The organism is Paucibacter hankyongi, from assembly GCF_037482915.1.
Lineage (GTDB): Bacteria > Pseudomonadota > Gammaproteobacteria > Burkholderiales > Burkholderiaceae_C > Paucibacter_A > Paucibacter_A hankyongi.
Window position 1 is genome coordinate 1 of record NZ_JBBHJX010000004.1, and the last position, 115,343, is coordinate 115,343.

Sequence of the window (115,343 nt, forward strand, 5' to 3'; positions counted from 1 at the left end):
ATCAAGCCTTAGCTCAACTTGCAGCTACTGACTTGGCGCCAACAGCACAGAAGCGAGATTATGACCGATTTTCTTCAATCTCGTCAAGTATTTTGAAATTTCTTTCAAACCCCGACTTCTCTCACTTCCTTCGCTTTCAAGAACTTCTCATCAGCGAAGCCCTCTACTGTAGCACTGTTTTTCGGTGAGCTGCAAGCGCTCACCCGTGATTTTTGAAAAGCCTGCCACTGACTAGGTTTGCCGTCGATCCAGGAACATTCCCCAATGAGGATTGGACATATGAAGACAGGTGGAGCGAGAACAAGCGGAAGGAGCACCGCCCCTCCGTGACTGCGCAAGAGACGTCACCTAGGCGATGGCATAAATGCGGAAACGGACACACAAAAGAAAACCGGGCCTTGATGGGCCGGTTGCGCAAGGGACTTCGCCCGAACTTACTCTTCTTGGAACGCTTCCTCACGCTTGCTCTTGATCGAAGGCAGCATCACCACCACAACCATCAAGAACGCAGCAATCAGCAAACCGGCAGACAAAGGACGACTCATAAAAGTACCCCAGTCGCCACGCGAGAGCAACAAGGCCCGACGCAGGTTCTCTTCCATCATGGGCCCGAGAATGAATCCCAACAAAAGCGGCGCTGGCTCACAACTGAGCTTGTAAAACACATAGCCAATCAATGCGAACGCGGCCGTCATGAACACATCGAAGTTGTTGTTACTCAGCGTGTAGGTGCCGATGCAGCAAAAGGTCACGATGGCAGGGAACAGAAAACGGTAGGGCACCGTCAACAACTTGATCCAAACGCCGATCAAAGGCAGGTTCAACACCACCAGCATCAGATTACCCACCCACATCGATGCAATCAGCCCCCAGAACAGTTCCGGATTGCTGGTCATCACTTGCGGGCCGGGCTGAATGCCCTTGATAGTCATCGCCCCCACCATCAGCGCCATCACGGCATTGGGCGGGATGCCCAAGGTCAGCATCGGGATGAAACTGGTCTGGGCTCCAGCGTTATTGGCTGATTCCGGTCCGGCTACACCTTGGATGGCACCCTTGCCGAAAGGAACGCGTGGATTTTTGACAATCTTTTTCTCTAAGGTGTAGGAAGCGAAAGACGCCAACAAAGCACCGCCACCCGGCAAGACGCCCAAGATCGAACCCAAGGTCGTGCCGCGGATCACCGAAGGCCAAGCCTCTTTGAAATCTTGCTTGGTCGGCCACAAGCCTTTCACATCCTTGGTGAAAACCTCTCGGTGCTCGGCAGGCTGGCCCAGATTGGCAATGATTTCGCCGAAACCAAAAATGCCCATGGCGATGACGACGAAGCCGATGCCATCGGTCAATTCAGGAATGTCGAACGAAAAGCGCGGCGTACCGGAGATCACATCGGTGTTGATCTGTCCCAGCAGCAGGCCCAGAAGGATCATCGAGATCGCCTTGACCAAGGAGCCGGAGGCCAAGACCACAGCCCCAACCAGACCCAAGACCATCAAAGAGAAATACTCAGCAGGGCCGAACTTGAAGGCCAATTCGGTCAAAGGCGGCGCAAAGGCGGCGATGATGACGGTGCCTACGCAACCGGCGAAAAAGGAACCCAAGCCCGCAGCGGCCAAGGCTGCACCGGCTCGACCTTGTCGCGCCATTTGATAGCCATCGATGGCCGTCACCACCGAACTCGACTCACCCGGCACATTGATCAAGATAGCGGTTGTGGAGCCGCCGTACTGCGCGCCGTAATAGATGCCGGCCAACATGATCAAGGCCGGCGTCGCATCCAGGGCGTAAATGGACGGCAGCAGCATCGCAATGGTTGCTACCGGGCCCAAGCCAGGCAGAACACCGATCAGGGTCCCCAACACCGCTCCGCCGAAAGCATAGAGCAAGTTTTGCCAGGTCATGGCGACGTGAAAGCCAAGGGCTAGGTTATTCAAGAGTTCCATGCGTCAGCCCTCAAGCGCCAAAGATCGTGGGCCAAACCGGAATCACCAATTTCAGCCCCCAGACAAAGATCACCCAGCTACCGGCTGTCAGAATGACGCTGTTGAGCAAAGCGTCCTTCCAGTGGAACTCGTCACTGGCCATCGCAGATACCGTGATCAAGACCGGCAAAGTGATGACCAAGCCAAAGCGCGGCAACATCAAACCAAACACGACGATCGCCGCCACGATGACCAGCAAGGGCCGCCAAGCGATCGCACCAATTGGATCCCCCCCTGCAGACTCGATGGTCAGTGCTTTGAAGAGCACCATGCCACCCAGGACGGCCAGCAACACACCCAAGCCGAAGGGGAAATAGGCGGGCCCAGGTCGGGCGGAGGAGCCAAAGTTGTATTCGCTCGAGGCCACCGCAAAGGCAAGCCCCACCACCACGAACATCAACCCTGACCAGAAGTCTCTTTGACTTTTGATCTTCATTGCAAACCCTCTTGAGCTTTCTATTGACGAAGCATTCTAGGCAGGGCCCACGCCTGAGTGAGTGTGGGTTACACGTAAGGGCTGAACGCAGCCCTGGCAAACCACCAGAGCCCTGCCTCACCGAGGGCAAACCCTCAGCTTTGCCACTGCGGTGTGCTGCGCAAGATCTCTTCCAAGGTGGTGACCCCTTCGGCCACCTTCATGGCACCGGCCAAACGCAAGGGGCGCAAGCCCTCTTGCATCGCCTGCCGTCTCAGTGCCGAGATATCTGGCGTGGGGTGCAGATGCGTCTTGATCGACTCGCCCACGGTCAACAACTCATACAAACCGGCACGGCCGCGGTAGCCGGTATGGCGGCACTCCAGGCAACCTACAGGCTTGTAGGGCTTGACGCCACCATTCATGCGCCAGTGCTTGAGCATGTCGTTCAAGGTGTCTCGCGTCACCGTCGGATCCGGCTCCTTGCAATGAGGGCACAAGGTCCGCACCAAGCGCTGCGCCAGTACGCCAATCACGGTGGCGCTGATCAAGTAAGAAGGCACGCCCAGATCGGTCAAGCGCGTGATGGCGGATGCCGCATCATTGGTGTGCAAGGTGCTGAAGACCAAGTGTCCGGTCAGCGAGGCCTGGATCGCCATTTCAGCGGTGGCCAGATCGCGGATCTCGCCCACCATGATGATGTCGGGGTCCTGCCGCATCAGGGCGCGCAAGCCTTCTGCAAATCCAAAGTCCAGCGCCGCCTGCACCTGCGTCTGATTGAAGGCCGGCTCGATCATCTCGATCGGGTCTTCAATCGTGCAGACATTGACCTCGTCGGTCGCCAGACGCTTGAGCGTCGAATACAGCGTGGTGGTCTTGCCGCTGCCCGTCGGCCCGGTCACCAAGATGATGCCGTGCGGCTGAGTCACCAGCTTTTCCCAGCGCTCGGTGTCGTGACTCGAAAAACCCAACATGGCCAGGTCCTTGACCGCTGTGTCGGGGTCAAAGATCCGCATCACCATCTTTTCGCCAAAGGCAGTCGGCAGCGTGGAGAGTCGCATTTCGACCTCGTCACCCGCCGGGTTACGCGTCTTGATGCGGCCATCCAGCGGCCGGCGGCGTTCCACCACATCCATGCGGCCCAAGAGCTTGATGCGCGAGATCATCGCGCTCATCACGGTCGGCGGCAGTTGATAGACGGTGTGCAAGACCCCGTCGATGCGGAAGCGGATCACGCCCATCTCGCGGCGAGGCTCCAAGTGGATGTCACTGGCACGCTGGTCAAAGGCGTACTGCCATAACCAATCCACCACCTGCACCACGCCTTGGTCATTGGCATCGAGTTGCTTGTTGCTGCGGCCCAGTTCCACCAACTGCTCGAAGCTGGCCACCTGGGTCGACTCACCCGTTTTAGCGGCTGCGCGCACCGAACGCGCCAAGGTGAAGAACTCGGTGGTGTAGCGCGAGATCTCCAGCGGATTAGCCACCACCAGCTTGATGGGCTTGCGGGTGTGCGACTCGATCTGCACCACCCAACTGGTGTCAAAAGGCTCCGAAGTGGCAATCGTCACCTCGTTCAGTCCCACCAGCACCGGCAAGCATCGCTTGGCCTCGGCATAGCCGACCGACATCACATCCGACACCCGCCCCACATCCACCTTGAGCGGATCGATGCGAAGGTAAGGCAGCTTGGCGCGCTGCGCCAGCCACTCGGTCAAGGCGTCCAAATCCAACGACTTGCCGCTGCTGCCCACGCGGCTCAAACCCGCATGGGCCAAGCGCACCAAGGGATGCAAGGAGCTATCGCCCGCCGCAAAACGCTGCTGGGTGCGCGCCACCTGCTCCTGGTCGATCACGCCATCTTCCAGCAACCAGTTCAGCAAGGCCCGCCACTCCAGGCGCCCTTCTGACTTGGCAGTCACGGCAGCCGAGGTCTCGGTTTTTGGCTTGGCATTCATGTCTGCGGCTCGGATCTCAGCTGATTGATGATGCTCAAGGGCAGCGGGCGCACCAGGCGCAACCATTTGCGCGCCGGCAATTCAAACTCCGCCTCGATGGTAGCCGCTCTGCGCTCCAACTCCTCGCGCTCCGGGACTTGCACCCCACGCGCTGCCACCACAATCGTGTTGCCTTCCTTGGTTGGCGCCAGGCTCCAGACCTGATCGCTGCCAAAGACCGACGCAATACGCCCCGCACTGCGCGCAAAGCTGGCATCGCGACCAAACAGATTCACCGTCATCAAGCCACCATCGGCCAAGATGCGATGGCAGTTGGCGTAGAAGGCTTCGTCGTCCAAGACCGGGGACGCAGCGTCATGGTCGTAGAGATCCACATTCAAGACATCGACCGTCTGCGCCCGCTCCGGCTCGGCCACCCAGCGCGCCGCGTCGGCGTTGAAAACCGTCAGACGTTTATCGTCCTCGGGCAGATGAAACCAAACCCGGCAGGCATTGATCACCGTTGGGTTGAGCTCCACTGCGCTGGTCTGCATGCGCAAGACTTTATGGCAATACCGGGTCAGCGCCGCAGCGCCCAGGCCCAGCTGCACAGCATGGCCCTCGCGGACCTGGTTGGACTCGCGCCACAGCATCCACACCATCATGCGCTGGATGTACTCCAGCTCCAGTTGCTGGGGTTTGCGTATCCGCATCGCGCCCTGCACCCAGATGGAGTCCAAATGCAAAAAGCGCACGCCGTCGTACTCGGATAGCGTGGCCGGGGCCCAAGCCATTTTTTTGATTTTTTTGTTGTTCATTGATTCGATGCGCTGAAAAAGTCGGGCGCCATCTGCTGCCAAGCCGCCAGTTTGCCTGCATAGGCCAAGGTGTAGGCCGGGCTGCTGGAGGGCAACTGAAATATTTTGTAGCGCTGGGCCGCCTCGCCCAACTGAATCAGGCCCAAACGCGCCGCCGTGCCCCCATTGAAAGCGATCATGCGCAAGGCCGGCATGCCGGCCAAGAGAGCATGCAGATCACTGGCGCGCGGCTCGCGAATCTGGCTGTCCAGGCTGCCTTGGCGCTGCGTCTCCGTGATCACATCCCAGAGGCCAATGCGGTGCTGCCGCAAAAGTTGCAGTCGAGTGGCGTAATCGGCGCCGACCAGCGGCAGACCAAACACCTCCGACAACAAGCGCCAGAGTTGATTGCGGGGATGGCCGTAGTACTGCTGCGCCTTCAAGGACGCCACGCCGGGAAAGCTACCCAAGACCAGCAGATGCGTATCCGGCGCCACATGCGGCGCGAGACCTTGCAGGCGCGGCAAGCTGGAGCAAGCCTCAGCCATGGGCATCCAACAAGGCTTGAAGCTTGGGCAAGGCCGCGCCCACATTGGCCGAGGTGATGCGAGCGGTTTGCGCAAGCGTCCAACCGCGCAAATCCGCCAGGCTCTGCGCGATGCGAGGCAACTCGGCCGGCTCATTGCGGCCCGAAGCAGCGCCCGCCGCACGCTGCTCGGCGGTTTTGTAGAGCCAATGCGGCGGGATGTCCGGCGCATCGGTTTCCAGCACCAAGGCCGTCTCCGGCAGACCGGCCGCCAGACGGCGAATTTGCGCCGAACGCTCATAGGTCAAGGTGCCGCCAAAACCGAGCTTGAATCCACGTTCGACAAAACGCTGCGCCTGCTGATCGCTGCCGTTGAAAGCGTGGGCGATGCCGCCGCGCACCTCAATTCTCGAAAGCCCCGCCAACAACTGATCCGCGCTGCGCAGCACATGCAACAAGACCGGCAGATCAAATCGGCGCGCCAATTTCAGCTGCTCGCGATAGAAAAATTGCTGGCGCTCGGCACTCAGGCCGGGCACAAAGAAGTCCAGGCCAATCTCCCCCACCGCCACCAAGCGAGGGTCTGTCGCATAACGCGACAGCAACTCGGCCAACAGGGTCAGGTCTTGCTCCTTCGCCTGCATCACATAAAGCGGATGGATGCCCAAGGCATAGGCAAAACCGTGGCGATGCGCAAACTCGCGGGCCGCTTCGAAGTCAAAAGCGCCCACGGCTGGAATCACCAGCATCTGGACGCCTGCATCGCGGGCGCGCTGGACCACCGCCTCGCGGTCGAGATCGAACTCGGGCGCGTCCAGATGGCAGTGGCTGTCGATCCACATGGGGCTCAGCCCTGAATGCAGAGCCGGGCTCAACTCAACGGAACACCACCGTGCGACGGCCGTTCATCAAAACGCGGTGCTCGGCATGCCACTGGATTGCGCGTGCCAAGGTCACGCACTCGACATCGCGGCCGATGGCGACCAGATGCTCGGGCGTCAGGCCATGGTCAATGCGCGCCACTTCCTGCTCGATGATGGGGCCTTCGTCCAGGTCGGAGGTGACGTAGTGCGCCGTCGCACCGATCAGTTTGACACCACGCTCATGCGCCTGGTGATAGGGCTTGGCGCCCTTGAAGCTAGGCAAGAAGCTGTGATGGATATTGATGGACCGGCCCGACAAATCCCGGCACAACTCAGGCGACAGGATTTGCATATAGCGAGCCAGCACCACCAGATCGATTTGGTTGTCGGCAATCACCTCACGGATCTTGCGTTCCTGCGCCTGCTTTTGCTCCTCAGTCGAATTCAAAAGCGGGAAGTGATGGAAAGGAATGTTGTGCGACGCGGCCAACTGATAGAAGTCGCGGTGGTTGGAGACGATGGCAGGAATCTCGATCGGCAAATGCCCGGTCTGCACCCGGAACAGCAGGTCGTTCAGGCAATGGCCAAGCTTGGACACCATCAACAAGACGCGGGTCTTGGCTTGGCTGGACACCAAGGTCCAGTCCATTTGCAGCCGGGTTGCCAATGGCTCGAAAGCTGCACGCAAGGCCTCCACGGAGGCAGCGGCTCCGCACTCAAACTCAATGCGCATGAAAAAGCGCTGATGGTCGGCATCCCCATGCTGGGCCGAGGTCAGGATATTGCCGCCCTGCTCCAGCAACAAGCCGGTGACCGCATGAACGATGCCGGCTTGATCGGGACAGCTGAGCTTGAGGATGAATCGTGAGGAGGTCATGGTCCGAAGGTCTTTGAATAAGGGTCAATCGTGAGGCCAGGGCTGCGAAGCAAGTTCAAGCAGGAACGCCCAGCTGGGCCGCCTGCATGGTGCCGCCCAGCAGATGCAGCTGAGCCTGGCATTGCTGGGCCAGACCTTGGTCATGGGTGACCATGACGAAGGCGGTGCCGATGTCCTTCGCGGTGGTCAGCATCAACTCGAACACGGCCTGCGCCGTGTTGCGATCGAGATTGCCGGTGGGCTCGTCGGCCAAGACGCAAGCGGGCTGGGTGACGAGCGCGCGAGCAATCGCCACCCGCTGGCGCTCACCGCCCGACAACTCGGCCGGCCGGTGCTGCACGCGAGCGCCCAAGCCCACCCGGGCCAACATGGCCGCGGCCACCTCACGCGCCTGCGCTTGCGGCATGCGGCGGATGCGCAGCGGCATGGCCACATTGTCCAAAGCGCTGAACTCGGGCAGCAGGTGGTGGAACTGATAGACAAAGCCCAGATGCAGATTGCGCCAACGCCCCAGTTCCGGCTCGGCCATATCGGCCAGATTGCGCCCCATCAAGCTGACATGGCCGGTGCTGGGTTTGTCCAGCCCACCGAGCAAATGCAGCAGCGTCGACTTGCCCGAACCCGAGGCGCCGACGATGGCCAGGGTCTGGCCGCGCCGTACCGTCAGGTCCACCCCGCTCAGCACTTGCACATCCAGATCGCCCTCGGAGAAACGGCGTCCAAGGCCCAAGCCTTGCAGGACCACATCACGACCCACCTCATTCATAACGCAAAGCCTCGGCAGGCTGAACGCGGCTTGCGCGCCAGCTCGGATACAGGGTGGCCAGGAAGGCCAGCGCCAGCGAGATCAACACCAGCGGCGCAATATCGTTCATGCGCGGATCGCTGGGCATATGGCTGATCAGATACATGCTGGCCGGCAGGAACTGGGTGTTCAAAGCCCACTCAATGGTCGGCACAATCACATCCAGATTGAAGGCCACCAAGAGGCCCAAAGCTACGCCCGACAAAGTGCCGAGCACCCCGGCCAAAGCGCCTTGCACCATGAAGATGGCCATGATGGAACGCGGGCTGGCGCCCAGGGTGCGCAGAATCGCGATATCGGCCTGCTTGTCGGTCACCGTCATCACCAGGGTCGAGACCAAGTTGAAAGCGGCCACGGCCACAATCAAGGTCAGGATGATGCTCATCATGCGTTTTTCCACCTGCACCGCGTCATACCAATTGGCATTGGTGCGGGTCCAGTCGCGCACGCGGATCTCGCCGCCCAGGCTCAAGGCCAGTTGATCACCGACCTGGCGGGCCTGGTGCACATCGTTCAAGCGCAGTTGCACGCCGGTGGGGCCATCGACACGGAAAAAGCGCGCCGCGTCCTCCACGTGAATCAAGGCCAGGCCACTGTCGTATTCGTAATGGCCGGCATTGAAGATGCCGACCAAGGTGAACTGCTTGTAGCGCGGGATCACACCGGCCGGCGTGACCTGGCCGCTGGGCGCCACCAGGGTCAGCTTGTCGCCCTCGCGCACGCCCAGCGTGCGTGCCAACTCGGCGCCAATGATGATGCCCCACTCACCGGGGCGCAGCCGGGTCAGCGGGCCGTCTTTGTTCAACTTGGCGGCCAGCGGCGTCAGTTCGGCCTCCAAGGCGGGCTCGATGCCGCGCACGATGGCGCCGCGCATGTCCTCGCCGCGAGCGATCAAAACCTGCGAGGCCACAAAGGGCGCGGCCGCTGCCACGGCCGGGTTCTGCTTGGCCTTGGCCGCCGTGGCTTGCCAGTCTGGCAGCGCTTGGCCCTGCGACTCCAACAACTCCACATGGGCAATCACCGAGAGCATGCGGTCTCGCACCTCTTTCTGAAAGCCATTCATCACCGACAAGACGATGATCAGCGCCGCCACGCCCAGGGCAATGCCCAGCACCGACACGCCGGAAATGAAGGAGATGAAGCGATTGCGCCGCCCGCCCCGCCCGGCGCGGGTGTAGCGCCAGCCAATTTGCAACTCATAAGGCCAATTCATGGGCGGGGATGCTAACCGACGCGGGCGCGGCACCCGCAAAGTCAGGGGGAGTCATCCCGGGCTCCATAAAGCCGAGCCGCAGGAAATCGAATAAGCAAATGCAAAAACAGTTGTTTTCAGAATAAGCAAAGCTTGGCAAGCTAGCGGCCTTCGCTGAACCAGCGTCCAACATTGATTCGGAGCCGCCATGAAAAAGATCACCGCGCTGTCTACCCCCGTTCGCCGCCGCCAGTTGATGCTGGCCACGGCCCTCGCCGGCCTGACGAGCCTGCCAATGGCGGCCCATGCGCAAGCGCCGGCGGACACGCTGCTGAACGTCTCCTATGACGTCAGCCGCGAGCTCTACAAGGAAATCAACCCTGCCTTCATCGCCCAGTACAAGGCCAAGACCGGCAAGGCCTTGACCATCAACCAATCGCATGGCGGATCCAGCAAGCAAATCGGCTCGGTCATTGGCGGGCTGGAAGCCGATGTAGTGACCATGAACCAGGCCACGGACGTAGACACCTTGGCCGAGAAAGGCCTGACCCTGGCCGAATGGCGCAGCCGCTTCCCGAATAACGCGGCGCCCTACAGCTCAACCATCCTGTTCCTGGTGCGCAAGGGCAACCCCAAGGCCATCAAGGATTGGGCCGATCTGACCCGCGCCGGCGTGCAAGTCATCATCCCCAACCCCAAGGTCACCGGCAACGGCCGCTACAGCTATCTTGCTGCCTGGGGCGCGGTGATCGCCAAGGGCGGCACAGAGGCGCAAGCGCGCGAACAAGTCGCCAAGATCTTTGCCAATGTGCCGGTGCTGGACGGCGGCGGCCGCGGCGCCACCACCACCTTCACCCAGCGCGGCATCGGTGATGTGCTGCTGACTTTTGAATCCGAAGCCGAAATGATCGAGAACGAATTCGGCAAGGGCCAGTTTGAGGTCGTCAACCCGACGGTGTCGATCGAAGCCGAGGCGCCGGTCGCCATCGTCGACAAGGTTGCCGCCAAGAAGGGCACGACCGCAGTGGCCAAGGCCTATCTGGACTATCTCTACACACCAGAAGCACAAGCCATCATCGCCAAGCACAACTTCCGCCCGCGTGACGCGGCCGTGTTCAAGCGCGAAGAAAAGCGCTTTGCCCCGATCAAGCTGTTCAGCGTTGACCAGTTGCTGGGCGGTTGGTCCAAGGTCAGCAAGACGCATTTCGCAGACGGCGGCACCTACGACCAAATCGTGGCCGGCATCAAGCGCTAAATCGACCTTTCAGCGCATTCTTTCTTCGACATGAGCTCTGCCGTTTCCGCTGCTGCACGACCAGCACCCGATGAATTGCCCAAACGCGCCAAGCGCCGGGTCTTGCCTGGTTTTGGCCCGACCATGGGCTTCACCTTGTTTTATCTGTCGCTGATCGTGCTGATCCCGCTCTCGGCGGTGTTCATCAAGTCAGCCGGGCACGGCTTTGACGCCTTTTGGGCAGCGGCCAGCGCGCCGCGCGTGGTGGCCTCTTACAAGCTGAGCTTTGGCTTATCGCTGCTGGCGGCCGCCATCAATCTGGTGTTTGGTCTGATCCTGGCTTGGAGCCTGGTGCGCTACGAGTTCTTTGGCAAAAAGGTCGTTGACGCCTTGATCGACCTGCCCTTCGCCCTGCCCACCGCCGTGGCCGGCATTGCGCTGACCGCGCTGTACGCCCCGAATGGCTGGCTGGGCCAACTGCTCGAGCCATGGGGCATCAAGGTGGCCTTCACGCCACTGGGCATCTTGGTCGCGCTGGTCTTCATCGGCCTGCCCTTCATCGTCCGCACCGTGCAGCCGGTGCTGGAAGACATGGAAACCGAGTTGGAAGAAGCCGCCGCCAGCTTGGGCGCGCATCGCTGGCAGACCTTCCGCCTGGTGGTCTTACCCACCCTGATGCCGGCACTGCTGACCGGCTTTGCCTTGGCCTTCGCCCGCGCCGTCGGCGAGTACGGCTCGGTCATCTTCATCGCCGGCAATCTGCCCATGGTGAGTGAGATCACGCCGCTGATGATCATCTCCAAGCTGGAGCAATACGACTATGTGGGCGCCACCGCCATCGCTGCGGTGATGCTGATTTTCTCCTTCACCCTGCTGCTGCTGATCAATGGCTTGCAGGCCTGGAGCTCACGCCGTAACGGCCAAGAAGGACGCAAATAATGGCCGGCATTGTTTCAAGCCTTGGCGTGCCGCAAAAGAGCGGCGGCCGCTATCAAAGCAACCCCGCCACGCGCGAAGCCCCCTGGGTGCGCTACACCCTGCTGACCCTGGGCCTGAGCTTCTTTGCGCTGTTCTTGGTGATGCCCTTGGTGGCGGTCTTCAGCGAGGCGCTGCGCAAAGGCTGGGAGGTCTACCTCGCCGCCTTGGTCGAGGCCGACGCCGTTTCGGCCATCAAGCTGACCTTGATCGCGGCCATCATCTCGGTGCCGCTGAACTTGGTGTTTGGCGTCAGCGCCGCCTGGGCCGTGGCCAAACATGACTTCCGCGGCAAGCAGTTGTTGATCACCTTCATCGACCTGCCCTTCTCGGTGTCTCCCGTCGTGGCGGGCCTGGTCTATGTGCTGCTGTTTGGCGCGCAGGGTTGGTTTGGCACTTGGCTGCAGGCCAATGATGTGAAGATCATCTTCGCGGTGCCCGGCATCGTGCTGGCCACCATCTTCGTGACCTTCCCCTTTGTGGCGCGTGAGTTGATCCCGCTGATGCAGGCGCAGGGCCGCGACGAAGAAGAAGCCGCCACTGTGCTGGGCGCGACCGGCTGGCAAACCTTTTGGCGCGTGACCTTGCCGAATGTGAAGTGGGGCCTGCTCTACGGCGTGATCCTGTGCAATGCGCGCGCCATGGGTGAGTTCGGCGCGGTGTCGGTGGTGTCGGGCCATATCCGTGGCCAGACCAACACCTTGCCCCTGCATGTCGAGATTCTCTACAACGAGTACCAGTTCGCCGCCGCCTTCGCCGTGGCCTCGATCCTGGCCCTGCTGGCCCTGGTCACGCTGATCCTCAAACAATTCGTCGAGTGGAATGCCCACCGCGCTCTGAAGGAAGCCCCATGAGCATCCAAGTCAAAAACATCCACAAGTCCTTTGGCGCCTTCACCGCCCTGGGCGACGTCAGCCTGGACTTCCCCACCGGCGAGCTGGTGGCCCTCTTGGGCCCCTCTGGCTGCGGCAAGACCACGCTTTTGCGCATCATCGCTGGCTTGGAAACGGCCGACCGGGGTCAGGTCTTGCTGGACGGCGAAGATGCCTCCGACACCCATGTGCGCGAGCGCCAGGTGGGCTTTGTGTTCCAGCATTACGCGCTGTTCCGTCACATGACGGTGTTCGAAAACGTGGCCTTCGGCCTGCGCGTCAAGCCGCGCAAGGAGCGACCCAGCGAATCCGAAATCAAGCGCAAGGTGCATGAGTTGCTAAACCTGGTGCAGCTCGATTGGCTGGCCGACCGCTTCCCGCCGCAACTCTCCGGCGGCCAGCGCCAGCGCATCGCCCTGGCGCGAGCCCTGGCGGTGGAGCCCCGCGTGCTGCTGCTGGATGAGCCTTTCGGCGCGCTCGATGCCAAGGTGCGCAAAGAGCTGCGTCGCTGGTTGCGCCGCCTGCATGACGAACTCCATATCACCAGCGTCTTCGTCACCCATGACCAAGAGGAAGCGCTGGAAGTGGCCGACCGCGTGGTGCTGATGGACCATGGCAAGGTCGAGCAGATTGGCACGCCGCAAGAGGTTTACGAGCACCCGGCCACGCCTTTTGTTTACGGCTTCCTGGGCGCGGTGAACCGCTTCGAAGGACGCGCCGAGGGCGGTGTGATTCATTTGGGCGATCAGCACCTGAGCTTTGGCAAGTCCTTGACGGACAAGGTCGGCCAGGTCCAGGCCTATGCGCGCCCGCACGAGTTGCAAATCCTGACCGCAGCCGATGCGCGCGGCCTGCCCGCCACCGTCGAGCGAGTGCTGAGTTTCGGCGCCGCCGCTCGGGTCGAGTTGACTGGGGTGGATGGCCAACACCTGGAGGCCGAGCTGACCCGCGAGCAAGCCAGCGCGCTGAATCTGCAAAACGGTCAGCGGGTGCACCTGAGCGCCTCGCGCCTGAGCCTGTTCGAAGCGGGCGCCGGCATCTGATGCGCGCATGAACTTCCAGCAACTGCGCATCATCCGCGAGGCCGAAGTCCAGAACTTCAATCTGACCGAGGTCGCCAATGCCTTGTTCACCTCGCAGTCTGGGGTCAGCAAACACATCAAAGACTTGGAAGACGAGTTGGGCGTCGAGATCTTCGTTCGCCATGGCAAGCGCTTGCTGGGGCTGACCGAACCCGGCAAGGAGTTGACGGTGATCGCCCGGCGCATGCTGCAAGACGCCGGCAATATCAAACGACTGGCCGACCAATTCGCCGATGCCGAGCAGGGCCAACTGACCATCGCCACCACCCACACGCAAGCACGCTACGCCTTGCCCCAAGTGGTGGCACGCTTCAAGGCGGCCTACCCACGCGTGCATCTGGTGCTGCTGCAAGCGAACCCGACCGAAATTGCCGCCCTGTTGCAAGCCGGCGACGCCGACATTGGCATCGCCACTGAAGCCTTGGATGGGCAAGACGGCCTGGTCACCTTCCCCTTCTACGAATGGCACCATGCGGTGGTCGTCCCTGCCGGCCATGCCCTGTTGCAGACACTCCAGCTGAGCCTGGCCACACTGGCCGAGCACCCCTTGATCACCTACCACGAGGGCTACACCGGCCGCGCCCGCATCGACGCCGGCTTTGCCCAGGCCGGCCTGGTGCCCGATATCGTGATGTCGGCGCTGGACGCCGATGTGATCAAGACCTACGTCGGCGTGGGCCTGGGCGTCGGCATTGTGGCCAGCATGGCCTTCGACCCGCAGCGCGACCAGGGCCTGGTTCGCCTCGACGCCCAGCAACTCTTCCCCGCCAACACCACCCGCATCGCCCTCCAACGCGGCCAATACCTGCGCGGCTTCACCTACCGCTTCCTGCAGGAATGCTCAGCCGACCTAAGCGAAGCCCGCGTGCGCGAGGCGCTGGCCTGAATTGAGCCGCCGCCCAGTGCGGCGATCCCCAGGACGATCCCTGGGGCACGGTCCGGAGCAGGGCCCGGGGCGACAGGCTCAACACCCCCTCCCTTGAATGGCCAGCCGCCGAGCCGTCGTGCGCCATCCGTCCTCCGCGCTTCGACGCTCCGGGCGGATTCGACACAAATAGATACCACTTAAATACCAATTAAACACACCCAACTCCGCGCGCAAGCAGCTTGGTCGCGAGCCTGTTTTTCATAGGAAATCCCCCTAAAGAGGGATCACCCCGCATCCGAGTGGCCCCTTAAATCGGGTGTGTAAAAACACACAAATCAGCCACCCTCCCCCGCGGGCACGGGGTTTGGTATTCAAGTGGTCACTTCTAAACTGGCTTCAGCAGTCCAAAGCCCCGATCAAGGGGAGAGTCAAGCCCTACATCAAGGAACGGATCACATGACATCAGCCAAATTTCTGAAGAGTGGCCTCGCAGCAGCGATGGTCTTGTTTGCGGCGAGCAGCTTTGCGGGCGTCAAGCCGATCGATCCGTTTTATGGCATCAAGAACGGCAATCTTGAAGCTCGGATGGACCTTGGTAAAGGCTCTAACCCCTTGTTCCAAGTTGGCGATGACTTCAATAGTTCCTCACAGCGCGCTGCAGGATCCCCTAACTTCAACTGGACACCTGATCAGGCCTACAAGTTTTTCGTCAGCTACTCTGCTGACACTGCCACCATCAGCTTCGATGTGAAACTGGGTACGAAGTCTACCGACGGCTCTATCTTTAAGAACCTAAGCCACACCGAAACCTTGGCTAAAGGAAAGAACTTGGGGTTCGGCCAAGTCAGCCTGGAGCTTGGCGATGTAAGCGGCATCAGCATTGACGTCAAGAACCTGACCTTCAACAACGTCCAAGTTGGCGATGGGACATGGGGCGCTGGCAGCAAGACCATCTATCAGGGCAGCGCCTTGAAGTCCTACATCTTGACTGGCGACTTCACCATCAAGAGCGAAGTTAAGAAGAAAGCTGACGGCTCAACCGACTGGGCGATTCCTGTCTACAAGAAGAATGCTCAAGGCCAGGACATTCGAGTGGATGGCAAGCGAGTCATCGACGAAGCAAAGTCGACCCCACACTACTTGGTAAACGCCAATAATGCTGCCTTCCTCGATGTGAAGTTTGACAAGGCATCCGTGGTTCCAGAACCCACCACCCTGGCCCTGTTGCCCCTGGCTCTCGGCGGCGCCTTCTTGGCCAGCCGTCGTCGCAAGGCTGCTGCCAAGTAAATTGCGCTGAGCCCCATGCGCTGTGCTGACGCCCAAAGGCGCCCGCCAGCAGCAAAAAGCCCGTTCAGCTCACCGCCTGAACGGGCTTTTTTGTCTATCGCGCCGTGAAGAAACTCAGTGCGCCTGATCCCAGTTGGCGCCGACGCCCACCTCGGCCAACAGCGGCACCTTCAACTGCGCGACGCCAGCCATCAAGCGCGGCACCTCGGTCTTGACCCAATCGAGCTCAGCCTCGGGCACCTCAAAGACCAATTCATCGTGCACTTGCATGACGATGCGGGTCGCCTTGCCTTCGGCATCCAGCGCGGCCTGCACCGCAATCATGGCCAGCTTGATCAAGTCGGCCGCCGTGCCCTGCATCGGCGCATTGATGGCTTGGCGCTCGGCGCCGGTGCGGCGCGGGCCGTTGCCGGAGTTGATCTCGGGCAGCCAGAGGCGCCGGCCAAACACCGTCTCGACATAACCCTTGGCCTTGGCTGACTACCCGGTGCTGTCGACATATTGCTTGACGCTGGCAAAGCACTGCACAGGTCCAGCATCACTCAGAGAATTTGTCGCCGTACCCCCCAAAAAAAGAGACCCCCCATTCAAGTGTGTCAAATGCGCAAACCTAGCTCGCCCCCCCCTTGATCCGGGGATTTGGTACCCGGGTGGGTTCTCCTAAAGTCGGATCAACACAAGTGCCGGCAGACAAACGACAGAGTCAACCCCTAGTTCAAGGAATGAATCCCATGACCCAAGCCAATTTTCTGAAGTCCGGCATCGCCGCCCTGAGCATCTCCACGCTTGCCTTGGCCGCCGGCCTGTTCTCCAGCCAAGCCGCTGTGGCTTCACCGACATACCTGCCGACAGGCGCACAGGCCAACGTCGCCTTGTCCACTATCACCGGCGGAGGTTGGACCCAGTGCTACGCGGCAACAATGGCCGTCAGCATCGGCAACGCCGCAGAAAACGTGCTCACTTCGTGCAGCGGTGATTACCTGATGATGGCCGGCCGCGCCACCGGCTCTGACACCTTCTTGGCCCTGGCCGCTGCCCTGCGCGCCGACACCATCGTGGACACCGGCCAAACCAGCGTGACCCACAGCGCCAACGGCGCCGAGTGGTATTACTCGCCGAACTGGTCATGGGGCTTCACCGCCGCTGGCGACAGGGTACAAAATAACCAGTGCGACGTCAGTGCCAGCAGTCCGCTGAGCATGTGCCTGCACACCCTGTCCGGCGTCGGCGGCTTTCGGATCAATGACAACATGTGGCTGAACGGGTCGACCAACTACGAAAAGGTTTTCTTCCAAGCCAATGGCAAGGAAAACTACGTCCCTGAGCCAAGCACTCTGGCCTTGTTACCGCTGGTCCTGGGCGGCGCCTTCTTGGCCAGCCGTCGTCGCAAGGCTGCTGCCAAGTAAGCAAACGTCAAACTCGCCACGCTGACGCCTCAAGGCGTCGGCCAGCGCCAAAAAGCCCGTTCAAGCCATTGGCCTGAACGGGCTTTTCCATTGCTACGGATCAGGAACTCAGTGCGCCTGATCCCAGTTGGCCCCCACGCCCACTTCGGCCAAGAGTGGCACCTTCAGCTGCGCCACGCCGGCCATCAAGCGCGGCACTTCCGCTTTGACCCAGTCGAGTTCAGCCTCAGGCACCTCGAAGACCAATTCATCGTGCACCTGCATGACGATGCGGGTCGCCTTGCCTTCGGCATCCAGCGCCGCCTGCACTGCGATCATGGCCAGCTTGATCAAGTCGGCCGCCGTGCCCTGCATCGGCGCATTGATGGCCTGACGCTCGGCGCCGGTGCGGCGCGGGCCATTGCCTGAGTTGATCTCGGGCAGCCAGAGGCGTCGGCCAAACACCGTCTCCACATAACCCTTGGCCTTGGCTGACTCACGGGTGGCGTCCATATAGTGCTTCACACCGGCAAAGCGGTTGAAGTAGAGGTCGATATAGTCGCGCGCGGCCTTGGGATCGATGCCCAGCGACTGCGCCAGACCAAACGCACCCATGCCGTAGATCAGACCGAAATTGATGGTCTTGGCATAGCGGCGCTGCTCGGAGGTCACCTCATTCAGCGGCGTGCGGAACACCTCAGCCGCAGTAGCGCGGTGCACATCCTCGCCCTGACCGAAGGCGCGCAAGAGTCCTGGGTCTTCGCTGATATGGGCCATGATGCGCAGTTCGATCTGCGAATAGTCGGCGCTGACGATCAGATGCCCCGGCGGCGCGATAAAGGCCTCGCGCACGCGCCGGCCCTCGGCGGTGCGGATGGGGATGTTCTGCAGATTCGGGTCGTTGCTGGACAGGCGCCCGGTCACCGCCACCGCCTGCGCATAGTTGGTGTGTACCCGGCCGGTGGCGGGGTTGATCATCAAGGGCAGCTTGTCGGTGTAGGTGCTCTTGAGCTTGGCCAGGCCTCGGAACTCCAAGATCTTGGCAGGCAGTGGATAGTCGGCCGAGAGCTTTTCCAGCACCTCTTCATCGGTGCTTGGGGCGCCGGTGGCGGTTTTCTTCACGACCGGCAGGCCCAGCTTGGTGAACAAGATCTCGCCAATCTGTTTGGGGCTGCCCAGATTGAAGGGCTGACCGGCAATGTCATAAGCCTCTTGCTCCAGCGCCAGCAGGCGCTGACCCAGCTCATGGCTTTGCGCCTGCAGCACGGCGGCATCGATCAAGACGCCGGTGCTTTCAATGCGCGCCAGCAAAGCACTCGTCGGCAACTCGATTTTTTCGTAGACAAAGCGCAGGCCGGACTCATCCTCCAGCTGCGGCCACAGGCGCTGATGGACTTGCAAGCACATGTCCGAGTCTTCGCTGGAATACTCGGCCGCACGCGCCACATCCACCTGCGCAAAGGGAATCTGATTCACGCCCTTGCCGCACAGGTCTTCATAGCTCAGGCCGCTGCGGCCGAGGAAGCGCTCACCCAGCGCGCCGAGGCCATGGCTCTTGTGCGCTTCCAGCACATAACTCTGCAACATGGTGTCATGCAGGATGCCGCGCAGGGCGATGCCGTGGTTGGCGAACACATGGGTGTCGTACTTCAGGTTCTGGCCGAGCTTGGGCGCACCGGCATCTTCCAGCCAGGGCTTGAGCTTGGCCAAAACCTCGTCCAACGGCAGCTGCTGAGGCGCGTCGGGGCCATCGTGACGCAAAGGGATGTAGGCCGCTTCGCCTGCCTGCACACTGAAGGAGATGCCAACGATGCGGGCCTTCATAGGCTCCAGCGAATCGGTCTCGGTATCGAGCGAGGCCAGTGGCGCCGCTTGCAAACGAGCGAGCCAAGCATCGAAACGAGCCCAATCCAGAATGGTCTCGTAGTCGCGCGACACAGGCGCGATCGGCGCAATGCCGGGCTCTGCGCTTGGCGCGTCGGCAAACAAATCACCACTCTCACCCAAGGCTGGGGCAACAACGGCCGGCGCACCGCCGAGCTCTTTCAGCCAAGTCTTGAAACCATTGCGAGCATAGAAGTCGCGCAAACCTTCCTCGTCCACCGGCCTCAAAGCCAAGGCGTCCAGCGACGGCCACTGCGGCACATGGCCGTTCAGATCACAGTCACACACCACGGTCACCAGCTTGCGGCCCATGGGCAGCCAGTCCAGCGCCTTGCGCAGGTTTTCACCGGCAACGCCTTTGATCTTGTCGGCATGAGCAATCACGCCGTCCAGCGAGCCGTACTCGGCAATCCACTTGGCGGCGGTCTTGGGGCCGACCTTCTCGACGCCAGGCACGTTGTCCACCGTGTCGCCCATCAGGGTCAGGTAGTCAATGATGCGATCGGGCGGCACGCCGAACTTGGCGACGACGCCGGCCACGTCCAGGGTCTCATTGCTCATGGTGTTGATGAGCGTGACCTCATGCGTGACCAATTGCGCCAAGTCTTTGTCGCCGGTGGACACCACCACCGCATGGCCGGCATTGGCCGCCACCCGGGCCAAGGTGCCAATGGCGTCGTCCGCCTCGATGCCGGGCACCTCCAGAATCGGCCAGCCCAGCAAGGCGACCACCTCGTGAATCGGCGCGATTTGCTCACGCAAGGCGTCAGGCATGGGCGCACGCTGCGCCTTGTATTCGGGATACCAATCGTCGCGAAAGGTCTTGCCCTTGGCGTCGAAGACGCAGACCGCATGCTCGGCGCCGATTTGATCGCGTAAGCGCTTCATCATCGCCACCATGCCGTGCACCGCCCCGGTCGGCACACCGCCGGGGCCGCGCAAGTCGGGCATCGCATGATAGGCACGGTAAAGATAGCTGGAACCGTCGACCAGCAACATGATGGGTTTGCTCATGGCGCGCATTGTCGTGCAGGCCGCCAGGGCCAAGGACCGAAGCCGCAGTCGGCCCGCCGACTTTTCGGGCGGCGACATAGAATGGCCCCATGTCACGACCCCTCCTTCACACACCGCTCTGCCGCTTCTCCACGCTATTGCTGACCCTGCTGGCCAGTGCCGCCGTGCAAGCCGCCGACAGCGCAGCAGAGACCAGCGCCGAGAAGACCGCCAAGACCGAGCTGGTTGCCGCAGGCGTGCCGGATGCGCAGGTGAAAGAAAGCGTGATCGAGGATGACAGCACCCGCATCGAAGAGTTGCGTGTGCGTGGCCATACCCAAAAGGTGACGGTCCAGCCCAAGAACAGCAAATTACCCAGCTACGAGATCATCATGGGCGACGGCAGTCGCGACCTCTCGCCCGGCGCTGGCACCACCCGAGGCGCCGCTGGCCGGCGCGTATGGAGCGTGCTGAATTTCTGATGGCCGGGCAGGCAGGCATGCCCTGAGCGGCAGCACCTCACTGACCCCGGCCCGAACCCTCTCTAGCTGTAGCCATGGCCGTATTCACCGAAGTTTCCCTCAGCGAAGCGCAAGCGCTCGCCTCCCGCTTGAAGCTGGGCCCCGTGCAGACGCTGCGCGGCATCAGTGCCGGCATTGAAAACACCAATTACTTCCTCACCACCGAGTCGGGCGAGTATGTGTTGACGGTGTTTGAACGCCTGAGCTTCGAGCAGCTGCCCTTTTACCTGCAGCTGATGAAACACTTGGCGGGCCGCGGCTTGGCTGTGCCGGACCCGCAGGCCGACGTCGACGGGCAGATCTTGTTTGAGCTGCAAGGCAAGCCGGCCGCCGTGGTCAACAAGCTGCGTGGCGGCCATCAACTGGCGCCCGATCTATTCCATTGCGAGCAGGTGGGCGCCGAGTTGGCGCGCATGCATCTGGCGGCGCAGGACTTTCCGCTCCACCAGGGCAATCTGCGTGGACTGGCTTGGTGGAGCGAGACGGTGCCAGTGGTGCTGCCTTTTCTGACGCCGGAGCAAGCGGAGTTGATCAGCAGCGAGCTGAGCTTTCAACAGCAGCTCGGCGCATCCGCCACCTATGCCGAACTGCCGCGCGGGCCTATCCACGCCGACCTGTTCCGCGACAACGTGATGTTTGAAGGGCTGCCCGGGCGCGAACGCTTGAGCGGCTGCTTTGACTTCTATTTCGCCGGCGTCGACGCCTGGTTGTTTGACCTGGCGGTGTGCCTGAACGACTGGTGCATCGACCATGCCAGCGGCAGGCTCGACGAGCAGCGTGCGGCCGCCTTTGTGGGCGCCTACGAGAGCGTGCGCCCGCTGAGCGGCGCAGAACACCGCCTGCTGCCGGCGATGCTGCGCGCGGCCGCCCTGCGTTTTTGGATTTCGCGGCTGTGGGATGTGTACCTGCCGCGCGAGGCCAGCATGCTCAAGCCGCACGACCCCAGCCATTTCGAGCGCGTGCTGCGCGAGCGCATTGCACGCCCCTGGCATGCCATGCCTGAATAATTAACAAGAGTTCCCGTTTGAAACCCGTCACCACAGACTCGCCTCCAACCATGATGCTTCACCTGCAAACCGTGCCCGCCCGCAACGGCCTGCTCTGGATCCGCCATGGCTTGAAGGTCTTTCAGCGCAAACCGATGGTGCTGTCGGGCCTGTTTTCGGTGTTCTTGTTTGTCGCCTTCGCCACCCTGCTCCTGCCGGGTGTGGGATTCATGCTGGTGCTGATGGCCATGCCCTTGCTGTCCCTGGGCTTCATGCTGGCGACGCATCTGGTGCTGCAAGGCCAAACCCCTACGGCCGGCGTCTTCATCGCACCGCTGAAATTGACGCCGCAGCGGCGCAACAGCCAGTTGCTGCTGGGCGCGTGCTACGCCTTGGCCACGATCGGCATTGGTCTGCTGTCGGAAGCGATTGACGGAGGCAGCTTTGAAGCGCTGCAGCAATTGATGGTGGACAACGCGCCGGCCGACAAAATTGCCGAGGCCACCGCGGACCCGCGCCTGTTCTGGGGTGCGGTCAGCCGGCTGGGTTTGGCGGCACTGCTGTCGGTGCCCTTCTGGCACGCGCCGGCCTTGGTGCATTGGGGCGGACAGGGCGTCATGCAAGCGCTGTTCTCCAGCACGCTGGGGCTGTGGCGTAACCGCGCCGCCTATGCCTATAACGCGCTGCTGTGGTTCGCCCTGGTGATGGGCCTGGGCATGGGGCTGAGCCTGCTGATGATGGCGCTGGGCCTGGGCCAAAAACTGGCCCTGGTGGTGATGCCGCTGGGCCTCTTGATGACCACCGTGTTCTACGCCTCGCTGTACTTCACCTTCATCGACTGCTTTATGTTTGGCGCACCCAAAGAGTTGCCCGCAGAACCGGCCGTCAAGACGCCGGACAACAAGGACTGATCAGGCGAGGCGATCAAGCCGCAGCGGGCGGCTGCGCCGTCATTTGCGCCAATGCGCTCAGCCCGACCGGCGCTTGCGTCAGCCAGGGCACGATGAAGCGCCGCTGAGCCAGCCCCGCGTCGATACGCGCCATCTGCCGACGCTCTCCATTCAGGCGGGCCATCAGCAAAGGGTCTTGCGTGCCCGCGGCCAACACGCTTTTGTTGAGCACCCAGGCATAGGGCTCGATCTGGGCTCGCCGCAAATCCTCCTGCAGCGCCTCGGCCTGCGACACCGGCGTCACCTCGGGCAAGGTCACCAGGATGATCTTGGTGTAGCGGCCATCTTGCAAACGCATCAAGGGTGTGGACATGCGCGGAGCAGCGTTCGCGGCGTCACCGTTCATCTGAGCGCCGAACTCGCGCATCATTTGGCGGTGATAGGCGCCGGTGGTGTCCATCAACAGCAAGGAATGCCCGGTCGGCGCGGTATCCAGCACCACAAAGGCACTGCGGGCCTCGCTGACGATGCGCGCAAACGCGTGGAACACCGCCACCTCCTCGGTGCACGGGGAGCGCAGGTCCTCCAGCAACAAGGCCTGCTCCTCGGCATTCAATTTTGGCGCCTTGGCGGCCATGATTTTGTCCACATAGCGCTTGGTCTCTTGCTTCGGGTCGATGCGATCGACGCGCAAGCCGGGCACCGCGTCCGTGGCGTCGACCCCTAAGGTGCCGACTAGATGCGCGGCCGGGTCGGTGGTGCTCAAGTGCACGCTCTTGCCGCGCTGCACCAGGGCCAGGGCCAAGGCAGCCGCAATCGTCGTCTTGCCGACACCGCCCTTGCCCATCACCATGATCAAGCCATGACCGGCCTGGGCCAATTCATCGGCCAGACTGCCTAGCGTGCCGAAAGAGGCCAGTTCTGTTGGCGCGAGGCTGACTGCGTTTGAATCAAGGCTTGCGGGCGGACTGTCAGGTCCTGGCCGCAGCAAGGCACGCAGCGCCGCCAAACCAACGGTGTCAAAGGCCTGCAAGGGTACCTGCTGTTGCGGCAAGGCCCGCAATGCCGGCGGCATGTCGATCAACGCTTGTTGGCCCAGGGCTTCGATGGCGTGGGCCACCGTATCGCCGGGCAAGCTGGCGTGGAACACACCGTTGATGAGCAAGCGCTGCTGGTGCAGGCCGAGTTCATGCAACTCCAGCGAGGTGCGCGCCGCCTCCTGTATTGCGCCCTTGTCGGCTCGAGTGACCAGCGCCACGGTGGTCAGCGCCGGGTCGCTGAGCGCCGCCAAGGCGGCCTTGAAGCGCGCCTCCTGCATCTTCAAACCCGAATGAGGCCCGAGGCAAGACGCACCACGGTCGTTGCCCGCCAAGAAGCCGCTCCAGGCCTTGGGCAAGCTCAACAAGCGCAGCGTATGCCCGGTGGGCGCGGTATCAAACACGATGTGATCAAAAGGCGGCGGCGTGCCGCTTTGGTCGCCCGCCAGCAACTCGGCGAACTCATCGAAGGATGCAATCTCGGTCGTGCAAGAACCGGACAACTGCTCGCGCACGGTCGCCAACTCGGAGGCACTCGCCCAGGCACCCATCTGCACCAAGACGCGCTGGCGATAGGACTCGGCCGCCTTGTCCGGGTCAATATTCAGCACCTGCAAGCCCGGCGCACCCGGCACCGGCGTCGGGCTGTTGCGCAACTCAATGCCCAGCATTTCATCCAGATTGGAGGCCGCATCGGTGCTGACCAGCAAGACCCGCCGGCCGGCATCGGCCAGGCTCAAGGCAAGGGCCGTGGACAAAGAGGTTTTGCCCACCCCACCCTTGCCGGTAAAAAAAATAAAACGCGTCGCTTGCTGCCAATCGCCCAAGCCCTGTCCCTGATCAGGCGCCCGCTCTGCGCCCTCTTGCGTCGCTGTCATCGCTCCCTCGATTCGAATCGAAACCACATCTGTTCACCATACGCCCGCCGATGCGCCTCGCCTAGGCCCGCACCGCAAGAGCCTCAGCCTTTCGGCCCGCAAAACCAACACAAAACCAAGCCCCTCCACAAATACGGTCATCGAGATGACATATGCGCTCTCTACATTGCGGGCTTCGTAGAACTCAGGCGCGCAAGACCCTGCCGACCTGTCGTTCGATTCAGCCATGCCATCCGGCGTCACTCCCGCAGTATTGAGACCGCAGCATTTATGTCGACTCCTTCCCAGCCCTCCCGCCGCCAAGCCCTGAAGTTCTTGGGCACACCGTTTTTGCTCCCGATCGGTGGTGTCGGTGCAAGCTTCAGCCTGAGCGCCTGTGGCGGTAGCGATGACCCAGCCCCCAGTTTCGTGTCGGCCGCTTTCAGCGCCATGGCGGCTCCCACGCTGAGCACACCCGATGCCATGGCCCGCGTTGAAGTCGGCTCCAGCCTGCAAGTGCTGCTGAACGACCAAAGCAAGCAGACCTTCAAGCTCAAGTACGAGCCCTTCTTCATGACCGGCAGCAATGTGCCTGACGGCAAGGGCGGCACCGTCTTGGCAGGCGCTTACTACGACATCAACAACAAGCCCATCTTCGACAACACCGTGGCCGGCAAATCGCGCCACTTCTTCTCCGACTCGCCGGACGGCACGTCATTGCTGAGCCTGGAAAAGCCCGAAGTGGCGGGCATCAAGGGCAAGGCTGTGTTTGCTGTGGTGCAGTTCGAATACACCACCCGCGCGCAAGACGAAAAGACCGATATGTACGGCAAGCTGCCGTCGCCGATCGCCGTCTTGACCCTGGATCAAGACCAGAGCACCGGCAAGCTGAGCCTGGTCAAGTACCACAATGTGGACACCTCCTCGGCCCATGGCCTGTGGATCACTTGTGGCTCCAGCCTCTCGCCTTGGGGCACGCACCTGTCCAGCGAAGAGTACGAACCCGATGCCTTCGCTCTGCTGGTCAAGACCCCGAGCAAGAACCAAGCCGATGCCCAAGCCCAATTCAAGGCTTACAGCAAAAATCTGTTCGGCGACGAGACCAAAGCCAACCCCTACCACTACGGCCATCTGCCCGAAGTGACGGTCAATCCCGACGGCACTGGCAGCATCAAGAAGCACTACTGCCTGGGCCGCTTGTCGCACGAGCTGATCCAGGTCATGCCCGACAACCGCACCGCCTTGATGGGCGATGACGCCACCAACAGCGGCTTGTTCGTCTTCGTGGCCGACAAGGAAAAAGACCTGTCCTCCGGCAGCCTGTATGTGGCCAAGATTGGCGCGGGCTTCTCGCTGGACCCGGCCGCTGCCGGCGCAGCGCTGAGCTGGATCAAGCTCGGCTCCGCCACCAGCGCCGAGATCGAAAAGCTGGCCGACACCCTGAAGCCCACCGACATCATGGACGTGGCCTTCAGCGACCCCAAGGACGCCAGCTTCACCAAGATCTGGATCGACGGCGGCAACCAGTGGATCAAGATCAAGGCGGGCATGGAAAAGGCCGCCGCCTTCCTGGAAACCCACCGCTACGCCAGCTATGTCGGCGCCAGCATGGCCTTCACCAAGATGGAAGGCACCACCGTCAACGCCAAGGACAAGATCGCTTACTCGGCCCTGCAGAACATGCAGAAGTCCATGGTGCGCAATGGTGCAGGTTGGAACGAAGCCCATGGCGTGACGCTGGAAAAGGCTGTCAATGCCGGCGCCGTCTTGGCGCACACCTTGGCCGGTGGTCAGAAGGACACGGCTGGCGGCGCCATCAACAGCGAATGGATGCCCACCGTCACCAAGGCCTTGCTGGTGGGTGAGGACATCGCCGCCGACGCTCTGGGCAATTTGGCCAACCCCGACAAGATCGGCGCGCCGGACAACCTGAAGTTCTCGGAGAAGCTGCGCACCCTCTTCATCGGCGAAGACAGTGCGTATCACGTCAACAACTTCATCTGGGCCTATAACGTCGACACCAAGCAGCTGTCGCGTCTGGTCTCGATGCCTGCGGGCGCCGAAGCCACCGGCCTGGGTGTGGTCGATGACCTGAATGGCTGGACCTACATCACCAGCAACTTCCAGCATCCCGGCGACTGGGTTGCCAGCTTGCACGGCAAGGTGCAAGCCCAGCTGGATCCGCTGGTGCGCAGCAACTACAAAGATCGCTTTGCTGCCGCTGTCGGTTACCTGACGGCTGAAACCACCAGCGTCAAACTGAGCCAGATTTGAGCCCGGTCTGACCCCCTCTGGGCGCCTGCTCACCCGCAGGCCTCAGAGCGGCTGAATGAAAAGAGCCCGCATGACGCGGGCTCTTTGCTTTGCGCGCGGCAGCCACATGCGGGGCTGGCGCACAGGACGATCTCAATCGATCGGCGTCAGCTTGGCCACGCTCAGCGCCAACCACTTCATACCGTGGCGCCCAAAGTTGACCTGAGCCCGTGCATCGGCACCGCTGCCCTCCAGCGTTAGCAAGACCCCTTCACCAAACTTGGTATGGAAGACGCCCTTGCCGACCTTGAGTCCGCCGTGCTCATCGGCCACTTTTTGTGCGGCCGCCTGCTTCATGCTCTTGGGCACCGGGGTGGTGTCATAAGCAGGCTTCTCAACCCGGCCGGCGCCGACCATGGACTTCAGGCCCGAGCCTCGCTCCCAAGCGCTTTGATATTCCTTGGCGAAACCGGAGCCAAAGCCCTGATTGCGCGGCGTCAGCCATTTCAGCGCAGCTTCCGGTAGCTCATCAAAAAAGCGGCTCTTGACGTTGTAACGGGTCTGGCCGTGCAGCATGCGGGTTTGGCTAAAGGCCAGGTACAGGCGCTGGCGCGCCCGCGTGATGGCCACATACATCAGGCGCCGCTCTTCCTCCAGGCCGTCGCTGTCCGACATCGAGTTCTCATGCGGGAACAGGCCTTCTTCCAGCCCTGTGATGAAGACCGCGTCGAACTCCAGGCCCTTGCTGGAATGCACCGTCATCAACTGCACCGCATCTTGACCGGCCTGCGCCTGGTTGTCGCCCGCCTCCAGCGAGGCATGCGTCAAGAAGGCCGCCAGCGGTGACATGATCTCGCCGGTTTCGGCATCGGGCGTGAAGTTGGCCGGCGCAACCGCCGCCGGGAAGCCTTCCGAAATCGCACCCGGCGACAACTCATCCACCGGCAGCGCGACCGCGTCCTTGCCAAAGCCCTCTTGGGTCACAAAGGCTTCGGCGGCGTTGATCAGTTCGCCCAAGTTTTCCAGCCGCTCGGCGCCGTCTTTGTCGTTGCGGTAATGCTCATTCAGGCCGGAGACTTCCAGGATCTGCTCGATGATCTCGCGCAGCGTCAGTCCGGTTGTGAGGTTACGGGTGGAGTCGATCAGGTTGGTAAAGCCCTGCAAATTGCTGCCCGCCTTGCCGGCCACCGCGCCAACGCTTTGGTACAGACTGCGACCGGACATGCGGGCCGCGTCCTGCAGCAACTCAATGGCGCGCGCGCCAATGCCGCGGGTCGGGAAGTTCACCACCCGCAAGAAGCTGGTGTCGTCGTTGGGATTCTCCAGCAAGCGCAGATACGAGAGCGCATGCTTCACTTCGGCGCGCTCGAAGAAGCGCAGACCGCCGTACACCCGGTACGGAATGCCCGCATTGAAAAGCGCCGACTCGATCACCCGCGACTGGGCATTGCTGCGGTAGAGCACCGCAATTTCCTTGCGGTCCATGCCTTGGCGATGCAGGGCTTGCGCCTCCTCAATCAGCCACTGAGCTTCGGCGAAGTCGCTGGCCGCCTCATACACCCGCACCGGCTCGCCGGGGCCGGCCTCGGTACGCAAGGTCTTGCCCAGGCGCCGGCTGTTGCGGCTGATCAGCTCATTGGCGGAGTCGAGGATGTTGCCGAAGCTGCGGTAGTTCTGCTCCAGCTTGATGACCTTTTTGACGCGGTACTCACGCTCGAAGTCGGCCATATTGCCGACACGCGCGCCACGGAAGGCGTAGATGCTCTGGTCATCATCGCCCACCGCCACCACGCCTTGGCCCTTCCCTGGGGGCGCGAACATCTTCAACCAAGCGTATTGCAGCTTGTTGGTGTCTTGGAACTCATCGACCAGCAGATGCTGGAAGCGACGCTGGTAATGATCGCGCACCGCCGGGTTGTCGCGCAGCAACTCGTAGGAGCGCAACATCAATTCAGCAAAGTCGACCACGCCCTCGCGCTGGCATTGGTCTTCGTAGTTTTTGTAGATCTCGATCAGCGTCTTGGTCTGCTCGTCACGCGGCTCGATATCGCCGGGGCGCTGCGCCTCTTCCTTGGCGCCGGCAATGAACCAGCCCACCTGCTTGGGCACGAAGCGCTCTTCGTCCAGCTTCATCGCCTTGATGACTCGCTTGATGGCCGAGACCGAATCAGAAGAGTCCAGAATCTGAAAGCCCTGCGGCAGGCCCGCCAGCTTCCAATGTGCGCGCAAGAAGCGATTGCACAGGCCGTGGAAGGTGCCGATCCACATGCCGCGCACATTCACCGGCAGCATGGCCGAAAGCCGCGTCACCATCTCTTTGGCGGCCTTGTTGGTGAAGGTCACCGCCATCACACCGCCGGGTGTGACCTGGCCGGTTTGCATCAGCCAGGCGATGCGGGTGGTCAGCACCCGCGTCTTGCCCGAGCCGGCGCCGGCCAATATCAGGCAAGGCTCGGCGGGCGCGGTGACGGCCGCATACTGCTCGGGGTTGAGGTTCTTCAGAAGGCCTGTGCCTTCAACAGCCACGGGAGGGGCGGCGAACAAATCGTCTTGCGGGGGCAGGTTCATCGCCGCATTTTAGAGAGGCTCGGGCCTTGCTTCGGTTCAGGCATGATGCGCGGCACGATGATGGACCTCAATTCCCCCTGCCCCTGCGGTCAAAAGCAGAGCTACGGCTCATGCTGCGGCGTTTATCACCAGCACTTTGCCGCCGCCAATACTTTGAGCGCGCCGACGGCCGAAGCGCTGATGCGCTCGCGTTACAGCGCCTATGTTTTGAACCTGCTGGACTATCTGCTGGCCAGCTGGCACCCCAGCACCCGGCCGGTCTCTCTTGAGCCCAACGAGGCCGGGCTCAAATGGCTGGGCCTGGAAGTAAAAAAGCATGTGCAGCAGGATGCTGAACATGCTTTGGTGGAGTTCGTCGCTCGCAGCAAGCTCGGCGGCCGGGCTTACCGGATGAAGGAACTGAGCCGCTTTGAGCGGGTCAACGGTGCCTGGTTTTATCTGGACGGTGACACGGACTGAAAGGTTGCGACCGAAGCGATCAGGCAAATTCCTGGCGAATCAGCATTGAGTTCAAGGCGCGCAAGATCCACAACAGCGCGGCGCTCAAGGCCAAGCAAGTGAGGCCCAGCAAGACCGGCGATCCTGCCAGCCAGGGCAGCGCGGGCAAAGACAGCACCATCAAGGCCAGCAAGCCCAATGACAGGCGACGCGCCCATTCCAAACGACGCAGCAGACCTTGGCCCGCAGTCAGCGTGGCGCCGGACACGGCCAGCAAAGCCGCCAGGCCCACCAGACTCCAACGCAGATGTCCGGCTGCAGAGAACTCATTCAGATGCCCGATCAAATAGCCCAACTGGCACAGCCCGAAAAGGCCAACAGCCATCAGCAGCCAGGCAACGGCGCTGACCAAGGGCGATCGATATCCAACGCGAAAGGTAATGGGCATGGCAGGCTCCTGGCGGCTTGGGGCGGGGTCTGTTGTCGTGGTGTTGAGTGGGCCCTGTGCATGATGCGCGGGCTGTATGACAGCATTCTTTCGACCACGCCGATGCGGCGCTATCCCCCCTGATTGGGGTTATCCGCAACAACATGGTCTTAGTGTGTGTTTGTGCTCGACCACACGGCCCCGCGGCGAGCAGTCGGTAAGATCTCACAAAGCCTTATGTTGCAAATCATCTACATCGACGAGCACCTCGTCGCCATCAACAAGCCGGCCGGTTTGCTGGTGCATCGGAGCACCATCGCCGCGCAAGAGACGGTGTTCGCCCTGCAGTTGCTGCGCGATCAACTGGGGCGGCATGTCTGGCCAGTGCACCGCCTGGACCGCGGCACCTCGGGGCTGTTGCTATTTGCGTTGAATGCCGACATCGCGTCCGGACTGAGCCAGGCCTTTGAGCAAGGTCTGGCGCGCAAGCGCTACATCGCCTTGGTGCGAGGCTGGCCGGAGTCGGGCGGCATGATCGACCACCCGCTGGCGCGTGACCCGGAACTGCCCTCGACCGGCCAAACGCTGCTGGCCTCGCGCACCGATTGGCAACGCCTCGCGCGGGTCGAATGGCCCTTCAGCGTCGACGCGAAATTCCCAAGCAGTCGCTACGCCTTGGTCGAGGCGCGGCCGCTGAGCGGGCGCCGTCATCAAATTCGCCGCCATCTGCGCCACATCGCTCACCCCATCATTGGCGATGCCACCCATGGCAAGGGCGCGCACAACCGCGCCGTGGCGGCACATCTGGGCCTGCACCGCATGTGGCTGCACGGCTTGGAATTGAAGATCGAGCACCCGGCCACCCAGCAGTTGCTGACATTGCAGGCGCCGCTCGGCGCCGAGTGGGCCGAACTGCAGAGCCGGGGCGATTGGCAACATGACGCGGAAGGGCCTTGCGCATGAGCCGCCCGCCTTACCCAGCCGGGCGTGCACAATCGCAGTCACACGCCAAGCCTCCCCTCCTGATTCGCGCCATGCCCTCGAAGGATCGCCGTTGAACATCAACCCCGGCATTGCTTACGCCGCCTTGGGCTATTTCGTCTGGGGTTTGTTTCCGATCTACTTCAAGCTGCTGGCAAACGTGCCCTCGCTGGAGGTGGTAGCGCACCGCACTTTGTGGTGCATGGTCTTCATGCTGGGCTTGCTAACACTGCTGCGGCGCTGGGCTTGGCTAGGCCCAGTGCTGCGCAGCCCCAAGGTCTTGGGCGCATTTGCGGCCTCGGCCTTGCTGCTTTCGGTCAACTGGCTGACCTATGTGTGGGCGGTTCAGAACGACCATGTGCTGGATGCCAGCCTCGGCTATTTCATCAACCCCTTGGTCAATGTGGCTCTGGGTTATCTGGTCTTGCATGAGCGGCCACGCTTTTGGCAATGGGTGGCCGTTGCCATGGCCGCCGCCGGGGTGTTGTGGTTGACGGTATTGACCGGCCGCCTGCCCTGGGTGGCCCTGCTGCTGGCCGGCAGCTTTGGCATCTATGGCCTGCTGCGCAAGCTGGCCAGCCTGGGGGCACTGGAAGGCCTGGCCTTGGAAACCATGCTGCTGACGCCCATGGCGGCCATCGCCATGATCTGGTGGACCAGCCAGGGCCAGAGTGCTTTTGTGCAGGGCGAAAGCAGCACGCTGGTCTGGCTCTTGTTGGCAGGGCCGCTGACGGCCTTGCCGCTGCTCTTGTTCGCCGCCGGCGCGCGTCGAATTCCGATGACCACGCTGGGCCTCTTGCAATACATCTCCCCCAGCATCCAGTTCATGCTGGGTGTGTGGCTGTACCACGAGGCCTTGCAACCGGCTCGACTGATTGGCTTCGCCCTGATCTGGACCGCGCTGCTGGTCTACAGCATTGAGAGTTGGATGCGCGCGCGCAAACTCGGCTGACCGGCGACATACCGGCGCAGCCGATCCCGCCAGCCCAGCCAATCAAACCGCCGGCTGGCGCATCATGTAGTCAAACGCACCCAGGGCGGCCTTGGCGCCATCGCCGGTGGCGATGATGATCTGCTTGAAGGGCACGGTGGTGGCGTCGCCCGCTGCGAACACGCCGGGCAAGGAAGTCTGGCCCTTGGCATCGACGACGATTTCGCCGTGCTTGCTCAGTTCGACCACGCCCTTCAGCCACTCGGTATTGGGCACCAAGCCGATCTGCACGAACACGCCTTCCAACTCGATGCGCTTGGCTTCGCCATTGCTGCGATCGGTGTAGTTCAGGCCATTGAGCTTGCCGCCCTCGCCGGTGAACTCGGTGGTTTGCGCCGAGGTGTGGATGCTGACATTGGGCAGGCTTTTGAGCTTGTTGACCAACACCGCATCGGCACGCAGGGCTTCACCGAACTCGATCAAGGACACATGGGCCACGATGCCGGCCAGATCGATGGCCGCCTCGACGCCGGAATTGCCGCCGCCAATCACCGCCACACGCTTGCCCTTGAACAGCGGGCCATCGCAATGCGGGCAATAGGCCACGCCCTTGTTCTTGTACTCCTGCTCGCCGGGCACATTGACCTGCCTCCAGCGCGCGCCGGTGGACAGAATCACCGAACGAGCCTTCAGTGAGCCGCCATTGGCCAGCTTCACTTCGACCAAGCCGCCCGGCTCGGCCGCCGGAATCAGCTGTTCAGCGCGCTGCAAGTTCATGATCTCAACGTCGTATTCCTTGACGTGCGCTTCCAGGGCCGCCGCGAACTTCGGTCCATCGGTCTCCAGCACCGACACATAGTTTTCGATCGACATGGTGTCATTGACCTGACCGCCAAAGCGCTCGGCGGCAATGCCGGTGCGAATGCCTTTGCGCGCGGCGTACACGGCCGCTGCGGCACCGGCGGGGCCACCGCCGACGATCAACATGTCGAACGGCGCCTTCTCGCTCAGCTTGGCGGCTTCACGCGCTGCCGCGCCGGTGTCGAGCTTGGCGACGATTTCTTCCACGCTCATCTTGCCGGCGCCAAAGACCTGGCCGTTCAGATAGATGCTGGGCACGGCCATGATCTCGCGGGCATTGACCTCGTCCTGGAACAGGCCGCCGTCCACCACCACGGTCTTGACCTTGGGGTTGAGCACGGCCATCAGGCTGAGCGCTTGCACCACGTCTGGGCAGTTGTGGCAGGTCAGGGACATATAGACCTCGAAGCTGAACTCGCCGTCCAGGCTCTTGATCTGCTCAATCGTTTCGTCCGACACCTTGGGCGGATGACCACCCACCCACAGCAGGGCCAGCACCAGCGAGGTGAATTCATGGCCCAAGGGAATGGCGGCAAAGCGCAGCTTCATGTCCGAGCCGATACGGTTCAGGCTGAAGGATGGGCGGCGCTCGTCTTGGCCATCGGACTTCAAGGTGATCTTGTCAGACATCGCGCTGATGTCTTGCAGCAGGCTCAGCAACTCGGCCGATTCGGGCCGGTCATCCAAGCTGGCGATGATCTCGAAGGGCTGCGTGACGCGCTCTAGGTAAGCGTGCAGCTGTGACTTCAGATGACTGTCCAACATGGCGGATCCTTTCGTGGGTTTGTTCAGGCGTGGCGCTTCAAGCCACTCTGAAACTGCCCGAGAAGGTCCGGACAGTTTCAGCGTGGCTCGGAGGAGTTTTCCGAGCGGAGCCCGTGGCACCGGCTTTGCCGGTCCAGCGGGCTCGTCCCTAGGCGGGGAGGAGCGCCACAGGCGCTCCGGGGGGCGATCATTAGATCTTGCCGACCAGGTCCAGCGAAGGCGTCAGCGTCTTGGCGCCGTCGTTCCACTTGGCAGGGCACACTTGGCCGGGGTTGGCTGCGGTGTAGCGAGCGGCCTTCAGCTTGCGCAGGGTTTCCTTGACGTCGCGAGCGATTTCGTTGGAATGCACTTCAGCGGTCTTGATCACGCCGTCTGGGTTGATCACGAAGGTGCCGCGCAGGGCCAAGCCTTCTTCTTCGATGTGCACGCCGAAAGCGCGTGTCAGGGCGTGAGTTGGGTCACCCACCAGCGGGAACTTGGCCTTGCCCACGGCAGGCGAAGTCTCGTGCCACACCTTGTGCGAGAAATGTGTGTCGGTGGTGACGATGTAGACCTCGGCGTCGGCCTTTTGGAACTCGGCGTAATGCTCAGCAGCGTCTTCCACTTCGGTCGGGCAGTTGAAGGTGAAAGCAGCTGGCATGAAGATCAGCACGGACCACTTGCCCTTCAGGCTGGCGTCGGAGACTTCAATGAACTTGCCGTTGTGAAAGGCTTGGGTCTTGAAAGGCTGGACTTGGGTATTGATCAGCGACATGGCTATCCCTTTGCGTTGGTGGTGAAAAGAAAAACAATCAAAACTTGCTATGGGTGAATCATATGAGCAAGAAGAAGCTCTTAGTTTTGATTAATCAAATCACCCTCATTGCCTGAGCCTATGAGCGTTCAATTTTTGACCCCAAAGTGAGGCCGCTTGACCCATGAATGCCAGTCCAGCGGCCACGCAAATGTCACACGGACTCCAGCGCCAACAGTTCTTCCACCGTTTGACGACGGCGAATCAATCGCTCGCTCGCGCCATCCACCAAGACCTCGGCGATCAAGGGCCGGCTGTTGTAGTTGCTGGACATGGACGCGCCATAAGCGCCGGTGTCATGGATCAAGAGCAGATCACCCACCTGCGCTTCAGGCAGTTCACGCGGCAGCACCACACCGCCATCGCCTTGGGTGAACACATCGCCCGATTCGCACAAGGGGCCCGCCACCACGCTGGCGCGCTGGGACCGGCCTCCTCCGTCGGCAGCAATAACGCTCATCTCGTGGTGACTGCCGTACATGGCGGGCCGCATCAGCTCGCTGAAACCGGCATCGACCATGACGAAATGATTGTTCCCCGCGTCCTTGGTCGCGCGCACTTCCGTGATCAGCACACCGGACTCGGCCACCAGATAGCGGCCCGGCTCGATCTCCAGGACCAAGGGATGGCCGAGCAAGGCTTCCGCCTGCTTGCGAGCGGCATCCCAGAGGCCGAAGTAATGTGCAGTGTCAATCAAGGGCTCGCCGGCACGGTAAGGAATAGACAAACCGCCGCCCGCCGAGATTGCCAGCAGGTCATGGCCCGCTGCCTGGGTCTGACGCACCAAGCCCACCATGGCCCCGCAGACCTCGGACAAATGCGCGTAATCAACGCCCGAGCCAATATGCATATGCAGACCGATCAACTTCAAGCCATGCTGGCGAACCGCTTGCAGCGCCGCCAACAAATCGCTGTGCCAGATGCCATGCTTGCTGTGCTCGCCGCCGGTATTGGTCTTGTTGCTATGGCCATGGCCAAAGCCTGGATTGATGCGCAACCAAACCGCATGGCCGGGCGAGCGTTCGCCCAGCTGATGCAGCATGTCGATGGAGCCGGCGTTCACCGGGATGTGATGCTCGACCACGGTGTCCAGCGTGGCGTGATCAAACAAGTCAGCGGTGAAGACGATGTCGCTGTGCACAGCATCTTGCGACGCACCAGCGCTAAAGCCGGCAGCAAGCGCGCGCAGCACTTCGCCGCGTGAGACCGAGTCCACTTTGACGCCCTGCTCTCGCATCAGGCGCAGCAAATGGGTGTTGGAACAGGCCTTTTGCGCGAAGCGGATGGTGTCAAACGCCCGCAAGGCGGCGATGCGCTCACGAATGGTGCCCGCGTCATAGACCCACAAAGGGGTTCCGAACTGAGTGGCGAGCGATTGAATGCGACTGGGCGTCAAGGTGGCTGCGGGCATGGGAGTTCTTTTCTCGAAGTCGACGGGCTGCAAGGGCGCGAGTTTTCGCACCGGCCTGGTCAGGATGCCAGTCGAAAGCCATTCATTCAAATATTCATTTATTCAAGATCCATTCAATTTCGATATGCTTCACGCATGAGCCCAGATATCAGCCTGCGTCATATCGAAGTCTTCCGAGCCGTCATGACCGCCGGCAGCGTCACCGAAGCCGCGCTCTTGCTGCGCAGTTCACAGCCGACGCTGAGCCGTGAATTGGCGCGGCTGGAGCAGTTGCTGGGCTACGCCTTGTTCGAGCGCCAGCGGGGCCGTCTGCGTGCCACGGCGCGGGGCTTGGCTTTGTTCGAGGAAGTGCAGCGCAGCTACCAGGGCCTGGACCGCATCCGCAGCCGCGCCGCGCAGCTGGGGCGGGACGAGCAGGTGCAGCTAGCCGTGCTCTGCCTGCCGGCGCTCAGTCACGCCTTGCTGCCGCCAGCCTGCGCGGACTTTTTGGCCGCCCACCCGGCAGCGCAACTGTCGATCACACCCCAAGAGTCCCCGCTGCTGGAGGAGTGGATGGCGGCGCAGCGCTTCGATCTGGGCCTGAGCGAACAACAAACGCAGATCGCCGAAGGCACGCAGCGCGTGCCGGTGTTGACGCTGGATGAGGTGTGTGTGCTGCCGGTGGGCCACCGTTTACTGGAGCGCCGGGTCTTAACACCCGAAGACTTTCAGGACGAGGACTTCATCAGCCTCTCCCCCGAAGACCCTTATCGACTGCAACTGGATGCTTTGTTCGCCGAAACCGGCGTGCAGCGCCGCCTGCGTGTAGAAACCCACAGCGCCGTGGCCGTCTGCGCGCTGGTGCAGCAAGGCCTCGGGCTGGCCATCGTCAATCCCTTGACGGCGCTGGCCTTGGCCGGCCCGGAGTTGCAACTGCGGCGCTTCAGCGTGTCTGTGCCCTTCCAGGTCTCGGCTCTGCTGCCGCTGTACCGGCCGGCACAGCCGCTGGCGCAGAGCTTTCTACAGGCACTGCGAGCTCAGGCGGAGCGCATGAGCCGGACCTTGGAGGAAGCGCTCCGCTGAATCAATCAGAGCCGCTCGATGCGCGCGTAGGCCGAATGGTTGTGGATGGACTCGAAGTTCTCGACATCAACGGTGTAGCGGCCGATGCGAGCATCGGCATTCAAGCGAAGCGCGACATCCCGAACCAAGTCCTCGACAAACTTGGGGTTCTCGTAGGCATGCTCGGTGATCCACTTCTCGTCGCTGCGCTTCAGCAAAGGCCAGATTTCGCTGGAGGCGCTTTCTTCGGCGAAACGCACCAACTCCAACCAGCTGACCGCCTGTGCGCCGATCTCCGCACGCACCGTCACCAAAGAGCGCTGGTTATGCGCGCCGTAGTCAGAGATTTCCTTGGAGCAGGGGCAAAGGCTCTTGACCGGCACCGCCACCTCGGCCCAAACCGTCGTCTGCCCAGCGCGGGTTTCCGAGATCAAGCGACCCTGATAGTCCAGCAGGCTTTCAATGCCCGAAACCGGTGCACGTTTGCGAATGAAGAAGCTGAAAGCCACCTCGATGCGGCCCTCGACCGCCTCTAACTTGGTCAGCATCTGACCATGAAGTTCCCGCAGCGAAGCCGCGTCCAGCGGAGCCTGCAAGGCATCCAGCCAAGCGACGAATCGGGACATATGCGTGCCCTTCTTCTCGGCGGGCAGGCTCACATCCAGGGTCCAGGTGCCAACGGTCGGCTGGGCCTGCGTGCCGATCAGGATCTGCAGCGGGTAGCGCACATCCTTGACGCCGACGCGCTGGATGACGAGGTGGCGCTCATCGCGCTCGCTCTGGGTGTCGGGAATATGGAGAGCGCTGGTGACTTGGTTCATGCAATCGGGTGCGCGGCTCGCTGGAGCGAGCCGCTGAAATTACGGGATAACCCTGGACCCACAGCTTGCCAGCAAGCCGCCAACCTTGCTAGAGCAAGGTCTTGGCTTTTCGGCATCACTGATTGGCGGCTTGTCGCAGCAGACTGGGTCGGGCGCCGAAGCGCTTGAGGATGGCTTGTTCGATGCCGCTGGCGTCCAGGCCGCAAGCAGCCATCAGCTTGGGCACCTCGCCGTGCTCGACGAATTCGTCAGGCAGGCCCAGCACCAAGATTGGCGGATTGAGACCGGCTGCCTGCAAGGCTTCCATCACGGCCGAACCGGCGCCGCCCATGACGCAGCCGTCTTCCACGGTGACGATGGCATCGTGGCTGCGCGCCAACTCGGTGACCAACTCGACATCGAGCGGCTTCACAAAACGCATATTGGCCACGGTCGCATCGAGCTGCTCTGCAGCCGTCAAAGCCGGATAGAGCAAGGTGCCGAAGGCGAGGATGGCGATGCGAGGAGCGCCGGCAGCACCGGAGAGCTGTGGCTTGCTCGATTCACGACGCAGCTCACCCTTACCCCAGGGCAAGAGACTCATGGTTTTTTGAACTTCGGTGCCCACGCCCGCGCCACGCGGGTAGCGCACCGTCACCGGACCTTGGTGTTGGAAGCCGGTGTAGAGCGCTTGACGGCATTCGTTCTCATCCGCCGGCGTCAGCACCGCCATATTCGGGATGCAGCGGGTGAAGGCGATGTCGTAGTTGCCAGCGTGTGTGGCGCCATCGGCACCCACCAGACCGGCGCGGTCCAAGGCGAACAGCACCGGCAGGTTCTGCAAGGCCACATCGTGGATCAATTGATCGTAGGCACGTTGCAAGAAGGTGGAGTAAATCGCCACCACCGGCTTCATGCCTTCGCAGGCCATGCCGCCGGCCACCGTCACCGCATGCTGCTCGGCGATGCCGACATCGTGATAGCGGGTCGGGAAGCGCTTGTGAAACTCCACCATGCCCGAGCCTTCGCGCATGGCCGGCGTGATGCCGATCAGGCGGCTGTCGGCCTCTGCCATATCGCAAAGCCAATCACCAAAGACCTGGGTGAAGCTGGTCTTGGCTGGCGTTGCCGATTTAACAAAGCCAACGGATGGATCAAAGATGCCGGGTGCGGCATGGTACTTGACCGGGTCCGCCTCGGCCAGCTTGTAGCCTTGGCCTTTTTTGGTCACCACATGGAGGAACTGCGGGCCTTTTTTGCTGCGCAGGTTCTCCAGGGTCGGGATCAAGGCGTCGAGGTCGTGGCCATCGATGGGGCCGACGTAGTTGAAGCCGAACTCTTCGAAGATGGTGCCGGGCACGACCATGCCCTTGGTGTGCTCTTCAAAGCGCTTGGCGAACTCGTACAGCGGTGTGTTCTTCAGCACCGACTTGGCGCCCTCGCGCGCCGAGGCGTAAAAGCTGCCGCTCATCAGGCGGGCCAGGTATTTGTTCAGCGCGCCGACCGGGGGGCTGATCGACATGTCGTTGTCGTTCAGGATCACCAGCACATCGCCCATCACGCCGCCATGGGCGACGCCGGCATTGTTCAGGGCCTCGAAGGCCATGCCGGCCGTCATCGCCCCGTCGCCGATGATGGCCACGGCCTTGCGATCCTCGCCCTTGAGCTTGGCGGCCATGGCCATGCCGTGGGCGGCCGAGATGGAGGTGCTGGAATGACCGGTACCGAAGGTGTCGTATTCACTCTCGTCGCGGCGCGGAAAACCGCTGATGCCGCCGGCGTGCCGAATCGTCTTCAAAGCCTCACGGCGACCAGTCAGCACCTTGTGCGGATAGGTTTGATGACCCACGTCCCAGACCAAACGGTCATGCGGCGTGTTGAACACATAGTGCAGAGCCACGGTCAACTCGACGGTGCCGAGGTTGGAGCCCAGATGGCCGCCGATGCGCGAGTTGGACAAAGCGTCCAGCACATAGGCACGCAGCTCACCGGCCAGCTTAGGCAACTCGCTGCGCGAAAGGCGTCGCAGATCGGCCGGGCTGTCAATGGTTTGCAGCAAGGGATAGCTCATGGGAATCTGCCTCTCAGCTGTCACGCTCGACGACCATATCGGCCAACAGGCTCAACCAGGCCGTGCCGTTCAAACCACTGTTGGCCAAGGCCTGTTGCGCTTGCGCGCGCAATTGCTGCGCCAAATCCCGGGCCGGCTGCAGGCCCAGAATGCTGACGTAGGTCGGCTTATTGGCGTCCTGATCCTTGCCGGCGGTCTTGCCCAGCACGCTGGAGTCCTGCGTGACGTCCAAAATGTCGTCCACCACCTGGAAAGCCAATCCCAGCGCAGCGCCATATTCGGACAGCGCCGCCGTTGCGCGATCACTGCAGGGGCCACACGCGGCCCCCATCATCACACTGGCCTGCAAAAGCACACCCGTCTTGCGGCGATGCATATCGCGCAAGGTGCATTCGTCCAACTGCTTGCCCACACTGGCCAAGTCGATGGCCTGCCCCCCGGCCATGCCGGCATGGCCGGCAGAGCGAGCCAGCAGCGCACACAAGCGCGCCTGCAAGGCCGGCGCCACACCACTGTCGGGCGTCAAGACATCAAAGGCCAAGGCCTGCATGGCATCACCGGCCAACATGGCCTGCGCTTCACCATACTTGACATGCACGGTCGGCTTGCCGCGGCGCAAAACGTCGTCATCCATGCAGGGCATATCGTCATGCACCAGCGAATAGGCATGGATCAACTCGACCGCGCAGGCGGCACGCATGGCCGCCTCGGTATCGCCCGCGACGGCTTCGCAAGTAGCCAGCACCAGCAAAGGGCGCAAGCGTTTGCCACCATCCAGGACCGCATAGCGCATCGCCTCGCCGAGGCCCGCAGGCGCATCAGCAGGCACAAAGCCATCGAGCGCCTTTTCGCATGCAGCGAGTGAGCGCTGCATCCATTGTTCAAACACACCAGCATCCACGCTCAGGACTCTCCCCATTGTTTCAATCCCTCGCCCTCCAGCACCTTGACTTGTTGTTCTACGGCCTGAAGGCGCGAGCGGCAGAATCCCAGCAGTTCTGCCCCACGTCGGTAACTCTCTAGCAACTGATCCAGCGGCAATTGTCCGGCCTCCATATCGGCCACCAGCCGTTCCAGCTCGGCAAGTGCATGCTCATAGCTGGCGGCGACAACGTCTTTTGACGCGGTTTTGGTGGTGCTGCTGGATCGGGTCATTTCGATAGGCGAAAACTGCGATTGTAGTCAGAGGCCCTATGACATATGTCATCAAGCCGCCACGCCCATTAGAAGGATGTTGCGCAGAATCGAGCCAAGCCGGCTCCAATGGGTACAATCCCGCCCTTTCTGCGTCTGCTCGTAGTTCGGCACGCAGCTCCTTAGTACGCGACCCCGGCATCTGATTTCATCGCGCCGGCACTTGAATCCCCCCGGGCTCGCATCCGGGCTCGCAATAAGCGCGCTTCAAAGCACGCCAGCAAGCGCGTCAGGCGAGGATTCTCGGAGACCCAATTGGATCATGTCCGACCAGAGTATTTCCCTCTCAGCGATTGAACGCAGCACCCCGACTAGCAAGCCCTCGCAGCTACCCGTCACGTCTTATTTCGACGAAGACCTGTTCCGTAGGGAACAAGAACTAATTTTTCAGCATGGCCCGCGCTATTTGGGCCACGCCTTGGCCGTCCCAGAAGTGGGCGACTATTACGCGCTGCCGCAAGAGGGCGAAGGTCGTGCGTTGGTTCGCACGCCGCAAGGCCTGGAATTGATTTCGAATGTGTGCCGCCATCGCCAGGCCGTGATGTTGCGAGGCCGCGGCAATACACGCAGCAATATCGTCTGCCCCTTGCACCGCTGGACCTATGACCTGAAGGGCGAATTGATCGGGGCGCCGCATTTCGACCATGACCCCTGCCTGAACCTGAATCGCTACAAACTGCGCGAGTGGAACGGCCTGCTGTTCGAGGACAACGGACACGATGTGGCGGCCGAGTTGAAAAACCTCAGCGTCGCCAAGGACTTGGACTTCTCCGGCTATGTGCTGGACAAGGTGCATGTGCACCAGTGCGACTACAACTGGAAGACCTTCATTGAGGTCTATCTGGAGGACTACCACGTTGGTCCCTTCCACCCCGGTCTGGGCCAGTTTGTCACCTGCGATGACCTCAGCTGGGAAATGGGCCGCCATCACTCGGTGCAAAAAGTCGGCATCCACAAAGATCTGGCCAAACCGGGCTCGGCTGTCTACCAGCGCTGGCACGATCAATTGCTGAAGTTCCGTGGCGGCGCCACACCGGAAGCCGGTGCCATCTGGTTGACCTATTACCCGCACATCATGGTGGAGTGGTACCCACATGTGCTGGTGGTATCGACCATGTTCCCGAAGGGGCCGCAGCAAACCGCCAACATCGTCGAGTTCTACTACCCGGAAGAAATCGCCGCCTTCGAGCGCGAATTTGTCGAGGCACATCAGGCCGCCTATATGGAGACCTGTGTTGAAGACGACGAAATCGCCTTGCGCATGGATGCCGGTCGGCGCGCGCTGATGGAGCGCGGCGACAACGAGGTCGGCCCCTACCAAAGCCCGATGGAAGACGGCATGGAGCACTTCCACCAGTGGTATCGACGCGAAATGAAGATGCCGGCCTGACCACGCCGCCCCGATAGTCAGGGTCGCACCGAACAACGCCCCGCGCAGCCCGCTGCCGGGGCGTTTTGCTTTTTCCGGCCGCTTGATCGCGGCTGGCCATAATGACGCCATGTCCGCCCCCTTGATGATGATTTGCGCCAGCTTTTTGTTTGCCAGCATGGGGGTATGCGTCAAGCTGGCCTCGGCGTTCTACCCGGCGGGCGAGATCGTCATGTACCGCGGCGCCATTGGTGCAGTGCTCTTAGGGGCACTCACCCTCGTCCGAGGCCAAAGCCTACGTACCAGCGTGCCGGCCATGCACTTCTGGCGCAGCCTGTCCGGCGTCATCGCCCTGTCGCTGTGGTTCTACGCCATAGGCAAACTGCCTTTGGCCACCGCCATGACGCTGAACTACATGTCATCGGTCTGGATGGCCCTGTTTTTGATTGGCGGCGCCGTCATGCTGGGCAGCGCCCGCGTCGATGGGCGCCTGGTGGCGGCCGTCTTGGCGGGCTTTGTCGGCGTTGCCCTGGTGCTGCGCCCGACGCTGGATCAACAACAGCTGTGGCACGGGTTGGCTGGCCTACTCTCCGGCATGTTGGCCGCGATGGCCTATCTGCAAGTGACCGCCTTGGGCCGGGCCGGCGAGCCGGAATACCGCATCGTGTTCTATTTTTCGCTCGGCGGCGCCTTGGCGGGAGCGATCAGCACCCTGGCACTCAATTGGAGTGAGCAAACCCGTCCGCACGGGCATAGCCTGAAGGGCGCCGCCCTGCTCTTGGCGGTCGGCTTGTTGGCCACCGCGGCCCAGATGCTGATGACGCGCGCCTATGCCGAAGGCAAGACCCTCGCCATCGCCTGTCTGCAGTACCTGGGCATCGTGTTCGCCTTCCTCTACGGCGCCTTGCTGTTCCAAGACCCGCTGACGCCCTGGGCCTTGGCCGGCATGCTTTTGATCATCATCGCCGGCGTAGCCGCCACCTTGCTTCGCGCCCACAGCACCCCACCCGACAGCCAACATACCGTCAACGAATCATGAGCCAAGCCATGCCCTTTCAAACCCTGATTTCTAGCGCCGAGTTGCACGCCCTGGGCGCGGCGCCGCTGTTGATCGACGTCAGCTTCGACCTAAGCAATACCGAGGCCGGCGAGACCGCCTACCAGCAGTCGCACCTGCCAGGAGCCCACTATCTGCACCTGGATCGCGATCTCAGCAGCAAAAAAATTGATGATGAAGGCCGCTTCAAAGGTCGCCACCCGCTGCCGCAGCGCGAGCAATTTGCCCTGCGCATGCAGCAACTCGGTCTGAACAAGGGCCAGCAAGTGGTGGCCTATGACGGACAAGGCGGCATGTACGCCGCCCGGCTGTGGTGGATGCTGCGCTGGCTGGGCCATGCCCCGGTGGCGGTATTGGATGGAGGCCTGCAGGTCTGGCAGGCGTCTGGCGGGGCGATGAATAGCGAAACTCCCCCAAGCCGCGTCGGGGATTTTCAAGCGGCAGCCAGCTTGGTCGAGCACGTGTCGGCCGATCAACTACAAGCGCAGCTAGGCCAAGTCCGCCTGATCGACGCTCGTGCCCCCGAGCGCTTCCGTGGCGAGGTCGAGCCGCTGGACAACAAGGCCGGCCACATTCCCGGCGCCAGCAATCGGCTGTTCAAGAACAATTTGCAGGCCGATGGTCGTTTCAAGCCGGCCGAGGTTCTACGCGCCGAATGGGAGGCGCTGCTGGCCCCGTTCAATTCGGCCCAGGTCGTGCACCAATGTGGCTCCGGCGTCACCGCCTGCCACAACCTGCTGGCCATGCAATATGCCGGTCTTGTCGGCTCGCAGCTCTACCCGGGTTCCTGGAGCGAATGGTCATCCGACCCGACCCGACCGGTCGCCATCGGATAAGCCCGCTGGCCTTTGAACTTGACATAGCGCAAGATTGCAATCGCCGACCGACGCGACACTGATCTTGCTCGTTAGGGTTGCGTCAACCCTGAAACCCATTCCAACAGGAGGTTTGTCATGTTCAAGCGAATTCTGGTCCCTACCGACGGTTCCGAGATCAGCACCAAGGCCCTGGAAACCGCCATCGGTATGGCACGCATCCACGGTGCCACCCTGTACTCGCTCAGCGTCAAGGAACCCTTCCCCTACAGCGCCGTGTCGGAAATGCAACCGACACCGCCGCAGGAGTTCTTCGACGCGCAGGAGCGCATTGCTTCGGCCCGCATCAAGGCGGTGCTGAATGCTGCCGAGGCCGCCGGCGTGCCCTGCGAGGGCCACACCATCGAAGCGCTGCATGCCTGGGAAGCCATCATCGAACATGCCGGCACCAAGCAATGCGACCTGGTCGTGATGGCCTCACATGGTCGCCGTGGCGTGCAAGCCTTGCTGCTGGGCAGCGAAACCCAGAAAGTACTGACGCATTGCACGATTCCCGTGCTGGTGGTTCGTTGAACCCAGACTCCGCCAGGGCGGAGTCTTCAGTCAGTAGCAGATCAGTGTTGGTGGCTCGAAACAGCCACCACCATCACCACCAAGCCCAGGCCTGCGCCCAACCAGGCCAGTTGCAAGGCGGTCTCGCGCCAAGGCAGGCGGCGTTGCAATTGCGGAATCAAGTCGGCCACAGCCACATAGATGAAGCTGCTGCTGGCCGCCACCAACAGGTATGGGAACAAGCTTTCCCAAGGGCCGACCACAAAGTAGCCCAGCACACCGCCGGCCACCGCCGCCAGGCCCGAGATGGCGTTGAACAGCAGCGCCTTGCCGCGCGAGAAGCCGGCATTCAAGAGCACGATGTAATCCCCCACCTCCTGCGGAATCTCGTGGGCGACGATCGCCAGCGAGGTCACCAAGCCCAGGTGCGGATCGGCCAAAAACGCCGCGGCAATGATGATGCCGTCGCAGAAATTGTGGATGCTGTCGCCCACCAAGACACTCATGCCGCCGCGCCCGGCTTGCTCGGCATCGAAGTGATGATGGTGATGGTGGCCATCGCCCTCATGGTGGTGGTTGTGACGGTACAACTCGGCCTTTTCCAGCAAGAAAAAGAACATCAAGCCGCCCAGCAGCACCATGAACAGCGAATGCGGGCTGGCCTTGCTCTCGAAGGCTTCGGGCAAGACATGCAGCAGCGCCGTTCCTAACAAGACGCCGGTCGACAAGCCGACCAGATGCTTAACCACCCGTCCCAAGAGACTGACCGTCAGGCTGGCCGAGATCAACACCGACAACAAGCCGCCCGCCAAAGTGGCCAGCACGATATAAAAAAGAGTCATGTTTTTCCAGTGAACCCTGCGCCCAAACACGAACCGCGCTCAAGCGGCGCGGTTGTATCGGCTTCAGCCCCCGGCATGCAGGGGTTTGGCGCAGCTTGCATCTTATCAATCGTGTCAAGCGCCCTCGAACTGGCCGCTGACGCAGCAGCCCCAGCGAAAGCTTGGCTCTGACCCAAAATTGACGTCTTTTGCAACGACAATCGCGCGCATGAATTTGCCTGCTGCATCCAAGAATCTCGAAACCGCTGCCCCACTGACTCAGACGCCGGCTGCCCCGCTCGCCTCCATCGACATGGGCTCCAACAGTTTCCGCTTGGAAATCGCGCACATGCCGCGCGGCCAGTACAAGCGCCTGGAATATTTGAAAGAAACGGTTCGCTTGGGCGCCGGCCTCGACAGCGAAGGCATGCTGACCGAAGCCGCCATGCAGCGGGGGCTCGAATGCCTGCGCCGCTTCGCGCAGCGCCTGGTCGGCTTCCCCGCCACACGCGTGCGCGCCGTCGCCACCCAGACCTTGCGCGAAGCGAAAAACCGCAACGCCTTTTTAGAGCGAGCAAAGGACGCATTGGGCTTCCCCATCGAAGTCATTTCGGGCCGCGAAGAAGCACGCCTGATCTTCGCCGGCGTGGCCCGCCTGCAGCCCTCCAATCAGCCCCGACTGGTGATCGACATCGGCGGCCGCTCTACCGAGATGATTCTGGGCAAGGGCCGCAAGCCGCTGACCGCCGAGTCCTTCCAGGTCGGCAGCGTCAGTCTCTCGCTGCGATTCTTCCCCGACGGCAAATTCACGGCCGACGCCTTCAGAGCCGCACAAGTTGCGGCCGGCGCCGAATTGGAAGAAGCGCTGACCCTGTTCAAGCCCTCGATGTGGGTCGAAGCACTGGGTTCCTCCGGCACGGTCGGTGCGGTGGCACAGATTCTCGCAGCCAGCGGTGTGACCGATGGCCGCATCACGCCCGACGCGCTGCGCTGGTGCATCGAACAAGCGCTGGCCGCAGGCAGCATGGACAAGCTCAAGCTGCCCGGCCTGAAGGAAGACCGCCGCGCGGTGGTGGGCGGCGGCCTGTGCATCCTCTACACCTTGTTGACCCAGTTCGGCATCGAGGAGTTGCTGCCGGCCAAGGGTGCGCTGCGACAAGGCGTTATCTTTGACCTGGTCGAGCGCCTCGAAGCCGAAAGCGCGGCCGCGCTGGGTCTTGCCGCTGCCGATATGCGGGATGCTTCGGTGCTGGCCTTGCAACGCCGCTTCTCGGTCGACCAGGCGCAAGCGCAGCGGGTCGGCGAGGTGGCCAAGAAACTCTACGGCCAGTTGCAGCCGCGCGCCACCCGCGAGCGCCAGCGCGAACTTGCCTGGGCCGCTGCCCTGCATGAAATCGGCATGATGGTGTCGCACCACGATCACCACCGTCACAGCGCCTATCTGCTCGCCCATGTGGATGCGGCCGGCTTCTCGCAAGACCAACTCAAGCGTCTGGGCAATTTGGCCCTGGGGCAGCGCGGGGGCTTGCGCAAGCTCGACGGCTTGCTCAGCGACGAAAGCCTGCTGTGGCAATTGCTCAGCCTGCGTCTGGCCTTGATCAAATGCCATGGCCGCGACAGCGTCGATGCCAATGCCTTGCGCCTGACCCGCCAGGGCCATCGCGTGCGCGTGAACCTGCCGAAGAACTGGACTGAGCTACGTCCACGCACTTACTTCCTGCTGCAAGAAGAGGCGGAAGCTTGGGCACGCAGCGGTGTGCTGGAACTGACCCTGGTTTGAGCTGATAAGCCGAAGGCCCGGAGTCCTTGCATCGCTTGGCGCTTAGGCCGGGCCTATAAAAAGTCGGCCGACTGCACCGCCTGCAAGACGACTTCCGACTGGCCCTCGCGCACCCGCGAGCGCAGCCACCAGACCGCGCCCTTTTTGACCGACCAAGGCAAGTCTTGCCCGGTCAGCAAACGCGCCGCCAACTGACCCAGCGTCGGCTGATGGCCGATCAAGAGCACCGGCTCCGCGGCCAATGGCCAGCGTGCCGCGGCCAGCAAGTCATCCACGCTGGCGTCGGGCGCAATCGAAGGCACGACGCGCACCTCGCGCCCCAAGGCCTCGGCCGTGGCGCGGGTGCGTACCGCCGGGCTGACCAAGACGCGCGTGCTCGCCGCCAAGCGGTGGTTCAACCAATGCGCCATCCGCTGCGCCTGCCGCTCACCCTTGGAGGTCAGGCAGCGCTGCAGATCGGTGGAACCCTCGCGCAAGAGTTCGGCTTCCGCATGGCGCCACAAGATCAGATCCATCGCCGCTCCTGCCGCGCTTACTCGGACGAATAGCGCCGCATCAGCGCCTGCTGAGCGCTGACGCCTTTGTCCGACACGCGCACCGAGTGCCCATCCGGGCCCAGCTGCCAGGCGTCCAGGCTGTCATACAGATAGGGCTGCAAGCCCTCATCGATGACGCGCTGGCGCAGCTTCTGGTCGCGCACCGGCCATGCCACCTCGATGCGGCGGAACATATTGCGACTCATCCAGTCGGCACTGGACAAATACAAGGCCTCGTCCTCTTCGCCGGGACCCCAACGGAAATAGCAAATGCGCGTGTGCTCCAGGAAGCGCCCCACCACCGAGCGCACCAGAATGTTCTCGCTGATGCCCGGCAAGCCCGGCGGCAGCATGCACGCACCACGCACGATCAAATCGATCTTGACGCCGGCCTGCCCGGCTTTCAGCAGCCCGTCGATCAATTCGGCGTCGGTCAAGGCATTGATCTTGATCACCACGCGTGCGGTGCCGCCGGCCCGCGCCGCCTCGGCCACCTGGGCCAGGTGTTCCATCATGCGGCTGTGCAAATTGAAAGGCGCCAACAGCAATTGGCGCGGCATCTTGATCTTGCCCAGCGAGGCCAGTTGGCGGAACACCGAGTCGGCGTCCGAGGTCAGCTCTGGGTCGGCGGTCAGGTAGCCCAGATCGGTGTAGAAACGCGCCGTCCGCGGGTTGTAGTTCCCAGTGGACAAATGGGCATAACGCTTGAAACGATTGCCCTCGCGGCGCGTCACCAGCAAGAGCTTGGCGTGGGTCTTGAAACCGACGATGCCATACACCACCTGCGCGCCCACTGCTTCCAGCCGCTCGGCCCAATTGATATTGGCCTCTTCGTCAAAGCGAGCCTTCAACTCAACGACGGCCATCACCTCTTTGCCGCGCCGCGCCGCTTCGATCAAGAGATCCATCAGTACCGACTTGCTGCCGGTGCGGTAGATGGTTTGCTTGATCGCCATCACATCAGGGTCTTCCACCGCTTCGCGCAGAAACTGCACCACCGGATCGAAGCTCTCGAAGGGATGGTGCAAAAGCACATCACCCTTGCGCAGCCGATCAAAGATCGACTTCTGGCGCGGCAGCTGGCCCTGCGGCCAGACCGGCTCATGGGGCTCAAAGCGCAGTGCGGGCGCATCGGTCTGGTCGATCAGCTCGTTCAGTCGCACCAAATTAACCGGTCCATTGACCCGGTACAGCGCCGCCGCCGGCAGGCCGAATTGCTCCAACAAGAATTGCGCCAATTCGGTCGGGCAGCTGTTGACCACCTCCAAGCGCACAGCCACACCAAAATGGCGCGTTGTCAGGCCGGAACGCAGGGCATGGCGCAGATTGGCGATCTCTTCCTCGTCGACCTCCAGATCGGAGTCGCGGGTGACGCGGAACTGCGAAAAAGCCTCGACCTTGCGGCCCGAGAACATGTCTTCCAGATGCGCCCGAACCACGCTGGTCAGCAGCACAAAGGCCTGCTGCCCCTCGCTGATCGCCGCCGGCAGCTTGATGACCCGCGGCAACACCCGCGGCACCTTGACGATGGCAATGCGGTTGTCGCGCCCAAAAGCGTCCTTGCCCGACAGCCGGGCAATGAAGTGCAGCGACTTGTTGGCCACCTGCGGAAAGGGGTGCGCCGGGTCCAGCCCCACCGGCACCAGCAAGGGTCGCACCTCACGCTCGAAGAACTTGGCCACCCAGGCACGCTGCGCCTCATTGCGGTCCGCGTGGTTGAGGATGACGATGCGCTCATCGCGCATTTTTGGCGCCAACTGCTCGTTGAAGATCGCGTATTGCTCGTCGATCAAAGCGTGCGCCAAGCGCCCCACGCGCTCCACATCACGGCTGCTCACCAGGCTGTTCGGGTCGCGCGCCGCGTCCAACATATCGGCAAAACGCACCTCGAAAAACTCGTCCAGATTGGAGGAGACGATGCAGATATAGCGCAGCCTCTCCAGCAGCGGCACATCAAGTCGCTGCGCCTGCGCCAGCACACGCCGATTGAATTCAAGAATGGCCTGCTCGCGATTGAGCAGGGCGACGGGAGTGCTTTCTAGGGTCATCACCTTATTTTAAGGCAGGGGCGTGCACGCTAACGGAGGCCTCCCGCAGACCCTGCGCGGCGGCCGGCGCGGCCACACGCCGGTCCAGGGCGCTCCAGTCCAAAATTTCCAAACGGCCATCGGCATGCTCAACCAAGGCGGTCAGGCTCTCGACCCAGTCACCATCATTGGCATAGAGGATGCCGTCGATATCGCGCAACTCGGCATGGTGGATATGGCCACAGACGACGCCGTGCACGCCGCGCTTGCGCGCCTCCTTGGCCACGGCCACTTCAAAGTCCGAGATAAAGCTGACGGCCCGCTTGACCTTCAGCTTCAGATATTTGGACAGGCTCCAATACGGCAGCCCCATGCGGGCCCGCAAACGGTTCAGGTAGCTATTGAGCTTGAGCGTGAACTCATAGGCGGTGTCGCCCACATGGGCCAACCACTTGGCGCACTGGATGACGCCGTCAAACAAATCACCATGGGTCACCCACAGCTTGCGACCATCGGCCGTCTCGTGAATCCACTCGTGCGCGACCTCGATGCCGCCAAAGCTGTGGTGCAGATATTTGCGCGCAAACTCATCATGGTTGCCGGGAATGAAGATCACCCGGCAGCCCTTGCGCGCCTTGCGGAGCAGCTTTTGCACCACATCGTTGTGCGCCTGCGGCCAGTACCAGTTGCGCCGCAGCTGCCAGCCATCAATGATGTCGCCGACCAAAAACAGCTGCTCGCACTCCACATCGCGCAAGAACTCCAGCAAGGCCTCCGCCTGGCAGCCGGGCGTGCCCAGATGGAGGTCAGAGATCCAGACCGTGCGAAAGCGCTGACTCCCCACCTCGGCAGGCTCGGCAGCCGGCCTTTCGGGCGAATCGAGTGAATCGGTTTCAACGGCGAGGGCGGCGGCGGCTCGCGCCAGGGCGTGGTCGTGCTGCATGGCGCTGACTGTGATGCCCGGCCATGTCGGCGGCGTGGCAGCTTTGTGAAGCTTGCGTGACACCCACCCCGGCAGCGCGCCCTCGCCTCGATAATCCCTCCATGCATCTGATGATTCCCTACGCCAGCGCCACCGGCGACGCCGCCGCCCACACCCTGGCCGAGTTACCGCTCCCGCATCTGTCCGAATTGCTCGCCCTGTTGCGGGCCGATGGCTCAGCACTGGGCAGCGATGAATTCAGCTTCAATACCCCGTATGAATTGGCCCTGGCCGATTTGCGCGCCTGCCGGGCCGAGGCCGGGTGCCTGCCCACCGCGGCCTGGGCTTCGACGGCCCCAGAAGGGCCTGGCGACCGGGCCTGGGCGCGGCTGACGCCGATTCACCTGGCAGTGGGCAGCGACCAGATCACCGCCCTGCCGCCGGAAAGCCTGTCCCTCAGCGAAGCCGAATCGCAGCAATTCTTTGACAGCTTGGCCGAGCTGTGGCCCGCTGACGAAGGCTGGCAGGCGCGTTGGCAAGGCAGCAATTGCTGGCTGATCGCACACCCCAGCCTCGCCGGTTTGGCCAGCGCCAGCCTGGACCGGGTCTTGCATCGCCATGTAGACAGCTGGATGCCCAGCGCCCGGCGGCTACGCACACTGCAAAACGAAATCCAGATGCTGCTTCATGGCCTGCCCTTGAATCACGAACGCGAGTCGCGCGGCGCCCTGCCCCTGAACTCGGTCTGGATCAGCGGATGCGGCGTCGACTCCGGCAGTAAACCGCTCCCCAAGGATCTGCACATCGACGAGTGCTTGCGCGAGCCGCTGCTGGCGGGCGACTGGCAGTCCTGGAGTCGCGCCTGGGTGCAATTGGACGCAGGCCCGGTCGCGCAGCTGCTGGCGCAGGTGCAAGCCGGCGGTCAAGAGCCGCTGACGCTGACTTTGTGCGGCGAGCGCTTGTCGCAGACCTGGCGCAGCCAGCCCAGGCCGCGCCTGCAAGCCCTCTGGCAGCGCTGGCTGCCGCCGCGCGCCAACACCGCCACCTTGCTGGGGGCGCTATGAACACACCGCAATTGCTGACCCGCGAGGTGCCACCGCGGGCCGCATGGGCGCTGGAGCAGGCCGGCATCTCGCCCTTGTTGGCCCAGCTGTTCGCGGCCCGCGGTGTGCGTAGTGCCGACGAGTTAGACGAGGGCCTGGCCCGGCTGCTGCCACCCGAGGGTCTGAAAGGCATAGACGCGGCCGCAGCGCTGCTGGCCGACAGCCTGGACCAGGGCGCACGCATCTGCATCGTCGCCGACTACGACTGCGACGGCGCCACCGCCTGCTGCGTGGCGCTGCGCGGTTTGGCTCTGCTGGGCTTTCAGCCGCAGCAGCTTTGCTATGTGGTGCCGGACCGCGCCATCCACGGCTATGGCCTAACCCCGGCGATTGTGGAACTGGCCCTGCCGCTGCGGCCGCAACTGTTGATGACGGTGGACAACGGCATCGCCAGCTTGGCGGGCGTTGCCCATGCCCAGGCGATGGGCTTGCAGGTGCTGGTCACCGACCACCATCTACCGGCGCTGGTGAATGAGGTGATCGAGTTGCCCGCGGCCGATGCCTTGGTCAACCCCAGCCAGCCCGGCTGCGGTTTCGAGAGCAAAAACCTGGCCGGCGTGGGCGTGGCTTTTTATGTGCTGCTGGCGCTGCGCAGCGAGTTGCGCAAGCGCGGGCGCTATGACGCTGCCCAGCAACCCAAGCTGGACGGTCTGCTCGACCTGGTGGCGCTGGGCACGGTGGCCGATGTGGTCAAGCTCGATGCCAACAACCGCCGCCTGGTCGCGCAAGGGCTCAAGCGCATGCGCGCCGGGCGGGCGCAGCCCGGCATTGCCGCCTTGTTCACGGCGGCCGGCCGCGATATGGCCCGTGCCAATGCCATGGACCTGGGCTTCGCGCTCGGGCCGCGCATCAACGCGGCGGGGCGCCTGTCGGACATGACGCTGGGCATTGAATGCCTGCTCTGCGACGAACCGACCCGCGCGCTAGAACTGGCGCGCCAGCTCGATGCAATCAACCGAGAGCGGCGCGACATCGAGGCCGATATGCGCGAGCAGGCCGAGCAAAAGCTCGAACGCCTGATGCAAGACCCGCGCCTGCAAGGCGAGCCGCCACCGGCGCTGGCCTTGTTCGAGGCCGAGTTTCACGAAGGCGTGGTCGGCATCATCGCCTCGCGCTTGAAGGACCGGGTGCACCGCCCCAGCTTTGTATTCGCACGCGGCGCCGACGGGCAGCTGAAGGGTTCGGGGCGATCGATCCCGGGCTTCCACTTGCGTGACGCGCTCGACCTGATCAGCAAGCGCCACCCCCAGGTGCTGAAGAAATTTGGCGGCCACGCGATGGCCGCCGGCTGCACCTTGGCCGATGACGGCTTCGAACTGTTTGCCACCGCCCTGCAGCAAGTCGCCCGCGAATGGCTGGACGCCGCCGCGCTGACCCGCACGCTGCGCACCGACGGGCCGCTGCCGCCCGAAATGTTCAGCCCCGCCGCCGTGCGCGAGCTGGATGCACAGGTCTGGGGCCAGGCCTTTGAGGCGCCGCTGTTTTGTGACCCGGTGGAGGTCGTGTCGCAGCGCATCGTCGGCGAGCGGCATCTGAAGCTGCGCGTCCGCCAGGCCGGCGTGCTGCGCGACGCCATCTGGTTCGGTCACATTGACCCGGTGCCCACTTCGGGCCACCTGGCCTACCGCCTCAGCCTGGACGAATACCAGGGGCAACAACGGGTGCAGATGGTGGTTGAAGCGATGGTCTGAGGGTGGGCAAGGTGCAGCATTGCCGCTGCGCCCTCGCCTACCGCCAAGCCCAAGGCGTGAATTGTTCTCAATCGGCACAATTCACTGGGAGCGTACGAGGCTGCGCTCGACTCGCGTCATCTTTCTGTCACAGCGGGGGACTCCAATCGGACTGTATCGTTTTGAATCACTTCACGTGACCCCAAGCCGCGTCCGACGGCAGCACCTATTCCCCCCGCATGAATATTTTCAAATTTTCCGCGCCCCTGAGCCTGCGCGGCCGCCTAGGGCTGATCGGCCTGATCGCCATGTTGCTGGCCCTGTTGCCCAGTGGCCTGCTGATTCGCAGTTATGCCCAAGAGCTGAGCCTGGTGGCTCGCGAAGCGCAAGGACTGCCGGTCAATGAGGCCTGGCACCATGTGCTGAGCAGCCTGCAAGCGCATCGGCAACTGGCCGCCGAGGGCCTGTCCACCCGCCCGGAAGCCCGCCAACAATGGCCAGTCGCCCGCCAAGCCCTCAAGGCCGCATTGACCAGCCTTGAGCAGGCATGGGCGACCCTGCCTACATCCTCTGCCACGCCCGCTGACGTCAGCCAATCTTTGGCGCAGGAGTTGGAGCGCCTCTACGCCGACCTCGACGCCGGCAAGCTTGACGTGGCCAAACTGCTGGCCCGTCAACAAGCCATCAGTGCGCAGGTCTTCCGCGCCATCGCCGATTTCAATGGCGACGCCGGCCTGCTGCTCGACACCGACGCCGCCAACCACGCCGCCATCGTCGCCGGCCTGCAGGCCGCGCCGCAGGTCGAAGACGCGCTGTCGGAGTTGGGCAGCATCGCGCGCGCCGCCGCAGTGGACGATGTGGCGGGCGTCACCGCGGCCCTGACCCGCTACCGGGAACACAGCGACCTGATGCTGCAACAGATGCAGGCGGCCGAACGCGCCGGCGGAGCGCTGGGCCAAACCTTGGCGCCGCTGGTGCAGCAAGCACGGGCACAGCGCAAGCTGGTCGATGACACCATGCAGGCGGCCGCCCAAGACGTGAACTACCCCCTCGAACAATTGGCCGCCGGCTTTGGTGGCGCTGCCAAGCTGCAAGCGGAACTCTCTAGCCAGGTTCTGGCCGGCCTGAAGACGGCGCTGAATGAGCGCAGCGAGCAGGCCGAGTTCCGGCGCAATCTTTTGCTCGTTTTGATGCCCTTGATGCTGGCCATGCTGGGCCTGATGCTGCTGCGCGCGATCCGTCAGTTGCTGGAGCCGGTGGCGCAGATGGTGGAGATCACCGAGCGCATTGCGGTCGGCGACTTAAGCCAGCCCATCCCGCAAGGTCGCCAGGACGAACTGGGCCGGGTACTGCAGGCCATGGACCATATGCAGCAGCGCCTGCGCCGCTTGGTCGAACAAATCCACAGCGGCGCCGGACACATCCGCCAGGCCGCGCAAGAAATTGCCGACGGCAACCAGGACCTGAGCCAGCGGACCGAGACCGCCGCCGCCCATCTGCAGCAAACCTCCTCCAGCGTTGACCTGCTGGACCAGGCCGTGCAGCACAGCAGCCGTGCCGCCGCCGAAGCCACGGCCTTGGCCCGCAGCGCCAGCGGCATGGCCAGCAATGGTGGCGAGGTGGTCGAGCAAGTGGTCAACACCATGGCGGCGATCCACGAATCGAGCCAGCGCATCGCCGACATTACCGGCGTCATCGACGGCATCGCTTTCCAAACCAATATCCTGGCGCTGAACGCCGCCGTCGAAGCGGCGCGCGCCGGCGAGCAGGGGCGCGGCTTTGCGGTCGTGGCCAGCGAAGTGCGGGCACTGGCTGGCCGCAGCGCCGAGGCGGCCAAGGAGATCAAACAGCTGATCCAACGATCGGTGGAACGGGTCGAAAGCGGCAGCGAGTTGGCCACAAACGCCGGCTCGGCCATGCGGCAAATCGTCGGCCAGGTGCAGCAAGTCACCGAGGTCATGCTGGGCATGGACGGACAGGCCCGCGCCCAAGCCGGCCAGACCCGCGAACTGGGCCGCGCGGTGCGTTCCATCGACAATATGACGCAGCAAAACGCGGCCCTGGTTGAGCAGTCGGCCACGGCCGCCAAGCTGCTGCGTAGCCAGGCCGAATCGATGGACTTGTCGGCTCAGGCCTTCAAGCTCTGAGCCCTAAGCGCAGAGCAACACCGGTCGTTTGGCACGGCTTCAGAGGCAGGCGCCGCCAGCAGGCGGTGCAGGCTTCTAGAATCAGCCTGTGAATACATCTGCCCAAAGCACCACGGTGCTGACCAATGCCGACCTGCACTGCCATTCGAAGGTTTCCGATGGCACGCTGGAACCCGAGGCCTTGGCCGCACGCGCCAAGGCCAACGGCGTGGAGTTATGGTCGCTGACCGACCATGACGAGGTGGGTGGACAACAGCGCGCCCTGGAGGCTGCTTTGGCGCTGGGCCTGCCTTACTTGACCGGGGTGGAAGTGTCGGTCAGCTTTGCCGGCCGTGTGGTCCACATCGTCGGCCTGGGTTTTGACCACCGCAATGAGGCCCTGGTGGCCGGCCTGCGCGCCACCCGCGGCGGACGCGAACAGCGCGCCCGCGAAATGGCCGCCGGGCTGGGCCAGGTCGGCATCAAGAACGCCTATGAGGGGGCGCTGAAGTACGTGGGCAACCCAGAGTTGATCTCCCGCACCCACTTCGCCCGTTTTTTGGTCGAAGCCGGTCATTGCCATGATGTGCCCGAGGTGTTCCGGCGCTACCTGACCGAAGGCAAGCCGGGCTATGTCGAACACCGCTGGGCCCGCCTCGGCGACGCCCTGCGTTGGATTCAAGACGCCGGCGGTGTGGCCGTGATCGCTCACCCGGCCCGCTATGGTTTCACGCCGACCGAGGAATATGCACTGATCACCGAATTCATGGGGCACGGCGGACGCGGCATCGAGGTCGTAACGGGCAGCCACAGTGACGCCGAGGCGGCCAAATATGCCGAGACCGCGCTCGAATTCGATTTGCTGGCCTCCCGCGGCTCGGATTTCCATTCTCCCGAGGAAAGCCGCATCGATCTGGGCCGACTGGCCGATTTACCGGGTCGGCTACGGCCGGTCTGGCAGGCTCTGGAAGCACGCATTCACTGGCCATTTTCAACGCAACAAAATGGTCTGATGGGTACACAATGAGCCCATGGCTCAATATTTCGAAGTCCACCCCGAGAACCCCCAGCAGCGCTTTCTGAAGCAGGCTGCCCAGATCATTCACGGCGGCGGCATTGCCGCCATTCCGACCGACTCCAGCTATGCGCTGGTCTGCCACTTGGATGACAAACCGGCGGCCGAAGCACTGCGGCGCATCCGCGGCGTGGATGACAAGCACCACCTGACCCTTCTGTGCCGCGACCTCAGCGAGTTGGCCAGTTACGCCCGCGTTGACAATCGCCAATACCGCCTGCTCAAGCTGGCAACACCTGGCCCCTTCACCTTCATCCTGGAGGCGACCAAGGAAGTGCCACGGCGACTGTCGCACCCCTCGCGCCGCACCATCGGTTTGCGCGTGCCCGAGCACCGGGTCACGCAAGACCTGCTGGAACTGCTGGGGCAACCGCTGCTGGCCACCACCTTGATTCCGCCGGGTGAAGACGAACCCTTGAACGACGCACGCGAAATCGCCGACCGCTATGACCGCCAATTGCAGGTCATCGTGGACGCGGGCGCCTGCAGTCGCGAGCCCACCACCGTGATTGACTTGAGTAGCGACGAAGCTCAGTTGGTGCGCCTTGGCCGTGGCGATCCACGCGCTTTGGGCATTGAGACGGCGTGAAAGGGAAAACTTCTCAAGTTGTCTTTTGAGTTGCCGAAACAGTTGAAGGCGGTTGTTTCCACGCAGGGTGGAGGCAACCCAGGTCCCAGGTCCGAAGTCGCAGGTCTAAAAAAGGCAAGTGGCAGGACTTTTCTTTGATGGAAGCGCCTCTATGAATTTCCTCAGCAAGTTGCGTATCAGTCAGCGCCTCGCCTTGAGCTACGGACTGTTGATCATCCTGCTCACCATCATTGGCAGCTACGGCGCCTACAGCGCCAACCGCTTGGCCAAAGACCTTGACTTGACGGCCAACCAGAGCCTGGTCAAGATCGCCGCGGCCAACTCGCTGGAAGGTCAGGTCAATGTGGTCGCTCGCGCCTCCCGCGACTTGCTGCTGCTGGACACCGCAGGTTCGATCAAGAAGCAAAAAGCGGCCCTGGACGGCGCCTTGCAGGAAAGTGAAAAGCAGCTCTCCGCGCTGCTGGACAAAAAGCCGGCCGCCGGGCGTGAGGCCGATCTGCTGAACCAGTTGAAGGACTCGCAGAGCAAATTCTTCGCCTCGGTTGCCAAGTTCCGCAAGATTCAGATCGACGGCAGCCCGGACGAAGCGCGCGAAAGCCTGATCACCGACGTGCGCCCGGCCCAGCAGGCTTACCAAGATGGCCTCAAGGGCTTGGTCGACCTGCAGTTCGAAAGCGCCCATGATTTGGCCGTCTCCGGCGGCGAATTGGCGCGCAGCTCGGTGCTGGTCACCGTGGTGCTGGTGATCGCGGCAGTGCTGATGGGCAGCTTTGGTGGGCTGGCCATTGTTCGTTCCATCATCAACCCGGTCAAACAAGCGCAAACCGCGGCCGAAGCCATTCGCAATGGCGACCTGACCCACGACATCCCCCGCGCGGGCAGCGATGAACTGGGCCAGATGCTGGAAACCATGCAGGCGATGCAAGAGGCCTTGTCCGGTGTGGTCAGCAGCGTCGGCGCCGCCGCCAATGATGTGGCCGAAAGCACCAACCAAATCGTCGGAGGCAATGTCGATCTGTCCGATCGCACCGCGCGCTCGGCCTCCAGCCTGCAAACCACGGCCGCCTCGGTGGAAGAGATTGCCGCCAACCTCAGCGGCGCCAGCGAGTTGACCCGCAAGGCCGCGGGCATCGCCAGCAAGGCCCGCAACTCAGCCTCGGCCGGCGGCAAGGTGGTCTCGCAGGTGGTTGCCACCATGCAGGAAATCAGCGCCAGCTCGCGCAAGATTGGCGACATCATCGGCGTGATCGATGGCATCGCCTTCCAAACCAATATCCTGGCCTTGAATGCGGCCGTTGAAGCGGCTCGCGCCGGTGAACATGGCCGCGGCTTCGCGGTGGTGGCCTCCGAAGTGCGCGCGCTGGCTTCGCGCGCGGCCTCTGCTGCCAAGGAGATCAAGGTGCTGATTCAGGAATCCACCGTCAAGGTGGAGACCGGCACCGACTTGGTCAACAATGCCGGCGTCACCATCAGCAGCGTGGTCAACGAGGTCAATGACATGGGGCAGTTGATCGAGGAGATTTCCCATTCGGCCCAAGAACAGGCGGCCGGCGTGGGCGTGGTCAACCATTCGATGAATGAGTTGGACCGCAGCACCCAACAAAACGCCAGCTTGGTCAACGCCCTGTCCAAATCGACCGAAGCCTTGACCGGCAGCTCCTCACGCCTGCTGGAAGCCGTCGGCTTCTTCCGCACACGTTGAGCGTCACGGCAGCGTTCTCGACACGTCTTATTTCTCAGCAAGGAAAACAATGAGCAAAACGACTCCTACCCTGTCTCGCTGGACACGCATGGGCCTTGGCCTGCTGGGCGCATTGCTGATTGCCAGCAGCGCCATCGCTGCCCCCAAGGTCTTGAAGAAGGTGCCGCCGGAATTCCCCGCCGCTGCGGTGAAGAAGGGCGTCAAGACCGGTTCAGTCAAGGCACAGATCAGTATTGCGCCGGACGGCAAGGTGACCGAAGTGACCATCCTCGAGTCGACACCGCCCAAGGTCTTTGACAAGGCCGTGATCGAAGCCCTGATGGAATGGCGCTTTGAAGGCAACGGCGAAAAGCAGAGCCACGAGTTGAAGCTGGTCTTCAACAGCGAAGACTAAAGCGCGGGCTGCTGCCCGCCCTTAGGGCCGGGCCAGCAGTTCGCTGATGCGCTCTTTGTCAAACCCGACCACGCGGTGCTGCCCACGCAGCACAAAGGTCGGGGTACCGGGCGCCAGTTGAGCGCGGTACATCGCGGCGCAGTCGGCGTCGCTCTCGATGAAGCACTCTCGATAGGGAATGCGCTGTTCATCGAGCCAAGATCGCGCCCGGGCGCAAAACACGCAGCTGCGGTTGGACAGCATCACGATGTCACCGGGCCGCGCCAAACCGCGCAAGACCTGCCCCTGCTGCTCGCCCCGCCAATACTGAGCGCCCTGCGTGAGCAGACTCAGCAGTAGCACGATCAAGAGTAAGGGCCAGAATTTCGACAGCGCCGATGGCGCTGCGGACTTGGCACCATCGGCCAGCGGACCTGTGCTCATAGGGGAACCAGGGGCCGCAGGCTAGCTTGGCAAACGGTAAAGCTCAGACCGCCGCGGTGACGACGATCTCGACCTTCCACTCCGGCCGCGCCAATTTGGCTTCAACGGTGGCGCGTGGCGGTGTGTGGCCAGGCACCACCCAAGCGTCCCAGGCCGCATTCATGCCGGGGAAATCAGCCAGGTCGGCGATAAAGATCTGGGCGCGCAAGATCTTGGTCTTGTCGCTGCCGGCGCGAGCCAACAAAGCGTCGATGGCGGCGAGCACCTGGGCCGTCTGGCCGGTGATGTCCTGGCTGGCATCTTCCGGCACCTGGCCGGCCAGATAAACCACGCCATTGCAGACGGCCATTTCGGACATGCGGGCGCCGACATCAAAACGTTCGATATTCATGAATTCACTTGCCTTTTTGCTTGGAATTTGTCTTCGGATGCTTATGCGAATGGCCATGCGGATGAGGGCCCACACCATGCGGATGCTTTTTGCTGCTGTCCGATGGAGGCACCGCGCCGGCGGCTTTTTGACCCAGCCGGCTCTCGGTGCCATTGAGTAGTTTCTTGATATTGGCACTGTGTCGCCAGACCAGCAGCAAGCCCATCAGCACCAGCACACCGGCCGTCGGACCTGCGCCCCAGCCCAGCATCTGGTAGATCGGCGCCAAGCCGGCCGCCATCAGCGCCGCCAGCGAGGAGTAACGCGTGATGTAGGCGATCAACAGCCAGGTGGCCAAGGTGGCGGCTCCGAGCATGGGGTTCAAGGCCAGAATCACGCCGGCCGCGGTCGCTACGCCCTTGCCGCCCTCAAAGCGGAAGAACACCGGCCACAGATGGCCCAAAAAGGCGCCCAGGCCCACCAATGCAGCCGTGCCTTCTTCAAAGCCAAAGCGCGCGCCCAGCAGCGTCACCAGCAGCACCGGCAGATAGCCTTTCAGCGCGTCAAACAGCAGCGTCAGGATTGCGGCGGCCTTGTTGCCCGAGCGCAAGACATTGGTGGCGCCGGGGTTGCCGGAACCATAGCTGCGCGGATCGGACAGGCCCATCACGCGGCTGATGATGACGGCAAAGGACAGTGAGCCGATCAAGTAGCCGACTAGGCCGGCCAACAGGGGGAAGAGGTTGTTTTGAAGGATTGCTTGCATGGGCGCTATTCTGCACCGGCGCAATGGACCGCCCGCGCCGCCAGCAAATCGGGCAGAACCCGCGGGTCAATGCCGACCAGAAAACCACGCCGACCGCCATTGATACAAATGCGCGGCAAGGCCAGGATACTGGCCTCAACAAACACCGGCATCGACTTGCGCGTGCCAAAGGGCGAGGTACCGCCAACCATATAGCCGCTGTGCCGCTGCGCTACCTCTGGCTTGCAGGGCTCGACCTTTTTGCAGGGGATCTGCCGTGCCAACTCCTTCAAGCTGACCTGGCGGTCACCATGCATCAGCACGATCAACGGTTGCGCCTTCTCGTCTTGCATCACCAAGGTTTTCACCACCTCGTGTTCAGGTACCCCCAATTGCCGCGAGGACTCCGCCGTGCCGCCATGCTCCACATAATCGTAAACATGCTCGGTGAACGGGATCTTGTGCCCACGCAGGAATTGAGTGGCCAGCGTCTCGCTGACATGGGTGGATTTCTTCGCCATGGGCTGATTTTCCCTCATGCGAACAGCGCTCAAAGCCGGCGAGCCGGGCACAATGGGCCGCTGAGGTGTTCTGTACCGAATCAGCAGAGGCTTTCACGATGCTCTTGCCGTTTTTCCAAACGAAAGCAGTTCCCAAAGCCTGGATGGCCGCGCTTGCCTCCGCCTTGGTTTTTGCGCTGCTGCCACCCACGGCGACTGCGGCCGATGTCGTGATGGCTTTCGGCGAAAAGATTCCGCCTTTTTGCATTCCCGAGACCAACTCGGGCATCGAACTCGAGGTCATCGGCGAGGCCTTGGCCCACAAGGGGCACAAGCTCAAGCCGGTTTATGTGCCCTTTGCGCGCATCCCGCTGGCCTTCAAGGACAAATCGGTGGACGCAGCCATGACCGATCTGGGCGAGGATATGCGCCCCTTCGGCGGCCATTACGGCGACCCGGCCGTGTTTTACGACAATGTGTTCATCAGCTTGCAGGCACGCAATCTGCGCATTGAAAAACCCGCTGATCTGCAGGGTTTGACCCTGGTGTCTTTTCGCGGCGCGGCGAATCGATATCCAGAATGGCTCCAGGGCTTGAAGCAAGCCGGCGGCTACACGGAGCTGAACGACCAGGCCGCCCAGGTCAAGACGCTGATGCGCCGACGCTATGACGTGGTCCTCAGCGACCGCAACATCTTCAAATACTTCAGCCTGCAACTGAAACGCAGCGGATTTCCCATGGAACCGGTGCAGGAGCACCGCTTTACCGAGGTCAAGCCGCAGGACTACCGCCCGATCTTCCGCGACCCGCAGGTGCGCGATGATTTCAATCTGGGTCTGAAGCAATTGAAGGCCAGCGGTCGCTTCCAAGCCATCTACGACAAATACCTGCGCGAATGAGCGCCTGGCCCGGCGGGTGATTTCAGAGTCCGGCTTGGCCGCAGCGCGGGCAGGCCTCAGAATCTGGCCCGCAGCGCTAAGCGCAAGCCTGGACGGCCGAAAGCTCACCGCCCTCGCGCCGCCTGCCCCCTTTTTCGCAGCAACAGCCCAAACCTCTGCAGCCCAACACGACACGCCTCATGACGCCCCCGCCCGACGCCAAGCCCGAGTTGACCCGCAACCTGCTCGCCATCCTCAGCATTGCCCTGCTGCTCTTCACCTCGCTGTGGGTGCTGCGCCCCTTCATTGGCGCCCTGATTTGGGCCACGATGGTGGTGGTGGCCACTTGGCCGCTGATGCGAAGCCTGCAGCAGCGCCTGTGGGGCCGCCGCAATCTGGCGGTGGCGGTGATGGTGACTGCCTTGCTGCTGGTGCTGTTCGTTCCCCTGTCGATTGCGCTGACCACCATGGTGGCGAATGCCGACCGAGTCGTTGAGCTGGTCACCGCCCTGCCCGACACCCATTTGCCCGAGCCGCCCAGCTGGCTGGCCGACTTGCCATTGCTGGGCGAAACCCTTGCCAGCAACTGGCACCGCATTGCCACGCAAGGGCTGACCCCCTTGCTGGCGATGGTGAAACCCTATTTGGGCGAGGCGCTGAAATGGACCGCTTCGCAGGCCGGTAGCCTGGGCCTGGTTGGGCTGCAGTTCATGCTGACGGTGGCCTTGTCGGCCGTTTTGTACAGCAGCGGCGAAGCCGCTGCCCGCATAGTGCGGGGCTTCAGCCGACGCCTGGCGGGCGAGCAAGGTGATCAGGTCATTACCCTGGCCGGACAAGCCATTCGTGGCGTGGCCCTGGGCATTGTGGTGACGGCGCTGGTGCAGTCGGTTCTGGGCGGGCTGGGGCTGTGGATCAGCGGCATCCCCTTCGCCGGCTTGCTGACGGCCGTCATGCTGATGCTTTGCCTGGCGCAGATCGGCGCCCTGCCGGTGCTGGTGCCGGCGGTGGGCTGGCTGTACTGGAGTGGCGAACACAGCTGGGGCACGGTGCTCTTGTTGTGGACCCTGGTGGTCGGCACGATGGATAACTTCTTGCGCCCCTGGTTGATCAAGAAAGGCGCCGACCTGCCGCTGCTGCTGATCTTTGCCGGCGTGATCGGGGGCTTGCTGGCCTTTGGTTTGGTCGGGCTCTTCATTGGCCCGGTGATTCTGGCCGTGACTTACACCTTGTTGATGGCCTGGATCGGCGACGCCGTCTCTCCCTTGCCCGCCGAAGCCGCAAGCACCGAATCAAAGCGCCGGCGTACGCGCTGAGGCGGCTTTGGCCGCAGTGCTCTGTTTCAGACTGGCGCCGCGCACCTCGAAGCTGACCGCCTGGCGCAACCGACCCCGTTCGTCCATCAGTTGCAGCTGATGCTGGCCCGGCCAGGGCGCCCAACTGAGCCGTTTTCCGCGCCCGAGGGGCTTGCCATCCAGCACCCACAGCCCACCTTCGCCCTCAAAGCGAATCCGCTGCGCCTGCGGAGGGATGTCCGGGTCGAGCGCAAAGATGCTGCCGTCGCGCGGGTTGGCGATGCCCTGCTGTGCGTTCTCGCGCATTTGCGCAGTGGCCAGCAAGCGGCTCTGTGCCGTGCCCGGCATGAACCACTCCATGCGCGCCGGTTCGCGTTGCTCGGCAAACTCAAGCTGCTGATGCAGCAGCCCGGCCGGGGGCGACGGCGCCACCGAGGGCCGATCCTTGTGCAGATAGCGCATCAAGCCAGCCCAGATCGGGGCGGCACCACTGACGCCACTGACGCCGTGCATGGACTCGCCGCTGGCATTGCCCACCCACACCCCGACCGTGTAGCGCTGGCTATAGCCAAGACACCAGTTGTCGCGCATATCCTTGCTGGTGCCGGTCTTGACGGCCGCAAAGCCGCGTGTGGCCAAGACGCTGTCGAGCCCGAAGCTGCGCGCGCGCGCATTGTTGTCGGCCAACATATCGCCAACGATAAAGGCCGCGCCCTCCGCCACCACACGGCGCCCCGCCGAGCTTTTCACAGGTGCAGCGCTGGGCGCAGCAAGCTTCACCGGCACCGGGCTGAATACACCGCCATTGGCCAGCGAGCGGTAGGCGTTGCTGAGCGCCAGCAGGCTGACATCGGAGCTGCCCAGCGCCAGCGACAGGCCGTAGAAGCCGCTGGTCTCGGGCAAGGCCAGGCCAAGCGCATTGAGACGTTCGAACACCTGATCCACCCCCAACATGGCGGTCAAGCGCACCGCAGGCACATTCAGGCTATTGCCGAGCGCGCTGCGAGCCGACACATAACCCTTAAATTCCTTGTCATAGTTTTGCGGCAGATACAGGCCGGCCGGCGTGTTGATCTGGGTCGGCGAATCGTCCAAAAGGCTGCCGGCCGTGATCAGCCGCTTCTCGATCGCCTGCGCATAGATAAATGGCTTCAGCGTCGAGCCCGGTTGGCGGCGCGCCAGCACGCCGTCGACCTCGGCCGCGGCCGACAGCGCACCGCTGGAGCCAACCCAGGCCAGCACCGCGCCACTGGCATTGTCCAGCACCAGCACCGCGCCGTCTTCCACATTGCGGCCCGACAGCTCGGCCAACTGCGTCCGTAACAATCCCACCGCATAACGCTGCAAGCCAGCGTCCAAGCTGCTGCGCTGGCGCGGCGGCCCGTCGGCGCGCAAGACCTGGCGCGCGTAATGCGGCGCCCAACTCTCGCCCAGCGCGCGCCCCGGGCGTTGCGCCAACAAGGCCTGGGCCTGGCCGATCAAGGCGTCACAGCGCGGCTGTGCGTCCTTGGCGGTCTGCTGGCCTGCCTGAATTTGCTGTAACAGGCCACAGGCACGTTGCCCGAGTTGCGCGGCCGGCGCATTGGGCGCCCGCACCATGGCGGCAACCAAGACGGACTCTTCCGCGCTCAAGCCGTCAGGATGCTTGCCCAACAAGGTCTGCGACAAGGCGTTCAGCCCGACCAACTCGCCGCGCAGCGGCACCAAATTCAGGTAAGCCTCAAGAATCTGCGCCTTGCTCCAGCTGCGCTCCAGCCGCAGGGCCAGGGCAGCCTGCCCCAGCTTCTGCCCCACGCTACGGCCACCCGCAGGCCTCAGCAGGTCGGCGTCCATCAGCCCCGCCAGTTGCATGGTGATGGTGGAGGCGCCACGGGTGCGTTGATTCCAAAGATTAGCCCAGGCACTGCCGGCTGCGGCGCTCCAATCGACGCCGCTGTGTTCGTAAAAGCGCCGGTCCTCGCCCAAGAGCAAGGCATGCAAAAGTCGCGGCGAGACCCGCTCCACGGGCACCCAGTCGAGCACGCGCCGGCCGTGGTCCAGGCGCAGTGTTTGCAGCGGCTCGCCGCGACGGTCCAACAAGGTGAAGTCCGAGACCCGGTGCGCCGCTCGCACCTCGGCAAAGCTTGCCAACTGGGCCTGAGCGCAAGTGGCCCAACCCAGCCACAAGGCCGCGGCCCATCTCAGGCGCAGCCGCGGGCGGCTCTTCAAGGCGACACCTCCAGCAGCGCCTGCGGCAATTCGCCCACCACATCCGGCGCATACATCGCCTCGGCGCGGCTACCGGGTAGCATGAAACGGCCGGCATTGTTCAAGCGCAGCGTGTACTCGACGACATGCTTGCCCTTCGGCAAGAACTCGAAGTAGCCCCGCCACGCCTCGAAGCTTCGCTCCTCAAAACTGGGGCGGCTGCGCGACTCTGTAGCGCGCTCGGCGGCACTGGGCTGCAAAGCCAATGTCGACTGTCCGCCCAGGCCGGAGCCCAAAATAGCCGCGCCCGCCGGCACCGGGTCGGACAAGACCACCCAGGTCATATCGCTTTGCGCATCCAACTCCAGGCGCACCCGCATCACATCACCACGCGTCCAGCGGCCGGCAGTTTTTTGTTCCACCGGCTGCACCGTACGAGTGATGCGATAACCACTGCTGACGGCCGTTTTCAACGGCACCGCCGCCAGGGACTGCAGGCTCACCCAGGGTTTGGCCGACGCGCCGCCTTCTTGCTGCAGCTTCAGCGTTGCCGGCGCCGCCCCCCAGGGCAGCAAGATCGCACCGCCCTCGGGCTTGCTGGCCCAATCCAGACTCTGGGTTTGTGTTCCCAAGCTGGCCAGGGTCTTGCCGCTGAGCTTGGCGCCGGACTCAAAGCGGGCGGAGAACTTGTCGAGCGCCAACACACCCCAGAGATTGGCGGTGGTGCTGCGCCAAGCCCCTTGGCGCTGACGGGCCAGGCTGCCTTGCACCAGGCGGGGCATTTCGGCGGCCCACGCCGGGTCATCCAGCACGGCCAGAATCAGCCGAGAGGCATTGGCGTCGGCGCTGTCCATCAACCACCACCAGGCATCGTCATCCTGCTCGGTGCTGAAGGTGAGACGGGTGCCGCTGTAAGTCAAACGACTGCGCAACAGGGCCTGCGCTTCCGCCATGCGACGCGCGCGGTCCGGCGCTTGCGCCATGCGACGATGCAGGTTCAACCAGTCGATCAGCGCCGCCGTGGGCCAGGTCGGCAGGCCGGCAGTATCCACCGCACTCAAGCCCGCCAGCGACGCGCGCCCATGGCGCGACAGTGCATCCAAGGCCGCCACGCGACGCACCGCAAGGTCCAGCTGTGCCGCGCGCGGCGACCAGCTGTTGCGCTGGATGCGCCCCTCGACAAAAGCGGCCAGTCCGTCCAGCATCAGGCGGCGCTGCGGCTCGGGTATCTCGCGCCCGGCCTCATGCGCGGCCGCAATCAGATGTGCCGTCAAACGATCGCTGCCGCGCGCGCCGGCATCGGCCTGAGGCGGGAAGTAACTGGCCAACCCCTCAGCATCCAGGTAGCCCGGCAGACGCGCCATCACCGCCTGCCACTGGCCCGCGTCATGCAGGCCCAAAGCCTTGGAACTGAGTTGCTCCAGGCAGCTGTAAGGGTAGTTCTCAAAGTAGCGCCGCGGGCCCGCCAGATCGCCGCCCAGCTTGGCTTGTAAAACCACATTGACGCCGCCTCGCTTGGCGCCCTGCGCGGACAAGGCATCGGCCGGAGGCGCCATAGCCAGGCTCATGCTGCCGTCCAGCTGGCTGAGGCTGGCCTGCTGCACCTGCAAGGCCACCGCAGACCGCACCTGTTGCTGCACACGCAGGCGATCGCTGGCCGCGGCCACGCCATTCGGCGCGCCCTGCTCCTGAACCTGCGCTTCCCAAGCCAGGGCCGAGGTCCCCTCGGGCACCGTTACCATCCAACGAGCCTCGCTGGCCGCACCCGCGGCGAGGCTCAGCTCCTGCGGCGGCAAGGTCAGCGGCATCGCCTGGCCCGCGGGTGACTGAGCTTGCAAACTGACGCGCAATTTCATCGCCCGGCTGCTGCTATTGCGCAAGGTCAGCAGCGCTTGGAACTGGTCACCCTCGCGCACCAGCGGCGGCAAGCCCGACAGCAGTTGCAAATCTTGCGTGACCCGCACCGTGGCCTGGCCGGTGCCGAAGCGCTGGGCGCCAGCGTCAGCCACCGCCACCAAGCGGAAGCTGGTCAGGGCTTCATTCAGCGGCACTTCGATCAAGGCCTCGCCCTTGGCATCCAACTTGACGATGGGACGCCACAGCAGCAGAGTCTCAAACAGCTCTCGGGTGGGCGCACGCCCGCCGCCGCCGCCGGCCGCCACGGCCTTGCGGCCATAGTGACGGCGACCAATGATTTCGCTTTGCGCGGTGGCGGTTTCTACACCCCAGGCACGTTTTTGAATCAGGGCCGGCAAGAGCTCCCAGGAGGCATTGCTGCGCAGGGCCAGCAGGCCCTCGTCAACCGCAGCGAAAGCCACTTCGGCATCGGCCAAGGGCCGGCCATCTTGGCTGACCTTGACGCGCGCTTGCACGGTTTGGCGCACACCGTATTGCGACTTGTCCGTGCTCACCGCCACCTGCAGCTGATGAGCCGCCAAGCCCACCTGCAGCTCGGCCATGCCGAGCTTGTAGGACGGTTTGGCCAAGTCAATCAGGGCCGTGGGGGCCTGGTAGCTCTTCGCCGCATCGCGCCAGGCATGCCACCAGCCCACGGGCTGGCGCCAACCCCATTGGAAGAAGCTGTACCAAGGCACTTCAAAAATCCGACCGCGCAGGGCCAAAACCGAAACGTAGACATTTGGCGCCCAGCCCTTCTCGATCTTCAGCTCAATGGTCGGATCATTGCCGCGCAGCTTGACGACGCGGCTATCGATCACACCTTCACGCTCGATCGCCAGCAAGGCGGTGGCCTCCCGGTACGGCATGCGCACCTGCAGGCGCGCCGTCTCGCCCGGTTCATAACGTTTCTTTTCAGCGAGCACATCGATGCGGTCATCGTTGTCCTGCGCAAACCAGAGCTCCCCCTGACGCGTCATCCAGACACTGCTGGCCGCCTGACTGGCGCGCCCGTCGGCGTCCTTGGCGCTGGCCATCAACTCGACCTCACCGGAGACATCAAGTTGAGCTTCGCAAGCCAACAGGCCTTGCGCGTCCGTCGTGCCGCTGCAGACCGAGCCCAAGTCCTTCAACTCCTGCCGGTTGTCATAGGCATAAAAGCCGCCCACCATGCGCTTGCGGCTGCTGATGGTCTGGCGCAGCCTGGCCCGCACCTCAATGCGTTGGCCGGGCTGCGGTTTGCCGGCGGTGTCGAGCGCGACGACATTGAATGCGGCTTTGCCCACATTGCTGGCCCATCCCTGGCTGCGCAGGCCCAACACCAGCTTGGACGGCCACAGCGGCAAGCTGCGCGCGGTGGTCTTGATTTCACCGTTCGGGTCGCTGTAGCTGAGTTCAGCCAACAACTCACTCGGGCGGTCAAACTTCGGCAGCGACTTGATCAACAGTTCGGCCGCACCGTTGCGGTCGGTCATGCCGGCCTGTTTGTCCACGACCAGCCGCGATCCTGAGGCCACGCCGTCGTCGCCGTCCTCGCCATACTCGCCGCTGTCACCGGCCATCGTTGGAGCGGCATCTGCGGCGCGTGGAGGCTCGAACACAAAGGCCTCATAGCCGACAAAGCTGAGCGAGCGCGGGCGCATCACCGCACTCAGCTTCAGCGGGGTCTGGCCGACGCCCCCCCCGGACAAATAGTTCAGCTGTGCGGACAAACGCAACTCACTCGGCGCGGCAGGGATCAGCTTGGGCCCACTGAGTCGCGCATCGATCAAGGGCACGCGGAACTCTTCAACCCGGAACTCACCGCTGGGCCAACTGCGCTGGCGCTCTTGCTCGCGGTCAGCGCTGCCGCGCTCGGACTCCAGCGTGATGCGGTAACTGCCCAGCTTGGCATTGGCGGGAATCTGCCACTGCGAGACGCTGCTGCGGGGCGTGGGCCAGCTCAGCGGCAGATCGATTTGCTGACCACTGCCTTCATGCGTTAGCTTGACGCGGGTGGGCAGTTGCTCGGGCCGGGCCAGGCTCAGGCCCTGGCTGTTCTCAAGCCGGAAGAAATGCTTCATCGACACCGTTTCGCCCGCGCGCAGCAGGCTGCGGTCCAGCACCGTGTGGGCGCGCGCCTCGGCCTCCGCCGCGCGCGAGGTCGGAACGGAGAATCGCCAAGTCTCGATGCCGCGATTCCAGTTGCTGAAGACGAAGCTCATGTCTTGCTGGGGCTTGCCGCCTGGCTTGGCCTCGGTCTTGCGCGCCGTAACGAAGAAGCCCTGCTCAAACTCGCAGCGGTCCTTGTCGTTCCAGCCCGGCAGGCTCAGCGCACGCGGCACCGGGGCCAGGCCTTGCGCGTCGGTGCGGCCGCTCCACAGCTGTTTGCCATGGCAGTCATTCACCGTCACATCGGCCCCGGCCACCGGCTGCGCACGGTCCAAGCTGGTGACCCAGATCAGGCTGTTCTCGCGCCCCCACTTGAAGTGCACGCCCAGATTGGTCACCAAGACGCCGGTGCGCACATACATCGGCGCAGGCTTGTCCAGCAAGGAGGCGCCCAGCCGCCGTGAGCTGAGTTCAACCACGTGGTAACCGGGCTCGCTCAAGGGCAGGCCAATCACCTCAAAGGGCCGCGCTTCACTCGCTTTGCCCTCCAGCGGAGCCGGCAGCGGCAAGACCTGCGTGTCGGCCTCACGCGTCAACAAAGCGATTTCGCGCGAGCCGACATAGCGCGTTTGCTGCCGCGCCACCGACTTACCGCGCCCATCCTCGACCTTGACCGTTTCCTCCCATTGCGAGGGCGGCAGCCCGGCCTCGCGGGCGGAGAACTGGCGTTCATGGTACTTGCGCAGCTTGACGTACCAGGCAAACACATCGGCGTCGCTTTGCAGGCGCTTGATGCGGATTTCGCCGGGCTCTGGGTTCGCTTTGGCCTTGTCGGGGCCGCTAGCCGCCACTGGCTGCGCCCAATCCGACTGCACATGCCGCATGGTGATCGGCAGCAAGGACGGGCCATTGGCCTCGCGCTCAATGACGCCAAAGGGCGCGGCCGCAAACTTGGCCAAGGGCGGCGCTGTGCCGGTGCTGAGTTTGAGCGGGAAACTGGCCGCATTGCTGACCGACCGGCCGCTGCTGTCCTTCAGCCCTGCAGGCAATTCGAGCGTGAACTGGGCGTTCTCGGCCAAGGGCACGGGGAAACGCAGTTCGTTCAGCTCGGGCTGCTTGTCCTCGGGCGCCAGCTTGGGCGCCAAAGAAGGGCCTTGCTGGGGCTTGAGCCGAATCTTTAGCGCCTCATCGCGCGGCACCGGTTCGCTGAAGACCACACGCAAGGGCCGTATCGGCAAACAAGGCGCATTGGCACGCTCACGCTCGCAAGAGAACTGCACCGTGAAGGGCTGGCGCACCTGGTATTCAAAGCGCTGCGCCGAGCGCTCTGGCGCCCCCGCGGCTTGCCATAACAGCTGCACCTTGGCCCCGGCGGGCAAGGGCCGCTGGCAGTGCAGCAGCCAAACCCTGTCCTGCCCCTTGCGAATATGCTGAGATTTCAGCACCGCCTCGCGGACCGGCCCGGTGACCACCATCACCGGCAGCCGCTCACCCAAACCCTCCACTTCGCACCAGGCTTGCCGCGCCACGGCGGCCGCGTCCACCGCGCCATTCAGGCGCAGCAGGAAGTGCTGATCCTCTTCGATTGGGCTGCCCGGCCAGGGTGAAGACTGAACGGCCAAGGCGGCGCCGGTCGAGAAAGAAAACTCGCGCGCGCCGCTTATCTCCGAACCCAAAGGCTTGAAGGCCTCCTTGAGTTGCACCTTGCATTTCACGCCTGCGTCCAAAGGCTCATTCAAGTCGAACCGCCATTCCCGCGCGCTCGACCAACGGCCCGAGCCGGCCGGCGTCGTCATGCCTTCACAACTGAGCTCGGCCGGTGCCGGCAAATGCGCATTGCCGGCCGGCACCACGGCCTCAGAAAAAGCCAGTCGAATCTGCCCGACCTTGGCGACCGTACCGCTGGGGCTCACCGTCAGGCTGGCCGCATGGGCCAGCAAGCTTGCTGCCGACATGGTCAGCCCGACCGCAAGGCGAGTGATGACCTGGCCCGCCAACACCCTGTTTTCAGCCTTCTTCTCCATATGCCCTCCCAAGCATGCACAAGTGCTGCGCGGAGGAGAGTCTAAGGCGATGTGGCTCCATTCCAGCCGCCAGGGCGTGGTGCAAACTGCCCTTTTGAGAGCGAGTTTGTTCGACCATGATGGGGCCGCCAACTGGAATGTGGAACCCCAAAAAACCGAATGGCCCACAGTTCATTGCTGGATGCTCACCGAGGCCAGCCAAGAAGGTGAAGGCCGAGCCGATGCGAATATGAAGCGCAGCAATAGGTCCCGAAGCTATTCGCGGCGCCGGCCGGCAAGTAGTGGGCCCGGACGGCAGACAAGGATGGCGCCGAGAAGCGATTGCCGCAACACCAGGCCATCCAAAGCCCGTCGCGCTGTTGGCGAGGACTCCAGGCAATCAGGCCCAGATGAGCCACTGGAATGACGCCGCCCCTTGTGCAAGGTGCTGCGGTCCTCGTGCGAATCCAGCTTTTCGGCTGAGGCGGTCGGGCAATGCCGAGGTCCTTCTTTAAAATCCCCCGCTTTCCGCAACAAAAGCGCTGGCGTCGGCTTCACCGAATGCAAACTATTTCCAAGCCGATACCCTCAGCCCCGCCCGAGTCTCTGTCTCGGCTGCTGCGGCAATGGGGCATAGCGCCAGCCTCCCCCCCACCGGCAGCCGAACGGCTAGGGTCCTGGTTCGGCTGGGCGGATGCCATTGAAATCGCCCAAGTGTTGACCACTCCCCCGGGCCGTGCGGCCTCTAAGGCGGCTCGAAACGAGGCGATGGCTTGGGCGAATGCTGAACTGGGGCGGCTCCAGGCCGAATTGACGTCGAGCTTCAATCACACCGAGTTGGCCGCTGAGGCCGCCCTGCTCGCCGATGACGCAAGGCTCACCGAGCTACTGGCGCCGTATTTGCAGCATTTCGCGCTGCAGCAGCGGGTGATTGCAAGCCGCACCGCCACGTTTCGAGCGCTTCTGCGAGCCCGCCTCACCCGGGCCTCCGATGAACTCGCACGACTGGCTCAGTTGGACGAATACATCGAGCGAGCCATGGCGCCTCCTCAACTGCACGCCCTGGCTGGGCTTTCCGCCTTGCTGGAGACGCGAGCTCAGAAGTACTGCGCCACCGATCCGCTTCGGTGGCGCCCCCGTCTCTGCTCAGACCTGCAGCGCTTGTTGCGGGCCGAGCTGGATCAAAAACTTCAACCTGTGCTGGGTCTCATTGAGGCCTTGAGCACCCACAGTCCCCCATGAACCGATCTCTCAACGCCCTCTATCCCATCGCCATGGCTGCCGGTCTGGCCGGCATTGCCGGCGCCGGGTTGGCCGCCGCAAGGAATCACCCCATCGCCCTGGCCATGGCGGTGTTGATTGCTGTCTTCTTTGTCATCGGCGCATGGGAGCTGGCGGCTTTTCGCAGAGACAGTCGCGCCTTGGCCGCGGCCACAGAGCGCGCAGTGCCTGAATTGCCCGACGATTGGATTGCCTCTGTGCCCGTCGCTTTGCGCGGCGCTGTGCAGATGCGTCTGGAGGGCCAGCGCACCCTCCTCCCAGGCTTGGCATTGGCGCCAGCGCTTGCAGGGCTGCTGGTCCTGCTGGGCATGCTTGGCACCTTCATTGGCTTGGTCATCACCTTGAATACGACGGCCAGCGCACTGGGAGCCTCTGCCGACCTGGCCGCTTTGCGTTCTGCGCTGGGGGCCCCGATCCAGGGCCTGGGCCTGGCCTTCAGTGCCAGTGTGGCTGGCGTTGCCGGCTCTGCCATGTTGGGGCTGATGGTGGCCCTCGCCCGCAGGGAGCGCTCGGCCGCTGGCGCTCTGCTGGACGGCGCTCTGTTGGGGCGGCTGCGCCATCTGACGGCTGCACATCGGCGTGAGCTTGAGCAGCAGGCCAAGACTGCAGCTGCGATTGAGCGCGATAACGCAAAGCAGCTGGCGATGGTCGCCCAACTCCAGCAGTTCACCGAGCGCATTGCAGAACAACTTTCCGCGCAAAACAGTCGTTTCCACGGCGAGACCAGCCAGGCCTATGCCGCCTTGGCCAGCAGTGTCGACGCCACCTTGCGCAGCAGCCTTGCAGAAGCGGCACGGGAGGCCGGCGCCGCAATTCAACCCGCCGCAACAGCGACGATGGCTGCCATTGCACGTGAGGCCGCATCCTTGCATGAGCGCGTTGGAACCCAGGTGAATGATCAACTGAGCGCCCTGAGCCGCCGCTTCGAAGAGGGGGCCGAGCGCATGGCAGATCGCAATAGCGAAGCTGCTCAGGCGCAATCCACCGCACTTCGAGAGCAGCGAGAGATCGCGCAGCGCTTCTTGGAAGATGCTGGCGCAGCGTCGCATCGCGCCCTGGAACTCCAAGCACAGCGCTCGGCCGCGGATTCGCAAGCGATGCTCTCGGCGATCGACACCATGGCCACCCGCCACCAGGCGGCCCAGGCGCAAGCTGATCAAGCACGCTGGGCCTCGCTGCAAGATCAGCTCGGCGCGCTCGCCGAGCAACAGACCTCAGCAAGAGAGCTTGTTGCGCAAGCTGCACAGCAGTTCGCCACGCAGACGCAGGCCCTGCTGGAACGCGTCTCGGATGGGCATACCCAACAGCTCACCTTGCTGGCCGAGCTCAACGCTCAGCGCCGCGCCGAGGCCTTGTCCGATGCGAATGCCATCAGCCAACAGCGTGAAGGCCTCGAGCAGTTGCTGACCACGCAGCGCGAGGAAGCCCTGCAATTGCAGCGCGACAGCGCAAGCCGCGTGCAGCAGGCCTTGACCGAGATCACCAGCCTTTTTGCCCAGCAAACTCAGGCCGGCGTCACCGAGCTGGCCGACGCCTTCACGCGATTGCAGGCCAGCCAGCAAACCCATGACGCACAGCAGCTGGCGGCATGGCGCGCTGAGCTGACATCGGCCGGTGCCGCGCAGTTGAAACAGCAGCAAGTGCTGGCCGATGACCTGTTGGCGAACACGCGCAGTCTGGTGGCACAGGCCGAGGCCAATTCACAAAAGACACTGGCTGAGGCCGGCGACGTTCTGCAAGCGGCGAGTGCTGCGCCACGCGCGGCCGTCGAGGTCGTCAGCGCACTGCGAGAGCAGCTGGCCCAGAGCCAGGCCCAGGACCGAGCGGCTCTGCTAGAACGAGCCGAACTGATGGGGACGGTATCGACGCTGCTCGCGTCGCTGCAGCAAGCTGCGGGCGAGCAACGCGTGGCGATTGATTCGCTGGTGGATCGTTCTGCATTGCAGATCGAGGCCTTGGGCCAGCGCTTCACAACACTGGCTGAGACCTCGGGTCAGGCGCTTGCCGACGCCGCCACCAATTTGGCGGCCAGCGCTGCCGACGTCGCCAGCGTGGGCGAAGGCTTTGGCGAGGCGATTGAGCAGTTCCAAGGTGCTAATGCGCAACTTGTGCAGCACCTGGCTGCGCTGGAGGAACGCCTGTCCGCGTCGATCACCCGTAGCGATGACCAGCTGGGCTATTACGTGGCCCAAGCGCGCGAAGTCATCGACCTCTGCCTGGGCTCGCAAAAGCAAATCCTGGATGCGCTGCAAGGCGCCGCGTCAAATGGATGAGCAATTGGAGATGGAGCACGAAGGCACGGGCGCCTCCGCTTGGGCGGCTTTTGGGGACTTGATGGCCGGCGTGCTGGGCGCCTTTGTTTTGGTACTTGCCGCGGCCCTGGTGGGGCAACTCGATCTCGCCACCCAGTTGCAAGCAGAAGTGCAGCAGCGCATGGCCGAGCAGAGTCGCCGGGAAGCGCTGGAACGCGCCTTGGCCGGCCCGCTTGCGGACGGCCGCATCACGCTGGTGGAAGGTCGAATCGGTATCAATAGCGCGGTGCTCTTTGCGACGGGCTCGGACCAGCTGCTCGCCGAGGGCCGAACGCTGCTCGGTGCCTTGGCAACGCCGCTGCGTACCTATCTCGCGCAGCGCGACGAGATCCTGATGGTCAGCGGCTTCACCGATGACCGGGGCGTCGTGGCGGGCATGCAGTTCACCGACAACTGGGATCTGTCTGCCAGGCGAGCGCTGAACGTGACGCGGGCCTTGTTGGCGGACGGTCTCCCCCCCGACGCGGTTTTTTCTGCTGCATTCGGCTCGCAGCAGCCGGTGGCGCCCAACGACACCGCGGCGGGCCGTGCGCTCAATCGCCGCGTAGAAATCGCCCCGACACCACGGCCACGGCGAGGGGCTGCAACTGCAACTGCGTCGTCTGCATCCGCATCCGCGCCTGGATCCGCACCTTCACCGTGAGCAGCATCGAGGATCCCGTCCATTGGGTTGCAGCGCAGCCAGCTGAGCCGGTGCGCCGACGCATGCTGCATGCACTCGCCCTGCGTGCGGCCGCCCAGCCCCCAGGCGCTCTGCGAGACAAGCTGATTGCAAAACTGCAGCTTCGCGCAACGCGACAACCACCGGTGCACCGGAAGCAGAGCTACCCTGCCCTCGGCAATCCGATGACCGAATTGCTCGCCTTGCTGCCGCCTGATGCGAACCAAGAGCTGCGCCAAGTGCGCATCCACCAAAGCACCTGGCGCCAGCTCCGCGTCGCTCAAAGCATTGCTGAGCTACAAGCGCCGGTCACCGGCCATCTGGGTCCCCTCAATGGCCAAGCACTGGCGACGCGCGTGCTCCAGCAGGTTCAGCAACTGGCTCCAGACTATTTAATCAGGCTGCTGACGCAGATGGATGCGATCGCCGCCCTAGATCAGGTGCAGGCTGCCGACGAGGCCGAAAAACCCGCGCGAACAAGCAAGAAGAAGGTACCTGAGCGGCGCCGGTGAGACACGCATGGGATGTATGGCCCCAGGCGAAAGTGGCGGCCGCCAAGGCAGGTGTCCATACGCCAGAGCGCCATTCAAGTTCTTCGAGGGGAAGCTTGGTATGGATCTAGCGCCGCACACCACCAACGCCAGGCCATCGGGCTGGCGGCACAATTTGCCCCCAGCCAATTCCGAATGACCGGCGAATTGTCGGAAAATTGCAGGCGAATTGTTTGTCAGACGGAGAGCTTTCAGCTCCCCAGAAAGCCGAAAGGCCTAGTTCATTGCTGAACTAGGCCTTCGATTCAATGGTCGGGACGGTGGGATTCGAACTCACGACCCCTTGCACCCCATGCAAGTGCGCTACCTGGCTGCGCTACGCCCCGACTGAGCCTGAAAGTATAACCTAGTTTTTGACTCTCAAGCAAGAAGAACATCACGAATCGAGAGCAACTCGGCGCGCACCTGTTCAATCGTCAGCTTTTCTTGACTCGATCCGGCCATCAATGACCCAAAGCCATTCGGGGGCATCAACTCAATGCCATCAAGACGCACATGATCGGCGCTGCCCTCGACTGCGCCATCGCTATCGTCGAGCATCTCTTCATCGGGCAAGGCATCATCGAAGGCCAAGCTGGCCATCCCATCTGCTTCCGCTCGCACCGGAACACCGGCAGCATCCAACAGCTGATTGCGCGCACCGCTGATGGTGAAACCTTGGTCGTACAACAAACCGCGGATGCGACGAATCAGCAGCACCTCATGGTGCTGGTAATAGCGCCGGTTGCCGCGGCGCTTCATCGGCTTGAGCTGGGTGAATTCCTGCTCCCAATAGCGCAGCACATAGGGCTTCACACCGCACAAATCACTCACCTCACCGATGGTGAAGTAGCGTTTGGCAGGGATGGCGGGCAGCGCGATTTCCATTGAAATCAAGAGGTTCGGATGGGGAGGTCAGACTCTACTCGAAGTCGTCTTCGGCGCAAACCTCGCCTTGCACCAAACTTTTCAGTTTGTGGCTGGCGTGAAAAGTCACCACGTCGCGGGCCTTGATCGGGATCGATTCACCGGTGCGCGGATTGCGGCCCGGACGCGAAGCCTTGCGGCGAATATTGAAGTTGCCAAAGCCGGACAGCTTGACGTCGTCGCCCCGCACCAAGGTGTCGTGAATGATGTCAAAGAAGGCCTCGACCATGTCCTTGGACTCGCGCTTGTTCAAGCCGAGCTTGTCGAACAAAAGCTCGGCCAACTCGGCCTTGGTCAGCGTGGGCGTTTCAATGCTGGGCAGCAGCACCACGGCGCCTGAGGTCGGGCGTTTGACTTCTTCGTCGCTCATCTCAAGTCCTCCTTTGCCTCAGCCTCAAGCACGCAGGCGCGCGCCCAAGGTTTCAGACAAGGCAGCCAGCACCTTGGCAATGGTTTGCTCGATGCGTTCATCGGTCAGCGTCGCTTCGTCGTCCAGCAACTCCAGGCGCACGGCCATGCTGCGCTCGCCCTCTTTCAACTCGCCACCGGCTTGTGTGGGCTTGAAGACGTCGAAGAGGCGTGCCGAGCGGACCAAACCATCATGAGCCGATGCAATCGCCTGCATCAGCGCATCATGCGTCACATGCTCGCCAACGATCAGCGCTAGGTCACGCAGCACCGATTGCTGACGTGGAATGGACTGTGCTGCCGGCAGCTGACGCGCCAGCACGGCGGGCAGATCCAATTCAAACAAGACCGGCGCGCTGGGCAGCTCATAGCCTTGGCGCCACTTCGGGTGCAACTCGCCAATCACGCCGATGTCTTGGCCATCAAGCTCCACGCGGGCGCTACGGCCTGGGTGCAGGGCCGGATGCGAAGCCGCCTTGAAGCTCAGCTGACGCGGTGCGAACAAGGCCTCCAGATCACCCTTCACATCGAAGTAATCGACCAGGCGATCACGCTGGCTCCATTGCTGCTGATCGGCCGGACCAAATGCCAGGCCCGCCAATCGCATCGGCTGGGCGACGCCGGCGATGCTGCTATCGCTCTCTTGTACCGAGGCGTCACGCAAGAAGACGCGACCGATCTCGAACAAGCGCACCCGCGAGGCCTTGCGGCTGAGGTTGTAGCGCAGGGCTTGGATCAAGCTGCCAATCAGGCTGGAACGCATCACGCCCAAAGGCGCGGCAATCGGGTTCAGCAACTGGATCGGGTTGGTGTTGCCCGCCAGTTCGGCTTCCCAACGTGCTTCGACAAAGCTGAAGTTGATGGTCTCGAAATAATCCCTGGCAGCCACGGCATGGCGCAGCGCATGAATGGCGCGGCGCGACTCGGAAGCCACCTTGGCCACCACCGGCGCCAAAGGTGGGGTGTTGGGCAGACTGGGGTAACCCATCACGCGGATGATTTCTTCGATCAGGTCTTCTTCGATCTGGATGTCGAAGCGCCAGCTTGGCGGCGTCACCGTCAGCACGCCGGGTGCTTCGGTGAACTGCAAGCCCAAGCGGCTGAACACGCGAGCGCAGTCTTCTTGCGTCACCGGCATGCCAATGATCTTGGCAGCGCGGGCCACGCGCAGCGCCACCGGCTTGCGCTCGGGCAGTTGGGTGATCTGGTCGTCCATCGGGCCGGCCTCACCACCGCAGATCTCCAAGATCAGCTGGGTGATGCGCTCGATATGTTCCACCGTGCCGACGGCATCCACGCCGCGTTCGAAGCGATGACCGGCATCGGTCGAGAAATTGAAGCGGCGCGAACGGCCGGCGACGGCCTTGGGCCACCAGAAGGCGGCTTCAACATAGACGTTCTTGGTATCGTCCGACACGGCGGTCGAATCTCCACCCATGATGCCGGCCAGCGACTCAGGCGCCGATGCATCGGCCACCACACCGACAGTCTCGTCCAACTCGACCGTATTGCCGTTCAGCAGCTTCAGCGCCTCGCCCTTCTTCGCCCAACGGATCACCAGTTCACGGTCGATCTTGTCCAGGTCAAAGATATGGGACGGACGCCCCAGCTCGAACATCACATAGTTGGAGATGTCGACCAGCGGAGCCACCGAGCGTTGGCCGCAACGGGCCAGGCGATCGACCATCCAAGCGGGAGTCTTGGCTTGCGTGTTGACGCCGCGCACCACACGACCGGAGAAGCGACCACACAGGTCCGCTGCTTCGATGCGCACTGGCAGCTTGGCGTCGTGCTTGGGTGCGACCGGTGTGATAGCGGGAGCCAGCAATGGCGCGCCGGTCAAAGCCGAGACTTCACGCGCGATGCCGTAAACGCTCAGGCAATGGGCCAGGTTGGGCGTCAACTTGAGGGTGAACAACTGGTCATCCAGATTCAGATGTTCGCGAATGCTTTGGCCCACGGCAGCGTCGGCCGCCAGTTCCAGCAGGCCGCCGTGTTCTTCGCTGAGCTTGAGCTCGCGCGCCGAGCACAGCATGCCGAAGCTCTCCACACCGCGCAGCTTGCCCACGCCGATCTTGAAAGGCTTGCCGTCTTCGCCAGGTGGCAACTCCGCGCCCACGATCGCCAGCGGCACCTTGATGCCGGCACGCGCATTCGGCGCGCCGCAGACGATCTGCAGCGGCTCGCCGTTATTGAAACCAGCGCCGGCATTGACCTTGCAGATGCGCAGCTTATCGGCGTTAGGGTGTTGCTCGGCTTCGAGGATTTCGGCAACGACGATGCCATGGAAAGGCGGCGCCACCGGGCGCAGCTCTTCGACCTCCAGGCCCGACATGGTCAACAACTCGGCCAGCTCTTGCGTATTCAGCGAGGGATTGCAAAAGCTCCGCAGCCAGGATTCAGGGAATTGCATGGTGTGACTCTTCTTCTCTTTGGCGTGTTCTTGAGGATGGATCTCGAGGCTTACTTGAACTGACTCAAGAAGCGCAGATCGCCGTCAAAGAACAGGCGCAGATCGTTGACGCCATAGCGCAGCATGGCCAGGCGGTCGATACCGGAGCCAAAGGCAAAGCCGATGTAACGCTCAGGGTCCAGACCCATATTGCGGATCACCTGCGGATGCACCTGGCCGGAGCCGGACACCTCCAACCAACGGCCCTTGAGCGGACCGGACTCGAACATGATGTCGATCTCAGCACTGGGCTCGGTGAAGGGGAAGTAGCTGGGGCGGAAGCGCAGCTCCAGCTGATCGGTTTCGAAGAAGCTGGTGATGAAGTTCAGATAGACCGACTTCAAATCCTTGAAGCTGATGTTCTCGCCCACCCACAGGCCTTCGACCTGATGGAACATCGGCGAGTGAGTGGCATCGCTGTCAACGCGGTAGGTGCGGCCCGGCGCAATGACGCGGATCTCGGGCATAGGCTGACCGGCGTCGATCAAGGCCTTGTGCTTCTTGACATGCTGCACTGCATAGCGGATTTGCATCGGGCTGGTGTGGGTGCGCAAGACATGACCCCCTTCCACATAGAAGGTGTCGTGCATGGAGCGCGCCGGATGGTCTTCCGGCGTATTCAAGGCCGTGAAGTTGAACCAGTCGTTTTCGATTTCGGGGCCGTCGGCCACATCGAAACCCATGGAACCGAAGATGCCTTCGATGCGCTCCATCGCACGGGTGATCGGGTGCAGCCCCCCGGTGCCACGCTGGCGGCCGGGCAGGCTGACGTCCAAGGCCTCGGCCTTGAGTTGCAATTCAAGTTCCGCGTCGGCCAGGGCCTGACGACGTGCGGTCAGCGCGGCTTCGATGCCGGACTTCAGCACATTGATCTCGGCACCACGGGCTTTCTTTTCCTCGACCGGCAAGGCGGCCAGGCTCTTCAACAATTCGGTCACGCGACCGGACTTGCCCAGAAAACGCGCCTTGGCATTCTCCAGATCGGCGGGCGTGGAGGCGGCGGCGAATTCGCCTTGGGCCGTTTGCAGCAGTTGATCGAGCTCGTTCATCGCGGTGCCGTTTTCATCAAGCGGGTCTTGAATGCAGGAAATGGGGGAAGGCAAAAAAAAAGGCCGAGCGCTGCGCACGGCCTTGAGGTTGCTGACCCCGGATCAGGCAAAGCCGATCCAGGGCTGCCGTGAGCCACTTGCGTGGCTCGCGGGCATTAAGCGAGAGCGGCCTTGACCTTGGCGAAGATGCTGGCAAAACCAGCAGGATCGTGAACAGCCAGATCAGCCAGGACCTTGCGGTCGATGTCGATCTCAGCCTTCTTCAGGCCAGCCACAAACTTGCTGTATGTCAGACCCAGGCCACGGCTTGCTGCGTTGATACGAGCAATCCACAGGGCACGGAAGACACGCTTCTTGGCACGACGGTCACGGTAGGCGTATTGGCCTGCCTTCATCACTGCCTGCTTGGCAATGCGGAAGACATTCTTACGACGACCACGGAAGCCCTTGGCTAGTGCCAGAACCTTTTTGTGACGAGCACGTGCGGTAACACCACGTTTAACGCGAGGCATAGTATTTCTCCTTCAGAAGTCGATCAGAGGCCAGCGCCGGGCAACATTTGAGCCATGTGGCCCATGTTGGTCTCGTGCACAGCGGCAGAACCACGCAGGTGGCGCTTGTTCTTGGTGGACTTCTTCGTGAGGATGTGGCGCTTGAACGCCTGTCCGCGCTTGACCGTACCACCCGGACGAACGCGGAAGCGCTTCTTGGCGCTGCTCTTGGTCTTCATTTTGGGCATGTTATTGCTCCTTTTAAGTACGTCCCAGGGGCGATTGCGGGCCTCGCAATACTTTGACCAGCCTCTGGAGACTAATAAGCCTGCCGACGACCAAATCGGCAGGCTGAAACTTTGAGACCGAAGTCTCGATGACCTTGTTGCTTAACGCTTTTTGGGCGCCAGCACCATGATCATTTGCCGGCCTTCCAGCTTGGGCATGTTTTCCACCACGGCCACATCGGACAACTCGTCGCGGATACGCTCCAGCAAACGCATACCGATGTCTTGGTGAGTAATTTCACGGCCGCGATAGCGCAGCGTGACCTTACCCTTATCACCGTCTTCAGCGATGAAGCGACGCAGATTGCGCATCTTGATCTGGTAGTCGCCTTCGTCCGTACCCGGGCGGAACTTGACTTCCTTGATCTCGATGACCTTCTGCTTGGACTTGGCCTCGGCTGCGCGCTTTTGCTCGATGTACTTGAACTTGCCGTAGTCCATCAAACGGCACACCGGAGGTGTCGCCGTGGCGGAGATTTCGACAACGTCCACATCCAACTCACCCGCCATGCGGAGTGCTTCGTGGATGCTCACAATACCGAGCGGCTCATTTTCCGGGCCGTTCAAACGGACTTCGGGAGCCATGATTTCGCGGTTCAGCCGGTGCTTGCGCTCCGGGATCGCTCGACGATCAGCAAAAGTAGCGATGGTGCATACCTTTCAACGAGCCCCAAGGCGAGAGGCCCAAACAAAGCAAAAGCGCGCCTGAATGGCAGGGATCAGACCTTGTCGGCAATGTCTTTGGAGAGCTTCGCAATGAAGTCTTCCAGAGCCATCACACCCAGATCCTGGTTGCCACGGGCGCGCACCGCAACGGCTCCATTTGCCTTCTCCTTGTCGCCAACGACGAGGATGAACGGAACCTTTTGCAAAGAATGCTCGCGGATTTTATACGTGATCTTCTCGTTGCGCAAATCAGCCTGGACTCTAAGCCCTTGTTTTTGCAGAACTTTCACGATTTCCGCGACGTAATCGGCCTGCGCGTCGGTGATATTGGCCACCATCACCTGGGTCGGCGCCAGCCAAACCGGCAGCGCGCCGGCGTGCTGTTCGATCAAGATGCCGATGAAACGCTCCAGGCTGCCGACGATGGCACGGTGCAACATCACAGGGGTCTTGCGCTGGCCATCTTCATCGACAAACTCGGCGCCCAAGCGGCCCGGCATCGAGAAGTCCACCTGCATGGTGCCGCACTGCCACTGGCGTCCCAGCGCATCCTTCAGCGTGTATTCGATCTTGGGACCGTAGAAGGCGCCGTCGCCCGGGGCGATCACGATCTCCACACCTGAAGCGCGCAGCGACTCCATCAAGGCGAACTCAGCCTTGTCCCAGACCTCGTCCGAGCCAATGCGCGCCTCGGGGCGAGTGGCCACCTTGTAGATGATGTCGGTGAAGCCAAAGTCCTTGTAGACCTTCTGCAGCAGCGCGGTGTAGTTGACGCATTCCTGCAGGATTTGGTCTTCGGTACAGAAGATGTGACCATCGTCCTGCGTGAAGCCACGCACTCGCATGATGCCGTGCAAGCCGCCGGTCGGCTCATTGCGGTGGCATTGGCCGAACTCGCCGAAACGCAGCGGCAGATCGCGGTAGCTCTTGATGCCGTGCTTGAAAATCAAGATGTGACCGGGGCAATTCATCGGCTTGAGCGCGTAATCACGCTTCTCCGACTCGGTCGTGAACATATTGTCTTTGTACTTATCCCAGTGGCCCGAGGCTTCCCACAGTGTCTTGTCCAGCAATTGCGGACCCTTGACTTCCTGGTAGCCGTTATCACGGTAGACGGCGCGCATGTACTGCTCGACCTGCTGCCAAACCGTCCAGCCCTTGGGGTGCCAGAACACCACACCCGGTGCATGCTCGTCGATATGGAACAGCTCCAGTTCCTTGCCCAGCTTACGGTGGTCGCGCTTCTCCGCCTCTTCGAGCATCAACAGATACTTCTGCAGATCATCCTTGGTAGCCCAGGCGGTGCCGTAGATGCGCTGCAATTGCTCGTTACGGTGGTCACCGCGCCAATAGGCGCCGGCCACCTTCATCAGCTTGAAGTGCTTGAGCTTGCCGGTGGAAGGAACGTGCGGGCCGCGGCACAGATCGGTGAACTTGCCTTCGGCATACAGCGACACGTCCTGGTCGGCCGGGATGCTTTCGATGATCTCGGCCTTGTAGGCTTCGCCAATGCTCTTGAAGTAAGCCACAGCCTCGTCGCGCGGCAGCACGCTGCGCGTGACCTTCTCATCCTTCTTGGCCAACTCAGTCATCTTCGATTCGATGGCAGCCAAGTCTTCCGGCGTGAAGGGACGCTTGTAGCTGAAGTCGTAATAAAAACCGTGCTCGATAACGGGGCCGATGGTGACCTGCGCCTCGGGGAAGAGTTCCTTCACCGCATAGGCCAGCAAGTGAGCGGTCGAGTGGCGGATCACCTCCAGACCGTCGGCATCCTTGTCGGTGATGATGGCCAGCTGCGTATCCGCTTCCATCAGGTAGCTGGTATCCACAATGCGGGCGGCATCACCACTGCCCACGCGGCCCGCCAAGGCGGCCTTGGCCAAACCCGCACCAATCGAGGCGGCAACGTCGGCCACAGTGACGGCTTGCGGGAATTCGCGTTTGGAACCGTCAGGCAATTGAATTGAGATCATGAGGCACTCCGAGTTTCGGCAGGTCTAACGAATTGAAATGGGAACCGGGCAAGGACAAAAAAAAACGCGGCTGGTTGCCGCGCTTTTTTGGAAACTGCGCCGTTGATCGAGCAGTTCAGACTGGAAAGATAAGGCGTGACGAAAGCGCGGCCGACTTCACCCCTGTGAAGGTGTGGTCGTAGTTCGCGGTGTCATAACCATGATGCCTTTCTCGCCCTTGTTCGTTGCTGTTGGACCAATTGTAGCCATGCTTGAAGACAAGCGGCTTACAAAGGCAAGGCCTGAATCGAAGGCTGCTCACAGGCCTGGGCAAATTCATCACGCAGGCGTTGGCTTTCGGCAATGGCGCGCAACCACGCCGTCGCGCGCGCGCTCACGTCATCACCGTAATGCTGAAAGTCAGAACGATCGGGCAGCTTGCCCAGGGGCAGCGTCTTGATCCAAGCCTGACTCGGCGCCAACAGCACCACATTGTCGAGAAAGGCGCTGGCGCGATGACGCGACTTCAGGGCCTTGTCCAGCCAGCCAGGAATGACCTGCTGCTGGAAATGCGGGTACAGCACCAAGCCCTCGCCCGCCATGGCCGCGTAGTTCAGATGCAGGTGATAGTCGGTGATGCCGCCGTCCCAGTAGGCGCCGCGCGGTGCGCCTGGAATGTCGTGCACCGCCTGCAGCCAAAACGGAATCGAGCAACTGGCCAGCAAGGCCGGCTGAAAGTTTTTCACCGTCAGCTCGACCCGATGGCTGCGGTAATCCTGCAGCGGCACAGGCAAAGCCTCACCGGGGGCGGAGAACACCACCCGGTCCAGCCAACGCCCCAAAGACCGTCGATGCAGGAGATTCGCCATGAAGGCGCCGGTATAGCCCAGCGGCGTCCGCAGGCGCCCTTCCCGCCCGAGCAGATGCCGGCCGCGTGAGGTGAACAGGTGCAGGCGATAGCGCGGATGCGTCAAGGCCAGGCTCTCCCGGTCACCAAAGAACTCATTGAGCTTGGCCGCAAAGCCTCGCGTCACGTCTTTGGCCTTGGGCATCTTGCCGGGCAGACTGTCGTAACGCTGATTCACATAGTCATGTGCCAGACGGTCGAAATCCCGCTGCGCATCAGCCGCAGAACGCCCCAAACAAGCGGTGGCCATGCGCCAGGCGCCAATCGATGCGCCCAGCAAATGCAGTTGCTGCGAACTCCGCGCCAACCAGTCGCCAAACAGATACTGATCCAGCGGCCCGAGGATCAATCCCTTGGGGCCACCGGCGGCGGCCGGCACCACGCGGATGTCTTCGGGGCGCAGACCCCGCTCCGCCAGACGCGCCCGCGCCCGAGGGCCCGCATAGATTTGCAGCGCTTGTGGACCGCTAGAACTCATGCGCCCGATCACATCAAAGCTTCAATTCCAAAGCCAGGCCAAACTGGGTCCGGCCTTCGCGCAAGACCTGGGTGCTGCCGCCATCGCTGATCAGGGTCAGGGATCGCGAATCCAGAGGCGCCAGATTGTTGGCCGAGAAACGCAGCGAGGCCGACTTGCTGAACACCCACTGCGCATACACATCCAGCGAACGCGTGTTCGACAGGTCAAAAGACTGGCTCAAGGTCTGCTGGGTCACATAGCCTGGCGTGTAGGCCAAAGACACGCCAATGCTCAGCGGCAGGCTGCTGAGGCGATAGTCAAAACCGACATTGGCCGACCACGGTTGTTGGCCGTCCAAACGATTGTTCGCCATCGGCAAGGCATCAACATTGGAGTGGTAGATGCTCAGATTGCCGCGCAGATTCAGCGCTAGCTTGGGGTCAAACATCGAAGGCAGCAACTCGCCCGCGCGACCCTTGACCTCCAGCTCCAAGCCCATGGTCTGAGCATTGGAGAAGTTCACCGGCCGCGAGACATAGCGCTGCAGCGGCGACCAATCCACCGTTTCCAGGGCCACGCGGTTGCGAATCAAGTCGCTGATGCCGCGATAGAACACGCCGACGCTGGCCATGCCGCCACCACTCAGATACTTCTCAAAGGCAACGTCCAGGCCGGTCGCCAACTCAGGCTTCAGATTCGGATTGCCCGCGCGGTCGGGGTTGAGCTCGTCGTTCGGCAAAGGCGTCACGCCGTCTGGGCCGAAGACCGGCTTCACGCTATTGGTCAAAGGGCGTGCCAGCAAGGCGTTCAGATCGGGCGCCTTGTAGCTGCGCGTCAGGCTGGCGCGAATCATGTCGCGGCCCTTGGGGTCGAGCTTGTAATTCAGGTGCCACAAGGGCGTGATCACGGTGCTGACATTGCTGAACTGCTGGTCGGTGCCGCGGCTGCTGGACTTGATGCGCTCACCGCGCAGGCCCAAATAGGTCGACCATTGCGGCGACAGTTCCCACTCGTCCTGTGCAAACAAGGCTTGGCGCTCAATGCTGGCGGCAAAGACCTGGTTGTCGTACTTGGGTTGCAGGATCTGGCCGTTTTGCGTTTGGGTGCGCAACTCGTCGCGCTTGCGCCACTCCAGATCCCAGCCCACGGTGAGGCTGTGCTCGTCACCCAGCAGCTGCGCGTACTTGCCGCCTTGAATCAGGCTGCGGTCGTGGTTGTTGCCCACGGTATTGCGAAAGGGCTGAGAACCAGCCCCTGGTGTCGGCTCGCGGTAGCTCTGGTTGTCAAAGGTGCCCTTGGAGTCTTGCAGGGTCAGCTTCAGCTCGACTCGCTGCGAGTCACTGAATCGGTTGACCCACTGCGCATTGCCACGAATGTTTTGCCAGGTGCCGTGGTTCAGCGCGTCATCGTCGGCAAAGGGTAGGTTTTGCGCGCTGGTCTTGTTGAAGGTCTGGCGGTTGTTCCAGTAGCCTTTTTGCACAAAACCTTGCAGCGCCAGGCTCTCCTCGTCGCTGATGCGCCAGTTCAGACGCGGCGCTGTGTTGAAGCCATGGCCCCAGTTGTCTTGTTCGCCCAGGCGGCTGTAGCTCTGGCGAGTTTTGTCCGCTGCGACCAAAACCCGATCGGTGGTGAATTGATTCTGGCCCCGCCACTCAAACACCGACACCGGCACCGACACCGACACATCGCCAATGCGCTCGCCATAGGTGAAAGTCGCCGAGGGCGTGGGACGCACCGCGCTGTAGCCGGTGCCCAAACGCAGATCCCGCTGGCTGACCCGAGGCGCGTCTTTCAAGATGATGTTGATGGCGCCCGCCACCGCCTGCGCGCTTTGGTCCGCGCTCGGGCCCTTGGTCACTTCGATGCGCTCCACTTGCGAAGGACTGAGCTGGTCCAGCGCAAAGCCCGGAGGCGCGGGGTCGCCATTGATCAGGATCAGCGTGTAACCCGAGCCCAGGCCGCGCATGCGCGGGCCACCGTCTTGCACCGTCACGCCAGGCAAGCGCTTGAGCACGTCGGAGACATTGGTGTCGCCGTACTTGTCCATCTCCTCGCGACCATAAATCTGCTTGGCCACCTGCGACTTGCGGCGCAGATCGGTGTCGCTTTGGCGCGCGCTGATGTCCACTCGCTCCAAGCGGCTGCTGGGCTGGCGCTGTGGCGTGTCCCCCATGCCGGGCGGGATGTCTTGAGCCTGCACAGCAGTTACGCCCAGGCCTAGGCCCAGCACGAGCAAAGAACTCAAGGTGGCACAAGCAGCCGGCACGGCACACAGGGTCAAAGGCTTCAAGACAGTGGCGGACATCGAAAGACTCACAAAATCAATGGCAAAAACGCCCGCCACCATAGCGCGCCTGCGCCTTGTTTGCAGCAGCAGAGCGATCAGACAAGGATTCAATGGGGCGATCTGCGGCGATTCGGGCCTGAAGCGCCGCCATTTCGCCACAGAAGGAGGGAGAGCGAGCCCCCTCCCCCAAGCCGCTCAGCGCTTGTTGCCGCCTTGCAGCTTGGCAAAAGCCGCAGCCATGGCGCCGCCTGCCGGCGCGGCTGCGGGGGCGGACGAGCGCCCTGCACCACCACCACCGCTGCGCTCATTGCGCGCCGCCGGGCGGTAGCTGTTGTCAGCCTTGCCGCCTTGAGCGCCGCGCTGCACCGGAGCGTCCAGCTTCATCGTCAGCGAAATGCGCTTGCGGGCAATGTCCACCTCCAAGACGCGCACCTTGACGATGTCGCCGGTCTTGACCACTTCGCGCGCATCGGTAACGAATTTATTCGACAGCTGGCTGACGTGGACCAAGCCGTCTTGATGCACGCCCAGGTCGATGAAGGCACCGAACTGGGCCACATTGGAGACCGTGCCCTCCAGCACCATGCCTTCGACCAGGTCCTTGATGTCTTCCACGCCGTCATTGAAGCGGGCCACCTTGAAGTCGGGGCGCGGGTCGCGACCCGGCTTTTCCAACTCGGCCAAGATGTCCTTGACGGTGATGGCGCCGAACTTCTCGTCGGCAAAGGCCTCGGGCCTGAGCGTGCGGATCACATCGCTCTTGCCCATCACCTCAGAAGCCGGGCGACCCACGGTCTTCAAAATGCGCTCGACCAGCGAATAGGTTTCAGGGTGCACGCCGGAGAAGTCCAGCGGGTTCTCACCTTCGCGGATGCGCAAGAAGCCGGCCGACTGCTCAAAAGTCTTGGGCCCTAAGCCCGCCACTTCGAGCAATTGCTTACGGTTTTTAAAAGCGCCATTGGCATCGCGCCAGCGCACGATGGACGAGGCCACATTGGCGGACAGGCCCGACACGCGCGAGAGCAGCGGCGCAGAGGCGGTGTTCAGGTCCACGCCCACCGAGTTCACGCAGTCTTCCACCACCGAGTCCAGCATTTTGGCCAACTCGCTTTGGTTCACATCGTGCTGGTATTGGCCGACGCCAATGCTCTTGGGGTCGATCTTCACCAACTCCGCCAGCGGGTCTTGCACCCGGCGAGCGATGGACACCGCGCCACGCAGGGTCACGTCCAGATCGGGCAGCTCTTTGGAAGCAAATTCCGAGGCCGAGTAGATCGAGGCGCCGGCCTCGCTGACCACCACCTTTTCGATCGGTGTGCCGGGCGCCAATTGCTGAATACGCTTGATCAGGTCGCCGGCCAGCTTGTCGGTCTCGCGACTGGCGGTGCCGTTGCCGATGGCGATCAGGTTGACGCCATGGGTCGCGCACAGCCGGCCCAAGGTGTGGATGGAACCTTCCCAGTCCTTCTTGGGCTCATGCGGGTAGACCACGCCGGTGTCCAGCACGCGGCCGGTGTCACTGACCACCGCCACCTTCACACCGGTGCGGATGCCGGGGTCCAGGCCCAAGACCACGCGCTTGCCGGCCGGCGCGGCCAGCAGCAGGTCGCGCAGGTTCTCGGCAAAGACCTTGATGGCCACACGCTCGGCTTCTTCGCGCAGGCGGGCGAACAGGTCGCGCTCCAAGCTCATGCTGAGCTTGACCTTCCAGGTCCAGGCCACGCATTTGCGGATCAGCGCATCACCGGGGCGGCTGCCCATGGTCCAGCCCAGATGGCGGGCAATGCGTCCTTCTGCCAAGCCGGGTTGGCCGGCCACCACTTCTTCCTCCAGCGCCAGCTTGGCGTCCAAGAACTCCAGGGTGCGGCCACGGAACACGGCCAGGGCACGGTGCGAGGGCACGGTGCGAATCGGCTCGTCGTAGTCGAAGTAGTCGCGGAACTTGGCGATGTCCGGGTTGTTCTCGTCCTTGCCGTCCATCAGCTTGGAGCGGAATAGGCCCTCGGCCCACAGCCACTCGCGCAGCTTGCCGATCAAAACGGCATCTTCGGCCCAGCGCTCGGAGAGCAGATCGCGCACGCCGTCCAACACGGCGAAGGCATCGGCAAAGCCGGCGTCGGGGTTCAGGAAGGCGGCGGCCTCGCTCATCGGGTCCAGATTCGGGTCGGCAAAGAGCTTGTCGGCCAGCGGCTCCAGCCCCGCCTCGCGGGCGATCATGCCCTTGGTGCGACGCTTTTGTTTGTAGGGCAGGTAGAGGTCTTCCAACTCCTGCTTGGTCGGCGCGGCCTCAATGGCGGCGCGCAATTCGGGCGTCAGCTTGCCCTGCTCTTCAATGCTCTTGAGCACCGCGGCGCGGCGGTCTTCCAACTCGCGCAAATAGCCCAAGCGCGCTTCCAAATCGCGCAATTGGCTGTCATCCAGCCCGTCGGTCACTTCCTTGCGATAGCGGGCGATGAAGGGCACGGTGGCGCCGCCATCGAGCAGCTCCACGGCTGCATTGACTTGGGCCGGGCGAACCTTCAGTTCGGCGGCAATTTGTAGCAGGATCTTGTCCAAAACGTCGGAGACCACTCAAAAACAGAGTCGCGCAGTTTGCCACAGGGCCCCGTAACGCCCGACGGCGCTTGGGCCGCGGAGCTGCTGAGCAAGCGCCGGCCAGAGCCAACGAAGGCCGGCCGGAGCTCAGCGCCAGCCCGTCAACCCACCATTGCGCAAGATTTTGGCGTAGCTACCGTCCGCCTTCATGCCGGCCAGCCCCTGGTCGAAGGCCCGCAACCAGGCCTCCTTTTGCGGGTGCTGTTTGCTCAGCGCCAGATAGTGGTCTTTCACCTCAAGCACCGGCCGTTTCCATTCCAATTCCTCGCGCAGTTCCGGTTCCGATCGGATCAAGTACTGGCCCAAGGCCTTGTTGCCATAGGCCAGGTCGACCCGGTCCCGCAAGAGCTTGCGCAGGCTGCTGAGCAAATCATTGCCCAGGTCAAAGCGCAGGTCCTTGGCTTCCAGTTGCGGCGGCAAGTAGGTGCCGCGTTGAATGCCGACCAAGAGGCCGGCCAAGACCTTGGGGTCGCCAAAATCGTGCTGCACGCCGCGACGACCGAAAAAGCCCAACTCCATCTGAATCATCGGTTTGGAGTAGTCAAACAACTGGTCGCGCGCCGGATTGCGCCAAACACCAAACAGCGCACAGCGCGCCGCCTCGGCGTCTTTGAGTGCACGAGCCCATGGCAAGAACTGCACCTGAACCTTCAAGCCCGAGCGACGAAATGCCTCGCTCGCGATTTCGATCAAAGGGCCTTGGCGCGGCAGGGTTTCGCTATTGAAGGGCGGGAACTCGGTCAAACACAGCGGCACTTCTTCCGCCTCGGCGGCCCAAGCGACCGTATGCAGGCAGTTCAGCAGCACCAACAAAGCAGCCAACACCGGTTGCCACGTCCCGGATCGCTCCGGACGCGGGTTTGGCGCTTGCCACAGCGACTTGATCATCCAGATCACTCCAAGACGAGCTCAAACATTGAATTTGGTACTCCGCACCAAACTACTGTCCAGTATCGCTGTTCAGCGGAGAATCCCGCCGGCCGACAAAGGTCACAAACTTCGGTCATAGTGCGTGCCTTTAGGTACGCCCGCGACTCACGAGGCCTGCCTTTTTTCGATCCTCTTGCCTGACGCCTGACTAGGCAAGTTGAAAACATTTTTTGAACTCACGCCAACTGCCATGACAACCATCGTCCGCCACACCATTGCCGCCACCCTGATCACCAGCTTGGGCCTGCTGGCCTCGACCGCGGCGCAGGCACAGTCCTTCGATGCGGCCCGCATCTACGGCGCTGCGCCCGACCGCGACGGCGGCATGCTGGCCTTGGCGGCCATTTCCGGCCATGAATATCAAGGCTCCAAGAAGACCCGCGCCTTGCTGCTGCCCGGCGTGGACTACCAGTGGAGCAATGGCTTCTTTGCCGGCACCACCAATGGCCTGGGCTTCAATTTCTCCAAACACCCGCAGATGAGCTATGGCCTGCGCGTGACCGCCGATTTCGGCCGCGACGAAGACCGTTCGCCCGCGCTGAAGGGCATGGGCGATATCGACATCCGCCCCGAGATTGGCGGCTTTTTCAACTACAACCTCAGCCAAAGCTTTGTGCTGACCTCGTCGCTGCGCTACGGTTCGGGCAATGATCGCAAGGGCATGCTGGTCGACTTTGGCGCGGTCTATCTGATGGTGCTGGCGCCACAATGGCGTCTGGGCCTGGGTGGCGCCATGACCGTGGCCAACGCGGAATACCAGCAATCGGCCTTTGGCGTCAGCCTGGCCCAGTCCGCGAGCAGCGGCTACAAGACCTACACGCCCTCGGCCGGCGTGCGCGATGTGCGCGCCAATGCGTCCTTGACCTACTCGATCGACCAGCGCACCGGCATCACCGCAGCCCTGTCGGCCAGCTCCCTGCAAGGGGACGCCAAGAACAGCCCGCTGAGCCAGGAAAAAACCAGCCTGAACGGCGTGCTCGCCGTCACCTACTTGTTCTGAGTGCGCTGCTGAAACTTGTGACTTGAGCCCTCGGGCTCAAGTGGCTGATATCGCAGATGAGGCCGCCAGCCAAGCCGCGGCGCCCTCTCCCGCCACCACACCGCTGGCCATGCTGGCGGTGAGCAGATAGCCCCCGGTGGGAGCCTCCCAGTCGAGCATTTCGCCGGCGCAGAAGATACCTGGCAAGCTTTTCAACATCAGGCCGGCATCCAACTCTGGCAAACGCACCCCGCCGGCGGTGCTGATGGCCTCGGCCACGGGTCGCGTCGAACGCAACCTCAAGGGCAAGCGTTTCAAGGCGGCAGCCAAGACCGCGGGATCGGCATAGTCCTGCTTGCTCAAGACCTCGTGCAGCAAGCCAGCCTTCAAACCTTCGATGCCCAAGCGGCTCTTCAGATGGGTGGACATCGAGCGCGGGCCGCGCGGCCGCGCGACCTCGGCTGCGACAAAGTCGGCGCTGCGATCGGGCAGCAAGTCCAGATGGATCAAGGCCTCGCCAAACTCGGCGATCTCTTCGCGCAGCAAGCCGCTGGCGGCGTAGATCAGCGAGCCCTCGAGACCGCTGGCGGTGATCACGAACTCGCCTTGGCGAGAAAAACTACGACCACTTCGCCCCTCGAAGTGAAGCGCCACCGGCTTGACCGGCAGGCCCGCAAACTTGTCGGCGAAAAATGCGCTCCAACCGATGGTTTCGGTCTCTGCTCGGGCCGGTCCCAGATCGAAGCCGCAATTGGCTGGACGTAGCCCAGCAATGTCCACACCGCGCGCGGCCAACAAAGGCACCCAGCCGGCATTGGAGCCCAGCTGTGGCCAGGAAGCGCCGCCCAAGGCCAGCACCACCGCTGAGGCAGCGACATGGCGCTCTTGGCCCGCGTGCGAGAAGCGCAGTTCACGCGCTTCGTTCCACCCCAGCCAGCGATGGTGCATATGGAATCGCACACCGGAGGCGCGCAAGCGGCTCAACCAGGCGCGCAATAGCGGTGCGGACTTCATATCGACCGGAAAGACTCGACCCGAACTGCCCACAAAGGTTTCAACCCCGAGGCCCTGCGCCCAGGCACGCAAGCCCGGCCCGTCAAGTCGCTCAAGCCACTGCCCCACCTCGGGGCAGGCCTCACCATTGCCGCTGCTGAAGCGGCTGGCAAAGGTTTCGCCCACATCGGAATGGGTCAGGTTCAACCCGCCCTTGCCGGCCAGCAAGAATTTGCGTCCGACCGAGGCCATCGCGTCGTACACGTCAACCTCAACCCCAGCGGCCCGCAGCCGTTCGGCCGCCATCAGGCCCGCTGGACCGCCGCCAATGACGATGGCGTGGCGCGTGGAATCGCTTGGAGATGTGTGCTCAGGCATGACGAGAAAGAAGGCGGAGATTGGTTCGGCAGTGTGCCAGATCACGCCCAGGCCAAGTATGCGCAAAAATAACGTTACAGGGTCTATCAAACTGGCAAGATAAAAGCGAGCTACCGGTTTCAAACCCTGCTTGCAGATGAACAGCTTGTCCGGCTCCACACCTAAGCTCAAGGCCCCGCTTGAGCCTTTGGGTTCGTTTGTCCCACCCGCGACCGCCCTGAACCGGCGCCACGTTCTAACGACGCTATTGAGCACTGCTTGGCCAGGCCTGGCGATGGCCCGGCCGACCTCTGTTCAAGCCGTACCGATCTTGGTCTACCACCGTTTCGCCGACAGTGCTGTTGACAGCATGAGCATCCGCCGTAGCCTGTTCGCGGCACATCTGGAAACGATTCACCAGCTCGGCGGTCAGGTCATTCCCTTGAGCGACTGGGTTGCCTACCGGCGCGGCGAGCTCAAGCAATTGCCCGCACGTGCGCTGGTGCTGACGGTCGATGACGGCCACCTGTCGCAATACCAGGTGATGGCGCCGCTCTTGCAGGAAGCGAGTCAAAGGACCGGCGCCGCTTGGCCCATCACCTTGTTCATCTACCCCTCGGCCATCTCAAACGCCAGCTATGCCATGAGCTGGGCACAGTTGCAGGAGCTGAGCCGGCAGAGCGGGTACAAGGTGCAATCGCACAGCTACTGGCACCCTAACTTCGCGCAAGAGCGGCGCCGGCTTGATCCGGCCGCCTTTGATCGCTTGGCACGCCAACAATTGCAGCGCTCACGCGATGTGTTGCAAGACAAGCTCGGCACCGCGGTGACGCAACTGGCCTGGCCCTTCGGACTCAGCGACGCCGGCTTGCAAGCCCTGGCGGAAGAGCTGGGCTACCACGCCGCCTTTGGCCTGGGCAACCGCGCCGCCACGCCGCAGTCGCCTCAGTTTGACGCGCCACGCTATCTGACCCTGGACAGCGTCAGCGAGCATGCCCTGGCCGCTTGGCTGAGCCAGGCCTTTCAAGCCGACAAGGAGAAGCCCACATGAACGCCCGGTTGTTCGCAGCCGCCTTGTCGCTGGCACTGGGTCTTCTCGCCCAGCCCGCCTGGGCCACCCCAAGCACCCTGCAAGGCGTAGTGCGCGACCAGCAAAGCGGCCGGCCGATTGCGCAGGCGACCGTGGTGCTGGGCCCGCACATCGTCGTCAGCGACGAGCGCGGCGGGTTCAGCCTGACGGTGGAACTCGGGCCGACGCCAAGCCAGATCAGTGCCCGCGCGCCGGGCTACCGGCGCAGCGAAAAAGTGCTGCCGATCAGCACGGATGCGCGCAACCCGCACAACCAGCCAGCAATCACGCTGAGTCTGAGCCCGCTGCGCGCCAAGGGCGTCTATTTGTCGGTCTATGGCATTGGTAGCAGCAGCCTGCGCGGCGAAGCGCTCGCCCTGATCGAAAAAACCGAACTCAATACCCTGGTCATCGATGTCAAGGGCGACCGCGGGCTGGTGCCCTATCGCAGCGCCGTCTTGGCCCGCGCGGGCCTGGGGCCGCAAACCATCATCACCGTGCGCGATATGCCGGCCCTGCTCAAGGACCTGCGGGCGCGCGGCCTTTACCTGATCGCCCGCATCGTCACCTTCAAGGACGATCCCTTGGTGGCCAAGCATCCGCAATGGGCGGTGCGCGATGCCCAGGGTGCCATCTGGAAGGACCGCGAAGGCCTGGCCTGGATCGACCCCTTTCAGCGCGCCGCCTGGACGCACAGCCTGGACATGGCCGAAGAAGCGGCGCAACTGGGTTTTGACGAGGTGCAATTCGACTACGTGCGCTTCCCCGATGCCGTGGGCCTGAGTTTCAGCCAGCCCAATCACGGACCGGACGCCGAGGCCGCCCGCGTCGCCGCCATTGGTGGCTTTCTGACGGCCGCTAGGCAACGTCTGGCCCCCTACAACGTCTTCATCTCGGCCGATATCTTCGGCTATGTCAGTTGGAACAGCAATGACACCCAGATCGGCCAACAGTTGGAAGCGCTGGCTGGCTTGGTCGACTACCTGTGCCCGATGCTCTACCCCTCCGGCTTTCATCTGGGGATTCCCGAACACCGTAACCCGATGGAGGCGCCCTACGAGATCGTCGAGCGCAGCCTGCGCCACGCGATTCAACGCACCGGCCTGCCGGGCACGCGCTTCCGTCCCTGGCTCCAAGCCTTTCGGGACTACGCCTTCGATCACCGCGACTTTGGTGAGCTTGAAATCCGCCGCCAGATCGAGGCCGCCGACAGCGTCGGCAGCAGCGGCTGGCTGCTGTGGAATCCGAAGAACCGCTACGGCAGTGCGGGCTTGGCCGAACGCAAACCGCCACCTTGAGCATCGCTGCGGCGGTGGCCGTTCAACGGGGCGATCGACCCACGACGACGTTTTTTTGATCTCTATCAACAACGCCGGCCAGCCCCTTCCTAAACTTCAATTCAGTGGGACTGGCGCTGTCCCACTGAATTGAACATCCATGCGCCAAGCTCCACTTCATTGATACAAACCTGTCACCAGGAGATGACCATGAGTGCACTGACACGCATTGATCCCTTTGATCAATCCTTTCCGGAAATCTTTCGCCGCTTTGCCCAGCCGCTGCGCTGGAGCGAGAACGCGCCGGGTGAGATTCGCCTCGACGTGACCGAGCATGCCGCCGACTACGAGGTGCGAGCCGAAATCCCGGGCGCCAAAAAGAGCGACATCCGCGTCACCGTGGACGGCGGCTTTGTATCGATCGCCGCCGAGGTCAAGCAGGAACGCGAAGAGAAAACCGGTGGCCGCGTGCTCTTGAAGGAGACCTATGTGGGCAGCGTCTCTCGCGGCTTCACGCTCGCCCATGAGGTCGATAGCAAGGGCGTGGTGGCCAAGTTCGAGGACGGCGTGCTCAAGCTGAAGCTACCCAAGCGCGAAGGCGCAGGTTCGCGGGCCATCCCAATCGACTAAAGCCGCACCTGTCCGCTACTTCAAGGCTTCGCGCAGCTTGGCGCCCAACTCGGGCCGATCTTTGAATGGATCGCTCGGGTTGCGGCTTTGCATCACGTCTTCCAGACGCGTTTGCACGCCGGCCAGCGACTGCGGATGGCTGAAGATGTAGAACTGTTCGGCCTCGATGGCCGCAAAGACCATGGCAGCCACCTCGGCCGCCGTGACCTTGCCGGCATTGACAGCCTTGTCGCTCATGGCCTGCCCGATCAACTGGCTCTGCGTCGGGCGGCCGCCCTGCAAGGCCAGCGGGCGGTTACGGTGACTCTGCGCGATGCCCGTCGGAACAAAGAAGGGGCACAAGACCGAACAGTGAATCTGCTCGGTGACCAGGGCCAGGTCTTGATAGAGCGTCTCGCTGAGAGCCACCACCGCGTGTTTGGAGACGTTGTAAACGCCCATATTCGGCGCATTCACGACCCCCGCCATGGATGCGGTGTTGACGATATGCCCCTCGAAGCTCGGGTTCGCCGCGGCGGCCTCCAGCATCATCGGCGTGAACAGGCGCAGCCCATGCACCACGCCCATCAGATTGACACCCAGGACCCAGTCCCAGTCGGCCAGGCTGTTTTCCCAGATCAGGCCGCCCGAACCCACACCGGCATTGTTGAAGACCAAATGAGGCGCGCCGAATCGGGCCTGCACCGCTTGCGCCAGTGTCTCCATCTCGGCGGCCTTCGACACATCGACCTGTTGCGCCAACAGCGGCCGCCCGCTGAACTCGGCAGCGGCGCGTTCAAGGGCATCGGCCTGCACATCGCAGAGCACCAAATTCATGCCCCTGGCCGCGGCGAGGCGCGCCAACTCAAGCCCGAAACCGGAACCCGCGCCGGTGATGACGGCGGTCTTGCCCTGGAAACTCTTCATGGGTTCAAGCCTGGTGCCTTGCGCAAAGCGTAGCCAATGCGCGGGAAATGCACATGCACCAGACCGGCTCGCGCGTCGACACGGCGCAGGCTGATGCGCTGGTGGTTCAGGCCCACCAACTCGCCGACCACCGGCTCGCGGCCATAGTCGCTGGCATTGACCTGCACCACCTCACCGGGCACGAAACCCAGGCCACTTTGCACGCTGACCGCGGCCTGCGGACCGCGGCTGCGGGCGAGCTCGATGGCGGCTTGGCTGTCCAACTTCAGACGCTCGCCATGGCCGAAGCCAGCCACCCGGTCAAACCAAGTGGCCAGCCGGACAAAGGGCTGCAAAATGCCGGTCACCGGCGGCGCCAGACGGATGAACCAGATGCTTTGTGCCACGGCAAAGTCGGCCACGCAGGGCTCGGCACCCAGCAAAAAGTCGCGCCCATCGCTCAGCAGCGCTTCCAGCCATTCCAGATAGCTCTGCAAGGCGGCGCCCGCATCGGCACTGCTGGGCCGGCGGTTGCCTTCGGTCATGGCGGCCCGATCGGCCACGAAGGCCGGCAAGAACTCCGGCGGCGCGTCGGCAAAGATGGCCGCGGCACCGGCCGGCTGAAGGGTATAGGGCACGGCAGCAAGGAACAAGCTGCCGTCGGCCCATTGCGCCAGCATCCGGTCGCTACCCAGACTGCTGGCCGGGAACAAGCTGGGGCTTGGGTAACGCGCCTCAAGTTCCTCGCACATCAGCGCGGTATCGCAGAAGATATCGCCCCCGATTTGCAGCAAAGGCGTGCGCCGGTAGCCGCCGGTCAGGGCCAGCACATCAGGCTTGGGCAACATCACGGGCACATTGACGCTGTGCCAGGCCAGGCCCTTGAAGCCGAAGATCAAGCGCATCTTTTCGGAAAAGGGTGAGCCGGCGTAGTGGTGCAGGATCAAGTCACTCATGCCGCGCTGGGCCTTTGCATATCGATGTGAACAATGCCGTCTTCGTCATAGGGTTCGGAGGTCTTCACAAAGCCCAGGCCGGCGTAGAAGCCCTCCAGATAAGCCTGTGCATTGATGGCGATCGCCTGGCCAGGCCAGAGCCGTTCGCACTCGCTGATGGCCCGCTCCATCAAGGCCCGACCGCTGCCATTGCCCCGCGCCTGCTGACCGCACACGACCCGCCCGATCTCGGGCAGCAGATGGCTCGGTCCCTTGGCCAGCGGCGGCAAGAGCCGGGCCGCCACGCGCAAGTCGCCGCTGCTTTCGTCATGGCCCAGCAAGTGCCAGGCCTGCAGATCGACGCCATCCGGGTCGAGATAGACACAGGCCTGCTCCACCACAAAAACCTGCGAGCGCAGCGCCAGGGCTTGGTACAGCGCCAGCGGGTTCAAGTCCTGCAGGCGCGCACAGGTCCAACGCAGGCCCATCAAACCAGCTTCACCAATTGCTTGCCGAAGTTGCGGCCCTTCAGCAGCCCCAGAAAGGCCTCGGGCGCGCTGGCAATGCCTTCGCTGACCGACTCACGGAACTTCAGCTTGCCGGTGGCGACCAAGGTGCCCAATTCCTTCAAGGCCTCGGGCCAGACCTCCATATGCTCGCTGACGATGAAGCCCTCGACCTTCATGCGGTTGACCAGGATCAGCTGCGGCGCGCTCATCGGGATGGGCTCACCGTTGTAGCCCGAAATCATGCCGCACATGGCAATCCGGCTGAAGGCATTGGCGCGCAGCATCACCGCGTCCAGAATCATGCCGCCGACGTTTTCGAAATGGCCATCAATGCCGTCCGGGCAAGCCGCCTTCAGGGCTGCCGAAAGCGACTTCACATCGGTGTGCTGCTTGTAGTCGATGCAGGCGTCGAAACCCAGTTCTTCGACCACGTAACGGCATTTGTCGGCGCCGCCGGCCAGGCCTACCGCCCGCGCACCTCGGGCCTTGGCGAGTTGCCCCACCACCGAGCCGACCGCGCCGCTGGCGGCGCTGACCACCACCGTCTCGCCGGCCTTGGGTTGAATGATCTTGACCAGGCCGTACCAAGCGGTCACACCCGGCATACCCACCGCGCCCAGATAGGCTGACAGCGGAATATGCGTGGCATCTACCTTCTGCAACACGCCGCGCTGGTTTGCATCCACCACAAAGTACTGCTGCCACCCGCCCATGCCGACCACTTTGTCGCCGGCGGCGAAATGGGCATTCTTTGAGGCCAGCACCTCGCCAACGGTGCCGCCCATCATCACCTCGTTCAAGGGCTGGGGTTGGGCGTAGCTCTTGCCGTCATTCATGCGGCCGCGCATATAGGGGTCCAGACTGAGGTAGTGGTTGCGCACCAAGACCTGCCCGTCCAGCAACTCGGGCACGGCGGCCTCGACCTGTTTGAAATTCTCCAGGCCGGGCTCGCCCTGTGGACGGGAGACCAGATGGATTTGATGATTGCTCAAGCTCATGGCGGAAATCCTGAATTGCTACGGTCTGATTGAGCGGCGCCACACCTGCGCCGCCTGCTGGTAAGAATTTGAACATGCACCCGCGGAGCAACGCGTCCCCGCTGTGACAAAACCCGCCGTCTAGGGTTTGCCCCTTCAAGTTGCTGATTCTGCGGCCGATATGCGAACGGATGCAGCCGTCACAAAAGTGACTTGCGGCGCTGACCTAGGCGCGCCATGATTCAAACAACCAAAAAACCGCTGGAGTTGCTTATATGAAGCTTGAAGATTTCAACATCACCAGCAAATTGATCGCGGCCTTTTCGGCTGTTGCCCTGATCGGCGGCCTGTTGGGTGGCTTCGCCATCTACAACATGAAAAAGATCAACGATGCCGATACGGCACTCTACGAGCATGAACTGGTGGGTCTGTCCCTGACCAAAGAAGCCAACGCCCAGCGTTTGCAAGCGCTGGTCTCGGTGCGGGAAGCCCTGCTGGCCACCGATGCCCAGGAGCGTGATCGTGCACTCGCCTTGATGGCCGAGTCGCGCAAGAAAACCAGCGAACTGCTGGACAGCGCGTCCAAACTCCATCTGAGCGACAAAGCCCAGAGCACGATGAAGCAATTGCGCAGTCTGTGGGAGAAAGACCAGCAGATCGCCCAAGACTTGGTGGCGCGGATTCAAAAGACCGATCTGAGTGGCTCCAATGAAGCCATCAAATTCATCAAGTCAGATGTGACCCCGCAAGGCATCCTCGTCGATCAGGCGATGGGCGCTTTTTCGCAACTGAAGGAGAGCGAGGCCAAGGGGGTGTCGGATGAGAACGATGCGCTCTACGCCAGCAGCCGCAACACGACCCTGGTGCTGATTTTGCTCAGCATTGGCGTGGGCATTGGCTTGGGCATTGGCATCAGCCGACACGTGACCCGGCCCTTGGCCGAAGCGGTGGCCGGCGCTCAAGCGATGAGCGAAGGCGATATGACGGTGCGCATGCACAGCGAGGGCCGTGACGAAACATCGCAACTGCTGCAGGCACTGGACCATATGCGCGAACGGCTGAAAGACATCGTCGTCACCGTGCGCGAGAACTCGGAAAGCGTGGCCACCGGCAGTGGAGAAATCGCGCAAGGCAATGCCGACCTCAGTCAGCGCACCGAAGAGCAAGCCAGCGCGCTGGAAGAAACCGCCGCCACCATGGATGAACTCAGCTCCACCGTGCGCAACAACGCCGACAACGCCAAGCAGGCCAATCAACTGGCCTTGGGCGCCTCGCAGGTGGCCAGCCAAGGTGGCGAGGTGGTGGGTCAGGTGGTCGAGACGATGAAGGGCATCAATGACAGCTCGAAGAAGATCTCCGACATCATCAGCGTGATCGACGGCATTGCCTTCCAGACCAATATCCTGGCGCTGAATGCGGCCGTCGAAGCGGCTCGAGCCGGTGAGCAAGGGCGCGGCTTTGCGGTCGTGGCCAGCGAGGTGCGCTCACTGGCGCAGCGCAGCGCCGAGGCGGCCAAGGAGATCAAGACCTTGATCAACGCCAGCGTTGAGCGGGTCGAGCAAGGTACGGCCCTGGTCGACAAGGCCGGCGTGACGATGACGGAAATCGTCACCGCGATTCGCCGCGTCACCGACATCGTCGGCGAGATCAGCTCGGCCAGTTCCGAGCAAAGCTCGGGCATCGCCCAGGTCGGCGAGGCCATCACGCAGATGGACAAGGTGACGCAGCAGAACGCCGCCTTGGTGGAAGAAAGCGCGGCCGCGGCCGAGAGCCTGCGCGTGCAGGCCGATCAACTGGTGCAAGCGGTGGCCATCTTCAAAGTGCGTTGACTCGGGCCCGTCCAAAGCCGCGGCCAAAGACGTGGCTTTGGGCGTGGATTCCTAGACGAGGCCTGAACCGCTGCCTCAGCCCTCGGTTCGCTGCAAAGTCTTGACGCTGCGATCACGCCCCGGCAGCGCCTTCAGGTACTTGAAAGTCGCGGTGGCGTGGGCGCAGAGCTTGCCGTCCTCACCAATCACCCGGCCCTCGCAGAACGCCATGGTCGCGGTGCTGTGCAGCAGCTCAGCGATGGCTCGCAACTCGCCTTCACCGGGGCGCATGAAAGAGGTCTTCATCTCGACCGTCACCACGCCTGGGCCCATGCCGCGATCGCTGACATGAATGCTGCGGGCCGCGTGGGCCATGGCCACATCCAGCATCGTCATCAAGACCCCGCCATGCGCCACCTCCCAGGAGTTCAGGTGGCCCTCCTTCAGGTCGACCCGCAACTCGGCCCGACCATCAGCCATGCTGTGAAGTTCCAGCCCGAGTTGTTCGACAAAGGGAATGTGCAGCGGAAACTTCATTGCACCGGCGCGGGACTTGCTGTCTGACATGAGATTGGTTTGATCAGGATCCGTGGATAGCGCTGACACCCCCATCCACCGCCAACACTTGACCGGTGATGTGCTTGCCCGCCCGGGAGGCGAACAGGAGCGCGGCGCCCTTGAGGTCCTCATCATCGCCGATCCGACGCAAGGGCGCCGAAGCCGCCAGCGTCTCCTCCCCCACGCTGGCCAGCAGGCCATGGGTCATCTTGCTCGGGAAAAAGCCCGGCGCCAGCGCATTGACGGTGATGCCATAAGCACCCCACTCAGCAGCCAGGGCGCGGGTGAAGTTGACCACCGCGCCCTTGCTGGTGTTGTAGGCAATGGTTTTCATCATCGAGGGATTGCCGGCCAGGCCGGCGATCGAGGCCACATTGATGATGCGGCCCGTGCGACGCGCAATCATGCCTTGCTTGGCCACCGCCTGGGCGAAGACGAAGAGGCTGCGGATATTCAGATTCATGACCTTGTCCCAAGCCTCGATCGGATGGTCTTCGGCCGCCGCACCCCAGCTGGCGCCGGCGTTGTTGACCAAGATGTCAATTTGGCCCAGGCGCTCCATCGTCTGCGTGACCACCGCGACGGCCTGCACCTCGTCGGCCGCATCGGCGGCGATCCAGCGCGCATCAATGCCACGCGCTTGCAGATGCGCTACCGCCAGTTCCAGATCGGCGGCTTTGCGCGAGGTCAGCATGATTTTGGCCCCGGCCTCACCCAGGCTTTCGGCAATCTGCAGGCCCAGGCCTCGCGAGCCGCCGGTGACCAGGGCCACCTGCCCAGTCAGATCAAACAAGTCTTGTACACGTTGTGTCATTGCATTCCTTGTAACGCCCGCCCGCGCGCCGGATCGCTTTACTTCCAGCGTGAACGCAGCCAGATCATCAAGCCCCCCAGCAGCACCGCGAGAGCGCCCTTGCCCAAGAGGAAGTAGGCCAATATTTCAGCGTCCGTCATGCCATCCCCCTTGCCGCCCAGGCTGTGCGGGCCAAACTGAAGCACGGCCAAACCCAGCACAAACACCAACATGCCGCCATAGACAAACACCCAGACCAAACGCTCCATCCACTGCAAAGCCTTGGGGCTCATTTCTCGCATGTTTGCGTCCTCTTCATTGGCCATCAGCGCATTCTCCAAGGTCCATCAAAACCAGGCCTCGGGCATGTCTTTGCAGAGTGCCTCTCGGCTGCCGACCACACCGAGCCAGGCGTCGATCTTGGGTAATTCATAGACGAAGAAGTAGCGGCAAGCGGCCCGCTTGCCCTGTGCAAAATCGCTGCCCTGCCCGGACTGCAACTCCGCAGCCAGGGCCACATCCAGCCAGACCCAGGCCAGCACCACATGACCAAAGGCTTGCAAATACGGCGTGGCGTTGGCCAGAGCCTCGTCGGCTTGGCCGCTGCTCCAAGCTTGCTTGGTGGCGCGGCCAAGGCGGGCCAAAGCCGCCGCCAGGGCGTTGCCGAGCTCATCCAGCCCCGGCTGCTGCATCGCCGCCTCCACCGTGCGATTGACGCGGGCGGCCAGCGCCATCAGCGCTTGCCCGCCCTGCATCACCACCTTGCGGCCCAGCAGGTCCAGGCCGTGGATGCCATGCGTGCCTTCGTGGATCATGTTCAGGCGGTTGTCGCGCCAGTACTGCTCAACCGGGAAGTCGCGCGTGTAGCCATAGCCGCCCAAGACCTGAATGGCCAGTGAATTCGCCTCCAGACACCATTCGCTGGGCCAGCTTTTGACAATGGGGATCAAAACCTCCAGCACCAAGCGCACTTCCTGCGCGGCCTCGGGCGTGCCCGTGTGCTGCTCGTCCACCAACCGCGCGCACAACAAGGCCAAAGCCAAGGCGCCCTCCACATAGCTCTTCTGCGCCAGCAGCATGCGCTTGACGTCGGCATGCTCGATGATGGGCCGCTGCGGCTGCGAGGCGTCTTTGCCGCTTACACCCAGGGCACGGCCCTGCGGGCGCTGGCGGGCATAGGTCAGGCTGGCCTCATAGCCGGCATAGCCCAGCATGGCAGCACCCAGGCCAACGCCGATGCGCGCCTCGTTCATCATGTGGAACATGCACTTCAGGCCTTCGCCGGGCTGGCCGACCAAGTAGCCGACGGCACCGGCCTTGCCGCCGGGCAAGAACTGACCCTCGCCAAAATTCAGCAGGCAGTTGCTGGTGCCGCGAAAACCCAGCTTGTGGTTCAAACCGGCCAGCGCCACGTCATTGCGCTCTCCACTCAACTGGCCCTCGGCCGTCACCATGCGCTTGGGCACGATGAAGAGTGAGATTCCCTTGGCGCCCGGAATCAGCTGGCCATCCGGCCCCGGAATCTTGGCCAGCACCAGATGCACGATGTTCTCGCGCAGCTCATGCTCGCCGCCCGAGATCCACATCTTGTTGCCCTTGAGGCGGTAGCGCGGACCCAAGGGGTCATCGGCAAAACCCTCGCCATCGGGCGTCGCCCGGGTGGCAATGTCGGACAGCGAGGACCCGGCCTGCGGCTCGCTCAAGCACATGGTGCCGAGCCAGCGCCCGGCGAACTGCGCGTGCGCGAACACCTCGCGTTGCTGAGCCGTGCCATGGGCCATCAAGAGATTGGCGTTGCCGCTGGTCAGCATGGCGTAGGCGCCAATCGACACATCGGCCTTGCTGAAGAAGGCATTGGCGGCCATCTCGATCACACAGGGCAGTTGCATGCCGCCCAATTCATGATCCTGGGAGGCCGCCAACATGCCGGAGGCCACATAGGCATTCAAGGCCTCCAGCGTGCCCTCGGGCAGGTGCACGCGCTCGCCGTCGAAGTGCGGCTCCTGCGTGTCGGTGATGCGGTTGACGGGCGCGAACTTGTCGCGCGCGATGCGCTCGCAGGTGTCCAGCACCGCGGCGAAGGTCTCGGCCGAATGTTCGGCAAAGCGCTCGCACTGATTCAGGCGATTCACCTGCAACCAGTCATTCAGCAGGAAGTCCAGGGTCTGGCGCATGATGGACTAAGCCCGGATTCAGGCCAGCTTGACGATGGTGCCCTGCGCCAGGGCGCAGAGCTTCTCAAGACCGGCCTGCACAACGAACACATCGCAGCGACACACCGCTTGCGACTTGCTCACCGCATCGGCGCTGGCGCGCACGATCAGACGCTCGCCGACCGCCGGCCGCACATAGTTGATCTTGAACTCCGAAGTCAGCACCGGTGCATGCAAGGCGCTACCGCCGGCAAAGGTCAAGGCGTTATCGGCCAGATAGCTCAAGACGCCGCCGTGGGCGAAGCCGTTCTGTTGCTTGAGCTGCTCACTCAAGCCCAGTTCCAGCTGGGCCTTGCCGGGCGTGAAAGCCGTCAGCTCGGCGCCCAGCAAAACGCTGAAGGGCTGCTCCGCCAACACAGCGCGCCCCATGGCCAAAAACTCTTCCGGGCTGACCATGATCACAAGACCTCGAACACGCCGGCCGCACCCATGCCGCCGCCAATGCACATGGTCACGCAGACCAGCTTGGCGCCACGGCGCTTGCCTTCGATCAGCGCGTGGCCAGTCAGCCGTTGACCGGACACACCGTAGGGGTGCCCCACCGCGATGGCGCCGCCGTTGACATTGAGCCGGTCCATCGGAATGCCCAAGGTGTCGGCGCAATACAGCACCTGCACCGCAAAGGCTTCATTCAGCTCCCAGAGGTCGATGTCGGCCACCGTCAGGCCCAGGCGCTTCAAGACCTTGGGCACGGCAAAGACCGGGCCAATGCCCATTTCATCGGGTTCGCAACCGGCCACCGCAAAGCCGAGAAAGCGGCCCAGCGGCTGCAGACCATGGCGCTCGGCATAGCTTTCGCTGGCCAGCACGCAGGCACCCGCCCCGTCCGAGAACTGGCTGGCATTGCCGGCCGAGATCAGGCCGCCGGGCATGGCCGAGCGCAGGTCCTTGATGGCGTCATAGGTGGTGCCCTCGCGCAGGCCTTCGTCGGCGCTGACGGTCACTTCGCGCGTCATCAGGCCCATCACCTTGTCGGCCACACCCATGATCACGGTGATCGGCGCCAACTCGGCGCTGAAGAGGCCTGCGGCCTGGGCGGCACAGGCGCGCTGTTGGCTCTGGGCGCCGTATTGGTCCATGCGCTCGCGGCCGATCTTGTAGCGCTGCGCCACGTTCTCGGCCGTCTGCAGCATATTCCAATAGATCTCGGGCTGGGCCTTCAGCAGCGCCGGGTCGGTAATCATGTGGCGATTCGCCTCGTTCTGCACGCAGGAGATGCTCTCCACGCCGCCGGCCACATACACATCCCCCTCGCCGGCCATGATGCGCTGCGCCGCCATCGCAATGGTCTGCAGGCCGCTGGAACAGAAACGGTTGACGGTAACGCCGCTGACCGTGATGGGCAGGCCGGCGCGCAGCGCGATCTGGCGCGCGATATTGCTGCCGGTGGCGCCCTCGGGCGTGGCGCAACCCATCAACACGTCTTCGATGTCGGCGGCATTGACGCCGCTGCGCGCCACGGCCGCAGCCACCGCATGGCCGCCCAGGGTGGCGCCATGGGTCATATTGAAGGCGCCCTTCCAGCTCTTGGCCAGCGGTGTACGGGCAGTCGAAACAATCAGTGCTTTGCTCATGGTATGGATTCCTTTGGCGGTGCGGCTCAGCCGGTGAAAGAGCCGCCTTCGGCGACCAAGCGCGCCAGCAGCGGCGCCGGCTCCCAAAACTTCGCGTCATCCAGCGGGTTCTTCGCAAAGCGTTTCATTGCCTGCACCACATTGAACAAACCGACCGTGTCGGCGTAGCACATCGGGCCACCGCGCCAAAGCGGGAAGCCGTAACCGGTCAGATAGACCATGTCCACATCCGAGGCGCGCTGGGCGATGCCCTCTTCCAACAGATGCGCCGCTTCGTTGACCAAGGCGTAAACCAGGCGCTGCACAATTTCCTCATCGCTGATCTGGCGCGGCGCCACCGCCGGGTCCTGACCCAGTGAGGCGCGGTGCTTCGCCAGCATCTCCGCCACCACCGGAGAAGGCTGCGCATCGCGCTTGCCGACCTGGTAGTCGTACCAGCCGGCTTGCGTCTTCTGGCCGAAGCGGCCCAGTTCGCAGAGACGGTCCGCGCTGGCCGAATAACGCAGATTCGGCTTCTCAACATAACGGCGTTTGCGGATGGACCAGCCGATGTCGTTGCCGGCCAGGTCACCCATGCGGAAGGGACCCATGGCGAAGCCGAACTTCTCGACCGCACGGTCCACCTGTTGCGGGCTGCAGCCCTCGTCCAAGAGGAAACCGGCCTGGCGGCTGTACTGTTCGATCATGCGGTTGCCGATGAAGCCGTCGCACACCCCCGAGACCACCGCCGTCTTGCGGATCTTCTTGGCCACGGCCATGACGGTGGCCAACACGTCCTTGGCCGTGGCCGCGCCGCGCACCACCTCCAAGAGCTTCATCACATTGGCGGGGCTGAAGAAGTGCAGACCCACCACGTCTTGCGGACGCTGGGTGAAGTTGGCAATTGTGTTGACGTCCAAGGTCGACGTGTTGCTGGCCAGGATGGCGCCGGGTTTCATCACGGCGTCGAGTTGCTTGAAGACCGATTCCTTGACGCCGATCTCCTCGAACACCGCTTCGATCACCAGATCGGCCTGGCCGATGTCGGCGTAGTTCAGCGTGGTGCTGAGCAGGCTCATGCGCTGTTGGAACTTGTCTTCCTTCAGCTTGCCCTTTTTGACCTGGGCTTCATAGTTCTTGCGGATAGTGGCTACGCCGCGGTCCAGGGCCTCTTGCTTGGTCTCCAGCATGACGACCGGGATGCCGGCATTCAAGAAGTTCATGCTGATGCCACCGCCCATGGTGCCGGCACCGATGACGGCCACACGCTCGATCTTGCGTTGCGGAGTGTCGCTCGGCACATCGCCGATCTTGGTGGTGGCGCGCTCGGCGAAGAAGGCATGCCGCAAGGCCTTGGATTCGGGCGTCACCATCAGCGCGGCAAAGCCCTCGCGTTCGGCGCGAATGCCGTCCTCGAACTTCATCGTCACCGAGGCGGCCACCGCCTCCAGGCAACGCAGCGGCGCCGGGAAGTTGCGGCTCTGTCCGCCCACCATATTGCGGGCGAACTGAAAGTAGGCGTCCGGATTGGCATGCCGGGCCTTCAGATCACGCACACGCGGCAAGGGGCGTTTGTCGGCCACTTCGGCAGCAAAAGCCAGGGCCTCAGCCATCAGATCGCCCTGGGCCATACGGTCAAACAGCTTCTGGCCCGGCACCATGGCCAGCATCTCGCTGTTCACCGGTTCGCCGCTGACGATCATATTGAGCGCCGGCTCAACGCCCAGGGCGCGCGGCAGGCGCTGCGTGCCGCCTGCACCGGGCAAGAGCCCCAGCTTGACCTCGGGCAGGGCCACCTTGGTGCCTGCCGCGGCAATGCGGTAATGGCAGCCCAGCGCCAACTCCAAGCCACCACCCATGCAGACCGAGTGGATGGCGGCGACCACCGGCTTGGAGCAGGCCTCCACCAGCGCGATCAGGCTGAGCAGATTCGGTTCGGCCAGGGCCTTGGGGCTACCGAACTCCTTGATATCGGCGCCGCCGGAAAAGGCCGCACCGGCGCCGGTGATGACGACTGCGCTGATGGCGGCATCACTCTCGGCCTGTTCAATGCCGGCGGCGACCGCCTTGCGGGTGGCATAACCCAGACCATTGACGGGCGGGTTGTTCAAGGTGATCACGGCCACCTGGCCGCGGACGTCGTAAATCGCTGTCATGCTGAGCCCTTCTTGAAAGCCGATTGCTCGGCACCAAACGCAGGGCGGTCATGAGCTCATCAAGCCCGGCCTGCGCAAAATAGAACGATCGTTCGATTCTAGGCAGCATTCGAGCTTCAAAGATGTCCCAGCCGTGACAGCCGTGGGTGGGCTCGGGTTTATCCGGATCTCTTCTCCCGTCACGGCAGGCATTCGGGAATTTAGGCGTCCAAACCTAACTCCTGGATCTTGCGGGTGATGGTGTTGCGGCCAATGCCGAGTTTTTGCGCCGCCTCGATGCGCCGGCCGCGGGTCAACTCCAGCGCCGCCAAGATCAAGCTGGCTTCAAAGCGGCGCGTCAACACGTCCCAGACATCAGGCTCGCCAGCGGCCAAGAGGCGGCGCGCCTCACGCGCCATTTCGGCCACCCAGGCATCCGGCCCCGCACCAAAGCTGGGCATCACCGCTGCCACCGCCCCACTCGGTGGCAGGCCTGCGCTCGGCGCATTTCGCGACAGCTCGGGCTCGTCCAGCAAGGCCAATTCGGCCGGCAGATTCGCCGACCCGGTTTGCAAGAGCTCCTGCGGCAAGTCCTTGGCATCGACCATCTGGCTGGGTGCCATCACGCTGAGCCAATGGCAGATGTTCTCCAGCTGCCGCACATTGCCGGGGAAATCAAAGGCCACCAACTGAGCCAAGGCGGCGTCGCTCAAGCGCTTGGGCTCCACGCCCAACTCGGCCGCGCTGCGCTGCAAGAAAAAGCGCGCCAACACCGGCACATCCTCACGCCGCTCGCGCAGCGCAGGCAGGCGCAGGCGAATCACATTCAGGCGATGGAACAAGTCCTCGCGGAAGGCGCCCTGGCGCACCCGCGACTCCAGGTTTTGGTGAGTGGCGGCGATCACCCGCACATTGCTGCGCAAGGGGCTGTGGCCACCAACGCGGTAGAACTGCCCATCGGACAAGACGCGCAACAAGCGGGTCTGCAGCTCCAAGGGCATATCGCCGATTTCGTCCAGGAACAAGGTGCCGCCATCGGCCTGCTCAAAGCGACCGCGTCGGGTCGCCTGCGCACCGGTGAAGGCGCCGCGCTCATGGCCGAAGAGCTCGCTTTCCAACAAATCCTTAGGGATGGCCGCCGTGTTGATGGCGACGAAGGGACCCTCCGCACGCGGGCTGTGCTTGTGCAGCGCGCGCGCCACCAACTCCTTGCCGGAACCGGACTCACCGGTGATCAGCACCGTCACATGGCTTTGCGACAAACGCCCGATGGCACGGAACACATCCTGCATGGCCGGGGCCTGACCCAACATCTCGGGCACTTCGGCCGCCGCCTCTTCGCCCTGCGCCTCTTCGCGCTGGCTCTCTTCTTGAGCGCGACGAATCAATTCAACCGCGCGCGGCAGATCAAACGGCTTGGGCAAATACTCGAAGGCGCCGCCCTGGAAGGCCGACACGGCGCTGTCCAAGTCGGAGTAGGCCGTCATGATGATGACCGGCAGCTGCGGCAGACGGGCCTTGACCTTGGCCAGCAGGTCAAGACCTGACCCTCCCGGCATGCGGATATCGGACACCAGCACCTGCGGGCTGTCTTCGTCCAAGGCCGCGAGCAGGTCGCGCGCATTGCTGAAGCAGCGGACCGGCAGGCCCTCGCGAGCCAGCGCCTTCTCCAGCACGAAGCGGATGGAGTGGTCGTCGTCTACAACCCAAATCGATTTCATGCAAAGGCTTCCAAAAAACTATTCAGCGCGTCCGACTTGCCGATCAAGGCAAGGGCAAGGTCAATCGAAAATCGGTCCGGCCCGGTTCACTCTGACAGTCCAACATGCCCTGGTGTTGCTGGGCAATCGTCTGTGACAGCGTCAGTCCCAGACCCGAGCCGCCATCTCGCCCCGACACCAGCGGGAAGAAGATGCGATCTCGAATCTCGGCCGGCACTCCGGGGCCGTTGTCCTCCACATGCAATTCCAATGCCAAGCGCCAACGCTGCTTGCCAATCGTGATCTGGCGCGCCACCCGGGTGCGCAAGCGAATACAGGCGGGCTGCTCGGGGTCGGCCTCGGCGATGCGCGCCTGCAGGGCCTGCGCGGCGTTCTGCACGATGTTCAACACCGCTTGAATCAGCTGCTCGCGGTCACCGCGAAAGTCCGGCAGTGAGGTGTCGTAGTCACGAATGACCTTCAAGCCCCGCGGGTACTCCACCAAGATCAGCGCCCTGACCCGCTCACAGACCTCATGGATGTTCACATCCGCAAGCACCGGCGCATGGCGGTGCGGCGCCAACAAGCGATCGACCAGCGACTGCAGCCGATCCACCTCATGGATGATGACCTGGGTGTACTCGGCCAACTCAGGCCCCAACTCGGTCGGCGCCAATTCCATCGCCAGCAGTTGCGCGGCACCTCGAATGCCGCCCAGAGGGTTCTTGATCTCATGGGCGAGATTGCGAGTCAACTCCTTGGTCGCCTGCACCTGGTCGAGCGTGCGCTCCTCGCGGTCCTGCCGGCTTTGCTGGGCGTTCTCGATCAATTCGACCAAGACTTGCGAGTCGCTCTCCATCTGAGAGACGATCACATGCACCGGCAACAGGTCCTCGTGCTGACGGCCTGCCCGCCGCAACAAGGCGTCGAAGCGGCTGCTCGAATAGGCATTGCGGGCCACGCCGCTGACGGTGTCACTGAGACGGCTGGCGTCGGCAAACCAATCAAACAGATTGCTGCGCTCTACCGCCCGGCGCGACAAGCGCATCACGTTCTCAAAGGCCGCATTGGCGAACAGGCATTCGCCGTCGGGGCGCACCACGGCCACCATGGTGGCCAGGGTGTCGAAGGCTTCAAAGCCGGTATTGGGAAGTCGGATCTCGGTCATGCTGTCTAGGCCCATCGCCCCGACGCCGCCGATACACCGTGGCCGTCAAGGCAGTTTGCTGATCTCGCGTTTGAGCGCCTGGATGTCGGATTCCTGGCGCCCGATACTGGCCTTGAGTTCGGCCATGCGATCCAAGAATTTCTGGTAATTGCGTTCGTCGCCACGCCGCTCGGCGGCACCGCCGGCGTACTCGCGCTGCAGCGAAGCCAAACGATCCTCGGCCTCGCGCAACTCGGTCTCAAGCACGCGCCGGCGCTCACCATCACGCGAACGCTGCTGATTCGGGTCGATCCGGCCATCAGCACTGCCCCGCGCCGATTCGCCAGCCTGGGCCGCAGGGGCCGATGAATTGGCCCGCGGCTTCGGCGCTTGCAGCACCGTGATGGGCGTGCCCTCGATCGACCGGCAACCTTTGTCTTGCGCCTCTTTGGCCGACAAGGCGTCGGTGTAGAGCACCGGCGGCCCTGGGCAGCGGTAGACGGTGGACTGCGCCAAGGCGGCAGCGCCCGGCAGCGCCAGCAATGCGGCCAAAGCCATCAAGCTCAGACGTGAAGAACAAGGTCGAATCAGCATGGCGGCATTGTGGCGTATCGCCAGCGATGCAAGCACAGAAGTAGCCCCACTTTGCCGGCTGCTCGTCAAAACAAATGTCGAAACAAAAGCCGCAACAAGTGTTGGCGCCAAAGAAAAGGGACGACCGCGGTCGTCCCTCAACAGCGCTATGCAGGCCGAGCGGCGTCACGTGAAGGTCACGCACGCCGCTCACCGGCATTACAGCGAGTAGTACATATCGAATTCGACCGGGTGAGTGGCCATGCGCAGCCGGGTCACTTCCTGCATCTTCAACTCGATGTAGGCATCCAAGTAGGCATCGGTAAACACGCCACCCTTGGTCAGGAACGCGCGGTCCTTGTCCAGGGCTTCCAGAGCCTGGTCCAGGCTGTGGCAGACGGTCGGCACCAATGCGTCTTCTTCCGGCGGCAGGTGGTACAGATCCTTGGTGGCGGCTTCGCCCGGATGGATCTTGTTTTCCACGCCGTCCAGACCGGCCATCAGCAGCGCTGCGAAGCACAGGTATGGGTTGGCCGATGGATCGGGGAAGCGTGCCTCAACACGGCGACCCTTGGGGTTAGCCACGTAAGGAATGCGGATCGATGCCGAGCGGTTCTTGGCCGAGTAAGCCAGCTTCACCGGGGCTTCGTAGCCAGGCACCAGACGCTTGTACGAGTTGGTACCGGGGTTGGTGATGGCGTTCAGCGCGCGGGCGTGCTTGATGATGCCGCCGATGTAGTACAGGGCGAAATCGCTCAGGCCAGCATAGCCGTCGCCGGCGAACAGGTTCTTGCCATCCTTCCAAACCGACTGGTGCACGTGCATGCCGGAGCCGTTGTCGCCAACGATGGGCTTGGGCATGAAGGTCGCGGTCTTGCCGTAGGCATGAGCGACGTTTTGCACCACGTACTTTTGCAGCTGGGTCCAGTCAGCGCGCTGCACCAGCGAGCTGAAACGGGTGCCGATTTCCATTTGGCCGGCGTTGGCCACTTCATGGTGATGCACTTCAACCGGGATGCCCAGCTGTTCCAAGATCAGGCACATTTCCGAGCGCATGTCTTGGCCGCTGTCGACCGGAGGCACGGGGAAGTAGCCGCCCTTGACGGTCGGGCGATAGCCGGAATTGCCGTGCTCGTATTCCTTGCCGGTGTTCCAAGCGGCTTCTTCAGATTCGATCTTGAAGAAGGAGCCGGACATGTCATTGCCCCAGCGGATCGAGTCGAAGATGAAGAATTCTGGCTCCGGACCGAAGTAGGCGGTGTCGCCCAGGCCGGAGGACTTCAGATAGGCTTCAGCGCGCTTGGCCAGCGAGCGCGGATCGCGCTCATAGGCCTTGCCGTCGGCCGGGTCGACCACGTCGCAAGACAGGATCAGCGTCGGCTCTTCAAAGAAGGGGTCGATGTTGGCGGTGTTCGGATCGGGCATCAACAGCATGTCCGAGGCTTCGATGCCCTTCCAGCCGGCGATCGAGGAGCCGTCAAAAGCGTGGCCCGACACGAACTTGTCTTCGTCGAAGTGCGAGACGGGCACGGTCACGTGCTGCTCTTTGCCACGGGTATCGGTGAAACGGAAGTCAACAAACTTGACTTCGTTCTCTTTCACCATCTTGATCACGTCTGCGACGGTCTTGGCCATCAAAAACTCCTAGCGGGAAAAACTTTTGGGGACTCGAATGAATTCGGCACGCGCTGCAACTCTAGGCGCCGCACTCCAGAACAAGCACTTTGTGTGCCAACTTAAGACCAGATCTCGGGCCTCTGTTCAAAAACTGCACCAAAGCTGCGCTGCACCGCCCTCATCCAAGCAGGCGGGCGAATTATGGCGCTGCACGGCGGCATAAAACAGCACTCAAATCACAGTTTTGAACACGAGCTCGCCCGACTTGGTGCAAAGCGTCGCGCGCTACCGCACCAATTCGGTGCTTATTGTTGCACCAAACTGGATCACGCCCGTTTTCAGTGCAAGGTAGGCGGCATCGAGTTGACCCGCCTCGCCCTTGACGCCCAATTCAATGTGGCGACCCCACTGCGGATGATCCACACTGGGCAGGCTGAAGACCTTGATGCCAGGGAAGTCGGCTTCCACCGCCACCATCAAGGGCGTCAGGCTGGACTCCATGGTGCTCTGCACAATCATCGAGCGCTCTTGCACGCCCAGGACGCGGTGCAGATCCGCATGACGATGATCCAAGATCCAGGCCATCATCGGGTGCGCCATCACCGGGAAGCCGGGCATGAAGTACACCGTACCGACCGAGAATCCGGGAATCTTGTTGAAGGGATTGGGCACGATCTCGGCGCCCAGCGGGAACACGCCCATCTCGAACCGTCGCAAG

At 62.8% G+C, this 115,343-nt stretch carries 98 protein-coding genes, 1 tRNA gene and 1 pseudogene (1 of these 100 running past the window's edge); 39 read left to right on the forward strand and 61 right to left on the reverse strand.

Annotated elements, in window-relative coordinates; translation table 11 throughout:
* On the forward strand, nt 1–188 hold a 188-nt coding region (locus tag WG899_RS08275; protein WP_339595162.1), incomplete at its 5' end, for a hypothetical protein.
* Nucleotides 189–434: 246 nt separating this feature from the next.
* Here the strand turns inward: WG899_RS08275 and WG899_RS08280 are convergent.
* From WG899_RS08280 to WG899_RS08320, 9 genes are all read right to left on the reverse strand, one after another.
* On the reverse strand, nt 435–1,943 hold the full coding sequence (locus WG899_RS08280; RefSeq protein WP_339595163.1) for a tripartite tricarboxylate transporter permease: 1,509 nt from the start codon (nt 1,941–1,943) through the stop codon (nt 435–437).
* 10 nt (nt 1,944–1,953) lie between these two features.
* Nucleotides 1,954–2,418 (reverse strand): tripartite tricarboxylate transporter TctB family protein, encoded by a 465-nt coding sequence (locus tag WG899_RS08285; protein ID WP_339595164.1) that lies wholly within the window; start codon nt 2,416–2,418, stop codon nt 1,954–1,956.
* Nucleotides 2,419–2,552: 134 nt separating this feature from the next.
* A complete protein-coding gene (gene tfpB, locus WG899_RS08290) occupies nt 2,553–4,355 on the reverse strand; it encodes a type IV pilus assembly ATPase TfpB (protein WP_339595165.1) in 1,803 nt (600 codons plus the stop codon).
* Nucleotides 4,352–5,152, reverse strand: a complete 801-nt coding sequence (locus WG899_RS08295) for a spermine/spermidine synthase domain-containing protein (RefSeq protein WP_339595166.1) — start codon at nt 5,150–5,152, stop codon at nt 4,352–4,354. The genes tfpB and WG899_RS08295 overlap by 4 nt, the downstream gene beginning before the upstream one ends.
* Nucleotides 5,149–5,679, reverse strand: coding sequence for a DNA-deoxyinosine glycosylase (locus WG899_RS08300; protein WP_339595167.1), 531 nt, complete (start codon nt 5,677–5,679; stop codon nt 5,149–5,151). The genes WG899_RS08295 and WG899_RS08300 overlap by 4 nt, the downstream gene beginning before the upstream one ends.
* Nucleotides 5,672–6,499: a TatD family hydrolase gene (locus WG899_RS08305; protein ID WP_339595168.1), complete on the reverse strand. Its 828-nt coding sequence runs from the start codon at nt 6,497–6,499 to the stop codon at nt 5,672–5,674. Before WG899_RS08305 ends, WG899_RS08300 begins: the two co-directional genes overlap by 8 nt.
* Before the next feature lie 34 nt (nt 6,500–6,533).
* Nucleotides 6,534–7,397, reverse strand: coding sequence for a formyltetrahydrofolate deformylase (purU, locus tag WG899_RS08310; protein WP_339595169.1), 864 nt, complete (start codon nt 7,395–7,397; stop codon nt 6,534–6,536).
* A 55-nt stretch (nt 7,398–7,452) separates the two neighbouring features.
* Nucleotides 7,453–8,163, reverse strand: coding sequence for an ABC transporter ATP-binding protein (locus tag WG899_RS08315; RefSeq protein WP_339595170.1), 711 nt, complete (start codon nt 8,161–8,163; stop codon nt 7,453–7,455).
* Nucleotides 8,156–9,415, reverse strand: coding sequence for a lipoprotein-releasing ABC transporter permease subunit (locus tag WG899_RS08320; protein ID WP_339595171.1), 1,260 nt, complete (start codon nt 9,413–9,415; stop codon nt 8,156–8,158). Before WG899_RS08320 ends, WG899_RS08315 begins: the two co-directional genes overlap by 8 nt.
* Nucleotides 9,416–9,650: 235 nt before the next feature.
* Here WG899_RS08320 and WG899_RS08325 point away from each other — a divergent pair, with 235 nt between their 5' ends.
* The 6 genes from WG899_RS08325 (at nt 9,651) to WG899_RS08350 (ending at nt 15,712) form a co-directional block, all read left to right on the forward strand.
* Nucleotides 9,651–10,649: a sulfate ABC transporter substrate-binding protein gene (locus WG899_RS08325; RefSeq protein WP_444718834.1), complete on the forward strand. Its 999-nt coding sequence runs from the start codon at nt 9,651–9,653 to the stop codon at nt 10,647–10,649.
* A 30-nt stretch (nt 10,650–10,679) separates the two neighbouring features.
* On the forward strand, nt 10,680–11,567 hold the full coding sequence (gene cysT / locus WG899_RS08330) for a sulfate ABC transporter permease subunit CysT (protein WP_339595173.1): 888 nt from the start codon (nt 10,680–10,682) through the stop codon (nt 11,565–11,567).
* Nucleotides 11,567–12,457 carry a sulfate ABC transporter permease subunit CysW gene (gene cysW, locus WG899_RS08335; protein WP_339595174.1) on the forward strand — a complete coding sequence of 297 codons (891 nt, stop codon included), beginning with the start codon at nt 11,567–11,569 and terminating at the stop codon, nt 12,455–12,457. The genes cysT and cysW overlap by 1 nt, the downstream gene beginning before the upstream one ends.
* Nucleotides 12,454–13,518 (forward strand): sulfate/molybdate ABC transporter ATP-binding protein, encoded by a 1,065-nt coding sequence (locus tag WG899_RS08340; protein ID WP_339595175.1) that lies wholly within the window; start codon nt 12,454–12,456, stop codon nt 13,516–13,518. The genes cysW and WG899_RS08340 overlap by 4 nt, the downstream gene beginning before the upstream one ends.
* Before the next feature lie 7 nt (nt 13,519–13,525).
* Nucleotides 13,526–14,443 carry a CysB family HTH-type transcriptional regulator gene (locus WG899_RS08345; protein WP_339595176.1) on the forward strand — a complete coding sequence of 306 codons (918 nt, stop codon included), beginning with the start codon at nt 13,526–13,528 and terminating at the stop codon, nt 14,441–14,443.
* Nucleotides 14,444–14,881: 438 nt separating this feature from the next.
* Entirely contained in the window at nt 14,882–15,712 is an 831-nt protein-coding gene (locus WG899_RS08350; protein ID WP_339595177.1) for a PEP-CTERM sorting domain-containing protein, read from the forward strand.
* A gap of 114 nt (nt 15,713–15,826) precedes the next feature.
* On the opposite strand, the pseudogene WG899_RS08355 reads toward WG899_RS08350, so the two are convergent.
* Nucleotides 15,827–16,231, reverse strand: a pseudogene (locus tag WG899_RS08355) (DNA polymerase); the annotation flags it as partial.
* A gap of 212 nt (nt 16,232–16,443) precedes the next feature.
* Between WG899_RS08355 and WG899_RS08360 the strand changes: the two are divergent.
* The gene (locus WG899_RS08360; protein WP_339595178.1) at nt 16,444–17,118 is read left to right on the forward strand and encodes a PEP-CTERM sorting domain-containing protein; all 675 of its coding nucleotides are present in this window, start codon (nt 16,444–16,446) and stop codon (nt 17,116–17,118) included.
* Nucleotides 17,119–17,226: 108 nt separating this feature from the next.
* Here WG899_RS08360 and polA read toward each other — a convergent pair whose 3' ends face one another.
* Nucleotides 17,227–20,004, reverse strand: coding sequence for a DNA polymerase I (gene polA, locus WG899_RS08365; RefSeq protein WP_339595417.1), 2,778 nt, complete (start codon nt 20,002–20,004; stop codon nt 17,227–17,229).
* Between the two features lie 80 nt (nt 20,005–20,084).
* On the opposite strand from polA, the gene WG899_RS08370 reads away from it, so the two are divergent.
* The 3 genes from WG899_RS08370 (at nt 20,085) to WG899_RS08380 (ending at nt 22,392) form a co-directional block, all read left to right on the forward strand.
* Nucleotides 20,085–20,456, forward strand: a complete 372-nt coding sequence (locus tag WG899_RS08370; RefSeq protein WP_339595179.1) for a hypothetical protein — start codon at nt 20,085–20,087, stop codon at nt 20,454–20,456.
* 74 nt (nt 20,457–20,530) lie between these two features.
* The gene (locus WG899_RS08375) at nt 20,531–21,502 is read left to right on the forward strand and encodes a homoserine kinase (RefSeq protein ID WP_339595180.1); all 972 of its coding nucleotides are present in this window, start codon (nt 20,531–20,533) and stop codon (nt 21,500–21,502) included.
* Between the two features lie 50 nt (nt 21,503–21,552).
* Nucleotides 21,553–22,392: a BPSS1780 family membrane protein gene (locus WG899_RS08380; RefSeq protein WP_339595181.1), complete on the forward strand. Its 840-nt coding sequence runs from the start codon at nt 21,553–21,555 to the stop codon at nt 22,390–22,392.
* Between the two features lie 13 nt (nt 22,393–22,405).
* Here the strand turns inward: WG899_RS08380 and arsA are convergent, their stop codons facing one another.
* Nucleotides 22,406–24,286 (reverse strand): arsenical pump-driving ATPase, encoded by a 1,881-nt coding sequence (arsA, locus tag WG899_RS08385; protein ID WP_339595182.1) that lies wholly within the window; start codon nt 24,284–24,286, stop codon nt 22,406–22,408.
* Between the two features lie 270 nt (nt 24,287–24,556).
* Between arsA and WG899_RS08390 the strand changes: the two genes are divergently transcribed.
* Nucleotides 24,557–26,539: a PhoX family protein gene (locus WG899_RS08390; protein WP_339595183.1), complete on the forward strand. Its 1,983-nt coding sequence runs from the start codon at nt 24,557–24,559 to the stop codon at nt 26,537–26,539.
* Between the two features lie 132 nt (nt 26,540–26,671).
* Here WG899_RS08390 and WG899_RS08395 read toward each other — a convergent pair whose 3' ends face one another.
* Nucleotides 26,672–29,086, reverse strand: a complete 2,415-nt coding sequence (locus tag WG899_RS08395) for a UvrD-helicase domain-containing protein (RefSeq protein WP_339595184.1) — start codon at nt 29,084–29,086, stop codon at nt 26,672–26,674.
* A 60-nt stretch (nt 29,087–29,146) separates the two neighbouring features.
* Between WG899_RS08395 and WG899_RS08400 the strand changes: the two genes are divergently transcribed.
* Nucleotides 29,147–29,545: a YchJ family protein gene (locus WG899_RS08400; RefSeq protein ID WP_339595185.1), complete on the forward strand. Its 399-nt coding sequence runs from the start codon at nt 29,147–29,149 to the stop codon at nt 29,543–29,545.
* A 19-nt stretch (nt 29,546–29,564) separates the two neighbouring features.
* Here the strand turns inward: WG899_RS08400 and WG899_RS08405 are convergent, their stop codons facing one another.
* Nucleotides 29,565–29,972 carry a hypothetical protein gene (locus tag WG899_RS08405; RefSeq protein WP_339595186.1) on the reverse strand — a complete coding sequence of 136 codons (408 nt, stop codon included), beginning with the start codon at nt 29,970–29,972 and terminating at the stop codon, nt 29,565–29,567.
* Nucleotides 29,973–30,188: 216 nt separating this feature from the next.
* Between WG899_RS08405 and WG899_RS08410 the strand changes: the two genes are divergently transcribed.
* Both WG899_RS08410 and rarD read left to right on the forward strand, forming a co-directional pair.
* On the forward strand, nt 30,189–30,914 hold the full coding sequence (locus WG899_RS08410; RefSeq protein WP_339595187.1) for a pseudouridine synthase: 726 nt from the start codon (nt 30,189–30,191) through the stop codon (nt 30,912–30,914).
* A 97-nt stretch (nt 30,915–31,011) separates the two neighbouring features.
* The gene (gene rarD / locus WG899_RS08415) at nt 31,012–31,884 is read left to right on the forward strand and encodes an EamA family transporter RarD (RefSeq protein WP_339595418.1); all 873 of its coding nucleotides are present in this window, start codon (nt 31,012–31,014) and stop codon (nt 31,882–31,884) included.
* Between the two features lie 42 nt (nt 31,885–31,926).
* On the opposite strand, the gene ahpF is transcribed toward rarD, so the two are convergent.
* The 3 genes from ahpF to lysA all read right to left on the reverse strand — a co-directional run bounded on the left by ahpF (nt 31,927) and on the right by lysA (nt 35,693).
* Nucleotides 31,927–33,489, reverse strand: coding sequence for an alkyl hydroperoxide reductase subunit F (gene ahpF, locus WG899_RS08420; RefSeq protein WP_339595188.1), 1,563 nt, complete (start codon nt 33,487–33,489; stop codon nt 31,927–31,929).
* A 190-nt stretch (nt 33,490–33,679) separates the two neighbouring features.
* A complete protein-coding gene (ahpC, locus tag WG899_RS08425) occupies nt 33,680–34,243 on the reverse strand; it encodes an alkyl hydroperoxide reductase subunit C (protein WP_263537565.1) in 564 nt (187 codons plus the stop codon).
* 193 nt (nt 34,244–34,436) lie between these two features.
* Entirely contained in the window at nt 34,437–35,693 is a 1,257-nt protein-coding gene (gene lysA, locus WG899_RS08430) for a diaminopimelate decarboxylase (RefSeq protein ID WP_339595189.1), read from the reverse strand.
* 135 nt (nt 35,694–35,828) lie between these two features.
* On the opposite strand from lysA, the gene WG899_RS08435 reads away from it, so the two are divergent.
* The gene (locus tag WG899_RS08435) at nt 35,829–36,755 is read left to right on the forward strand and encodes a LysR family transcriptional regulator (RefSeq protein ID WP_339595190.1); all 927 of its coding nucleotides are present in this window, start codon (nt 35,829–35,831) and stop codon (nt 36,753–36,755) included.
* Between the two features lie 5 nt (nt 36,756–36,760).
* On the opposite strand, the gene folE2 is transcribed toward WG899_RS08435, so the two are convergent.
* The 4 genes from folE2 to WG899_RS08455 all read right to left on the reverse strand — a co-directional run bounded on the left by folE2 (nt 36,761) and on the right by WG899_RS08455 (nt 40,760).
* Nucleotides 36,761–37,555: a GTP cyclohydrolase FolE2 gene (gene folE2 / locus WG899_RS08440; RefSeq protein ID WP_339595191.1), complete on the reverse strand. Its 795-nt coding sequence runs from the start codon at nt 37,553–37,555 to the stop codon at nt 36,761–36,763.
* 115 nt (nt 37,556–37,670) lie between these two features.
* Nucleotides 37,671–39,605: a 1-deoxy-D-xylulose-5-phosphate synthase gene (dxs, locus tag WG899_RS08445; RefSeq protein ID WP_339595192.1), complete on the reverse strand. Its 1,935-nt coding sequence runs from the start codon at nt 39,603–39,605 to the stop codon at nt 37,671–37,673.
* Between the two features lie 13 nt (nt 39,606–39,618).
* A complete protein-coding gene (locus WG899_RS08450; protein WP_339595193.1) occupies nt 39,619–40,524 on the reverse strand; it encodes a polyprenyl synthetase family protein in 906 nt (301 codons plus the stop codon).
* Complete coding sequence (locus WG899_RS08455; RefSeq protein ID WP_339595194.1) at nt 40,509–40,760, reverse strand: exodeoxyribonuclease VII small subunit; 252 nt, start codon at nt 40,758–40,760, stop codon at nt 40,509–40,511. Before WG899_RS08455 ends, WG899_RS08450 begins: the two co-directional genes overlap by 16 nt.
* Nucleotides 40,761–41,061: 301 nt before the next feature.
* Between WG899_RS08455 and WG899_RS08460 the strand changes: the two genes are divergently transcribed.
* The 4 genes from WG899_RS08460 to WG899_RS08475 all read left to right on the forward strand — a co-directional run bounded on the left by WG899_RS08460 (nt 41,062) and on the right by WG899_RS08475 (nt 44,613).
* On the forward strand, nt 41,062–42,189 hold the full coding sequence (locus WG899_RS08460; protein ID WP_339595195.1) for an aromatic ring-hydroxylating oxygenase subunit alpha: 1,128 nt from the start codon (nt 41,062–41,064) through the stop codon (nt 42,187–42,189).
* Nucleotides 42,190–42,298: 109 nt separating this feature from the next.
* Entirely contained in the window at nt 42,299–43,207 is a 909-nt protein-coding gene (locus WG899_RS08465; protein ID WP_339595196.1) for a DMT family transporter, read from the forward strand.
* Nucleotides 43,208–43,215: 8 nt separating this feature from the next.
* Nucleotides 43,216–44,061, forward strand: a complete 846-nt coding sequence (locus WG899_RS08470) for a sulfurtransferase (RefSeq protein WP_339595197.1) — start codon at nt 43,216–43,218, stop codon at nt 44,059–44,061.
* 117 nt (nt 44,062–44,178) lie between these two features.
* Complete coding sequence (locus WG899_RS08475) at nt 44,179–44,613, forward strand: universal stress protein (protein ID WP_339595198.1); 435 nt, start codon at nt 44,179–44,181, stop codon at nt 44,611–44,613.
* A gap of 41 nt (nt 44,614–44,654) precedes the next feature.
* On the opposite strand, the gene WG899_RS08480 is transcribed toward WG899_RS08475, so the two are convergent.
* The gene (locus tag WG899_RS08480; protein ID WP_339595199.1) at nt 44,655–45,434 is read right to left on the reverse strand and encodes a ZIP family metal transporter; all 780 of its coding nucleotides are present in this window, start codon (nt 45,432–45,434) and stop codon (nt 44,655–44,657) included.
* A 208-nt stretch (nt 45,435–45,642) separates the two neighbouring features.
* Between WG899_RS08480 and ppx the strand changes: the two genes are divergently transcribed.
* A complete protein-coding gene (gene ppx, locus WG899_RS08485) occupies nt 45,643–47,193 on the forward strand; it encodes an exopolyphosphatase (protein WP_339595200.1) in 1,551 nt (516 codons plus the stop codon).
* Nucleotides 47,194–47,246: 53 nt separating this feature from the next.
* Here ppx and WG899_RS08490 read toward each other — a convergent pair whose 3' ends face one another.
* The 3 genes from WG899_RS08490 to WG899_RS08500 are packed head-to-tail and all read right to left on the reverse strand — an operon-like array spanning nt 47,247 to nt 50,699.
* A complete protein-coding gene (locus tag WG899_RS08490; protein WP_339595201.1) occupies nt 47,247–47,708 on the reverse strand; it encodes a SixA phosphatase family protein in 462 nt (153 codons plus the stop codon).
* A gap of 17 nt (nt 47,709–47,725) precedes the next feature.
* Complete coding sequence (gene ppk1 / locus WG899_RS08495; protein ID WP_339595202.1) at nt 47,726–49,777, reverse strand: polyphosphate kinase 1; 2,052 nt, start codon at nt 49,775–49,777, stop codon at nt 47,726–47,728.
* Between the two features lie 4 nt (nt 49,778–49,781).
* Nucleotides 49,782–50,699, reverse strand: coding sequence for a UDP-2,3-diacylglucosamine diphosphatase (locus tag WG899_RS08500; protein WP_339595203.1), 918 nt, complete (start codon nt 50,697–50,699; stop codon nt 49,782–49,784).
* 101 nt (nt 50,700–50,800) lie between these two features.
* Between WG899_RS08500 and WG899_RS08505 the strand changes: the two genes are divergently transcribed.
* The 7 genes from WG899_RS08505 (at nt 50,801) to WG899_RS08535 (ending at nt 59,337) form a co-directional block, all read left to right on the forward strand.
* The gene (locus tag WG899_RS08505; protein ID WP_339595204.1) at nt 50,801–51,742 is read left to right on the forward strand and encodes a hypothetical protein; all 942 of its coding nucleotides are present in this window, start codon (nt 50,801–50,803) and stop codon (nt 51,740–51,742) included.
* Nucleotides 51,739–53,472, forward strand: a complete 1,734-nt coding sequence (recJ, locus tag WG899_RS08510) for a single-stranded-DNA-specific exonuclease RecJ (RefSeq protein ID WP_339595205.1) — start codon at nt 51,739–51,741, stop codon at nt 53,470–53,472. Before WG899_RS08505 ends, recJ begins: the two co-directional genes overlap by 4 nt.
* A gap of 218 nt (nt 53,473–53,690) precedes the next feature.
* On the forward strand, nt 53,691–55,598 hold the full coding sequence (locus WG899_RS08515; protein ID WP_339595206.1) for a methyl-accepting chemotaxis protein: 1,908 nt from the start codon (nt 53,691–53,693) through the stop codon (nt 55,596–55,598).
* 88 nt (nt 55,599–55,686) lie between these two features.
* Nucleotides 55,687–56,604 (forward strand): 3',5'-nucleoside bisphosphate phosphatase, encoded by a 918-nt coding sequence (locus tag WG899_RS08520; RefSeq protein ID WP_339595207.1) that lies wholly within the window; start codon nt 55,687–55,689, stop codon nt 56,602–56,604.
* Nucleotides 56,605–56,608: 4 nt separating this feature from the next.
* Nucleotides 56,609–57,241: an L-threonylcarbamoyladenylate synthase gene (locus WG899_RS08525; RefSeq protein WP_339595208.1), complete on the forward strand. Its 633-nt coding sequence runs from the start codon at nt 56,609–56,611 to the stop codon at nt 57,239–57,241.
* A 151-nt stretch (nt 57,242–57,392) separates the two neighbouring features.
* Nucleotides 57,393–58,943, forward strand: coding sequence for a methyl-accepting chemotaxis protein (locus tag WG899_RS08530; RefSeq protein ID WP_339595209.1), 1,551 nt, complete (start codon nt 57,393–57,395; stop codon nt 58,941–58,943).
* A gap of 49 nt (nt 58,944–58,992) precedes the next feature.
* The gene (locus WG899_RS08535; RefSeq protein ID WP_339595210.1) at nt 58,993–59,337 is read left to right on the forward strand and encodes an energy transducer TonB; all 345 of its coding nucleotides are present in this window, start codon (nt 58,993–58,995) and stop codon (nt 59,335–59,337) included.
* 21 nt (nt 59,338–59,358) lie between these two features.
* On the opposite strand, the gene WG899_RS08540 is transcribed toward WG899_RS08535, so the two are convergent.
* Genes WG899_RS08540 through WG899_RS08555 form a run of 4 tightly spaced genes read right to left on the reverse strand, consistent with a single transcriptional unit; the run spans nt 59,359 to nt 61,396 of the window.
* The gene (locus tag WG899_RS08540) at nt 59,359–59,760 is read right to left on the reverse strand and encodes a glutaredoxin family protein (protein ID WP_339595211.1); all 402 of its coding nucleotides are present in this window, start codon (nt 59,758–59,760) and stop codon (nt 59,359–59,361) included.
* 43 nt (nt 59,761–59,803) lie between these two features.
* On the reverse strand, nt 59,804–60,151 hold the full coding sequence (locus tag WG899_RS08545; protein WP_339595212.1) for a RidA family protein: 348 nt from the start codon (nt 60,149–60,151) through the stop codon (nt 59,804–59,806).
* Nucleotides 60,152–60,155: 4 nt separating this feature from the next.
* Nucleotides 60,156–60,896: a glycerol-3-phosphate 1-O-acyltransferase PlsY gene (gene plsY / locus WG899_RS08550; protein ID WP_339595213.1), complete on the reverse strand. Its 741-nt coding sequence runs from the start codon at nt 60,894–60,896 to the stop codon at nt 60,156–60,158.
* 5 nt (nt 60,897–60,901) lie between these two features.
* On the reverse strand, nt 60,902–61,396 hold the full coding sequence (locus tag WG899_RS08555; RefSeq protein ID WP_339595214.1) for an aminoacyl-tRNA deacylase: 495 nt from the start codon (nt 61,394–61,396) through the stop codon (nt 60,902–60,904).
* A gap of 143 nt (nt 61,397–61,539) precedes the next feature.
* Here WG899_RS08555 and WG899_RS08560 point away from each other — a divergent pair, with 143 nt between their 5' ends.
* Nucleotides 61,540–62,274: a substrate-binding periplasmic protein gene (locus tag WG899_RS08560; protein ID WP_339595215.1), complete on the forward strand. Its 735-nt coding sequence runs from the start codon at nt 61,540–61,542 to the stop codon at nt 62,272–62,274.
* A gap of 179 nt (nt 62,275–62,453) precedes the next feature.
* On the forward strand, nt 62,454–63,566 hold the full coding sequence (gene ydiK, locus WG899_RS08565; RefSeq protein ID WP_339595216.1) for an AI-2E family transporter YdiK: 1,113 nt from the start codon (nt 62,454–62,456) through the stop codon (nt 63,564–63,566).
* On the opposite strand, the gene pbpC is transcribed toward ydiK, so the two are convergent.
* Nucleotides 63,543–65,753 (reverse strand): penicillin-binding protein 1C, encoded by a 2,211-nt coding sequence (gene pbpC / locus WG899_RS08570; protein ID WP_339595217.1) that lies wholly within the window; start codon nt 65,751–65,753, stop codon nt 63,543–63,545. The genes ydiK and pbpC overlap by 24 nt on opposite strands.
* Nucleotides 65,750–71,674 (reverse strand): alpha-2-macroglobulin family protein, encoded by a 5,925-nt coding sequence (locus WG899_RS08575; protein WP_339595218.1) that lies wholly within the window; start codon nt 71,672–71,674, stop codon nt 65,750–65,752. The genes pbpC and WG899_RS08575 overlap by 4 nt, the downstream gene beginning before the upstream one ends.
* Nucleotides 71,675–72,283: 609 nt before the next feature.
* Here WG899_RS08575 and WG899_RS08580 point away from each other — a divergent pair.
* The 4 genes from WG899_RS08580 (at nt 72,284) to WG899_RS08595 (ending at nt 76,488) form a co-directional block, all read left to right on the forward strand.
* The gene (locus WG899_RS08580) at nt 72,284–72,964 is read left to right on the forward strand and encodes a DUF3348 family protein (RefSeq protein ID WP_339595219.1); all 681 of its coding nucleotides are present in this window, start codon (nt 72,284–72,286) and stop codon (nt 72,962–72,964) included.
* Entirely contained in the window at nt 72,961–75,276 is a 2,316-nt protein-coding gene (locus tag WG899_RS08585) for a coiled-coil domain-containing protein (RefSeq protein ID WP_339595220.1), read from the forward strand. The genes WG899_RS08580 and WG899_RS08585 overlap by 4 nt, the downstream gene beginning before the upstream one ends.
* Nucleotides 75,269–75,958 carry an OmpA family protein gene (locus tag WG899_RS08590; protein WP_339595221.1) on the forward strand — a complete coding sequence of 230 codons (690 nt, stop codon included), beginning with the start codon at nt 75,269–75,271 and terminating at the stop codon, nt 75,956–75,958. The genes WG899_RS08585 and WG899_RS08590 overlap by 8 nt, the downstream gene beginning before the upstream one ends.
* 212 nt (nt 75,959–76,170) lie before the next feature.
* Nucleotides 76,171–76,488 (forward strand): DUF2894 domain-containing protein, encoded by a 318-nt coding sequence (locus tag WG899_RS08595; RefSeq protein ID WP_339595222.1) that lies wholly within the window; start codon nt 76,171–76,173, stop codon nt 76,486–76,488.
* Between the two features lie 288 nt (nt 76,489–76,776).
* On the opposite strand, the gene WG899_RS08600 is transcribed toward WG899_RS08595, so the two are convergent.
* The 13 genes from WG899_RS08600 to WG899_RS08660 all read right to left on the reverse strand — a co-directional run bounded on the left by WG899_RS08600 (nt 76,777) and on the right by WG899_RS08660 (nt 91,875).
* Nucleotides 76,777–76,853: transfer RNA gene (locus tag WG899_RS08600), tRNA-Pro, on the reverse strand.
* A 34-nt stretch (nt 76,854–76,887) separates the two neighbouring features.
* Nucleotides 76,888–77,394 (reverse strand): MerR family transcriptional regulator, encoded by a 507-nt coding sequence (locus WG899_RS08605; RefSeq protein ID WP_339595223.1) that lies wholly within the window; start codon nt 77,392–77,394, stop codon nt 76,888–76,890.
* A gap of 34 nt (nt 77,395–77,428) precedes the next feature.
* Entirely contained in the window at nt 77,429–77,803 is a 375-nt protein-coding gene (locus WG899_RS08610; RefSeq protein WP_339595224.1) for an integration host factor subunit alpha, read from the reverse strand.
* Nucleotides 77,804–77,827: 24 nt separating this feature from the next.
* Complete coding sequence (pheT, locus tag WG899_RS08615; protein ID WP_339595225.1) at nt 77,828–80,254, reverse strand: phenylalanine--tRNA ligase subunit beta; 2,427 nt, start codon at nt 80,252–80,254, stop codon at nt 77,828–77,830.
* 50 nt (nt 80,255–80,304) lie between these two features.
* Nucleotides 80,305–81,342 (reverse strand): phenylalanine--tRNA ligase subunit alpha, encoded by a 1,038-nt coding sequence (gene pheS / locus WG899_RS08620; RefSeq protein ID WP_339595226.1) that lies wholly within the window; start codon nt 81,340–81,342, stop codon nt 80,305–80,307.
* 155 nt (nt 81,343–81,497) lie between these two features.
* Nucleotides 81,498–81,854 (reverse strand): 50S ribosomal protein L20, encoded by a 357-nt coding sequence (gene rplT / locus WG899_RS08625; protein ID WP_263537598.1) that lies wholly within the window; start codon nt 81,852–81,854, stop codon nt 81,498–81,500.
* A gap of 23 nt (nt 81,855–81,877) precedes the next feature.
* Entirely contained in the window at nt 81,878–82,081 is a 204-nt protein-coding gene (rpmI, locus tag WG899_RS08630) for a 50S ribosomal protein L35 (RefSeq protein WP_263537599.1), read from the reverse strand.
* A 141-nt stretch (nt 82,082–82,222) separates the two neighbouring features.
* Nucleotides 82,223–82,768, reverse strand: a complete 546-nt coding sequence (infC, locus tag WG899_RS08635; RefSeq protein WP_263538316.1) for a translation initiation factor IF-3 — start codon at nt 82,766–82,768, stop codon at nt 82,223–82,225.
* A gap of 71 nt (nt 82,769–82,839) precedes the next feature.
* Nucleotides 82,840–84,759, reverse strand: coding sequence for a threonine--tRNA ligase (thrS, locus tag WG899_RS08640; protein ID WP_339595227.1), 1,920 nt, complete (start codon nt 84,757–84,759; stop codon nt 82,840–82,842).
* A 266-nt stretch (nt 84,760–85,025) separates the two neighbouring features.
* Nucleotides 85,026–86,123: a patatin-like phospholipase family protein gene (locus WG899_RS08645; protein WP_339595228.1), complete on the reverse strand. Its 1,098-nt coding sequence runs from the start codon at nt 86,121–86,123 to the stop codon at nt 85,026–85,028.
* A gap of 13 nt (nt 86,124–86,136) precedes the next feature.
* On the reverse strand, nt 86,137–88,410 hold the full coding sequence (locus WG899_RS08650) for a TonB-dependent receptor plug domain-containing protein (protein ID WP_339595229.1): 2,274 nt from the start codon (nt 88,408–88,410) through the stop codon (nt 86,137–86,139).
* 177 nt (nt 88,411–88,587) lie between these two features.
* Nucleotides 88,588–90,948, reverse strand: a complete 2,361-nt coding sequence (locus tag WG899_RS08655) for a Tex family protein (RefSeq protein ID WP_339595230.1) — start codon at nt 90,946–90,948, stop codon at nt 88,588–88,590.
* A gap of 126 nt (nt 90,949–91,074) precedes the next feature.
* Nucleotides 91,075–91,875, reverse strand: a complete 801-nt coding sequence (locus WG899_RS08660; protein ID WP_339595231.1) for a substrate-binding periplasmic protein — start codon at nt 91,873–91,875, stop codon at nt 91,075–91,077.
* A gap of 232 nt (nt 91,876–92,107) precedes the next feature.
* Between WG899_RS08660 and WG899_RS08665 the strand changes: the two genes are divergently transcribed.
* Entirely contained in the window at nt 92,108–92,917 is an 810-nt protein-coding gene (locus WG899_RS08665; RefSeq protein ID WP_339595232.1) for a MipA/OmpV family protein, read from the forward strand.
* A gap of 36 nt (nt 92,918–92,953) precedes the next feature.
* Here WG899_RS08665 and WG899_RS08670 read toward each other — a convergent pair whose 3' ends face one another.
* On the reverse strand, nt 92,954–94,267 hold the full coding sequence (locus tag WG899_RS08670; RefSeq protein WP_339595233.1) for a TIGR03862 family flavoprotein: 1,314 nt from the start codon (nt 94,265–94,267) through the stop codon (nt 92,954–92,956).
* Nucleotides 94,268–94,616: 349 nt separating this feature from the next.
* Between WG899_RS08670 and WG899_RS08675 the strand changes: the two genes are divergently transcribed.
* The 3 genes from WG899_RS08675 to WG899_RS08685 all read left to right on the forward strand — a co-directional run bounded on the left by WG899_RS08675 (nt 94,617) and on the right by WG899_RS08685 (nt 97,222).
* Complete coding sequence (locus WG899_RS08675) at nt 94,617–95,297, forward strand: polysaccharide deacetylase family protein (RefSeq protein WP_339595234.1); 681 nt, start codon at nt 94,617–94,619, stop codon at nt 95,295–95,297.
* Nucleotides 95,294–96,613, forward strand: a complete 1,320-nt coding sequence (locus WG899_RS08680; protein ID WP_339595235.1) for a putative glycoside hydrolase — start codon at nt 95,294–95,296, stop codon at nt 96,611–96,613. Before WG899_RS08675 ends, WG899_RS08680 begins: the two co-directional genes overlap by 4 nt.
* Before the next feature lie 189 nt (nt 96,614–96,802).
* On the forward strand, nt 96,803–97,222 hold the full coding sequence (locus WG899_RS08685) for an Hsp20/alpha crystallin family protein (RefSeq protein WP_339595236.1): 420 nt from the start codon (nt 96,803–96,805) through the stop codon (nt 97,220–97,222).
* Nucleotides 97,223–97,237: 15 nt separating this feature from the next.
* Here WG899_RS08685 and WG899_RS08690 read toward each other — a convergent pair whose 3' ends face one another.
* The 4 genes from WG899_RS08690 to WG899_RS08705 are packed head-to-tail and all read right to left on the reverse strand — an operon-like array spanning nt 97,238 to nt 100,549.
* Nucleotides 97,238–98,128, reverse strand: a complete 891-nt coding sequence (locus WG899_RS08690; RefSeq protein ID WP_339595237.1) for an SDR family oxidoreductase — start codon at nt 98,126–98,128, stop codon at nt 97,238–97,240.
* Complete coding sequence (locus WG899_RS08695; RefSeq protein WP_339595238.1) at nt 98,125–99,063, reverse strand: glutathione S-transferase N-terminal domain-containing protein; 939 nt, start codon at nt 99,061–99,063, stop codon at nt 98,125–98,127. The genes WG899_RS08690 and WG899_RS08695 overlap by 4 nt, the downstream gene beginning before the upstream one ends.
* A complete protein-coding gene (locus WG899_RS08700) occupies nt 99,060–99,530 on the reverse strand; it encodes a GNAT family N-acetyltransferase (protein ID WP_339595239.1) in 471 nt (156 codons plus the stop codon). Before WG899_RS08700 ends, WG899_RS08695 begins: the two co-directional genes overlap by 4 nt.
* Nucleotides 99,530–100,549 carry an NADP-dependent oxidoreductase gene (locus tag WG899_RS08705; RefSeq protein ID WP_339595240.1) on the reverse strand — a complete coding sequence of 340 codons (1,020 nt, stop codon included), beginning with the start codon at nt 100,547–100,549 and terminating at the stop codon, nt 99,530–99,532. Before WG899_RS08705 ends, WG899_RS08700 begins: the two co-directional genes overlap by 1 nt.
* 254 nt (nt 100,550–100,803) lie before the next feature.
* Between WG899_RS08705 and WG899_RS08710 the strand changes: the two genes are divergently transcribed.
* The gene (locus tag WG899_RS08710; RefSeq protein WP_339595241.1) at nt 100,804–102,357 is read left to right on the forward strand and encodes a methyl-accepting chemotaxis protein; all 1,554 of its coding nucleotides are present in this window, start codon (nt 100,804–100,806) and stop codon (nt 102,355–102,357) included.
* Between the two features lie 75 nt (nt 102,358–102,432).
* On the opposite strand, the gene WG899_RS08715 is transcribed toward WG899_RS08710, so the two are convergent.
* The 12 genes from WG899_RS08715 to WG899_RS08770 form a co-directional block, all read right to left on the reverse strand.
* On the reverse strand, nt 102,433–102,903 hold the full coding sequence (locus tag WG899_RS08715) for a PaaI family thioesterase (RefSeq protein WP_339595242.1): 471 nt from the start codon (nt 102,901–102,903) through the stop codon (nt 102,433–102,435).
* 13 nt (nt 102,904–102,916) lie between these two features.
* Complete coding sequence (locus WG899_RS08720; RefSeq protein WP_339595243.1) at nt 102,917–103,708, reverse strand: SDR family oxidoreductase; 792 nt, start codon at nt 103,706–103,708, stop codon at nt 102,917–102,919.
* 38 nt (nt 103,709–103,746) lie between these two features.
* Complete coding sequence (locus WG899_RS08725) at nt 103,747–104,013, reverse strand: hypothetical protein (RefSeq protein ID WP_339595244.1); 267 nt, start codon at nt 104,011–104,013, stop codon at nt 103,747–103,749.
* Between the two features lie 21 nt (nt 104,014–104,034).
* The gene (locus WG899_RS08730; protein WP_339595245.1) at nt 104,035–105,861 is read right to left on the reverse strand and encodes an acyl-CoA dehydrogenase family protein; all 1,827 of its coding nucleotides are present in this window, start codon (nt 105,859–105,861) and stop codon (nt 104,035–104,037) included.
* Nucleotides 105,862–105,879: 18 nt separating this feature from the next.
* The gene (locus WG899_RS08735) at nt 105,880–106,296 is read right to left on the reverse strand and encodes a PaaI family thioesterase (protein ID WP_339595246.1); all 417 of its coding nucleotides are present in this window, start codon (nt 106,294–106,296) and stop codon (nt 105,880–105,882) included.
* A gap of 2 nt (nt 106,297–106,298) precedes the next feature.
* A complete protein-coding gene (locus tag WG899_RS08740; protein ID WP_339595247.1) occupies nt 106,299–107,474 on the reverse strand; it encodes an acetyl-CoA C-acyltransferase in 1,176 nt (391 codons plus the stop codon).
* Nucleotides 107,475–107,500: 26 nt separating this feature from the next.
* On the reverse strand, nt 107,501–109,609 hold the full coding sequence (locus tag WG899_RS08745; RefSeq protein WP_339595248.1) for a 3-hydroxyacyl-CoA dehydrogenase NAD-binding domain-containing protein: 2,109 nt from the start codon (nt 109,607–109,609) through the stop codon (nt 107,501–107,503).
* 200 nt (nt 109,610–109,809) lie between these two features.
* The gene (gene ntrC / locus WG899_RS08750; RefSeq protein WP_339595249.1) at nt 109,810–111,309 is read right to left on the reverse strand and encodes a nitrogen regulation protein NR(I); all 1,500 of its coding nucleotides are present in this window, start codon (nt 111,307–111,309) and stop codon (nt 109,810–109,812) included.
* Nucleotides 111,310–111,352: 43 nt separating this feature from the next.
* Nucleotides 111,353–112,456, reverse strand: a complete 1,104-nt coding sequence (glnL, locus tag WG899_RS08755) for a nitrogen regulation protein NR(II) (RefSeq protein ID WP_339595250.1) — start codon at nt 112,454–112,456, stop codon at nt 111,353–111,355.
* Nucleotides 112,457–112,501: 45 nt separating this feature from the next.
* A complete protein-coding gene (locus tag WG899_RS08760) occupies nt 112,502–113,029 on the reverse strand; it encodes a hypothetical protein (RefSeq protein ID WP_339595251.1) in 528 nt (175 codons plus the stop codon).
* Nucleotides 113,030–113,227: 198 nt separating this feature from the next.
* Complete coding sequence (gene glnA / locus WG899_RS08765; RefSeq protein WP_263537620.1) at nt 113,228–114,643, reverse strand: type I glutamate--ammonia ligase; 1,416 nt, start codon at nt 114,641–114,643, stop codon at nt 113,228–113,230.
* A 267-nt stretch (nt 114,644–114,910) separates the two neighbouring features.
* Nucleotides 114,911–115,343: the 3' portion of a competence/damage-inducible protein A gene (locus WG899_RS08770; protein ID WP_339595252.1), read on the reverse strand. It continues 362 nt past the right edge of the window; 433 of the gene's 795 nt are visible here — the last part of the coding sequence; its start codon lies beyond the right edge, outside the window — the gene reads right to left on this strand; the stop codon is at nt 114,911–114,913.

Bases quoted from the DNA above. Each gene is read 5' to 3' on its own strand.
- WG899_RS08390 (WP_339595183.1), top strand. From the start codon at position 24,557: ATGTCGACTCCTTCCCAGCCCTCCCGCCGCCAAGCCCTGAAGTTCTTG.
- WG899_RS08745 (WP_339595248.1), bottom strand. From the start codon at position 109,609: ATGACAGCGATTTACGACGTCCGCGGCCAGGTGGCCGTGATCACCTTG.
- WG899_RS08725 (WP_339595244.1), bottom strand. From the start codon at position 104,013: ATGGCCAATGAAGAGGACGCAAACATGCGAGAAATGAGCCCCAAGGCT.
- WG899_RS08555 (WP_339595214.1), bottom strand. From the start codon at position 61,396: ATGGCGAAGAAATCCACCCATGTCAGCGAGACGCTGGCCACTCAATTC.
- WG899_RS08525 (WP_339595208.1), top strand. From the start codon at position 56,609: ATGGCTCAATATTTCGAAGTCCACCCCGAGAACCCCCAGCAGCGCTTT.
- folE2 (WP_339595191.1), bottom strand. From the start codon at position 37,555: ATGAACCAAGTCACCAGCGCTCTCCATATTCCCGACACCCAGAGCGAG.
- ydiK (WP_339595216.1), top strand. From the start codon at position 62,454: ATGACGCCCCCGCCCGACGCCAAGCCCGAGTTGACCCGCAACCTGCTC.
- ppx (WP_339595200.1), top strand. From the start codon at position 45,643: ATGAATTTGCCTGCTGCATCCAAGAATCTCGAAACCGCTGCCCCACTG.
- WG899_RS08740 (WP_339595247.1), bottom strand. From the start codon at position 107,474: ATGAGCAAAGCACTGATTGTTTCGACTGCCCGTACACCGCTGGCCAAG.
- WG899_RS08460 (WP_339595195.1), top strand. From the start codon at position 41,062: ATGTCCGACCAGAGTATTTCCCTCTCAGCGATTGAACGCAGCACCCCG.
- WG899_RS08560 (WP_339595215.1), top strand. From the start codon at position 61,540: ATGGCCGCGCTTGCCTCCGCCTTGGTTTTTGCGCTGCTGCCACCCACG.
- WG899_RS08710 (WP_339595241.1), top strand. From the start codon at position 100,804: ATGAAGCTTGAAGATTTCAACATCACCAGCAAATTGATCGCGGCCTTT.
- WG899_RS08715 (WP_339595242.1), bottom strand. From the start codon at position 102,903: ATGTCAGACAGCAAGTCCCGCGCCGGTGCAATGAAGTTTCCGCTGCAC.
- rpmI (WP_263537599.1), bottom strand. From the start codon at position 82,081: ATGCCCAAAATGAAGACCAAGAGCAGCGCCAAGAAGCGCTTCCGCGTT.
- glnL (WP_339595250.1), bottom strand. From the start codon at position 112,456: ATGACCGAGATCCGACTTCCCAATACCGGCTTTGAAGCCTTCGACACC.
- WG899_RS08490 (WP_339595201.1), bottom strand. From the start codon at position 47,708: ATGGATCTGATCTTGTGGCGCCATGCGGAAGCCGAACTCTTGCGCGAG.
- arsA (WP_339595182.1), bottom strand. From the start codon at position 24,286: ATGACAGCGACGCAAGAGGGCGCAGAGCGGGCGCCTGATCAGGGACAG.
- WG899_RS08760 (WP_339595251.1), bottom strand. From the start codon at position 113,029: ATGCTGATTCGACCTTGTTCTTCACGTCTGAGCTTGATGGCTTTGGCC.
- ahpF (WP_339595188.1), bottom strand. From the start codon at position 33,489: ATGTTGGACAGTCATCTGAAGTCACAGCTGCACGCTTACCTAGAGCGC.
- WG899_RS08700 (WP_339595239.1), bottom strand. From the start codon at position 99,530: ATGGGCCTGCGTTGGACCTGTGCGCGCCTGCAGGACTTGAACCCGCTG.
- WG899_RS08285 (WP_339595164.1), bottom strand. From the start codon at position 2,418: ATGAAGATCAAAAGTCAAAGAGACTTCTGGTCAGGGTTGATGTTCGTG.
- WG899_RS08585 (WP_339595220.1), top strand. From the start codon at position 72,961: ATGAACCGATCTCTCAACGCCCTCTATCCCATCGCCATGGCTGCCGGT.
- WG899_RS08605 (WP_339595223.1), bottom strand. From the start codon at position 77,394: ATGGAAATCGCGCTGCCCGCCATCCCTGCCAAACGCTACTTCACCATC.
- WG899_RS08575 (WP_339595218.1), bottom strand. From the start codon at position 71,674: ATGTCGGCAGCAAGCTTGCTGGCCCATGCGGCCAGCCTGACGGTGAGC.
- WG899_RS08340 (WP_339595175.1), top strand. From the start codon at position 12,454: ATGAGCATCCAAGTCAAAAACATCCACAAGTCCTTTGGCGCCTTCACC.
- WG899_RS08395 (WP_339595184.1), bottom strand. From the start codon at position 29,086: ATGAACCTGCCCCCGCAAGACGATTTGTTCGCCGCCCCTCCCGTGGCT.
- WG899_RS08515 (WP_339595206.1), top strand. From the start codon at position 53,691: ATGAATATTTTCAAATTTTCCGCGCCCCTGAGCCTGCGCGGCCGCCTA.
- purU (WP_339595169.1), bottom strand. From the start codon at position 7,397: ATGACCTCCTCACGATTCATCCTCAAGCTCAGCTGTCCCGATCAAGCC.
- WG899_RS08680 (WP_339595235.1), top strand. From the start codon at position 95,294: ATGAACGCCCGGTTGTTCGCAGCCGCCTTGTCGCTGGCACTGGGTCTT.
- WG899_RS08665 (WP_339595232.1), top strand. From the start codon at position 92,108: ATGACAACCATCGTCCGCCACACCATTGCCGCCACCCTGATCACCAGC.
- WG899_RS08540 (WP_339595211.1), bottom strand. From the start codon at position 59,760: ATGAGCACAGGTCCGCTGGCCGATGGTGCCAAGTCCGCAGCGCCATCG.
- WG899_RS08610 (WP_339595224.1), bottom strand. From the start codon at position 77,803: ATGAGCGACGAAGAAGTCAAACGCCCGACCTCAGGCGCCGTGGTGCTG.
- WG899_RS08375 (WP_339595180.1), top strand. From the start codon at position 20,531: ATGGCCGTATTCACCGAAGTTTCCCTCAGCGAAGCGCAAGCGCTCGCC.
- WG899_RS08735 (WP_339595246.1), bottom strand. From the start codon at position 106,296: ATGGTCAGCCCGGAAGAGTTTTTGGCCATGGGGCGCGCTGTGTTGGCG.
- WG899_RS08280 (WP_339595163.1), bottom strand. From the start codon at position 1,943: ATGGAACTCTTGAATAACCTAGCCCTTGGCTTTCACGTCGCCATGACC.
- WG899_RS08450 (WP_339595193.1), bottom strand. From the start codon at position 40,524: ATGGGGAGAGTCCTGAGCGTGGATGCTGGTGTGTTTGAACAATGGATG.
- thrS (WP_339595227.1), bottom strand. From the start codon at position 84,759: ATGATCTCAATTCAATTGCCTGACGGTTCCAAACGCGAATTCCCGCAA.
- WG899_RS08480 (WP_339595199.1), bottom strand. From the start codon at position 45,434: ATGACTCTTTTTTATATCGTGCTGGCCACTTTGGCGGGCGGCTTGTTG.
- WG899_RS08345 (WP_339595176.1), top strand. From the start codon at position 13,526: ATGAACTTCCAGCAACTGCGCATCATCCGCGAGGCCGAAGTCCAGAAC.
- glnA (WP_263537620.1), bottom strand. From the start codon at position 114,643: ATGGCCAAGACCGTCGCAGACGTGATCAAGATGGTGAAAGAGAACGAA.
- WG899_RS08320 (WP_339595171.1), bottom strand. From the start codon at position 9,415: ATGAATTGGCCTTATGAGTTGCAAATTGGCTGGCGCTACACCCGCGCC.
- WG899_RS08660 (WP_339595231.1), bottom strand. From the start codon at position 91,875: ATGATCAAGTCGCTGTGGCAAGCGCCAAACCCGCGTCCGGAGCGATCC.
- WG899_RS08360 (WP_339595178.1), top strand. From the start codon at position 16,444: ATGACCCAAGCCAATTTTCTGAAGTCCGGCATCGCCGCCCTGAGCATC.
- WG899_RS08475 (WP_339595198.1), top strand. From the start codon at position 44,179: ATGTTCAAGCGAATTCTGGTCCCTACCGACGGTTCCGAGATCAGCACC.
- WG899_RS08650 (WP_339595229.1), bottom strand. From the start codon at position 88,410: ATGTCCGCCACTGTCTTGAAGCCTTTGACCCTGTGTGCCGTGCCGGCT.
- WG899_RS08405 (WP_339595186.1), bottom strand. From the start codon at position 29,972: ATGCCCATTACCTTTCGCGTTGGATATCGATCGCCCTTGGTCAGCGCC.
- WG899_RS08670 (WP_339595233.1), bottom strand. From the start codon at position 94,267: ATGCCTGAGCACACATCTCCAAGCGATTCCACGCGCCACGCCATCGTC.
- ppk1 (WP_339595202.1), bottom strand. From the start codon at position 49,777: ATGACCCTAGAAAGCACTCCCGTCGCCCTGCTCAATCGCGAGCAGGCC.
- pheT (WP_339595225.1), bottom strand. From the start codon at position 80,254: ATGCAATTCCCTGAATCCTGGCTGCGGAGCTTTTGCAATCCCTCGCTG.
- polA (WP_339595417.1), bottom strand. From the start codon at position 20,004: ATGCGCGCCATGAGCAAACCCATCATGTTGCTGGTCGACGGTTCCAGC.
- WG899_RS08720 (WP_339595243.1), bottom strand. From the start codon at position 103,708: ATGACACAACGTGTACAAGACTTGTTTGATCTGACTGGGCAGGTGGCC.
- WG899_RS08370 (WP_339595179.1), top strand. From the start codon at position 20,085: ATGTCACGACCCCTCCTTCACACACCGCTCTGCCGCTTCTCCACGCTA.
- WG899_RS08535 (WP_339595210.1), top strand. From the start codon at position 58,993: ATGAGCAAAACGACTCCTACCCTGTCTCGCTGGACACGCATGGGCCTT.
- WG899_RS08730 (WP_339595245.1), bottom strand. From the start codon at position 105,861: ATGCGCCAGACCCTGGACTTCCTGCTGAATGACTGGTTGCAGGTGAAT.
- WG899_RS08505 (WP_339595204.1), top strand. From the start codon at position 50,801: ATGCATCTGATGATTCCCTACGCCAGCGCCACCGGCGACGCCGCCGCC.
- WG899_RS08675 (WP_339595234.1), top strand. From the start codon at position 94,617: ATGAGCATCCGCCGTAGCCTGTTCGCGGCACATCTGGAAACGATTCAC.
- cysT (WP_339595173.1), top strand. From the start codon at position 10,680: ATGAGCTCTGCCGTTTCCGCTGCTGCACGACCAGCACCCGATGAATTG.
- WG899_RS08400 (WP_339595185.1), top strand. From the start codon at position 29,147: ATGGACCTCAATTCCCCCTGCCCCTGCGGTCAAAAGCAGAGCTACGGC.
- WG899_RS08305 (WP_339595168.1), bottom strand. From the start codon at position 6,499: ATGTGGATCGACAGCCACTGCCATCTGGACGCGCCCGAGTTCGATCTC.
- WG899_RS08410 (WP_339595187.1), top strand. From the start codon at position 30,189: ATGTTGCAAATCATCTACATCGACGAGCACCTCGTCGCCATCAACAAG.
- plsY (WP_339595213.1), bottom strand. From the start codon at position 60,896: ATGCAAGCAATCCTTCAAAACAACCTCTTCCCCCTGTTGGCCGGCCTA.
- WG899_RS08380 (WP_339595181.1), top strand. From the start codon at position 21,553: ATGATGCTTCACCTGCAAACCGTGCCCGCCCGCAACGGCCTGCTCTGG.
- WG899_RS08470 (WP_339595197.1), top strand. From the start codon at position 43,216: ATGCCCTTTCAAACCCTGATTTCTAGCGCCGAGTTGCACGCCCTGGGC.
- WG899_RS08685 (WP_339595236.1), top strand. From the start codon at position 96,803: ATGAGTGCACTGACACGCATTGATCCCTTTGATCAATCCTTTCCGGAA.
- WG899_RS08645 (WP_339595228.1), bottom strand. From the start codon at position 86,123: ATGAGTTCTAGCGGTCCACAAGCGCTGCAAATCTATGCGGGCCCTCGG.
- WG899_RS08530 (WP_339595209.1), top strand. From the start codon at position 57,393: ATGAATTTCCTCAGCAAGTTGCGTATCAGTCAGCGCCTCGCCTTGAGC.
- cysW (WP_339595174.1), top strand. From the start codon at position 11,567: ATGGCCGGCATTGTTTCAAGCCTTGGCGTGCCGCAAAAGAGCGGCGGC.
- WG899_RS08580 (WP_339595219.1), top strand. From the start codon at position 72,284: ATGCAAACTATTTCCAAGCCGATACCCTCAGCCCCGCCCGAGTCTCTG.
- lysA (WP_339595189.1), bottom strand. From the start codon at position 35,693: ATGCCCGCAGCCACCTTGACGCCCAGTCGCATTCAATCGCTCGCCACT.
- WG899_RS08500 (WP_339595203.1), bottom strand. From the start codon at position 50,699: ATGCAGCACGACCACGCCCTGGCGCGAGCCGCCGCCGCCCTCGCCGTT.
- tfpB (WP_339595165.1), bottom strand. From the start codon at position 4,355: ATGAATGCCAAGCCAAAAACCGAGACCTCGGCTGCCGTGACTGCCAAG.
- WG899_RS08325 (WP_444718834.1), top strand. From the start codon at position 9,651: ATGCTGGCCACGGCCCTCGCCGGCCTGACGAGCCTGCCAATGGCGGCC.
- WG899_RS08690 (WP_339595237.1), bottom strand. From the start codon at position 98,128: ATGAAGAGTTTCCAGGGCAAGACCGCCGTCATCACCGGCGCGGGTTCC.
- pheS (WP_339595226.1), bottom strand. From the start codon at position 81,342: ATGAACGAGCTCGATCAACTGCTGCAAACGGCCCAAGGCGAATTCGCC.
- dxs (WP_339595192.1), bottom strand. From the start codon at position 39,605: ATGAGCTATCCCTTGCTGCAAACCATTGACAGCCCGGCCGATCTGCGA.
- WG899_RS08695 (WP_339595238.1), bottom strand. From the start codon at position 99,063: ATGAGTGACTTGATCCTGCACCACTACGCCGGCTCACCCTTTTCCGAA.
- WG899_RS08705 (WP_339595240.1), bottom strand. From the start codon at position 100,549: ATGAGCTTGAGCAATCATCAAATCCATCTGGTCTCCCGTCCACAGGGC.
- WG899_RS08465 (WP_339595196.1), top strand. From the start codon at position 42,299: ATGTCCGCCCCCTTGATGATGATTTGCGCCAGCTTTTTGTTTGCCAGC.
- WG899_RS08315 (WP_339595170.1), bottom strand. From the start codon at position 8,163: ATGAATGAGGTGGGTCGTGATGTGGTCCTGCAAGGCTTGGGCCTTGGA.
- recJ (WP_339595205.1), top strand. From the start codon at position 51,739: ATGAACACACCGCAATTGCTGACCCGCGAGGTGCCACCGCGGGCCGCA.
- WG899_RS08590 (WP_339595221.1), top strand. From the start codon at position 75,269: ATGGATGAGCAATTGGAGATGGAGCACGAAGGCACGGGCGCCTCCGCT.
- ntrC (WP_339595249.1), bottom strand. From the start codon at position 111,309: ATGAAATCGATTTGGGTTGTAGACGACGACCACTCCATCCGCTTCGTG.
- WG899_RS08435 (WP_339595190.1), top strand. From the start codon at position 35,829: ATGAGCCCAGATATCAGCCTGCGTCATATCGAAGTCTTCCGAGCCGTC.
- rplT (WP_263537598.1), bottom strand. From the start codon at position 81,854: ATGCCTCGCGTTAAACGTGGTGTTACCGCACGTGCTCGTCACAAAAAG.
- WG899_RS08545 (WP_339595212.1), bottom strand. From the start codon at position 60,151: ATGAATATCGAACGTTTTGATGTCGGCGCCCGCATGTCCGAAATGGCC.
- WG899_RS08295 (WP_339595166.1), bottom strand. From the start codon at position 5,152: ATGAACAACAAAAAAATCAAAAAAATGGCTTGGGCCCCGGCCACGCTA.
- WG899_RS08455 (WP_339595194.1), bottom strand. From the start codon at position 40,760: ATGACCCGATCCAGCAGCACCACCAAAACCGCGTCAAAAGACGTTGTC.
- WG899_RS08350 (WP_339595177.1), top strand. From the start codon at position 14,882: ATGACATCAGCCAAATTTCTGAAGAGTGGCCTCGCAGCAGCGATGGTC.
- ahpC (WP_263537565.1), bottom strand. From the start codon at position 34,243: ATGTCGCTGATCAATACCCAAGTCCAGCCTTTCAAGACCCAAGCCTTT.
- WG899_RS08300 (WP_339595167.1), bottom strand. From the start codon at position 5,679: ATGGCTGAGGCTTGCTCCAGCTTGCCGCGCCTGCAAGGTCTCGCGCCG.